This is a genomic window from Flavitalea antarctica (assembly GCF_054461535.1).
The window spans coordinates 1-115,343 of the sequence record NZ_JBTLQG010000016.1; the positions used below are offsets into that span (position 1 = coordinate 1).

A 115,343-nucleotide genomic window follows, 5' to 3' on the forward strand; every position below is an offset into this window, starting at 1 on the left:
TCATAATTCCTGTTCGCGGCAGCCGGCCCAAAAAAGTTGACTGCATTTATGGAGAGAACCACAGGCTCTGCAGGAGCAAGTGTAGCCTTATCCAGTTTGGTAGTAACTTTGATTCTGTCAGGCACAAATTCTTCGACGCTAAAAGCTTTGCTTGCCAGCAGCACCTCAGTAGAACTATAAACCTCCAGCGAATAAGTTCCGGTGATCGCAGAAACTGACAGATCCACATCCCCGGCTAAAGATCCCTGTTCATTTAACGTTTTCCGGAAAGTTTTTAATTCCTTGCCGTTTGGCAATAAAAACTTAAGGATCACGGGCAGTTCACCCGGGATTTTCCAGTTTGCGTCACGGGTGATCACCGAAAAGTTTACCCTTTCTCCCGGCCTGTATATATCTCTTTCCGCATAGATAAATGCATCAAGACCTGTCTGGTTCAGCGTTTTGCCGCCAGTTTCGAATCTTGATGTATTGACCCTGGTATTTGAAAACGGCAGGTAGTTAAAATCGGCTTCTGTTTTGGCAACTAACATTGCTGGTTTGAAACCGGCAAACTCTTTCCTGGTATATGCAATTTCGGCAACGCCATCTTCTTTGGTTGAACCAACGCCAAGCACCTGGTTATTGTTTCCATAAACCACTACATTCACACCAGGCATGGCCATGGCTGTCTGGAGGCTGTTTGCGAATACATATAACTTGTCTTTTCCCTCTTTGGCCATCAGACCTATATCTGACTTTGCAATAAAGCGGCTGTCGCTTAACCAATAATCCTTGTCCGACCTGACCTTTATATGGTATATACCTTTAAAATCAGCAAGGCGGTCCTCCACATTAAACTTCAGCAATCGCGAGTTGCCGTACTTTGGTAAAGAACGCGTATCAATTTCTTTTTCATAAACAATGTCGCCAAGGTCCGGGCTGTTACTTTCATATTCATCCTCATACCCTTCACTGTCACGCCTGTCGTCCTTTGGATAATAACCATAACGTTGAGCCACCAGTAGATTCGACTCATAGATCTTGGAGATCACCACTTTGATTTTTGGCACGTTCACGATCCGCATTTCAATTTGCTGGTTGCCTGCACCTGAAAGATAAACTGCCTTACCGTTTACAAAACTTATGGACGGTTCAAGTTCACCAAAAGAGATGTTGTTTGTGTATGGTTCCCGCAGCACACCCCCGATACGGCCGCGCAAGCCTTCCTGCACATCAAGCACGTAGGTTTTTTCAACATCGAATTGTTCACTTCGTATTAAAAACCCATCATCGGTTAACTCCGTACTGAATTTCACTGCAGGTGTGATTTTCAACAATGAAGAAAGCCGGTCCGCAATAACCTGTTGGTTGGTTTTCACATAGATCTCTCCCCCGTTTCCACTGTGTTCTGCGGTAACTTCGTTGACGGTAAGATTAAAAGGCGAAGGTATCAGCAATTCAGATTTGAGCTCGCTTTCGGTTGCCTTGTTTCCACCCTGGGGCACAATGCCCTTTTGCAAAACCACTATGGCGTTGATATCCTTTTCCTGCAACTGCAGACCTTTGAGCCGGATAGAGATTTTGCTATCAGCAGATAAGGTGTTAACCTGGTAAGCAACATCTTTGTCATCAATCCGGATAGCCAGCTTGTTTTTAAGAGTGGCAGGATCAACGGGATAATTAAAATACAAATCAGCCTGTGGTAATGCTGAGTTCGAACTTTCATCGGTGACCACCCAGGTAATATTTGTATTGTCAAGTTTTAATAGCGGTGTAGTAAAAAGGATCTTATCAGATTTTCCAATCTTATCAAAAGCTGAATACTGCAGTATGTCGCTTTTTAATGTTGCCTTGAAATCTGTGGCCGGGGGCAACGGCTTCGATGGTGAGAAGACCAGCTGATCGGGCGTTTCCCACCTGAACCTGCCGGGTATTGCCGGGGTGAATGATATGTATTCTGTGGAATCCCATTTGTTGAGGAGGGAATCTTTTACAAGCGCCTTATCAAACCTGAAGATGAGGTTGCCAAGTGTTGGAACTTCGTCTTTGGCATTAGTGTAGTCCAGGTTAACGATGTTGCGGTTGCAGGAAATAAAAGCCAAAATAAGAATCAAAGAAAACAATGATCTTGGGCGCATAGGTAAGGGTTGATGTTGGGGTATTGCGATGACTGGTTTATTTTTTCAGGAAGATATTTTGTAAAGCGACGGTGAACCAAGGCTTCGACGGGCAAACTTCTTAAAGCGTTGTATACATTAAATAATTATGTTCGTTATTTCGTTTAAAAGTAGAAAATCGTTCTTATATCGCATAACGGAAAAACTCAGACCGGCAGTTTACTGAGCCGATGGCATCATTTACTATGCAATTGAAATGAATAACAAACGCTACCAGCTGAAGAAGTGGCTTTTCCGCGGATTGATCTTCGTGGTAATCCTGGGTTTTGCGTTTGTTACCCTTAACCTGGTCTTTCCATTACCTGATAAGTTGGAATATTCCACGGCTGTTTATGATGACAAAGGTGAGCTCATACATGCTTACCTGACACCTGATCAGAAATGGCGTTTGAAAACTTCCCTGGAAGAAATTTCGCCGCTCCTCAAGAAAACCATACTTCATAAGGAGGACCGGTTTTTTTACAGTCATCCGGGGGTAAACCCAGCGGCAATATTCCGCGCATTCTCAAAAAACATTTTGCGTGGCAAAAGAACTTCCGGTGCTTCAACAATCACCATGCAGGTCGCCCGTGCACTCGAACCAAAACGGCGCACCTACCTGAATAAATTTGTGGAAATTTTCCGGGCCTTTCAGCTTGAACTGAAATATTCAAAATCAGAGATTTTCCAGCTTTATCTGAACCTGGTTCCTTATGGAGGAAATATTGAAGGGGTAAAATCTGCAGCTATTCTCTATTTTAAAAAGAATCCTGACCACTTGTCGCTCGCGGAAATCACGGCTCTGTCGATAATTCCAAACCGCCCCTCATCACTGGTAATCGGCAAAAATAATGATCGTATAGTCGGGGAAAGAAACAAATGGCTGAACTGGTTCCGGAAAGAAAACATCTTTACTGCTAAAGAAATATCCGATGCATTGCAGGAGCCGCTAACCGCTTCAAGAACCAAGGTTCCCAAACTATTACCTCATCTCTCACAAAAACTAAGGGCATCGGGTGGTATCGATATCCGAACGAATATTTCAATGAATATGCAGTCCAATATTGAAAAAATAGTGGCTGACTATTCCAGGACCTTTCGTTTGCAGCAAATCCGGAATGCTGCGGTGATAGTGATAGACAACAGGACACATAAAATCGTTTCCTACCTCGGCTCTGCTGACTTTTCCGACAGTATTGATGCCGGCCAGGTAAATGGGGCTGCAGCCGTCCGCCAGCCGGGAAGTACCCTAAAACCATTGGTGTATGCAATGAGTATCGATGAGGGCATCCTTACACCCAAGACGATCATCAGTGATGTGGCGATCAATTATGCAGGTTATGCACCCGAAAATTATGACCGGCAGTTCAATGGACAGGTTGCCATGGATTTTGCACTCGAACATTCGTTGAATATTCCTGCTGTAAAAACCCTGGGAAGGCTGGGCAAGGACCGATTAATAGACAAACTTGCGATCTGTGGTTTTGAACAGGTAAAAAAAGACCAGCGCAAACTGGGATTGTCAATGATCCTGGGTGGGTGCGGTGCAACACTCGAAGAGCTGACAGGTCTTTACAGTGCCTTTGCAAATGATGGAAACTTTGTTAAACCTGCCATCCTCGCAAACACCAGGCTGCCCGGACCGCGGCGGATCTGCAGTCCTGCTGCAAGCTTTATGATCAACGAAATTCTTTCAAAAGTTAACCGGCCTGATTTTCCGCTCAACTGGCGCAGCACGGAGCATATGCCAAAGATCGCGTGGAAAACAGGTACAAGTTATGGCCGACGTGATGCCTGGAGCATCGGGTACAATAAAAACTTTACAGTGGGTGTCTGGCTTGGAAATTTCTCCGGGTTGGGCGTTGCATCCCTGAGTGGTACAAACACAGCTACCCCACTTCTTTTCAGGATCTTTAATACCATCGATTATGATAGTGACCAGGAATGGTTCAGGCAGCCGGAAGACTGTTTGAACAGGCTGGTATGTTCTGAAACAGGTTTGCCACCGGCAGAATTTTGTACCGATATCATTAACGACTATTACCTGCCACTTACTTCATCAACAAAAACGTGTGACCATCTTAGTGAGGTGTCCGTATCGGCGGATGAGAAGCTATCTTATTGTAATACCTGCCTGCCTCAGAGCGGCTATAAAAAGAAAATGTATAACAATTACTCTCCCGATATGCTGGCCTGGTTCAGCGAAAGGAACACACCATATAACCGCATTCCTCCACACAACCCCCTATGTGAAAAAGTTTTCCTGGAAAATGGTCCGGCAATTGTTTCACCGAAAAACGGCGCTGAATACCTTATCAGTAAAAAATTTCCTGAGCCAATTCAACTGAGTTGCAGCGCCGGGGCAGACGTGACAAAGGTCCACTGGTATATCGATAATAAATTTTTCAAGACCGCAGAAGCAGGTACCAGCCAGTTTTTTATGCCGGAAGAAGGCCCGGTTAAAATATCATGTACAGATGATAAAGGCAGGAACCGGGACGTAAAGATCCTTGTGAGATACCTCCGGGAGTGATGAATTGAGAGTTATGAGTGATGAGTCAACAAAATTTGATAACTTTCTTTCATGACGAACTCCAGGAGAAATTTTTTCTATAAGGCCGGCTTAATGGCAGGGGCCTTTTCTACGCATAGCCTGTTTAACCAGATACATGCTGCGGACATGGAGAGAGCCGGTAGCAGGATTTCAAACCTTGACCCATTCCAGGCCGCAGGTGATGAAGACTACTGGAGTGTGATACAACAGTCATTTACTGTAAATCCGAATATCATAAACTTCAATAACGGGGGCGTAAGTCCATCACCGAAAGTGGTGCAGGATGCGGTGGAGCGTTATAATAAATTTTCCAACGAAGCTCCTTCTTATTTTATGTGGCGGATCCTTGACCAGGGCCGGGAACCATTAAGAGAAAAGCTGGCTCAACTTGCGGGTTGTGACCCGGAAGAGATAGCGATCAACCGCAATGCAACGGAAGCTTTGAATACGGTTATCTATGGAATGGATCTGAATAATGGAGATGAAGTTATTGGCACAAAGCAGGATTATCCAAACATGATACAAGCATGGAAACAGAGAGCCTTGCGCGAAGGAATACAATATACACAGTTGAATTTTGATTTTCCAATAGAAGATGATGATACAATAGTAAAAGCCTTTGAAAATGCCATCACATCAAAAACAAAACTCGTTCATATCACCCATGTCGTAAACTGGGTCGGGCAGATCATGCCGGTGAAAAAAATTGCGCGTATGGCGCATAGTAAAGGTGTTGAGGTACTGGTTGACGGTGCCCATAGTTTTGGCTTGCTGGATTTTAAAATACCGGACCTTGATTGTGATTATTTCGGGACCAGTCTTCACAAATTCCTCAGTGCGCCTATAGGTTCAGGCATGTTATGGATAAAAAAAGATAAGATTGAAAAGATCTGGCCGCTCTTATGTAATGATAAACCCAGGAGCAATGATATCAGGAAATTCGAAACATTGGGCACACGTAGTTTTCCAATCGAACAAGGCATTGGTGAAGCAATCAATTTTCACAATGGCATCGGGGCCAGAAGAAAAGAAGAGCGGATCAGGTATCTTAAAAATTACTGGGCCTCAAGAGCCAAAGAAATTCCAGGGGTAAAAATTCATACCTCGTTAAAACCGCAGTACTCCTGTGCCATTTGCGGTGTGTCCGTTGATGGGATGACAACAACTGAACTTGACAATGCACTTTTCGGCAAGTATAAAATTCACTGTACAAATATTGTTTGGGAAAACATCAAAGCCGTGAGGATCACACCGCATGTGTATACATCCATCCAGGACGTTCAAAAGCTGGTAAAGGCGCTGGAAGAAATTGCTTCCAAAAAGGCTTAAAACGGGCAAAGCCGGTTTTCCGCATATAAAAACCGGCTTTGCAATATTTCGATATGTGTTGTCGTCCTATGTGTTGTCGTCCGTTATCAGCCCTGATCAGGTGCTCAGGATCAGATCTAATCAACTTTTCTTACACTTCCTGCCCCACTCACTTTTTGATTTACAGTGCCTGCGTTGCCTTTGTATTTTACGGTACCTGCCCCACTGACTTCTGCATCAACCTTCATACTGGCGTACACTTCTGCATCACCGGCACCCGAAATATCGATGGTGGTATTTTCAGACAACAGGTCGAAGCACCTGGCATGCCCCGCACCTGAAAGATCGCATGAAAAATCTCTCGTTTTCCCTTTCAGATTTACCGAACCACTGCCCGATATATCAGCACTGATCACCGGCACATCCACTTCCATTTTTATATCACCCGCACCGCTGACATGCAGGCTTAGTTTTTCGTCATTGCTAATCCTGGTGTCGCCGATTATATCGCAGGCTCCGGAAACATCAATAACAGAAAATTTCGGTGACGTAACATAGATCTTGAGATCTGAGGTGGGTCTCAGGTTGTAACCGCGGCGGGTTCTTACTTCGATCTTATTACCATTTTCCTTGATCTCGATATACTGTAGCAGATTTTCATCGCCTTCGATACGGACAGGCTTCAGATCACCCTGGCTGACATGGACATCAATTGAACCGTGTACTTCAACTTCGGTAAAGGAACCAACAGACCGTTCCTGGGACTTGATATTTCCATTACCCTCTACGCGTTTTCCGCCACCAAAACGGCAGGAAGTGAAAACGATGACAGGCAAAAGGAGTAAAAGGAGTTTTCTCATAAAATGTGTGTTTAACGATGCAAATATTATTAAATATTCCAGATAATACACATTTGACGCAGATAAGTAATAAAGGTTACGCTTTTTACACTTAACTAACATATTTAATTAGTAATACACAAACAGCCAGAGGTTACGCAAATCTAAATTTGATTTTTTACCTTCGCGCTACCATGACGGAAAAGATCATCATTCTCGATTTCGGTTCACAATACACTCAATTGATAGCCAGGGCCGTGCGGGAAGCGAACATTTACTGCGAAATCACCCCATTTCATAAGGAAATTAACTTTGATGCCGGTATCAAAGGCATCATCCTCTCAGGGTCCCCATTCTCGGTGAATGACCCTAACGCGCCATATGTGGATATAACAGCCATGACTGACCGCGTTCCGGTTCTTGGTGTGTGCTATGGGGCACAGCTGACCGCCAAACAGTTCGGTGGAAAAGTTGAAAAAAGCAATAAAAGAGAATACGGCAGGGCATTTTTACATGCTACCACACACGACAAACTCTTCAAAGATATCAGCCCGACCAGCCAGGTCTGGATGAGCCATGCCGATACCATCCTCGAACTTCCCACGGGATTTGAATTACTTGCCACCACTGAAAGTATTCCTGTTGCGGCATTTCGTAAAACCGATGGAGCCGTATTGTATGGCGTTCAGTTTCACCCGGAGGTCTATCATTCGATCGAAGGAAAGAAGATCATAAAAAATTTCCTGGTCGATATCTGTGAATGCAAACAGGATTGGACGCCCGAACATTTTATCACAGATACCGTTTCATCTCTCAAAAAACAGATCGGTAATCGCAAGGTGATCATGGCCCTGAGCGGGGGTGTCGATTCCACCGTGGCTGCAACGCTTATTCACCGGGCCATAGGAGACAACCTCTCAGGAATATTCGTCGACAACGGTGTCTTAAGAAAAGGTGAGTTTGAACAGGTGCTTAAGACCTACAATGAGATCGGCCTGAACGTTAAGGGAGTTGATGCCAAACAAATATTCTATGATGCGCTGGCCGGCAAAACGGATCCCGAATCAAAACGAAAAACGATAGGAGGTCTGTTCATCGATGTGTTCCAGGATGAGGCAAAACATATTGAAGGAATTGAACTGCTTGGCCAGGGCACAATATATCCGGACGTAATCGAAAGTGTTTCCGTTCACGGTCCTTCGGTTACTATCAAATCACATCACAATGTCGGCGGCCTGCCGGACATCATGCACCTGGAACTTGTTGAGCCTTTGCGTTATCTCTTTAAAGATGAGGTCAGGAAAGTGGGACGGGAACTTGGAATACCCGCCGACCTTCTGAACAGGCATCCATTCCCCGGACCCGGACTTGCTATCCGCATCCTCGGTGAGATCACACCGGAAAAAGTAGCATTATTACAGGAGGCAGATTACCGGTTTACACTGGCGCTGAAAGAACATAAACTCTACGATACAGTTTGGCAGGCCGGGGCGATCCTGTTACCCGTAAAAAGTGTGGGTGTGATGGGTGATGAACGTACCTACGAATTTACTATTGCTTTGAGAGCTGTGACATCGGTTGACGGTATGACTGCAGACTGGGCGCACCTGCCTTACGATTTCCTGGCCTTCATTTCCGGAGATATCATCAATAATGTTAAGGGAATTAACAGGGTGGTTTATGATATTAGTAGCAAGCCCCCTGCAACCATTGAATGGGAGTAACCGTTTTGTAGCAGGAAGAATAAGCTCATTAAACAAAGATGTCTATGCTAGGATCCTACCGGGTTGTTATTTCCTGCCTGCTTTGCTTATTTGTATTGAATGTATCGGGCCAGACCGATACGGCTGTTAAGCGTCACAAAATCTCGGTACTGGCTCCTCTATATCTTGATTCAGCGTTTGATGCAGCGGGCAATTACCGGTACGGTAAGGTTCTTCCAAAGTTTATCGCACCGGGACTTGAATTTTACCAGGGCGTTCAACTGGCCATCGACTCCATCCGTAAACAAGGTCTTGAACTTGATATAAATATTTTTGATACAAGGTCAGGCAAACCCGCGCTGCAAAAGATCATCGACCAACCGGAATTCGATGGAACAGAAATCATCATAGCCCATGTGAACATGGCAGATGCACAGTGGCTCGCACACCTGGCTAAGGATCGGAAAATTCCGTTTATCAATGTCAACTTCCCGAATGAGGCCGGAGTTTCGGATAATCCAAATTACATCTTACTCAACTCTACCTTGTTTACTCACTGTGAAGGTTTGTATAAGTTCATGCAAAAAAACTACGCATTGTCGCCAATTGTTGTATTTCGTAAGAAAGGCGCGCAGGAAGACAGGCTTAATTTTTACCTGAAAGAAATTGAGAAAACCACCGCTTCAGTTCCACTCAAGCTGAAATACGTAACACTGAACGATGGATTTACACCGGATGAAGTTGCTGCTCATCTTAATCCTGCAAAAACAACTATAGCATTGTCTGCCAGTCTGGATGTGAATTTCGGAACCAGGCTCGCCACCCAGTTAAGTGAACTGAATACGGGCAGCCATGCAAATATCCTCGTAGGCATGCCAAACTGGGATGCCGTAAATTTTTCTGGCTCATTGTACAAAGGGCTCGAGATTATATATTCCACTCCTTTTTATATAGCGCCGTCGGATAGCACGGCGGCGAACTTAAACCGCAAATACAGCAAAGACTACTATGTACGTCCCGGCGAAATGGTTTTCCGCGGTTTTGAAACAACCTACCAGTTTTCACACATGTTAGTGGATACGCTTGAAGCGCCGATCCAACAGAAACTGGTGACTGATAAATACAAGGTATTCTACGACTTCAACATTCAGCCTGTGATCAATAAGCAAACGGGCAAGACTGATTATTACGAAAACAAGAAGTTATTTTTCGTAAAAAAGATAGACGGCCAGATCAAGGCGGTTTACTGATTTCCCGCTTTCAGGCCGGATATCTTCAAAGGAATAATAATTGCAGTCTCAAAGCATAAGCTTGCAACCTGATGGGACTCATAGAATTTACAAACAAGGGATTGTACTGCCCACCGGGTGATTTCTATATTGATCCATGGGCGCCGGTGGAACGTGCCGTCATCACTCATGCACATAGCGATCATGCAAGATGGGGTTCCTCATCTTATCTCTGCCATACTGATTGCAAACCCTTGCTGTATCTACGTTTGGGCGATGTGAACGTGCAAAGTATGGAGTGGGAAGATACCACCTATCTGAACGGTGTCAGAGTCTCTCTTCACCCGGCCGGTCACATGATAGGATCATCCCAGGTCAGAGTTGAATACCAGGGAGAAGTCTGGGTGGTGAGCGGTGATTACAAAACGGAGGATGATGGATTAAGTGGCAAGTTTGAGCCTGTGCGCTGCAACACCTTTATCACTGAATCAACCTTCGGCCTACCGATTTATCATTGGAAACCTCAACACGAAATATTTCAGAATATCCAGGATTGGATAAACGGCAACAGGGAAGCCGGCAAAACTTCCGTTCTGCTGGCTTACAGCCTTGGTAAAGCCCAGCGTTTGCTGCAGTGTATACCGGCCGTTTGTAATGATATATATGTGCATGGAGCCATCTGGAACGGCCATCTCGCCCTGCAACAGGCTGGCTGGGCACTTCCCGATGTAAAACGGGTAACTCCAGAAATCGCGAAAGAAAATTATACGGGAAAAGTGATCATTGCACCCCCAAGCGCCGACGGAACGCCCTGGATGAAAAGATTCCGGCCGCATGCAGTAGGGGTTTGCAGCGGATGGATGCAGGTCAGGGGAAACGTCAGGCGTCGCAATGCAGATGCCGGCTTTGCGCTTAGCGACCATGCCGACTGGAAAGGATTGCTTGAATCGATAAAGGCTACCGGTGCCGAAAAAGTATTCGTCACTCATGGATTCCAGTCTGTCCTTAGCCGTTATCTCAATGAATGTGGAATCGAATCAGCCGAAGTGAAAACTGAATATGGAAAAGAAGACGATGAGAACATACCGGCGAGCGATGAAGCTTCTGATGGTGATAATAAGGCCACTTCAGAAAGTACATCGAATGATAGTAATGATGTAATCAATGGCAGCGATGCTGTAATCATCGACAGCGATGACGTAATCTTTGATGAGGACCCAGACAGCGAAGATGATGCAACCACCTCTGATAATGAAACTAAAGATCAATAGTTATGCGATTATTTTCTGATCTGGTGGTTACACTCGGTTCGTCTACAAAAACGAATGAAAAGCTGGAAGCACTTTCAGATTATTTTGCCAAAGCACATCCACGCGATAAGGTATGGGTAATCGCGATCTTTAGCGGCAGGCGACCGAAGCGGGCTGTTAATTCCACCCAACTTTTTAACTGGTGCGCCGAAATCGTCGGCTTGCCGATCTGGTTAATGGAGGAGAGTTACCACACTGTAGGTGACCTCGGCGAAACGATTGCGCTCCTGCTGCCGGAGGCTGTAATCACTGAAGCCTCCCGCCCGCTGCATTACTATCTGGAACAACTTACATTGATTGATAAAGAGCCGGAAGCGGTTCGGAAAGAGTTTATACTTTCATCATGGAACAGTATGACCCAGGCCGAACGTTTTGTTTTCAATAAACTGATAACAGGCAGCTTCAGGATCGGTGTGTCGCAGAAAATGATGGTTAATGCTTTGTCCAAAACTGTTAATTTACCATCATCGGTAATAGCGCACCGGATCAGTGGTAACTGGAACCCGATGAATACTACGATAGAGGACCTGTTAAGTGAAAACGCACTGGCAGCCGATCATTCCAAGCCCTACCCTTTTTACCTTGCTTATGCACTTGAAGAAGATCCATCAGCATTGGGCGACCCCGCAGACTGGCAGGCAGAATGGAAGTGGGACGGTATACGGGGACAGATCATCAAACGTAATAATGAATTGTTTGTATGGAGCCGTGGTGAAGAGTTGATGACAGACAAATTCCCCGAGTATGATACGCTGCGCGAACTGATCCCTGAAGGAGTTGTACTCGATGGCGAAATCATCCCAAGCCTTGAAGGAAAGCCACTGCCTTTCGCGCTGCTGCAAACAAGGATTGGTCGGAAAAATCTCACCAAAAAACAATTGCTTGAAACCCCGATAACATTTTTTGTTTATGATCTGCTTGAATATGAAGGAAGGGATTTCCGTGAAGCAACTTTAATTGAAAGAAGAACCATACTTGAAAAAATTGTCAGCGCCGCAAAACACCCGGCATTGATACTTTCGGAGGTGATTGATTACAAGTCCTGGCAGGAGCTAACGGAAATGCGCACCCGATCCCGCGAGATGGGTAGTGAAGGCATCATGTTGAAACGCAAGATGTCCACTTACCAGGTTGGACGCAAAAGAGGCGATTGGTGGAAATGGAAAATTGATCCCCTTGTTATCGATTGTGTGATGATCTATGCGCAGAAAGGATCAGGACGGCGGAGTAATCTATATACTGACTACACCTTCGCTGTGAAAGATGGCGACAAACTTGTTGCATTTACCAAGGCATATTCGGGTCTGACTGATAAAGAGTTTAACCAGGTTGATGCTTTTGTTAAAACTCATTCCATAGAAAAATTCGGACCTGTCCGCACGGTAAAGCCGGAACTTGTTTTTGAAATCGCTTTTGAAGGAATAGCAGCCAGCAACAGGCACAAATCAGGTGTCGCCTTGCGTTTCCCAAGGATCTCCCGCTGGCGGAGGGATAAGAAGCCTGATGAGATAAATACTATCGAGGATCTTAAACAGATGCTTGAAGTTTATGGCAAATAGGCTTTCCCGGCAACTAGCTACGAATTATCGAACAAATAGTGCTCCCGGATTGTAAAAACTCAACTGATTTTCTTTAAAAAACAACTGGTATAGTCAAAATAATAACTGGTCCTGGTCAAAAAAGCTACTGGGCCCAGTGACACCTGGTACCAGGAAAACATTGACTGGTCACAGCCAAATAACAGCTGGTCCTGGTCAAAAGCACAAGTGGTCGTATTCAAAGTTACCACGAAGTTGTCCTAAACAATGCTGGAACGGGTCCAGTTGATTTTGTGGGCTCCGTGAATTAACTTCACAAACAGAACCTGGTGGTCATGAAAAAAATTGTGGTGCTCTCTGTCCTGGTGATTTGCAGTTTCGCATTTATCCGCGTTTCCGATCTGATTGATTTCGAACCTGTGCCTATTCCTCCAAGTCCCCAAAGACTCGGCGGTGATGCACAACAGGGCTATGAATATCTTACAACCGGTGATTATGTGAAAGGTGGCATTCCCTACAGTTTCTGGCTGATGGGAATGGGCAAGGTAAAGACCAATTACCTCAATCGCACTGGAAGGAATGAAAAGCTGGCGCACGATTACACCGCCATTGAATCAAAAGGAGAAATACTCGTAGCTCCTAACTGCATGCAATGCCATGCACAGGTTTTTGAAGATTCATTGATCATGGGTATGGGTAATACCTTTATCAATTTTGCCAGTGATGAAAAATTGAGCGAGAGAAATTTAAAGACCGCTGAAAATGTTTTAAAACTCAGTGCGCCAAAAAAATACGCTGCGGCCGCACCATTCATCGAAGTCGCAAAAACAATCGGGCCTCATTTGATTACAGCTGTGCAGGGAGTTAATCCAGCCGACAGGTTAGCTGCGGTACTGGCTGCGCATCGTGATCCGGTGACTTTCAAATGGAGCAAGGAGGCTTTGATCAAAATTCCCGAGCAGGTGATCCCCACGGACGTCCCGGCCTGGTGGCTGTTGAAAAAGAAGAACGCTATGTTTTACAACGGCTTTGGACGCGGTGATTTCGGACGTTTCCTGATGGGATCCAACCTGATGACGGTTAATGATACTGCCGAGTCAAGAGAAGTAGATGCTCATATGCCTGACGTGCTTGCCTATCTCTACTCGCTTGAACCACCAGATTATAAAAAACCGATAGACGAATCACTGGCGAAAAAAGGGAAAGAAGTTTTTCTTGTCAGTTGTGCAAAATGCCATGGCACTTATGGTGATTCCGTAACGTATCCTAACCTGCTGATCCCGCAGGCAGCGATCCAGACAGATTCAATGCTCAATGCCAGCAACTATAGCTCTCCCCAGTTTATTGATTGGTTCAACAGGAGTTGGTTCACCACCGGCGATCACCCCGCGAGGCTTGAACCGTTTAACGGTTATATTGCTCCCCCGCTGGATGGCATCTGGGCCACTGCACCTTACCTGCATAATGGATCTGTACCCACGCTTGAAGCGCTGCTGAACAGTACAAAAAGGCCGACTTATTGGTCAAGGGACTTTGCCAACCCGAAATACGATTATTCAGCCCTGGGCTGGATGTTTAAAAAACATGATAAGCCTGGCGAAATTAACAGTTACAATACGGAAATCCCGGGCTATAGTAACTCGGGCCATTATTTTGGAGACAGGCTGAGTGCCGAAGAAAGAAAAGCCGTGCTTGAATACATGAAAACGCTGTAGGCAGGCATTTTGCATCTCCCTTAACACAACATTATTGGCCCCGTTTGTCAACTTTTGACGAAATTTGAATGAAAGAGGAATAGTTTTTTGCAGTTAAAACAATCAATAGGATATAAGGTTATCGACAGCTGGCTTCAGTCAAAAGGATTCAAGGCATTTACGTTCCAGGAAGAGTCGTGGCAGTTTATCCTGGAAGGCAGATCGGGGCTCGTAAATGCCCCAACAGGCTGTGGTAAAACGTTCTCTGTATTCCTTGGGTCGCTTATCGATTTCATCAATCATCATCCGGAGAATTATCAGAAAAAATCAAAAAATGGCCTGCAACTTTTGTGGGTTACCCCTTTGCGCGCACTCGCCAAGGATATTGGAAGGGCCATGGAAGAGGTTATCCTCGAACTGGGCATGAACTGGAAGGTGGGGATAAGAAACGGTGACACAACCATGAGTGACCGGCAGAAACAAAAAAGACAAATGCCGGAAGTGCTGATCATCACTCCCGAAAGTTTACACCTGCTGCTTGCGCTAAAGGATTACCCGCTTGTATTCAGTCAACTCAAAATTATTGCTGTTGACGAATGGCACGAGTTGCTGGGTTCCAAAAGAGGTGTACAGGTGGAACTGGCTTTATCAAGGATCGTAGGACTAAAAGCAAAAGAGAATATTGTTGATGATGATGGGATTCTTGTACTGCCCTCGGTAATCGGTATCAGTGCAACTATCGGTAATCTCGAAGAGGCCCGGCAGGTATTGATCTCACCGGTGCTGCATTACCTGGGAGGTTGCGGTGATCACGCTTTCATTGTGAAAGCAAACGTTTACAAGCCGATTGAAGTTGAATCCATCATACCGGACGAAATCGAAAAATATCCCTGGGCCGGCCACCTGGGTATCAGGCTGGCTGATAAAATCTTACCCATTCTCGAAAAGAGCACTACCACATTGATATTTATCAATACACGGGGCATGAGCGAAATCTGGTACCAGAAGCTGCTGAGCATCAACCCGGATCTTGCAGGTGTTATTGCATTGCACCATGGATCAATTGATATGGACCTGAGAACATGGGTAGAAGAAAATCTGCATACCGGTAAATTGAAAGCTGTTGTTTGTACTGCGAGTCTTGACCTTGGCGTTGATTTTCGGCCAGTCGAGACCGTTATACAGGTAGGATCACCGAAGGGTGTCGCAAGGTTTCTCCAACGCGCGGGACGAAGCGGTCATCAGCCCGGCCAGGTAAGCAAAATTTATTTTCTGCCAACACATTCCCTTGAACTGGTTGAAGCAGCGGCGCTGAAGGAAGCCATGAAATTGAATTTCATCGAAAGCCGTCAGCCCCAGTTATTATGTTTTGATGTGCTTTCACAATACCTGGGAACGCTTGCCATCTCCGATGGATTTCTTCCCGAAGAGATCTATCATGAAGTGAAAGCCACTTATTGTTACCGCGACATGCGCCCCGAAGAGTTCCAGGAGATTCTTCACTTCCTCACCGAAGGCGGCAATGCCCTGCAACAATATGATGAGTTTAAAAAAGTGGAAATCATTGATGGAAGGTACCGTATTACCAACAGGCGTGTTGCCATGCGGCATCGCATACATATTGGTACCATCGTAAGCGATGCAATGATAAAAGTAAAATTTTTAAGCGGCGGTTATGTTGGTGTGATCGAGGAATATTTTATTTCAAGATTGAACCCCGGAGATGTTTTCACGCTCGCCGGGAGGAATCTTGAATTTGTAGGGATCAAAGACAATACTGCAGTAGTAAAAAAATCAAACTCTAAAAAATCGATAGTTCCCAGTTGGAATGGCGGACGGATGCCACTTTCAGCGAACCTTGGCCTTATGCTAAGAAGAAAATTCAACGAAGCGGTAGGTAGCGTCATTCACAGCAATACGGGTTACCCGGGCGCCCACGATATCGAGCTCAGGGCTTTGCAACCATTGTTTGAATTGCAGGAACAACTTTCGCATATACCGCGGGAAAATGAATTACTGATCGAACACATTGAAACCAGAGATGGGTTTCACCTGTTTGTGTATCCTTTTGAAGGAAGATTGGTTCATGAGGCGATGGCTGCAATACTGGCTTACCGCATCAGCAGGATAACACCCATCACCTTTTCTTTTGCTATGAATGATTACGGATTTGAGTTGCTTAGCGATCAGCCGATACCGATAGATGACTCGAATGCATACGAACTGTTTTCACCCGATAATTTATTCGAAGATATCCAACGAAGTGTCAACTCATCTGAAATGGCGAGACGTAAGTTCAGGGATGTTGCTGTTATTGGCGGACTGATTTTCCAGGGCTACCCGGGTGAACATAAAAAAGCGAAACATCTCCAGAATTCGGCATCCCTGCTTTTCAATGTGTTTGCCGAATATGATAAAAACAATTTGTTGATGCGGCAGGCATTTAATGAAGTGATGGAACAGCAAATGGAAGAACAACGCCTCAGAAATATGCTTCAAAGGATCCAGGAATCAGACATTGTAATACAGGTCCCGAGCCGGCTCACGCCCTTCTGCTTCCCGCTGAAAGTGGATAGTATGAGAGAAAACATGTCTTCTGAAAAACTTGAGGACAGGGTCAAACGTATGCAGACCCAACTGGAGCGGGTATGATGCATCAATGAATATTCCCTAAAATTTTTAGCAAATACCTATATTTGCAGCTCTATGCAAGCGCCCCATTTACATGTAATTCAGGATCAGCATTTATGGCTTTCACACGAACGGGGAATTTATTGGGAATCTGAAAAGGCGTTAATTCTTTCTGACCTTCATTTTGGCAAGACAGGGCATTTCAGGAAATCAGGCATTCCGGTGCCGCAGCATGTTTACAAGCATGATCTGCAGCGCCTGGTGGCGATGATCCAGTTTTTTCAACCCCAAAAACTGATCGTTGTCGGAGATCTTTTTCATAGTCGTGAAAACAAGGAGCTGGAATTATTTCTCAAATGGCGCCAGGATTTTCCTTTCCTGACCATTGATCTCATCATGGGCAACCATGATATTCTTCACAAAAGCTGGTACCGGCAGGCAGCTATAAATATTTCACCGGAAGCGCTGAAGATCCGTGATTTTCATTTCAGGCACGATCTGACTTTATGCGACCCGGGGGATCCGGAACCGTGCTACGTTTTTTCCGGTCATATTCATCCTGGTATTTCGGTTAGAGGTTTGGGTAAACAATCTCTGCGTTTCCCTTGTTTTTATTTTACGGAAAAATATTGTGTACTGCCTGCATTCAGTCGTTTTACCGGGACCTTCCTGATTGAACCTGCTGCCGGAGAAGATGTTTTTGCTATCGTTGATAACCGCCTCATGCACATGAATAACTAAGCAGTTCTGAAGATGGTGAACAAGGCTTCCCGCAAATTACATATTGCCTATGACCCTATTTATGCTCATCCATTGCCTGAAGGTCACCGGTTCCCAATGCTTAAGTATGAATTGATCCCGGGACAATTGCTTCATGAAGGCACCATAGACGACAGTAGTGTTTTTGCGCCCTCTGTTTGCGAAAGCGAGATCATACTTTACACGCATACTGCTGAGTATCTTTCGAAGCTGAAAGATCAAACCTTGTCTTCCCGGGAGCAAAGACAGATTGGCTTTCCTCAGTCCCCGGCACTTACTCAAAGAGAACTTATTATCACCAGGGGAACAATCGACTGTTGCCATCATGCAATGGAAAATGGTGTGGCAATGAATGTTGCAGGCGGTACACATCATGCATTTGCAGATCGTGGTGAAGGGTTCTGCCTGTTGAACGATTTTGCCGTTGCTGCCAATTACCTGTTGAAGAAAAACATGGCAAAACAAATCCTGATCATTGATCTGGATGTTCACCAGGGCAATGGCACGGCTAAATTATTTGAAAATAACCCTGCTGTGTTTACGCTGAGCATGCATGGCCGTCATAATTATCCTTTCCATAAAGAACGAAGTGATTGGGACATTCCCCTGGAAGATGGAACAACAGATGAAACCTATCTCGGGTTACTAGATGATGCTCTGGCCGAATTGCCACGGAGATTCAATCCTGATTTTGTGTTTTATCTTTCGGGCGTAGATATTTTGGCGAGCGATAAATTCGGTAAGCTAAAAGTGACTATCGAAGGCTGCAAAACCCGGGACGCAATGGTGTTCAGCTGGGTTCGTAAGCGTAATCTTCCCTGTACAGTGGCGATGGGCGGCGGTTACAGCCCTGACGTGAAAACGATCACCGAAGCACACTGCAATACCTTTCGGACGGCCAAATCAATTTTTGACCTCTAAAAACTTTTCCTCACTCACCACTTTTAACTCATAACTCACTCATAATTCATAACTCTTCACTCATCACTGTCTTCACGTTTAGTTCATCTTTTTCTTCAACTGGCTGACCTGGTCCTGCAGATTATTAACTATCCCTGCAAGCTGGTTTACATCCCACCGTTGTTGCTGATTTGCTTTGCTCATCACCAGCGTGGCTTTCCAGATCTCGATGATGTTTTCAGCATCAACATTGTATGGTTGATAAGCGGGATTGTCACTTATTAAAGTCAGTTTGTTTTTCGTGCGGTTACTTTTCATCACCCTTTTATAGACTATCCCTTCATTTCTCGAAATGATGATATAGGTATTGCTTGCCCGCACATCATCAAAGTTATCGACCTTCTCGCCAACAATTACTGACCCGCTGGGCGTAGGAAGCATAGAATCACCTACAATTTCAAAAGCGCGGTAACTTCCCGGAGCAAGCATCGGAAGCGTAAATGTGTTTAGTTCATCAATAAATTCCGGGTCAGCAAAACCTGCGAGGTAACCTGCTGCCGCTTTCATCGGAACAAAAGTGATCTCGGAATTGCCGGAGACAAGTTTCTGGGCACGCCTTTTAGACAGGTAGGTGCCTTTTGTATCACCAAGATCTTTCAACAGCAGCTCATCAAGACTAAGTTTGAAAGATTCGCTGACAAGCTCCAGCACTTCAAGCCGGGGCTCTGCCCTCTCCTCTTCGTATGCTCCTAGCAGGGAACGCTTAATTTTAAGCTTATTAGCGAATTCTTCCTGGGTCATGCCCCTAAGTTTTCGAAGATACTTCAGGTTTTTGCCGGCAACTGACATAGACTAATAATTTTAGGCAAAATACTAACTTTTTTATCAATCCAATCATACTGCCCCAATTTTTTATATATTATTTTAAAACTCAGTCTGTTCGGCTCGTCGCTGGTGACAAAAATCAACGGTAAAGCCGGTCCCTTCGCCTCTTAATAAACCTGTAATATGTAGTCTAAACCAGCAACTTATTATTACCTTTGCTACCCTGTCAAATTGACTCGTTTTATCAGGGTAGCATTCTTTTTGACTAGATAAAACACTGGGTTTTCAGTGGGCTTTAAGTTCAATCATTCAATACACGATAATATATGTTAGGTTTCATTTCGAAAATGTTCGGGGGAAGTAAATCGGAAAAAGATATAAAAAATATCGAACCGGTTGTCGGGGAGATCAACAAGCACTTCGCATCATACCAGTCACTGAGCAATGACCAGCTCAGGGCAAAAACCGTAGAATTTAAGGAAAGGATTAAATCTCATCTTAAACAAATTGACGATGAAATCGCATCTCTTACAAAACAGGCAGAAGAACTGCCGTTTTCGGAGATTGCCAATAAAGACACTTTTTATCAGCAGGTTGACGTGCTGAAAAAAGACCGGGATAAAAAAGTTGAAGAAATTCTGAAGGAAATTCATCCCGAGGCCTTTGCCGTGGTGAAAGAAACTGCAAACCGTTTCAAGACTAATACCGAACTCGTATCCACTGCCACGGACCTCGATCGTGAGCTAAGTGTGAAGAAAGACTATATCAAAATCGAGGATAATAAATCTGTTTTCAGAAATAGCTGGAACGCAGGTGGTAACCTGATCACCTGGAACATGGTGCATTATGATGTGCAGTTGATCGGTGGATCAGTGCTGCACCAGGGAAAGATTGCGGAAATGGCAACCGGTGAAGGTAAAACGCTGGTATCTACGCTTCCGGCTTATCTCAATGCACTTGCAGGTGAAGGCGTTCATATTGTAACCGTGAACGATTATCTCGCAAAACGTGACTCTGAGTGGAACGGACCAATCTTCGAATTTCTGGGACTTACCGTTGATTGCATTGACCGCCATCAACCCAACAGCAATGAAAGAAGAAAGGCATACCAGGCAGATATAACCTATGGTACCAATAACGAATTTGGTTTTGATTACCTGCGTGATAACATGGTGCATACTCCTGATGAAATGGTTCAACGCAAACACCATTTCGCAATGGTGGATGAGGTTGATAGTGTATTGATCGATGATGCGCGTACTCCGCTGATCATATCAGGACCTGTTCCCAAAGGCGATGAGCAACAATACCATGTCCTGAAATCAAGGGTTCAGCAATTGTTTGAAATGCAGCGGCAGGTCGTAAACAGGAACCTGATCGAAGCAAGGAAGCTGTTCACCGAAGGACAGGACGATGCAAAAACCGGCGGACTCGCACTGATGCGCGCATTCCGAGGTTTACCAAAAAACAGTGCATTGATCAAGTTCCTCAGCGAGCCGGGTGTAAAAGTAAAATTGCAGAAATCAGAAAATTATTACCTGGCTGATCAGCAACGTGAAATGCCAAAAGTAGATGCTGAACTTTTCTTTCATATCGATGAGAAAAACAATTCTGTTGATCTGACAGATAAAGGCCTGCAGGCGATTACAAAATCAGGTGAAGATCCGGATTTCTTTATCATGCCCGATATTGGTGTTCAGCTGGCTGAAATTGAAAAACAACCCGGCACTCCTGAAGAAAAACTTCCATTGAAGGAAGCGGTGCTGAATGAATATTCAGTAAAGGCTGAACGTATACATACCGTACAACAATTGCTTAAAGCATACACGCTTTTCGATAAGGATGTTGAATATGTGGTGATGGACGGACAGGTCAAAATTGTAGATGAACAAACCGGACGTATACTTGATGGCCGTCGTTATAGCGATGGTCTTCACCAGGCAATCGAGGCAAAGGAAAATGTAAAGATCGAAGCGGCTACCCAGACCTATGCAACTATCACCTTACAGAATTATTTCAGGATGTATCACAAGCTTGCCGGTATGACCGGTACAGCCGTAACCGAAGCAGGTGAGTTCTGGGATATTTATAAACTTGATGTAGTTACCGTTCCGACAAATGTAAAGGCAATCCGTATCGATAGTGAGGATCTTGTTTACAAGACCAAACGTGAAAAGTATAAATATGTAATTGAAGAGATTGAGAAGTTGCGTAATGCCGGCAGGCCCGTGCTTGTAGGTACAACTTCGGTTGAGGTAAGTGAGTTGCTGAGTAAAATGCTGCAGGGAAATAAGATCCCGCATAATGTGTTAAACGCAAAACAACACGCGCGTGAAGCCCAGGTAGTAGCCGAAGCTGGACTCGCCGGTGCTATAACCATTGCTACAAACATGGCTGGTCGTGGTACGGATATCAAGCTCGGGCCCGGTGTTAAAGAAGCGGGAGGACTTGCCATTATCGGTACCGAAAGACATGAAAGCCGCCGGGTGGACAGGCAGCTGCGTGGTCGTGCCGGACGCCAGGGTGATCCGGGTACCACACAATTTTACGTATCATTGGAAGATGAGTTGATGCGTTTGTTTGGTAGCGACAGGATTGCATCTATAATGGACCGTTTCGGATACAAGGAAGGTGAAGTGATCCAGCATAGCATGGTTACCAAAAGTATTGAGCGCGCACAACGTAAGGTTGAGGAGAATAACTTCGGCATACGTAAACGTTTGCTCGAGTACGATGATGTGATGAACAAGCAACGGAACGTGATCTATAAAAAAAGAAATCACGCCTTGTTTGGTGAACGCCTTGCATTGGATCTCGATAATGCGTTTTATGTTGTTGCTGAGGGACTGGTTAGTTCGTTCCAGGAACAAAGCGATTATGAAGGTTTTAAGCTTTCAGCAATCGTAAACTTTGGTATAGATAGTGCCATCACTCAACAGGAGTTTGAAAAAACCAATGCGCGGGAACTGGCAGACAAGTTATATTTTGAAGCGATTGCACACTATCAGCTGAAGATGAAAAATCTTCATTCGCAGGCTGTGCCGGTATTCAAAAACATCCGCCAGACACAGGGTCCCAATATTGAAAATGTCGTGGTACCATTTACAGATGGTAAAAAGGTTATCCAGGTGCTGGCAAATCTCAACAAAACCCTTGACACTGAGGGCCGCGAACTCGTTAATTCGCTTGAGCGCCAGATCACGCTTGCTATAATAGATGACACCTGGAAAGAACATCTACGTGCAATGGATGATCTTAAACAAAGTGTACAGACCGCTTATCTTGAACAAAAAGATCCGCTCGTTATCTACAAGATCACCGCCTTTGATCTGTTCAAGAGAATGGACGCCGAGGTAAATCGTGAAATTGTAAGTTTCCTTTGCCATAGTGGTATTCCTATCGAACAGCAGGAGAATCCGTCACAAATAAGGGAGGCGCGTGAACAGAAGACCGATATGAGCCGCCTGCATGCGAATAAGGAAGAGGTGGAAGTTCGTGGTGAAGATTATGGCGCGAACGAAAATGACTATTTCGATCCTTCAACGCCTGCTGTAAAACAGGAACCCGTGAAGGTCGGTCCAAAGATCGGCCGGAACGATCCTTGTCCTTGCGGCAGTGGCAAGAAATACAAAAATTGTCATGGAGCTTAAGAGCTCCCTAAGATGATCTAAAGTGATGCTCAAAATGATCCCGTTGAATTTGATTTGGCGCTGTTCTATTTTTTGAGTTCGAGCACCACTTTTGCGTTTCGTTCTTCGGTGGAGGAGATGAATACCTCGTAGCGTTTGGCGCCGGCGGTCACGATCATCAGGGATGTATTTGGCGGGATCGAGCCCAGGTTTTCGGCGACCATGACGAGTTCATGGTGAGGGTTTGCCGGGTCCATTGCGATACGAAGGGTCACCGGTTTTTGTGACAACCTGGCTTTTGAAACTACAAGTTGATTGTTATGATAGATAGTAACGGTGTCGCCGTCTATCTCTCCATTATCGTACAGGTCAACCCTGATCTCCCCTGGTTCCATCTCAATCTGTTTGAACAACGTGTTTGCCCTCCTTGCTATCGCCGGTGGCGGAGGTGGCATCTTTGGTGGTCGTTGAGTAACAACGGGGACCGTAGGTTTCGGGAGATCGTTCGGCAGCTTCGTGACGACCGTATCAGCTGGTGCTTTTTTGGGAGCAGCAGCTGTTTTTGTTTCAGCCGGCTTTTCGGTCGCTGGTTTCGGTGTAGCTGGTTTAGTGGTTACCGGCTTAGTCGCGGGTGGTTTAGTTGTCGCAGACGTGGTTGCAGGAGCTTTGGCAACTGGTTTCGCAACTTCTTTTGCAGGCGGAGTAACTGCTTTGGTTTCCGGTTTTACGACAGGCTCTTTTTTTGTTGTTGCAGCTTCCTTATTGGGGGTTGTTTTGGTTACCGGCGTTTCGGCTTTTTTAACCGGTGCAGGAGTCGTCTTCTTTGGTGGGGCAGTCGTTTTCGCAACAGGCTTCGTTGGCGGAGGAATGATGATACATTCCCGGAAAGTGATATCATCCACGGCAAAATCGTTCCCGCAGCCTCCCGGTATATTATCAATCATCGTTAACACCAGGCGGGATTCGGACGGAGGCGTCGTGAAGGTCATCGTATATTGGGTCCACTGGGGTGACAGCCGGCGGACCAGCTCCCCGGTTTCCAGCTGGGCAACTACCTTACCGCTTGTGGTCTGTAACCTGATGGTAATATCCGGCAACAGCGGGAAAGGACATTTGTCGCTCAGTTTGCAAACATTGGTCATCCAGACTCCAAATTCATAGAGTGTTCCGCCTCTTAGTCCCTCGATCATCGTGGTGAGAAAATATCCATTCCGGTACGACGCATTTACCAGCAGCATGTTCCCTGCAACGTCACCCGGGGTATGATCCTCCGTAGTTATCCAGTCGCCCCGAAAACAGTCACTCGTATAGGAAGTGTAGCTGTAATGTCCATCAGAAGGACAGGATGTAGATACGCGCTGATAAGCTGCAGTACCTCCCGGGTTAAGATCCTCCACATCACCGGTGCCGAAATTAATATTGACGACCGGCGCTTTAAACGTACAGTTCAGCGTTTGTGCAGTCGCCGTCAATGCGGGAAGCAATAGTAAAAAAAGCAGGGTTCTCAACACTCTTTCCTTTATTACTAAATTTACTGAAATTTCAGATTGGTTCCGCGCCTTAAGTTTAAACGGTTATTCTTGTCAGGGCTTTGGTAAAACCTTGATTTCAATCCTGCGAAAGTCCACCGGCTGCCCCTCGCTCTGCAAAGCAATAAAACCCTCTTTCAACAGCTTTCCGTCAATTTTTATCTTTGGATCATAACGGTTGGCAACACCTCCGCCAATTTGTGGCTTCGTATACTGCAGCACCGTATCTCCATTGATGATATGGGTCACCAGTGAATCGCCAAGTACGATTAATTCGGCAGTTACCCACTGGTCTCCATCATAAGTTTTTGATCTGGAGTTGATGCAATGCCTCGGATCCATCTTGCCCTCATAGATGACCTCTGTACCCGGTGAGCACATATTACCCGTAGAGCGAGGCTTACCGTCGCCCAGTCCACCAAGAAACTGCAGCTCCACAGAAATCGGCCAATCCTGCTCCTTTGGCATGGTACGCGGATCCTGGGAATGAAACATCACACCACTATTTCTTAGCGTGTAGGATGGGGCACCACGTTGGAGCTCGCCAACAAAACGATATTGTAAACGCAGGTGGTAATAAGAAAACGGCTGATTGTAATACAGGTGCCCAAACTGATCATTGAATTCACCATATTGATCATAACGCACCTGTATAGAGCTATCAGCAACTCTGAATGTGTTTCCGAAGTTCACGCCTGTTTCATGATGATGTATTTTGACAGTCCAGTCTTTTGTATCAACCCCGTTGAAAAGGCTTACCCACTTGCCCACCGGGAATTTTTGCTGCGCATTTAACCGCGCAGAAAACATTATTAATAAGAGTAAGGTCATCTGAACTACCTGACTATTTCGAAAACAGGATAATGTGTGCTTCAAAGGATTGAAAGACTGTAAAATCTGACGTGTAAACTCCGGTACAGAACAATATCTCTTCAATGAAAATGCGCTCATAATGGGTCAATCTTTGGCTGAATGTAAAAACATTTTTCCGACATTCAGCATTTTCTCTCTGACATAGCACCACCGGAAGCCTCGCCATTTAATTTCGTATATTAATGCCTCCGAACATCACTGTTATGCCTGAATTTAACTATTATACTGTCGATCCGGTACCCGAACTAAAACGTTATGTGCGGTGTTTCTGGGTGTTTGAAGGGAAAGGCATCGGCAGCCAGCCGTATGTTTACCGGTCGATGGCAGATGCCTGTGCAGAAATGGTCTTTCATTATACGACAAGGTGGGACGAAATTTCAGCAACTGATGAAGTATTGCCCGGCACAAACAACGTAGCGATCTTACAAAGTCCAACGGGCACCTATAAACGATTCGTCACCAGCTCCGACTTTGGCATTTTTGGCGCTTATCTTTATCCTTATGCAATTCCTGAATTATTTAAACTCTCATCACTGGAGCTACAAAACGAAATGCCGTCCATTGCTGATTGCCTGGGTAACGATGGTAATATGCTGCAGGAAAAAATGCTGGTGGCAGATGATAATCGTGAGCGTATCTCCATTCTTTCTTCATATCTCATCAAAAGATCCAGAATAAACCCGGAACCGGAATCATCCATACAAGCCTGTATCAAACACCTCATTCATACCAGGATCCAGTTACCGATAGAACAAACCGCAAGTATGTTCTGTGTTTCGCCAAGACAACTGGAAAGGAAATTCAAAACAATTACTGGTTTTGCACCCAAATCTTTCGCCCGGATCAGTCGCTTTCAACATGCGTTGCGAAGTTACGGGTCATCTTATAAAAGTCTGACCGAGATAGCATATGAATGCGGTTACTATGATCAATCCCATTTCATCCATGACTTCAAAAAGTTTTCCGGGTATGAGCCCGGCAGTTATTTTTCCGGCAAGGCAGAAGGCATAGAATACCGGGAAAGCTAAAACGACGAAGCTCCGGAAGCTTCAGATAACTATTGACAATACCTGATCACTCTGTAGAAATAAAGGGATGTCGGATTCGATCACTCTTTATGAAATAAAAGAATGTCGGATTTTTACAATTCACCGCAAGAGGTCACCGATATCTTTACACTCAGCAGGATTCAAATAATAGCTTCTGTTAAATCAAAAAAAAATTACAATGGACACAATCAAATTTCCAAAAGGTTACAACCGCGTAATGCCATATCTCATACTCGAAGATGCAAACGCTTTTCAGTCATTCATGCAGGATGTGTTCGGGGCAACAGAAAAAATGAAGGTGCTCCGGGATGATAAAACCATTATGCATGCTGAGCTGCAGGTTGGCGATGTGGTAATAATGTTTGCCCAATGCAGCAATGAATTCACCCCAACCCCCGGCGCTTTTTTTATTTATGTGAATGACGCAGATGCTGCATTTAACCATGCGATATCAAAAGGCGCCACCAAAATTCAGGATGTCACCGACCAGGACTATGGCAGATCCGGAGGCGTAAAAGATCCTAACGGAAACACCTGGTGGATCACTGCCGAGAGGTCCGCCTGACACATATAAATACAATGGCCCCGGATGCGCGAATGCACCGGGGCCAAAATTATAAAAAGGGTATTTATGTTATAAAAGGGTATTTATTTCAGGCCATACTTGTGTTTGTATTTTTCATAAAGTTGCTTCTGCTTATCTGACAGATCAACCTGGCGACCCTGAATAAAGGCGTCGGTTATGATATTTGTTTTCATATCCAGGATATCACCCTCACATACTATTATATTAGCCTGTTTTCCTTTTTCAATTGATCCGGCAATGGAATCTATTCCCAGGATCTTCGCAGGATTTAACGTTATCGCTGTCAGGGCCTCTTCTTTTGTTAAGCCATACGCAACGGCAGTTCCGGCATTGAAAGCAAGATTCCGGTAACGGGTGTTTCCGTCTTCATCATTGATTGCGAATAATACCCCGGCCTTCTGCAACATTGCAGGTGTTTTGTATGGTTGATCCACATCATCGTCGACCATAGTTGGCAGGCTGTGCAGTTGTTCCAGGATAACTGCTATGTTATGTTGTTTCAACAGATCAGCAATCAGGTAACTGTCCACACCACCAACAATCACTACATCAAACCCAAAATCTTTTACAAAGTCTACCGCGATCAACATCTCCTTTACAATATTGCAATGGATAAACAACTTTTGCTTTTTTGTGAAAAGGCCTCTAACCGATTCATATTTCAGGTTGGTAGCAGTATGTCCAGGAGCTTCAGCATAAGCTTTGGCTTCCTTAAAAAATGCTTTAACGGATTCTATTTCTTCCAGCGCTCTTTTAATAGGGTCACCGGCGGGCTGAGCAGCAGCAAAGTTGAAACCTCCGAAGCCGCCTCTGCCACCTCTCCTCGTGAGCAATGAAGGCATATTGAAGTGTACACCGTTATCAGTGGCAACGGCCGCATCTTCCCAGTTCCATGCATCTAACTGCACGACCGATGAAGTTCCCGAAATGACTCCGCCCAATGGCACCACGTTAGCCATCAGGATTCCGACATTCCGAAGCGTAAATGGAACTTTTGAATCCGTATTGTAAGCAACGATGGAACGAATGTTGGAATTCACTTCACCTATTTCGCGGCTATCATTTGTAGCCCTGATGCTTGGAACCTCAACTAGTCCCAGTTGGGAGTTAGACAGAATAAGGCCCGGGTAAAGATGCTTTCCCTTACAATCAATAACCTTAACATCCATAATAGCTGTTGATGGACGAACATCAACAATTTTTCCGCCTGAAATAACAACCATCCCATTTTCTATCACCTGGCCATTGCCAACGTGGACAATAGCGTTCGTGAGTGCAATAGTTTGCGTCTGTGCCGGCGCCGGGTATATCGACTCCTGCGCATGAGTAGCAGTGATCACCGACATACCCATTAATATTGAGAAAAGTATTTTTTTCATAATAATTACACTGTTTGATAAATTTCTAAACCGGTTAATTTCCTGCTTTGCAAAACTTCGTTGCGGGATAAGCCGAATGTGACTAGTCCTGGCTTCCCTGCTCTCCTGCCGCAGCACCTGATTCAAATTCATTCAGATTGTCGCCTTCAACCGCAAGTAGGCCATGATGATGATAGTGATCGCTGCAATTGAAGATCAGTTCATATCTTGGCCTTGCACGCTGGGTATTTGCCGGTGCACCACCAGCACCAGGCGTTCTTTTTACTGCTGCCATCTTCTGAATAAGCCTTGTTTTTTCTGCCTGCATTAGTTTGCGGAGTTCAGCATCTTTTTCGCGGTCGAAAAATACAGTCCCGTCAACAATAGTTTTTTCTGCCTTTGCATATATGCTCAATGGATGGTCGCTCCACAATACCAGGTCGGCGTCTTTTCCAACTTTGATACTGCCGGTCTGATTATCAACATGCAACATTTTCGCGGGGTTGATGGTAACCATCATCAGCGCATCCGTTTCGCTCATTCCGCCATATTTCACACTTTTTGCTGCTTCCTGGTTAAGACGGCGAGCCATCTCTGCATCATCTGAATTGATAGCTACATTCAATCCCATACGCTGCATGATACTTGCATTGTAAGGAATAGCATCAAGCACTTCGTTTTTATAGTTCCACCAGTCGCTGAAGGTAGACGCGCTGGCTCCATGTGCCTTCATCTTATCAGCCACTTTATAACCTTCAAGGATATGCGTAAACGTGTTCACCGGGAAATTAAATTTCTCTGTGACTTTCATGATAGCATTGATCTCGCTCTGTACATAGGAGTGACAGGTGATGAAACGTTTTTTGTTCATGATCTCAACCAACGCATCCAACTCCAGATCACGCCTTACTGGTGTGGCAGTGCCCGTGGCCTGTGCCCCGGTTGTTTTCTTTCCCGGTTTCGCCGTTGCTGCAGTAACTCCGGCTTTCATACATGCCTGGTAGTCCGAAGCCCTCTGGAAGGCATCCAGAAGCACTGATTCAACACCCATCCTGCTATCAGGAAAGCGATTGTTGCCCTGGGTAGCAGAAGAACGTTTTACGTTTTCGCCCAAAGCGAATTTGATAAATGGATCAGCTCCTTTGAATTTCAGCTCCTCATCATTCATTCCCCAACGTAATTTTATCAGCTGCGTTTGCCCGCCAATAGTATTGGCAGAGCCGTGAAGGATATGAGATGATGTAACACCACCACTCAACTGCCGGTAGATATTGATGTCTTCAGGATTAAGATTATCGCCGATGCGGACTTCAGAGGTTACAGACTGTCCGCCTTCATTAATGGAGTTTACCGCGATATGCGAGTGTTCATCGATGATACCTGCTGTAAGATGTTTGCCACTACCATCAATAACCCTTGCGCCTGCAGGGCTTATATTTTTACCTATCTGCGTGATCTTTCCTCCTTTAACCAATACATCTGTTGCATCCAGCTTTCCTTCTTTTTCGCTGGTCCAGACTGTCGCATTTTTTATCAGGATATTTTCCTGTTTTGCAACGGAGTCGGTTCCGTAAGCAAGAAACGGATAAGTCACCTTACCAAGGTTTAAAGGCTGTTTTGGCTTTGCACTGTCTGGTTTCGCAGCCGGAGCTTTTTCAAATGCAGCTGTCCAGGTGAAAGAATTGCCTGAACCATCACGACCCATACCACTCCAGGTATTTCCGTTTGATACTCCGCTCAGGATAGTTTCAGTGGCTCTTGGTCCGCGCCCGACAGGAAAACTCATCTTGACGAGTTTACCATCATAACTGTATTTACCGGTCATGGTGTCCTTTGCGATAAAGCTTGCAACACCACCATCCTTAAGCTCAACAGACATGGATTGTGGCGCAGGTCCGTTAATGGCCAGCTTGTAGGTTCCTTTTACATCGAACCAGCTCTCCCCTTTTACATTGAATTTATTTCCCTGGACCCAGTTATGAAGTATCACTGTCTTCTCATTAAATATTGGTCCGGATGTGATCAGGAAGTTGGCAAGTTTACCCGCATCCAGGCTACCCACTTTGTCATAAACTGATAGAAGTGTTGCCGGCGTTTTTGTGAGTGCATCAAATGCTTTGGCTTCGGTAAGACCGTATTCAATTGCTTTACGCAGGTTGGCCATGAATTCACCTACATTCGTCAGATCAGCCGTTGTGAGACAAAAATTGATATTGGCCTTTTCAAAAGCTGACGGATTGGTCGGAGCGAGTTCCCAATGTTTCATGTCGTCAAGTCCTACAAAACGTAATTCGTTAGGATCGTCAACATCCATCGCTACCGGGTAGTTTAGGGGGACTATATACGCAGCTTTAGTAGCGGCAATTTCATTTATACGTTGATATTCGTTTGTACCACCTTTGATGATATACTGCACACCAAACTCTTTGCCGATCCGGTCTGCACGCAGGTCCTGCCATTTATCGCCGGCCTCAAAGATTTGTGGCAAACCCTGTATATCATTCCAGGCTTTCATAGAAAGATTAACCCCTTCTGCACCTGGATTGCTCTTGTACCACTGTGCGTCAAGATAGCTCTGTCTCAGCAAAGCGATCACACCCATCAGGCTCGCCGGGTATGACTGGGCCGAGGTACCTTTTGAAAATGAATAATGAGCTGAAGCTTTTTCTTTCAGAATAACCAGGTTCTCTTTTGTATCATTTAAAGTTGCAATCACACCGGTACCCCGGGCGATACCATCTTTCTGATGGCTGAGTACCGTTCCAAAACCGATATCTCTCAGCGTCTTCGCCTTAGTATCATCCACCACAAATAGCTTTCCTCCTTCTACATCACTGCGGATCGCCTGGTTCCAGCCAAAAGCACCTTTCTGGTTGGAAACGATCTGCCCAGGTCCGCCAAATCCGAAATTGCCTCCACCCGCGCGTTGAGGAGTGGCAATTCCGTAGTCACTATAAATGTCAATGAAAGATGGGTATATATACTTTCCTTCACAGTCAATAACAACCGCATCTTTTGGAATGGTAAGGTTTGTGCCGGTTGCGACAATCTTACCTTCACGGATAATCATGGTACCCTTTGTAATAGTGGTTGCACCATCTTTTACAATAGTAGCATTAGTAAAGGCGTATGCACCATCTTTGGGATCAGCAATTCCATTAACAGGAAAAGTTGACTGTGCAAACAGGGAAGCGGGAACGGAAAGAATCATCCATAACAAGATGATCCATCTTCCCGGGGGAATCATAGAACACTTTCTCATACTGTTAGTTTTGTTAATATGTGGTTTAAGCTTGTAAATTAGTCAAATGGAGATATTCACAGTCATTTAAATTTGATTTCACGCACAAATAATCGAATGAAAATTAATTCATATATAGATCATACTATACTGAAGCCTACAACTACGATAGTTGAAATCAGGCAGTTATGCGATGAGGCACGTGAGCTTCAGTTTGCTGCTGTTTGCGTGCCACCGCCTTTGGTCAAAAATGCAGTCAAATTTCTTAACGGTTCCGGGGTCAGGACGGCAACTGTTATCGGGTTCCCTTTTGGTTACTCTAATGTACATGCGAAAAAAGCAGAGGTCGGCCAGGCCATAACGGACGGTGCCGATGAACTTGACATGGTGATAAACCTGGTGGCGCTTCGGAATAACGCCTGGTCATACCTTGAAGCAGAAGTAGCCACGGTGCTCGCCCAGGTTCGTGAAGCAGGAAAAATCCTGAAAGTGATTATCGAATCAGGAATACTGACCGATGCGGAAATCATCCGGTGTTGCGAGATATATGGTGCCGCCGGTGTGGACTTTGTGAAAACTTCTACGGGGTATGCTGAAAAGGGAGCCAGCGTTGAAGCGATCAGGCTGATGCGTGCGAATCTGCCAGCAGGGATACGTATTAAGGCTTCCGGGGGAATCAGGACCTTTTCATTTGCCAAAGAATTGATTGACTCAGGTGCTGACAGGCTGGGATGCAGTGCGAGCGTGGCCATAGTAAATGGCCAACCGCCAGAAAACGACGGGTATTAAAGGCCGTATGAAGACAATTTACCGGTTGAGCCATCTATAAGAGCTTATTTATACCACGGCTGAACCTTCCCGGGTAAGGACCAGATTAAAATTAACAAATTCCAGTTCTCTTTCTCCCATATAAACGGCAACTTTGAGAGAGATTGGTGAGCTTGCTTAGGCAAAACGATCTGGTCATAATTATAAAATCATGAAGACACCTGTATTCATTTTTGTTGGTCTCCTGTTCGTAGCTACCGGTAATGCGCAAACGGAAAAGCAGTCGGTAACGGTTAACAAAGATCCGCGGATAGATTTGCTGGTCAAAAAACAAGTGGAAGCAAATGAGATCCTGACCCGTGATGAGCGGCGTTCTGCAGCAGGATATCGGATACTTGTTATCAACACTCCTGACCGGGCCAAAGCTACCGAGGCTAAAATAAAAATGTACCAGGCCTTCCCGGAGCTGAAATCATATCTCTCCTTCCAGTCTCCCAAATTCCATTTGAAGGTGGGCAACTTCCGCGATCGCAGTGAAGCAGAGGTATATCTTGAAAACATCAAATTAAGTTTTCCTACTGGCGTCTATATTGTGCGTGATATTATTGAGGTAGATCCGGTGGCTCCCGCTGATTCAACCACGCAGCAACCCTAGGAACATCCCCACATTCCTCGCGCTTCATTGGTAAACACCTGGTCATAATCCGGAAAAACAGGTTCGGTGATTATCATACGCTGTTCAGTGATGATGCCATCAACCCTGTAGCAGTCGGACATGATGTTTTGATTGAAATACCTGTATCAAATGAATTCGATTTTGTAATTTTCCATATGTTATCGCAAAAGATCAGGCAACTTTCGTCATTATATTCAAAAGAATTCATTGAGGTAAGGCATCATTTACATGCGCACCCCGAGTTGAGCTATAAGGAATTTGAGACTTCTAAGTTTGTTCAGCAAAAACTTAAATCGTTTGGGATAGACTCCACCGTTATGGCAGAAACTGGTGTGGTAGGTATCATTGAAGGCAGAAATCCTTCGTCAAAGATCGTGGCTCTCCGCGCCGACATGGATGCTTTGCCGATCCAGGAGGAAAATGAGGTATCATATAAATCATTGAAACCAGGAATTATGCATGCCTGCGGGCATGATGTTCATACGAGTTGCTTATTGGGTGCCGCCCGGATCCTTAATGAGTTAAGAAATGAATGGGACGGAACAATCAAACTGATATTTCAACCCGGTGAAGAAAAAAATCCCGGTGGTGCAAGTATTATGATCAGGGAAGGTGTGCTTCAAAACCCGGAACCCGAGGCCATCTTCGGCTTACATGTTCATCCTGGTCTTCCGGTTGGGAAGTTCAGTTTCCGGGGTGGACAGGTAATGGCAAGTGCAGACGAAATTTATATCACCATCCGTGGCAAAGGGGGGCATGCGGCAGCACCACATCTTACCACAGACACCATATTGATCGCATCACAATTAATAGTAAACCTGCAACAGGTTATCAGCCGTAACCGTGATCCCTTTCAACCTTCGGTATTATCGATTACTTCTTTCCAGGGTGGCTATACTACTAATGTAATACCAAGTGAAGTAAAACTTATGGGCACATTCAGGGCACTCAACGAAGAATGGCGCTTCAAGGCACATGATATTATCAGAAAGATAAGTACGGAACTCGTCCAAAGCATGGGTGCCGAAATTGACCTTCATATCGATGTGGGATATCCAACGGTTTATAATAATGAATTATTAAATGAGAAAGCAAGAACGCTTGCAGAGGAATACATCGGTGCTGAAAATGTGGAAACTACCGAGATGCGTATGGGCGCCGAAGACTTTGGTTATTATTCTCAACTGATCCCAGGATGTTTCTATCGTCTCGGAGTGGGAAATGTTGCCAAAGGCATAAGCTCAGGGGTTCATACGCCCACTTTTAACATCGATGAGTCGGCCATTGAAAATGGGATCGGCATGATGGCCTGGCTGGGCTCAAATTATAAAAAATGAACTAAGGACTTCTATATCCCCCGCTATAATAATTTAAATCTATCTGCGTTTACAGTCCGGCATCACGTTTTTTGAGATTGGGCCAGGTGCAGTTTTTCTTAAACGCTTCCTGACTTCATTCAAAATTACTGATGCTTACCCGGGAGCACTAAGTGTTTTCCATCATTCCGTTTAATCCGTAAACCCTATTTGAATGTCAACTAGTTTGAGATCAAATCCTATGTGCCTGCACGTAGGCGCAAAAACCACCTTGTTTGCGTTGATATTATTAAGTGTTTCCTGTCGTAAAGAGGCTTACATAACTGATCAGAGTATCAGCCCCCAACAGGAAGTTATTCACGCCGGGGATCACCATGAGCTTCATCAATTTTTCTTTTCTCCAACACACAACCCTTCATACCTGACCGATACGATCTGGATGCAGGTTGATGGCGATATGATTACGGGGAGAACGCCTTACGGGATAAGCCGGAAGTCATTAATACCAAGTTTCGAAACAAAAGCCGCCAGTGTAGTAGTTAATGGCGTGAAACAGGAAAGCGGAAATACTGCACATGATTTCACGGAGCCTGTTACCTACCGCACTATTGGTTACAATGGCGCTCTGAAGGATTACAAGGTGAAACTGATAAATTTTACAGGTTTGCCTGTGATAAAGATTACAACAAAAAACGGTGCAGTCATCGATTCGAAAGACATCTACGTAGATGCTAATATCTCAATTGATGGCGCCGGAAGCTACGATGATTTTGCCGGTGAAATGAAAATCAAAGGCCGGGGCAACTACACCTGGACCTTGCCAAAGAAGCCATACAAAATGAAGTTTAATAATAAAGTGTCGTTGTTCGGAGAAGGTGAAGATAAAGAATGGGTACTTCTTGCCAATCAGGCCAACAAAAACCAGCTCAACACTTCCGCAGCATTTCTTCTGGGTGATCTGAGCCGACTCGACTGGACGCCTGACGCACATTTTGCCGAACTTTTTTTGAATGATGTGTACCAGGGTACATACCAGTTATGTGAGAGTGTCAAAGTGGGTGAAAACCGGGTTAATATTCCAAAGGATGGTTTCCTGCTGGAAGTTGACCAGGAAGAGAGAATGGAGGCGGGAGACGTTTTCTTCAAAACCGCACGTTTGCTTGTTAATATTAAAGAACCCGCAGTTGTTAAAGATGATCCTAAATACAATTTCGTTTCAGGTTTCGTCAATGCTGCTGAGAATGCATTGTACGGTCCGGATTTTAAAGATCCGGTCGTTGGCTACGCAAAGTACCTGGACGTTCCGAGCTTAATAGACTGGTACCTGATCAATGAAATAACAAAAAATCAGGATGCAGTCTTCTACTCGAGTTGCTATATGAATCTCACTCCAACAGGAAAGCTAAAAATGGGTCCAATATGGGACTTTGATTTCGCTTTCGGTCGAAATTCCGAGCGTGATCTTCATCTTCCGGAAGGTTTTTATGTCAGGGAATCCCGTTGGATTTCACGTTTATTCGAGGACCCCAATTTTGAAAAGCAGGTAGCACGACGTTTTGAACATTTTAAAGCCAACGAAGACGTCATACTGGGATTTCTCAGCGAAAGTTCCACAAAAATGACCTTCTCAACAATTGAAAATAATAAAAGATGGCAGATTTTCACGCCGGATGTCTCTTCGACCGGATTAGTTGTTAAACTATATCAAGATGACGTGCAGAAAATGAAGACCTGGTTCAAAGCCAGGATGACATGGCTGGATACAGCCTTTGCAGCAATGAAATAGTAGTACTTGCTTAGATCACTGCCAACAGGTAAAAGCTTATATCTTATCGATGTAAGCTTTTATTTTCTTACCCTGCATATGTTCAAAGGTAAGTACGAAGTGAAGGTTGCCCTCTTTGCCTTCAAGCGTCCCCGTGCCCTTGCTTTCCCTTCCGTCCGGAAAAGAAACAGAAAGTTCGTAAGCCGACTTTCCATCTTTCAGGGCCGCTTTCCATTTACAATCTTTCTTTAAGATAGTTGCCGTCAGGATGTTTTCACCGTTATCTTTGGTGATGACGATTTTGTTGCTACTAATGTCAATCGTAGCAGCATCATCTTCGTTGTCCACAACCTCGTCCTTCTCATTCAACATTTCCTGTTTAACAGTATGAAGAACAAATGATGAATCACATTGACCGAAGGCTACATTCATAGTAAGGAGCCAGGCAGAAATAATAATTACGAGCTTTTTCATTGACCTACATTTAATGATGATGATTGATAAGATCTGAACCCATTTGATTTAACAGGATCACGCAATTGCATGATGCCGTTCTGTGAGAGGGTTCGCCTCATTGAATCATTAGACTGATAAGCAAAGAAAAAGTTACAGTGGATTTTATTCAACTACTTACAAATCCATAAAATGATACCGAAGATGATAGGAATGATGATCATAAAATAAAGTTTAATGGTAAATGTGTATAATGATTATTGCGCTGTTGCTACAGCGGTAAGCTTCTTGAAATTTTGTCCGCTGACCTGGACGATGGAACTATCATCAGCTTTCACAACGAGATTTCTGATCTGGCCGGTTTGAAGATCACGAAGGATTGATTTCTCCAATTCAAAGCTCAGCGTATTGAAATTGATTTTATCGGACGAAAGCTCAATTTCGGAACCTTCCTTTGCGGTGACGAACACGTCACCAAAGTATCGATCAGTCTCATTTTCTGTGAATCGGTTTTTAAACGATAACCTGGATCGCAGAAGTGCTATCCGCGACTGGTTCCCCCTTGCCGAATCGCCATCACCAATCAATAAAAGGTTTGAATTTTCCGCCTCGATCCCCGTTACCTGCGGCAAATAAAGACTGATCTCCTGGTATATTTTAACCTTGTTTACCTGATCTTTTCCGGATGAAATTCCGTTAGCGCCGGTAACGATCAGTGTATCTCCGGAAACATAGTGTTTAAAAGAGGCAGGCATATTTTTCGCAACCTCAAGCCTAAAGCTTTCCGAAGCAATCACAGACACATTTTCCAGCCCGATCACTTTAATATATTTCGCCGGCCGGATCGTGATGCTATCCCTGTACTGACCCGGCTTGGTAACCAAGAATCCACCATTTTTATATTTTTGGGTAAGGGCAACATGTATGCCCGTCATCATCAGCAATGCTGCTATAAAAAGTCCGAGTAATATTTTATTGCTTGTTTTCATTTTTGCTCTTATAAGAGTTAAGCGAAATGTTGTTTTTTGAAAGTCTCAAATTTTGGTTTGAGTTCTTCGAGATCCATGTTCAACAGGTATAGATTCCTGAATATGGTTGGAAGATCTTTTTCAGTAAAAGCGTTTTTCCTGTAAACAGTGGCCTGGGCAACCGCATTAGCTGAAACAAAATATCCGATCCCGCGCTGGTTATGAATGATGTCCTGCTGTTGCAAAAATTCAAATGTGCGCATTACCGTGTTTGGGTTCACCTCAAGTTGCATGGCAAGCTCGCGCACGGATGGTATTCTTTCGTCCGGCTTCCATTCTTTCAACAAAATCTTTTCGCATACATAGTCTGCGATCTGGAGATATATAGCTTGTGACTCTCGGAATTGCATAGTAATTAATTTAGTCCTTGTTAAACTTCCTTTTCTTTAAAGCGGAAATACGTGGCAATCCAGAGTATGGGCGCCAGGGCAAACCTGTAGATGAATGACAAAATGTTGTTTACCCATTCCGGCAGGCTCACCACTTTGGCAGTTTCATAATTGCTGTCTGTGTAAACGCTGAAACTTGTAAGGCTGTTATAAATGCCACCGTCGGGCAACAGCGGATAAAGTACCTTACTCACAAACAGAGCAATGACCAACGCCGCAGCAGCCAGCGCGATGGTGGTCTTGATGAAACTGAATTTCGAAAAGTAGACAGAACCCAGTATATAGGCTGATTGAACTGCCAGGTATACAAAGATGAAATAATTAAACAGATTGGGGCCCTCTTTCGCTGAACCGGGATCGCCGGGGAAATTTCCAAAAACATTCACAACACCTGCAGGTTTTACAAGTGCCTCACCAAGGTTCTCGGAATTGCCTGCAATGCTGTTGCTGACGCTTACCATCGCAAAAGTAACCAGGTAGTATATCGATACATAAGCTATGAAAAAGAATACCACTCCATATAAAAGCCCGCAAGCCAGCTTTTCAAAGTGCGAGGCCGGGAAACTCAGGTAATTCATGGCTTTCGGGCCAGATGATAATTCTGCAAAGATCATGCTGCCAAAAAGAAATCCCAGGATAGATAGCCCAAAGAAAAATGTGGAGGCCTGGGTGTCAGTGCCAGCGCTATGATCGTCATCTATAAGTAATATGAAACTATACCAGAAAAACAGCATCCCGGCCATGGCCAACAGGCCAAGCAGGTATTTTTTTCTATTCTCGCTCCAGTGCTTGGAAACGAGCAAGGTGAATCTGTTGAATTCGAAAACCTGGTTCATAAATAAATATTATGCGTTAAAAACGGATTGGATTTTTGCCTGGTTTGTAATGATTGCTTTATATAACAGCTCAAGATCAATCTTCGATTCTTCTCCTTCTGTGTTTGCTGAAATGATAGCACTGCCACGCAAAGATGATTCATGATAAAAAGAATCATGAACTTCCGCAGGATCAAAAGAAATATGGAATGAAAGTTTGCGGGAAATGTTTTCGATGCTCTGATCAAACAAGATCTTTCCTTCATCAATGATGGTGATCCGATCAATCAGGTTCTCCAGGTCCTTAACCTGGTGCGTACTTATGATTATACATTTACTTTCGTTCAAAGCCCCTGCCATCACTTTCCTGAACTGGCTCTTACTCATGATGTCAAGGCCGTTGGTAGGTTCATCCATAAGCAAGACAGAAGTATTTGTTGCGAGCCCGAGGCTTATTAACACCTTTTTTTTCTGACCATAACTCATGTTTTGCAATGATCCTTCCAGCGGAATGTTAAACTCACCAATGTATTTGCGGAACTGCTCCTTATTGAACCTGGGATAAAACGGTGCATAGTGTTTCTCCAGGTCACTCAGCGGCACATCGGGCATATGAAATTCTTCAGGCACCATAAACACCTCCTGTAAAAAAGCCGGCGTTCTTTCACCCGGATCGAAACCCATCACCCTTATCTTTCCCTCCCTTGGGAACAACAGCCCGGCGATATTTCTAAGCAAGGTTGACTTGCCTGTACCATTTTTTCCGAGTAAACCATAAATAAATCCTGGTTCCAGCTCCAGGCTCAGGTCCTTGAAAACCGGTTTTTTCGGATACCCAAAATGTAAATGCTGAACTGAGATCATAACTTGGTGTTTTAGTGTACTACTTTAATAGTACACACAAACATAACACAGTTTTTTACTCTGTCAAAAGTTTTTTGAGATTTTTTCCGGTTTTCTCCGAAACCGAGGTTTTACACCCACCTAATCCACCTTCATTGAACGATACAAGTCATTCCAAATCACTTCAATAAAACAATCCTTAAATTGCACCACTATTCTATAACTATGCAAAAAGAACTCAGACGGGAACAGGCGCTCGAATACCATTCGAAGGGAAGGCCGGGGAAAATTGAGGTAGTGCCAACCAAGGATGCGAAAACCCAAAGGGATCTTTCACTGGCATACTCACCGGGCGTTGCAGAGCCATGTAAGGAGATTTACAAGAACGTAGACAATGTTTATAAATATACTGCGAAGGGGAACCTTGTGGCAGTTATCAGTAACGGCACCGCCGTGTTGGGTTTGGGAGATATCGGACCCGAAGCTTCAAAACCGGTCATGGAGGGGAAGGGTGTACTTTTCAAAATTTTTGCGGACATAGATGTTTTTGATATTGAGGTGAATGAAAAGGATCCTGAAAAGTTCGTGCAGATCGTGAAGGCGCTGGAACCCACTTTCGGGGGCATTAACCTGGAAGACATCAAGGCTCCTGAATGCTTTTATATAGAGCAAAAGTTGCGGGAAACGCTCAAGATACCCGTAATGCACGATGATCAGCACGGTACTGCAATCATCAGCAGCGCAGCATTGTTAAATGCACTGGAGCTGCAAAAGAAAAAAATAGATAAGGCGAGGTTCGTGATCAATGGAGCCGGGGCTGCTGCTATGGCCTGTGTTCAATTATATGTGTCACTCGGTGCCAGGTACGAGAATTTCATATTATTCGACAAGGACGGGGTGCTGCATGTGAACAGGACGGATCTGGATGAGACCAAGAAACTTTTTGCAGTAAGTGCCGACAACATCACGCTCAGCTCAGCCTTAAAAGATGCTGATGTATTTGTTGGTTTAAGCATTGGCAATGTCGTAACGCCTGAGATGGTAAAAAGTATGGCAAAGAGACCCATTGTGTTTGCAATGGCAAATCCTGACCCGGAAATTACATATGAAGCAGCCACCGCAGTCCGGTCAGATCTCATCATGGCAACGGGTCGCAGTGATTATCCTAACCAGGTGAACAATGTGCTTGGCTTTCCTTTTATTTTTCGCGGTGCGCTGGATGTAAGGGCCACCAAGATAAATGAAGAAATGAAACTTGCTGCGGTGAAGGCACTTGCCCTGCTCGCAAAAACGGCAGTTCCTGATATAGTGAACATTGCCTACAGTGAAGACAATATAGCTTTCGGGCCGACATATATTATTCCCAAGCCACTTGACCCGCGGTTGCTTTCAACGGTGTCGCCGGCCGTGGCAAGAGCCGCGATGGATTCCGGCGTTGCACAGACTGCCATTAAGGATTGGGATGCCTATGCCATTGAACTCAATAACAGGCTTGGACTTGATAACCAGGTAATGCGCCTGATGGGCAACCGGGCAAGACATGATCCAAAACGTATCGTGTTTGCTGAGGCTGATAATCTGAAAATTCTGAAAGCCGCCCAGATCGCCTATGATGAAGGGATAGCCCTGCCCATATTGTTGGGGGATGAGAAAAAGATAAGAGCGATCGCCGGCTCAAACAAGATTGATATCGAAGATATGCCGATCATCGATCCAAGAAGTGAAGAGGCCGAACCTTACCGTAAAGAATACGCTGAAATATTTTTCAGGAAGAGGCATCGTAAGGGGGTGAATAAATATGAATCATATAAAATGATGAAGGACCGTAACTATTACGGTTGTATGATGGTGGAAACCGGTGAGGCAGATGGTATGATCTCAGGATTGACGAGGAATTATGCGGAAACCATCAGGCCGGCTTTGCAGGTAATCGGCACGGAACCCGGCGTTAAAAAGATCGCCGGCATGTACCTTCTTCTCACCAAGAAAGGTCCACTGTTCATGGCAGATACTACGGTCAACTTCAATCCAACTGCGGAAGAGCTTGCAGACATTGTACTTATCGTGGCCAAAGAAATTAAAAACTTCAACCTTACGCCGAGGATAGCAATGCTGAGTTATTCAAATTTTGGAAGCAGTGACTCACCCGAAGCAAGATTGGTAGCCGAGGCAAGAAACATAGTAAAGAAGAAAAACCCGTCGCTGATCATAGATGGTGAAATGCAGGCCAGTATGCCCTTCAATAAAACGATCCTGAAAGATAATTATCCTTTCAGTGAATTGGTTGACCAGGATGTAAACACACTGATCTTTCCGAATCTTGCGGCTGGTAACGTGGCTTATAACCTGTTGAAAGAAGTTGGTGGCGCCGATGCAATAGGACCCATTCTGCTGGGATTGAAGAAACCGGTGCACGTTTTACAACTGGGTAGCTCCGTAAGAAGCATTTATAATATGACCCTTGTTTCGGTTATCGATGCCCAGCTTAAATGTAAGTCACACCCTATAGACAAGATAGGAAACAAAGATGCATGGAAGAAATTCAGAAAAGTAACAAAAGACATGTAACCGGCACCAGCGCTGCTTGCTGGCGCATAAGGGATTGCGGATTGGGACTTTAAACCTATCTTCACAACGAATTTAGAGCGAAGACATGACATTTTTTACAGAGCTGGGCCGTTACCTTTTAATGATCAAAGGAATGTTTTCCAAACCGGAAAACTGGAAGATGTACTGGAAAGAGTTTATGCACCAATGTTCAGAGATTGGCATTGGTTCGCTGGGTATCGTTGCCATCATTTCTGTATTTATCGGGGCAGTATCAGCACTTCAGACAGCCTACCAGCTTGTGAGCCCGCTGATTCCAAAATCAACCATTGCGCAGATCGTGCGTGACACTGTGATACTTGAATTCGCTCCCACCCTCGTTTGTATCGTACTTGCGGGAGTGGTTGGCAGCAAGATTGCATCAGAACTGGGAAACATGCGGGTTTCTGAGCAGATAGACGCACTCGAGATCATGGGAATAAATACCAAAACCTATCTTATTCTTCCAAAAATCCTTGCCGCCATGCTCACGATCCCGTTACTGGTGGTAATCTCTATGGGACTTGGAATCTGGGGCGGCAGACTTGCCAGCACTTTATCCGGAATCGTTGACATCAACGTGTTCGATAAAGGATTACTCGAAAACTTTCAGCCATATAACGTGTTTTTTGCCATCGTAAAAGGATACACTTTTGCTTACCTGATCTCCAGCATCCCAGCTTTTTATGGCTATCATGTGCAGGGTGGATCGCTAGAAATCGGCCGTGCAAGTACAAAGGCCGTGGTGGTGAGTTGCGTTGCCATACTTTTTGCGGATTATATTATCTCAGCATTGTTATTATAATGATAGAAGTAAAAAACATTAAGAAAGGATTTGGCGGGAAAACAGTGATCAATGATGTTAGTGCCGTAATGCAGACCGGCAAGTGTAACCTCATCATCGGGGCCAGCGGAAGCGGTAAAACCGTCTTGATGAAGTGTATGGTCGGCCTCTTTAAGCCAGACAGTGGCGATATCCTTTACGAGAATAAAAGCTTCACCCAAATGGAGCTGGAAGAAAAGAAAGAGGTGCGCAAACAGATAGGAATGCTGTTCCAGGGTTCCGCCTTGTTTGACAGTCAGACCGTGGAGCAGAATATTATGTTCCCCCTCGACATGTTTACAAAGGATCCCTACTCCAAAAAACTGAAACGTGTAAACGAAGTGCTGGCCAGGGTTGAGTTGAAAGACGTAAACAGGAAGTTTCCTGCTGAGCTTAGTGGCGGTATGAAAAAGCGTGTCGGGATCGCGCGTGCAATTGTATTGAATCCCCAGTATCTTTTTTGTGATGAACCGAACTCCGGCCTGGATCCCCAGACTTCATTGGTTATCGATAAACTCATCAAGGAAATTACTTCTGAATATAATATTACCACGGTCGTGAACACGCATGATATGAACAGCGTGATGGAAATCGGGGACAATATTATATATATGTACAAGGGCGATAAGGAATGGGAAGGTAACCGGGACGAGATTATTTTTAGTAAAAATGAACTGCTGAACGAGTTTATATTTGCTTCCGAGTTCCTGAAAGACGCCAAGGATATGCGAATGCTGGAAATGAGCGGGAAAATTGTGAATGACAGAAATATGAATGATCTGATTAAATAGATGTTGGATTCATTACTTTTGTCCGACTTTTAAAATTTTGATATGAGCATTTTAGTTAATAAACAGTCCAAAATTGTTGTGCAGGGCTTCACTGGTACAGAAGGTAGTTTCCATGCATCACAGATGATTGAATACGGGACTAACGTTGTGGGCGGAGTTACTCCTAATAAAGGAGGCACCTCGCATCTCGACAGACCGGTATTTAACACCGTTGCCGAAGCGGTTAAGGAAACAGGAGCCAATGTATCCATCATTTTTGTACCGCCGCCATTTGCAGCGGATGCAATCATGGAAGCTGCTGAAGCAGGAATCGGGCTGGTTGTTTGTATAACCGAAGGCATTCCTGTCCAGGACATGGTAAAAGTAAAATTATACCTGCAGGGACGGAAAACAAGATTAATCGGACCAAACTGCCCGGGCGTTATTACGGCCGATGAGTGCAAGGTTGGAATTATGCCGGGTTTTGTATTCAAAAAGGGTAAGATCGGTATCGTGTCAAAATCAGGTACACTTACATATGAAGCCAGCGACCAGGTTGCGAAGGCCGGTCTGGGAGTTTCAACAGCCGTTGGCATTGGTGGTGATCCGATCATCGGCACCACTACCCGCGAAGCATTGGAACTTTTCATGAACGACCCTGAAACGGAAGCCGTTGTAATGATCGGTGAGATCGGTGGTGGAATGGAAGCTGAAGCCGCCAGGTGGTATAAGGAAAATGCGAAAAAGCCGGTAGTCGGGTTTATTGCAGGTCAGACTGCTCCTCCGGGTCGCCGTATGGGCCACGCCGGTGCAATCATTGGCGGTGCAGAAGACACAGCCGAAGCGAAGATGAAAATCATGGCGGAATGCGGCATTACCGTAGTTCAAAGCCCTGCTGATATCGGTAAAACAATAGCAGAAGTTCTGAAGAAGTAATTCTTCCTTTAAATTGATAACAAGGCGGCCTTTGCGGGCTGCCTTTTTCATTTCAGGTACCTGGATGAGTGCTGAAATACCCACCCAAACGCTTTAACATACCGTTTTATGTAAAATCTGATTCCCGTTCATCAAGGGGAATAGATTCAATAACTTGCACACGCCGACAGATAAAACAGATAATTAATGAAAACGAGTTTTTTTCTATTCCTTGGTCTTTGTTTCAGCTTCTGCCTGTCAAACAATTTTCTTAATCCTGTACAGGCACAAACGCCTATGAAAACGTATAGCGCTGAATGGCGAAAGATTGACACCCTTGTTGTGGGTCAGGGTTTAACAAAGTCAGCATTAACTGCAGTCAATAATATATATAATGCCGCTCTCAAAGAAGGCAATGAAACTCAGGTATTAAAAGCCCTGGTTTACCAGGTAATGCTGGAAGAAAATGTTACCGAGGACGGCCAGGTGAATGGAATTCGTAAGCTTGAAAGGAACCTTGCCATTGTGAAAGAACCGGCAAGATCTGTCCTGAATAATATTATTGCTGAAAAATACTGGCGGTATTTCCAGCAAAACAGGTGGAAGTTTTATGATCGTACCGCTACTACCGGTTATGTCAAAGAAAATCCTGACACATGGGCACCGGAGGATTTTCACTCGGCTATCAGCAAGTATTATCTTGCTTCTTTAAACAATGAAGAACAGTTACAGTCGTCTGCGTTAAAGCCTTTTGATCCCATAATTACCAGTGGGAACATGCGTAAGCTGAGGCCCACCCTGTATGATCTTCTCGCCCACCGTGCATTACAATATTTCAGGAACGATGAACGGACAGTTACGAAACCATCATATTCATTCGAGATCAGGAATGACACTTCCTTTGCCCCCGCTGAAATTTTTACCAGGGCGAGCTTTCTTACTGCGGACACGATCTCACCTTATTACCAGGCAATCAGGCTATATCAAAAATTGATAAGGTTCCACCTTAATGATAAAACGAAGGATGCCTTGCTTGATGTTGATATTTCCAGGTTGGCATTTATGAAGGAACATGCAGTAGTGGGCAACAAGCTTGCGCTGTATGAAAAGGCATTGCAGCATATTACAGATACTTATGGGGATTTACCAGCCGCTTCCCAGGCATGGTACCTGCAGGCAGCGCTTCATGCCGACAATGCCCGCACCTATGCTCCACTCGTATATGAAGCACATAGATATGAATGGATAAAAGCCAGGGAAATTTGTGAAAGGCTGGTTGCGGCCAAAGATTCGAGCGAAGGAAAAATGAATGCATTGAATCTCTTGCAGGAGATCAATGAAAAATCAATTGAATTGCAACTGGAGAAAGTGAATGTCCCCGGTCAACCCTTTCGGGCAAGGGTGTCTTTCCGGAATTTCACCCGGTTACATTTCAGGCTGGTGAAGATCGATGCCGGTTTTAATACAACGATGAATGAAACGGATGAAGAGGACAGCTATTGGAAGCGCCTGCTCGCTCAACCCCTGGTAAAAACGTTCACACAGGAGTTCCCCGATACAAAGGACCACCAGAGACATTCAGCCGAAATAAAAATAGATGCTTTACCTGTAGGTCAGTACGCACTCATAGCAACCACCAATGCCGATTTTCTTTTAACGAAGGATCCACTCGCTGTTCACTTTCTGCATGTGTCAGCTCTCGCCTGGATCAGGAAAAGCAACGATTATTTTGTGTTGGACCGGGAGACCGGCCAACCGATAAACGGTGCCAATGTCCAAATCTGGTACAGTACTTATGATTATAACACCCGCAAGAATAAGAAGGTAAAGGGCGAAAGCCTGTCTACCGACCAGAATGGTTTTTTTTCAATGATGTCGACCAGGCCGAATCTTCAACAAAATATTCAACTGGAAATCTCGAAAGGTAGCGACAGACTTTCCACTGATGACGCCATTTATTATTACCGGCAATCAGATCGGGTACCCGAAGTGAAAGACAAAAAAACAAGTTACCTTTTTCTTGACCGTAGTATTTACAGACCGGGTCAGACCCTTTACTTCAAGGGCATAGTCGTCAACCGGAACACCCGTACAAAAAATGCTGCAGTTGCAGCTGGTTTCAAAACGACTATTTTGTTGTTCGATGCCAATCAGCAGATAGCCGATTCGCTCGAAGTAACAACCAATGAATTTGGCTCGTATTCCGGAAAGTTTATACTCCCCGTTTCTGTCCTGAATGGCGGTTTCAGGGTATTTGATAAAGCGACACAAGGCAGCGCGAACCTGTCTGTCGAAGAATACAAACGTCCACGGTTTGAAACAAAACTGGAGTCGCCTAAGGGATCATATAAACTGAACGATACCATTAAAGTAACAGGCTCCGCAACTGCTTACGCGGGCAATGCCCTGAACAACGCTGTTGTGAAGTACCGGGTTGTAAGAAGGGCAATCTTCCCGGTCTGGGGTTTCTCAGATTTCGCTATTACCCGTAATGCAGGTTCACGTAAAATGATATGGCCGCCTTACCCGCAAAACGAAGTGGAAATTGCCAATGGGCAGGTGACTACGGGAACTGACGGAAAATTTGAGATCATATTCAAAGCAATACCCGATGCGGGGATTGACCGAAAAAATCAGCCGGTTTTCAATTATTGGATAACCGCTGACATAACAGATATCTCGGGTGAAACAAGGTCTGCATCGGCCCTGGTCGCTGTCGCCTATCATTCGCTTAAACTTGATCTTGACCTTGCCGACAAACTTCATGCAGATAGTCTCAACAACATCAGGCTGACCTCAACCAATCTGAATAATGTATTTCAACAAGCGGCTGTTTCCGTAAAACTCGTGAAGCTGAAAATGCCGGCAAGGATCTTCAGGGAAAGATTATGGGAACAGGCGGATCAGCATATAATGGATGAGAAGACCTATATCGCTTTGTTTCCACATGATATTTACAAAAATGAAAATGATCCATCTGCCTGGGAAGAAGCCGGAACTGCGCTTACCGCCACTGATTCAACCAAAGAAAATGGCGCCTTCAAACTTCCCTCGCAAAAAATAGAAGCAGGTTGGTACCGTTTCGAAGCAAAAGCCAAAGATCGGTCAGGCGATACCGTTAGTGTTATAAGATATCTTCAGCTGTACAGGGAGAAAATAATAACCCCAAACCTTTCCGCTTCCGTGTTGACAGATAAATCCGTAGTCCGGGAAGGCGAAAAATTTCAATACGCCGTTGAAACCAATGTCGACAGCCTTTTTGTGATAAAAGATATTGAATCTGGCAACGACTCTATCAAGAGAAGTTATATCTCGCTTAATAAAAACAGGGAGGCCCGGGAATTGACTGTGACCAGTAGTGAGTCAGGTGGATTTGGTATAAGCATCGCGTTTGTGAAGTATAACCGGATCTTCACCTCGTTCGAAAGGATTGAAGTTCTTCAACCTGGCAAAGAATTGACCATTTCGTACGAAACCTTCCGGGACAAAACAATTCCAGGCTCTTCTGAAAAGTGGAAACTAAAGATTAGTGGCCATAAGGCAGATAAGTTAGCGGCCGAAGTCCTGACCGGTATGTACGATGCATCACTCGACCAATTCAACCCCCACGCATTTAATAAACCGGATATCTGGCCGTCATATTTCCAGCGTTCGTCATGGGAAGGACCGACTTTCAGGATGGAATATTCAAGAATGAAGCCGCAAGACAAACAATACCTGGTTGTGAACAAAACCTATGATCGTTTATTTTTTGATGATCAGGCGGCGGATGGTGTAATGTATGTTGGGGCACCTGGTCGTCTCCCGGGCGGTGGCGGAATAAAGATCAGGGGTAATATGGCCAGGCAGGAAAATCTTGCCCCGGCGGCGATATCCGTGCAGGAAAAGAGAGGTCCGGAAATGAACCAATCTGACGCGGGTTTGATGGAATCAGATACAAGCTCGGGTCCGGATGATTCGGGCAATCCTGCTCCTTCGATATCAATGCGAAAAAACTTCAACGAAACCGCGTTCTTTTTTCCGGATTTAAAAACAGATAGCAGCGGTAACATTGAATTTTCATTCACAATTCCCGAAGCATTGACAAGGTGGAAATGGATGACGCTTGCACATACAAAAGATCTGGCATTTGGACTCAGTGAAAAAAGCATTGTTACCCAAAAGGAGCTCATGGTGCAGCCAAATGCTACCCGTTTTGTGAGACAGGGAGACAAGATAGATTTCAGTGCCAAAATTGTGAACCTGACCGACTCAGAGATGACGGGCCAGGTAGAACTTCTACTGATAGATCCTTCCAACAACAGGTCCGTGGATGGCTGGTTCAAAAATGTATTTCCAAATCAATTTTTTACTGCACCTGCAAAAGAAAGTATCGCGGTCAATTTCAGTATTGAGATACCGTTTCAGTACAGCAAATCTTTGACCTACCGGGTGGTTGCACGCTCAGGCAATATGAGTGATGGCGAAGAAGGGATTCTACCTGTATTGAGCAACCGAATATTAATCACCGAATCATTGCAACTTCCGGTCCGTGGTTCAGCTTCAAAAAGTTTCACTTTTGACAAACTGCTGAAAAGCGAAGGAAGTGAAACCATTACCAATCATTCTCTGTCTGTCGAATACACGTCAAACCCCGCGTGGCTTGCGATACAGGCTTTGCCTTTCCTTGCAGGCAATACGAGGGAGTCAGCTGACGAAACATTCAATAATTTCTATGCAGCTGCCTTAGCTGCTGCAATCGTTAATGCTTCACCGGGTATCAAAGATTTGTTCTCAAAATATAAGGATACGGATACCGCTGACCTGCTTTCAAATCTTGATAAAAATCCGGAGTTAAAATCAATTTTACTTGCTGAGACTCCATGGGTGCTGCAGGCTAGATCGGAGCGTGAACAGAGGCGACGGCTCGCCACGATGTTTGATGTTAAACAGATCAGCGAAAATCAATTGGCAGGGTTGGCAAAACTGTCTGCATTGCAGTCACCCGAAGGAGCTTTCAGTTGGTTTCCCGGTGGACCAAACGATCGCTATATCACCCAGTATATTCTGACTGGTATCGGTCACCTGTTAAAGTTGAATCCGCAAGCCGCTGAAAATATAAGCTTGCAATCGATAATAAAAAAAGGGCTCGCTTATGTTGATGGCGTCATCGTCGCAGACTATGAACGCCTGGTAAAAACTGCAAAAAAACCTGCTCCCCCTACCGGCGGACTGGATCATTTCCAGGTTCAATATGGATACCTGCGTAGCTTTTTCCGGAATTACCCGATGGCTGGAAATACGCTGAAAGCGTTTAACTATTACCGTTCGCAATCGCAGGTGCAATGGCTTAAACAACCGCGATACATGCAGGCGATGATTGCAATCGCTTTGCACCGTACCGATGATATTAAAACGGCAAACAGCATCCTCGCGTCGTTAAAACAAAACGCCATTGTGAATGATGAGTTCGGTATGTATTGGAAAGATGTGAGGACCGGTTACTACTGGCACCAGGCGCCTATTGAGACCCAATCGGTGCTTGTCGAAGCTTTCGCTGAAATTGGCCGGGATGAAAAAGCCGGCTCTGATATGAAAACCTGGTTGCTTAAGCAAAAGCAAACCCAGGGTTGGTCGACCACCAGGGCCACTGCTGACGCTTGTTATGCGTTATTACTCCCGATTGAAGGAAAACCGGCAACGGGTATAACCAATCTTCTCACCAACACGCCGGAAGTTGAAATTCGTCTGGGTTCAACAGTTGTTTCGTCATCAGCTGAGACCGCGGAATCCGGCAGCGGTTATTTCAAAAAGACGTTTACAGAGGAGCAGGTAAAACCATCTATGGGAAACATCCAGGTTACCATTCGTCCCTCAAACCTGCAACCGGGCAAAACCAGTAATAAGCAGCTGCCCGCCAGCAGCACAAATACTTCTGGCAGGAGTAATGACGCTGTAACAAAAACAAAAGATCTTCCAAAGAACAGTACCAATGATCCGGCAAATAAGATAAAAGATCTGGCAAAGGGTAGTACTAATGATCCGGCAAGTAAGACCAAGGATTTGCAAAAGAGTAGTACTAATGATCCTGCAAACAAGACAAAAGATCTTCGGGCCGGTAATACCGAACTTCCAACCTGGGGCGCTGTTTACTGGCAATATTTTGAAAACCTCGACCAGGTGACAAGTGCCAACGGATCTTTACAGATCAACAAAAAACTGTTTGTTCAAAACAATACAGCAAACGGCCCGGTGCTTACACCCTACACGAATTCCGGTCCCTTGAAGATTGGAGATAAAGTGAAAATAAGGTTGGAACTAAAGTGTGATCGTGACATGGAATATGTCCACCTGAAAGATATGAGGGCAGCAGGAATGGAACCGGTAAACGTCTTAAGCAGTTATAAATGGCAGGGCGGCCTTGGCTATTATGAATCCACATCTGATGCAGCAACCAACTTTTATTTCAGCAGGATAAATAAGGGAACCTATGTTTTTGAATACGTTGTATTTGTCACCCATACCGGGACTTTCAACAATGGCATCGCCACCTTTCAATCCATATATGCTCCTGAATTCAAGGCGCATTCTGAAGGGATAACCGTTTCAGTTGAATAAGAGGATCACCGTTTCAATAGAATAAGATTTTGGTATAATTGAATAAGAGGATAACCGTTTCAATAGAATAAGATTTTAGTATAAGTGGAATAAGAGGATAACCGTTTCAATAGAATAAGATTTTAGTATAAGTAGAATAAGAGGATAACCGTTTCAGTAGAATAAGATTTTAGTAGTGGAACACCATCGTGTAAATGTAATCCGACTACACGGGTCTATATTCATGATGCAGGCAGCAGGTATTGAACACTTATGAATTAGTTTGGCTTCGATTTTTTCCATAACAACACCAAATATCGGCATGTTATGACCTGATGAACAATTTTATGTATGAATGTTGATTTTATATTGGTTGGACAGGGAATCTGCGGGACCATGATGTACCGTTTCCTAAAGCAGGCCGGCTATAGCGTACTTGTTATTGATCTTCCAAAAAGAAATACTGCCTCCAAGGTAGCCGCCGGGGTCATCAATCCTGTCACGGGCCGAAGAATTGTCAAGACCTGGCTCATCGATGAAGTAATGCCTTTCGCAAAAGGAATCTATGAAAAAATAAGTGGAGAGTTACAGATTAAAGCGATCAGCGAGGTATCTATCATCGATTTTTTTCCCACCCCGCAGATTACCGAAGCTTTTAAAAAAAGATACGCCGAAGACAAGGAATATCTTTCGTTTCCCGAAGACCCGGGCAACTGGAATAATTTTATCAACTATGAATTTGGCTACGGTGAGATTACCCCTGCTTTTCTCGTCAATCTGCCTGATCTGCTCGGCTCCTATCGTGCACAGATAGCCGAAGAAGGCCACCTAATTGAACAAAACTTTGAATTCAAAGATCTTGCTTTGATTGCCGGTGGTGTGAACTACCAACACATACAAGCAACGCACATCATTTTCTGTGATGGCATTTCCGGAGCAAATAACCCTTATTTCAACAATTTACCTTTCGCCCCAAATAAAGGAGAAGCGGTACTTGTGCGGATTGATGATCTTTCACAACTACACATTTATAAGAAAGGTTTTAACCTGGTTCCCTGGAAAGACAACATATTCTGGCTGGGATCAAACTATCTATGGGAGTTTGAAGATGATTCACCTACCCCTGGCTTCTATCGTTTTGCTGAAAACTGGTTGAAGCAAACGTTGAAGGTTCCTTTTACCATAGTTGACCATCTCGCAGGCATAAGGCCCGCAACACTTGAACGAAGACCTTTTGTGGGATTTCATCCGATCCATAAACAGGTAGGCATTTTTAATGGCATGGGTGCTAAAGGATGTTCTCTTGCACCTTTTTTCGCAAGCAAGTTCGCAGATGCTATTAAAACAGGTTCCGAGCTGCCCAAAGATGCGGATGTAAAACGTTTTTCACGTATTCTTTCCCGCAACCCCTAATTGACAATTTCAGCAACCTCTCCAGCGATTTCAGCAGTATTATCTAGTAACATTTTTTTGTCGCTCCTTCGCTCCGTGGGGAGCAGGTTGTAGTTTTCATGCTTGCCCCCAGCGAAGGTGGCGGGGCTGTTTTCTCTGGCTTAATAAGTTTGCTTATGGCATACCTGGCTGTTGTCTCCGATCAGCTTTTGGTCCCTGATTGGCTTTGTGGAGTAGCTCGAAGTGCTGGCTACTGCGCGGCCCTGATCGGCTTCTGTAACTCCGAGCAGGGAAATAAGGCCCCCACCTTCGCTGGGGGCAAGCCCCAAAAGCAACAACCTGTCTCCCCACTCGTTCATCGCTTGCGGGATATCCAATCAGTCTTAAGAAATTATACCAGCTGCTATTGCCCTCGAAATTTGGAATCTTTAATCAGCCCCGTGAACACTGATACTTCCAATCGGTGATTAATCAATATTCACACGAGTGACTTTTGTAGTTAGATGATTCGACTACTGTTGCTTGAACTTTTCGTTTTTGAGAGATAGCTGATTCAATGAGATAGGTGCCTGAAACGGCTTCGCGACAAATTAGTGTCTTGTTACTGGATTACCTGCCGTGGCAGGTTGTTGCCCAGCCGGTTATATCAATGAATGCAAGTTACCAGCATTTAATTCCTAGTGAATATTGTTGTGCTGATCGCATACACCCCCCAAAGAGAACGACAGTTGGAACGAAGGAGGATGGGCCTGAGGTGGTCTGATTGGACACCTTCGATTCCTCCCGAACAGTCGGGACTGTGAATTACAACCTGGTCAGCGGGAGGAATCACAGTGGCCAATCAGACCACCGAAAGGCCCATCCGGCGCCGTGAGGTACCAGGTGAACGCCCCCGCGGGACAAAATCAACACCCAATCGATTCATCAACCGACCCGCTAGCCCCCTAAAAATCATCAACCCAAAATTTGGAAACCTGAATTAAATTCGTGTTCATGAATACACCACACGGCAACTCCATCAACCCTCCAACCTACTCCATCCCTTTAAAATTCCGAAAAACAGAAAACCTGCATATACTATTCTGGCTTATAAAAGACATAAGTTGGGCGATGTTGTGGAAGCCTTTGGGTATGTTGATGCTGGTGCCAACACTTACGGTAGCAATAGTCATCACCTGGCAAACGCGTAAGATCATTTCTGAATTGTTTCACAACCTTGCGGTTGTATTCTGGATAACCGCAAACGGTTTCTGGATGATCATCGAATTTTATGGCTATGATGAACAACTCCGGACCTATACGGCAATACCGTTCTCGATAGGACTTTTTTTTATCCTTGTTTATTATGGTGTGATTTTACCGAGGGAAAAGCGCCGGCAAAAAGCGGGAGGAAAAGACAATGAAAATCTCAACCCGGTTTAATGATAAACGCGAATTAAACAATGTCGGTCAATCCTGAATCCGGCTGATAGATTAAGATGACTAGCCATGGGAAATGAGAATCGACTGATAAACGCAAGCTAAGCGGCAATCCGGTTGGAGCTGAGGATTACTATAGGATCCTGCCGGAGCAACCTGGTCATGGCATGGTACAGATCCGGCAATTCATGTCTCATACGGATGGGGTTTTCAAAAAACACCTCTACGCTAACGGCCCAGAACTCGTGATAGTTTGTACCAGCGTAGTCCCCGAGAATGTTCTTCTGACCCTTCTGCATTCCCTCGAATATCGGGCGGGCAACCTTTGAGAAATTCTTAAACTCCTTCTTGAAATGTTTGTCTTCCTCCGTTTGCGTAATGAAATTAACATAGGTCAATGCGTGTCCCATTTCATGTAAACCAACATTGCAGTTTGGAGAAAGTCTTTTGACACCTTTCATAAAATTGTCCCAGGAAAGATAGATGCCACTGTGATCAACATGGCCCTGGAATGGACGAGAGTAGAAGCCGTAATGGTAGTCATCTTTCAGAATGAATATGTCGCGGAAAAAGTTGAGCATGAATTTTTCAAGACCGAAAGTCAGCTGAACCGCGACGGCGCTCACCAGCAATGGCATTTCCGCATTTTCAGTCACCTCTATATAATGGAAGCGTTTTGCTTTCCTGAAAAGATAGGTGCGAAACAAAAACTTACGCTGGTCCTCGAGACTCAGCCTGTTATAGAAACGGAGGTTTGTGGAAATAATAGTATGATAGAATGTTTCCTGGGAAAGGAAATTCTTGAACTGCCGTTTTACCTGCAGCTTATCGAACCATTCTACTATCGGTGTATAACCGAGAATGATTCCGATGACGAATAATGATATGAACAAAATTTCCATAAGGTTTCCAATTTAGGTAAGTACAAAATCGGATACGGATAATCAACAAAAAGGGTTTCACAGAGTTGGATGATTTGTGGTCTTTCTGGAATGGAAACTTCTTTCTTTCAGGTGTGCGTCAATTTTTAAAGAATTGACGAATCTTCTAATACCAATCTTTGTTTTCTTTTAGAACAGGATTTTTTTCTTCGGAACTTGGGATTTGGTCACAGGTAGGGATCAGTAGATGGGATAGCAGATGCAAATCCTGGGAACAAAGTAGAAAGAATAATTCAAAAATGAAATAGCACCGCAAAAAAGCTTTTCCTGTTTTAACGTACCTTTGCCGTCCTGATATGTAAGTTCATGATTATTAATGAATTTACAAACAGAAATTCGTCCTCAACCCGGAAGAAATCAGATCTTTTTCAGATAACCGGGTTATTAAGTCAACAAAGTTAGAATTTTTATTATACAATGTACAGAACGCATACCTGTGGAGAATTAAGACCCACCGATTCAGGCAAGGAAATCACGTTAGCCGGCTGGGTGCAGACCATCCGGAAATTTGGCAGTATTACTTTCATTGACCTTAGGGACCGATATGGTATCACCCAATTGTTAATGGGGGAAGAGTTAAACGCTCAGCTTGATAATCAACCGCTTGGACGGGAGTTTGTATTACAGGTCAACGGAACTGTTGCGGAAAGAAGCAGCAAAAATCTCAATATCCCGACGGGGGAAATTGAGATCAGGGTGAAATCTTTCAGCATTCTGAACAAGTCCGCTACCCCGCCATTTACCATCCAGGACGACACCGACGGCGGGGATGATCTCCGGATGAAGTTCAGGTACCTGGACCTCAGAAGGCAGGCTGTAAAAAAGAACATTGAACTGCGTTATTCCGTAAATCGTGCGGCGCGGAATTATCTTCATTCCAACCAGTTTATGGATATAGAAACGCCCTTCCTTATCAAGTCGACCCCGGAAGGTGCCCGTGATTTCGTGGTGCCATCGAGGATGAATGCCGGCCAGTTTTATGCGCTTCCACAATCACCGCAAACATTTAAGCAGTTGCTGATGATCAGTGGTTACGACAGGTATTACCAGGTGGTGAAATGTTTCCGTGATGAAGATCTTCGTGCCGACAGGCAGCCGGAGTTCACACAGATAGATTGCGAAATGAGTTTCGTTGAGCAGAACGATATTCTCGACATGTTTGAAGGCATGATCAAACATATTTTCAAAGAAGTTAAAAACATAGATATCACTGAGCAGGTGCAACGGATGACCTGGGAAGATGCCATGTGGCTGTATGGGAATGATAAGCCTGATATACGCTTCAACATGGCCCTTTCAAATCTGAAATCGGCATTTTTGAAAGATGGGAAGATCCAGGCAACAGGGGAACTGATCAATAATAACGGATTCAAAGTATTTGACGATGCCGAAACAGTGCTTGCGATAGCAGTTCCGGGTTGCAGTGAATACACACGTAAACAAACTGACGAACTAACGGACTGGGTTAAGCGCCCGCAGATCGGGATGTCTGGGTTGATTTTTATAAAGGTTAACCAGGACGGCACCTTCAAAAGCAGCGCTGATAAATTCTTTAATGAAGACAAGCTAAAAGCAATTGCAGCTTCGTGCAATGCAGCACCCGGGGACCTTGTGTTGATTCTTGCTGGTAAAGAAGAAAGGACACGTAAGGCCATGAGTGAACTACGTCTGGAGATGGGTGAAAGACTGGGGCTGCGAAGGAAAGACGAGTTTAAATTGTTATGGGTATTGGACTTCCCATTGTTCGAATACAGTGAAGATGATAACCGCTGGGTTGCACGTCACCACCCGTTTACATCACCCAAGCCAGCACATATTGAGGTGATGATAAATAACAGTGAAAAAATTGAGGATGCTGCAAACTACCTCCAGCACCCGTATTCAAATATCAAGGCAAATGCCTATGACATGGTACTGAACGGGAACGAGATTGGGGGTGGTTCGATCAGGATCTTTCAGCGTGATCTCCAGGAAAAGATGTTTGCTGCATTGGGTATGGACAAAGAGGAACAACAGCATAAATTTGGTTTCCTGCTTGGCGCTTTTGAGTATGGTGCGCCTCCGCATGGTGGCATTGCATTCGGCTTCGATCGCCTTTGTGCTATAATGGGAGGAAGTGAAAGTATCCGCGACTTCATCGCCTTCCCGAAAAACAATAGCGGAAGAGATGTTATGCTGGACGCTCCTTCAACCATCGACGAAAAGCAGATGGTCGAATTAAACATTAAGCTTGATTTGAAATAAAGGCCGGTTACCTGGAGTACAGGTGACAAGCATCATTAGCGAGACTTGCATCATTAGCGAGAACTTGCTTCATTACCGAGAATATGAAAAATCTGGGCATCTATAGGATTATCACTTATCTGTTACTTTTTGTCGCGGCGTTTATGTCGGTTGGTGTGTTCACAAGTTTACTGGCTGCGCTGGCAAACCCGGTAGGACTTCTGCAGGTTTTCGTGCTGGCATGTGTGATCATTTACACCTATTGCAGCTGGCGCTTTCTTGTCAGGGGAATTGATAAAGGGATTCCGAGTAAGCCCATGATGAAAGATCTCATAAAGGTCAATGCTTATGTAAGTGTGGCCGTTGGAGCATTACTTTTTATCGTAATGGTTTCTGTGTTGACCATGCCCGAACAGTTCAAAAATCTTCTCGAACAGGCAAAAGCCGCCCAACCCCCGGGGACCGAATGGACCCGCGAGGAGATCATCAAAGGAACCCGTTTTGCAGTAGGGTTCCTGCTTTCCTATGGCGCCTTGTTATTGGTGCATCCTTTCATGACTTTCCGCCTGCTGAAAAAGTTCCCGCAATTGTTCCAGGAACCGACCAGCTAGTGAGAGTGCGGTAACTGAAACAATCCCCAATATTACAGCATCAACCAGGCGGCACCAGGATTGTATAACTGATAGGAATGTGTAAATAAAAAAAGGCTATGACTGATCTTCCGGGCAATTGGCGGGTATTTAAGGCGCTAATCATAATCCAGATGATCATGGTAATGTTCATGCTGGTTGTTTCGATCGGCGGGATATTCTACGGTGAGAATGTGTTCTGGCGGGGCTTCGAGGGCCTGTGTTATGGCCTGATGATGGTTTTTCTGTACCAGGGATTTTCGATCCTGAATGACAACTATCCTGATACCCCTCTGTCGTTGTCACAAAAACGAAATTTTAATGTTCTTTTCCTGATAAATTTTCTGTTGATTGCTTTCCTGTTTGCCAAGGTAGTTGTTCACTGGCGGTTCGTACGGTCAATCATCAGCGGAATTACCCTCGAGCCGAGGGGGCAATTCCTGGTCTTTCTGCCATTGCTTATGGCAAGTATGGTTTTTATCCTGAACCTGGTTAACCTGGCTGGTATGTACCGGCTAAGAACAATTATCCAGGAAAATAACCAGAAGAAAATTGATGATGAATTCATCAACGATAATTAAGCATTTTTTATGCCTCTCAAATGGAAAATATTCCGGATTGCTAATTATCTTATACTGTTGATTTCACTGTCAATCACCGGGGTGGGTACTTACTTTTTTATAGGATCCAGTCTTAACAGCGCAGACGTCTTTTACTTTATCATTTTTGCAGCCGGTGGCCTGGTGCTGATACTCAACTATTCAATTAATATTTTTCTGCTTGAAAGATATTATCCTGATGGTGAGCTGCCGGGATCATTACTGATGTGGAATACGATAATACTACTGCTTAGCTGCCTGGCAGTCGGATTCCTTACACTTGTATTTGCAGTTGAATTTTATGACATAGTACTCGCGCCGCGATACAGCCGGGGATTATTTAGCAGGGCTGGAATGTTCTCCTTGTTATTTGGTATGATTTTATTGACCACTTATTACATATTCTGGATGCAGGTGGCTTTGCGCAAAACAATCCGTCGCAATCGCCAGCGCCTTTATTCAGCTTTCCTTGATTAACATTATCTGAATACCTGTACCTGATAAACAAACATCCCGGTTAAAATCACTGAATCGTCGTATCAGATAAACAAACCTCGCGATTCAGATTAACCGAACATGAACACATGATTTACAAACGAACTTTAGTATATGATATATAAACACCGCGATTCAAATCAACCTGACAACAGTAGATGATCTATAAAATTCGGGATTGAATTAACTGAATATTAATACATGATCTGCAAATATCATTAATACATGATCTGCAAACATCGCGATTCAATATAACGCACGTTAAAACATGATATACAAACTTCTTTTCCTGGTCATAATTTCAGGCCAGTTTTTTGGGATTAAAACATTGGCACAGACTAATATGGGGCAGGGATCAGCTACGGAAAAAACGGACATCTTGTATGACCAGGCTTATGGGGACGACAGATGGCAGAAGATGGATATTTACTTACCGGCCAGCAGAAATGATTCAACAGTTGTGATGATCATTGTGCATGGCGGCGCATGGGTAAGGGGTGATAAATCTGAATTTAACCCTTATGTTGCGGCCTTGCAACGGTTGCTTCCTAACTATGCCTTTGTTAATATTAATTACCGGCTCTTCAGGAATGGGAAGAACGCATTCCCTGCGCAGGAAGAAGATATGAAAGCCGCCGTTTTATATCTTGAAAGCAGACTTGAAGAACTTGAGCTGCCAAAAAGAATCGTACTCCTCGGGGCTAGTGCGGGTGGCCACCTTGCACTATTGCAGGCATACAAAAATTCAGGCACCATCAAGCCGGCCGCGGTAATATCCCTGTTCGCACCAACTGATATGTTGGATATGTACAATAACTCATCAAATCCTGACGTGGCACCAATGCTCACCAGCCTGTTGGGTACGACCCCCGCAGAGGATCCGGGTGTTTATCGCCGGTCGAGCCCAGTGGAATATGTGACAAGCTCCTCTCCGCCTACCCTGTTGCTCCAGGGTGGCCAGGACAGGATGGTACACGAGGGACAGGCAAAAATTCTGCAAAGAAAACTGGACAGCCTAAAGGTTACCAACGAGCTTAAGATCTATCCCGGGGAAGGGCATGGCTGGACCGGACCTGCACTTTTTGACTCCTTTGTAAGAGTAGCGTCCTTTCTGAAGAGAAATGCCCGCTAACTACTCCGGAATTAATGCAATTTTGCAATCCGGCAATTCCAGTAAACTTCAGCGAAGATGAAACCACCGTTAGCAGAAAGAATGCGGCCCGAAAGCCTTGATGAACTTGTCGGCCAGGATCACCTGGCTGGAAATAAAAGCATTTTACGCACTTCTATTGAACAAGGCAAAATACCCTCCATGATACTGTGGGGACCGCCGGGTACAGGAAAAACGACTATCGCCAATATCATTGCACATAGTCTACACCTGCCTTTTTTCACATTAAGCGCTATCAGTTCTGGTGTGAAAGATGTCAGAGAGATTATTGAAGTGTCAAAGTCGAAGGATCATGCCATTTTATTCATTGATGAAATCCACCGGTTTAATAAGGGCCAACAGGATGCACTGCTGGGAGCTGTTGAAAAAGGTATCATCACACTGATAGGCGCCACCACTGAAAACCCGTCGTTTGAAGTTAATAGTGCCTTGCTGAGCAGGTGCCAGGTTTACGTGCTTAAACCATTGCAGCAAAAAGATCTTGTGAAGTTATTGCAGCTTGCCATGCAGAAAGATGAAACTTACAGCAACCTTAATATAGAGCTTCGCGAAACCGAAGCATTGATTAATATCTCGGGAGGTGATGCGCGTAAATTACTAAACCTTTTCGAACTGGTGATTGACACCCTCAGTAATAATCCGGTAATCGTTATCACGGACCAGGCAGTGATGGATATCGCCCAGAAGAGAATTGCGCTTTATGATAAGTCGGGTGAACAGCATTATGATATCATATCAGCATTTATCAAATCTATCAGGGGAAGCGATCCGAATGGCGCAGTTTACTGGCTCGCAAGAATGATCGAAGGAGGTGAAGATGTAAAGTTTATAGCCAGGCGCATGTTGATCCTGGCCAGTGAAGATATAGGGAATGCAAACCCGACGGCACTGGTTCTTGCAAACGCGGCGTTTGAAGCAGTCAACAAAATCGGTTACCCCGAATCAAGGATCATCCTTTCTCAATGTGCAGTTTATCTGGCAACTTCAGCCAAAAGCAATGCTTCATATATGGCCATTGATCTCGCTCAGGCTGCGGTGAGGCAACATGGTGATCTGCCGGTACCACTTCATATCAGGAACGCACCAACGAAGTTGATGAAGAACCTGGACTATGGAAAGGGTTATGAGTACTCACACAGTTATGAAAATAATTTTTCAGCCCAGGAATATCTTCCTGATACTATTGCAGGGTCCCGTTTTTATGAACCCGGAAAGAATGCAAGAGAAGAAGAATTAAGAAAATACCTGAGAGCTCTCTGGAAAGAAAAATATAAGTATTAAAATTGCGTTTTAAATACCCCTGAATCATGTCAATTAACTGGTCACTGAAGGACTTTACCAGGTTAACCGTTAATGAGCTCTATGCAATTTTACGACTCCGCAGCGAGGTATTCGTAGTGGAGCAGAACTGTGTGTTCCAGGACCCTGATGGAAAAGATCAATATGCCTGGCATCTTATGGGTTTCAGCGACGATAACCAACTCGCCGCATATACGAGACTGTTACCTGCAGGCGCCTCTTACAATGAAGCAAGTATAGGAAGGGTTGTCACTGCCGGCTTTGCAAGAAATTCCGGAATTGGGAAAAAACTGATGATCGAATCCATCAACACCATATATAAACTGTTTGGAAAGCAGCCCATAAAGATCGGCGCGCAGTTATACCTTAAAAGGTTTTACGAATCATTTGGATTTCAACAAACTAGTGAAGTTTACCTGGAAGACGGTATCGAACATATTGAAATGCTACTGAGTTGACCATCCATTAACTACTCATTTTTTTTTTGCGCTTCATACCTAAATCGCACAATTCTGCGTTTATTAGTTCGTACAGTCTGGTCTGAACAATATAAGACTGGAATCTCGACCATCTGAAAACTAAATCTAATATCCAATGAAACAGAATCTACACTCTGTGTGGAAGTGTTTGTGCCTGACCGTCCTGGGTTATTCATCTTCCCAAACTTCTTTTGCCCAGTACTCGGAAAAAGTCTCGTTTTGGGAAGCCGGTATAACTGTTGGGCCCTCAAATTTTCTCGGTGACCTCGGAGGTAATACCGGAAAAGGAACCCCCTTTCTTAAAGACAATAACATCCAGACAACAAAGCTGACTTTTGGTGCTTTTGCTACCTATCAGCCCAACGAGTATCTCGGTGTAAGGCTATCAGCCAACATCGGCACACTTGAAGGTGATGATGCTATCATTACCGGAAAGGGTGGGCTTGAAGAAGCCAGGAAAACCAGGAACTCAAATTTTAAATCCCCGCTGATTGAAGGTTTTTTGGCTGTTGAAGTTTATCCGACAGCATTTCTTGAATATGAGCCGTCGGACATCTTCCGTAAGCTGCGTCCTTATGGTTTGATAGGTGTCGGTATGTTTCATTTTAACCCAAAAGGTAAAGATCCGGTAACCGGAAACTGGGTTCCTCTGAAGCCCTTGCATACAGAGGGCCAGGGATTCCCTGAATTTCCTGAACGTAAAGAATACAAGCTGACCCAGGTAAATATACCTATGGGCTTCGGTGTTAAGTATTTTGTCAGCGAGTCAGTAAACCTGGGTCTTGAGATCATACACAGAAAAACGTTCACAGATTATATTGATGACGTTAGTACTGATTATATAGATCCGGCATTGTTTTATAGTAACCTGTCTTTGCCACAGGCTCAGCTTGCGCAGAGAATGGCGAATAAGTCTATCCCGGCAGGTGGTAACGTGAATGGATTCACGACCGGAGACAAACGAGGAACTCCAACCAACAATGATGCTTATTATTCTGTTGGCATCAAACTTGGCTTCCGTCTCTCCAATGATAGATATGGAAATTCAACCCGTTGTCCGGTTGTTTTCTAATAGCTAAGATCGAGAGATTCCGTACTGTTCCGGCCCCTGTACCATAACCGACTATGAAACTTTTCCTGACCCCTAAGCGTTGCTCCGGCAGCAAATGGCGAAGCTTTGCATTGATTTGTTTACTGATAACCTTATCCGTACAAGCAAGAAGCGAAGATCCATCTAAACCGGTAAGCGATACGATCCTGATCCAAAAACAACAGGTTAGCAGGAGACACGGCATAAAGCTTTATCCTGATGCGGACCATCATGTGTTATTTTTCGGAGCAAAAGGGATTTATGGAAGAGCATACCAGTTATATATTTTCGATGTAGAAGGTAAACTGGTTAAACAGGTCACCATCAAAAATAAACAAACAACCGTTTTAGAAAACATTGATAAAGGCGACTACCTGTTCGAAGTGTTCAGTGATGACGAACGAATTGAAAACGGACAGGTAATAGTCAGATAAAAATTACTTAACAGATCAATAAGCGGCAGGGAATTATATGAATCCAATATCCGGTTAGTCAAAAAACCTGATCCGTTCCCTATCAAGTGCCCGAGACAAAAGATTTTTATGATCAACCCTGCACTTGCTTATTGAAACACATACTTCTGGTCGATTTCCAGTATCCTCAGTAGCCGGCGATGAGCAATTGCCGGCTATTTGTTTTATGGCAGGATCTGTTTGGTTTATTGCATGATCTCCTTGTTTTACAGCAGATCTCTGTTTTACAGAAGATTTCTGTTTTACAGAAAAATCTGGTTGTTTTACAAAAAGATCTCCGCAGCTTCCTGCCAGCTGTTGATGCGCTCGTAGTCAGTGACCTCGAGATTGTGGGCAGAACTATACATATAGGCTTTGCCTTTAAAATGCATCAGGTTCTTTACATGATCATCGATCATAAAATCTCCGCTGATCAGCTTTTTGTCGCCGCAGAGTGCAAGCTGCCGCCAGCTAAAAAACGGAAAGTGTTCCATTAACCAGTCGTATTTATCAACCAATGAATTAGGGAACTCCATGGCAGCTGAAACAATAAATACTTCATACTTTTTGTTCATTTCTTCCAGCACACGAACACTGTCATCCATTACCGGCAGATGACGGAAAAATCCCGGTGAATGAAGCCTTTCAAGTACCAACTTCTGATGCTCCTCCGGGAAACCCAGTACCCATGAACCAGCAAGCATTTTTTTCCAGTCTATCCCATTTCCATACTCCTTTTCATACCATTCAATCATCGCACCCATAGGGTCAGCGATCACTTCATCCATGTCAACGATAACTCTTTTCATTGATAACTATTTGAGTTCTTCTTTTAAAAATCTACCCGTATGACTGGAAGGAACTTTAATAAGATCTTCCGGAGCTCCTTCAAACAAAATAAGTCCTCCGCCATCACCACCCTCAGGACCAAGGTCGATAACATGGTCGGCCACTTTTATAACATCCATGTTATGTTCAATTACCAGCACAGTGTTACCCCTGTCAACAAGCTTATTCAACACATCAAGCAGATGACGGATATCTTCGAAATGAAGGCCGGTCGTTGGCTCATCGAGGATATAAAATGTTTTGCCGGTATCTTTTTTGCCGAGCTCTGTTGCCAGTTTTACCCGCTGCGCCTCTCCTCCGCTCAGGGTTACGGCAGATTGTCCAAGGGTGATATATCCCAGGCCAACTTCTTCCAGAACCTTGATCTTGCGATAAATGTAAGGCACATTCTGAAAAAATTCTACAGCTTCTTCCACAGTCATATCCAGTACATCGCTGATTGATTTTCCCTTGTACCTTATCTCAAGTGTTTCGCGATTATATCTTTTCCCCTGGCATTTTTCGCAATGAACATAAACATCGGGCAGGAAGTTCATTTCGATTACCCGCATACCGCCTCCCTCACAAACATCACAACGGCCGTTCTTTACATTAAACGAAAACCGGCCGGCATTATAGCCTCGTATCTTGGCCTCGGGTACTGATGCAAATAACGTCCTGATATCAGTAAAGAATCCGCAATAGGTAGATGGGTTACTTCTTGGGGTCCGCCCGATCGGACTCTGATCGATTTCAATGACCTTATCTATATGCTCGAGCCCTTTTACACTTTTATATTTGAGCGGATTCGTTTTTGAGTTAAATGCGTGCTGACTAAGTATCGGGTACAGGGTTTCATTGATCAACGTCGACTTGCCGCTTCCACTAACCCCGGTCACCACAATAAACTTACCCAGCGGAAAAACAGTACTTAGATTTTTAAGGTTATTGCCCTCTGCACCTTTCAGATCAAGTACTTTGCCACTACCCTTTCTTCTTTCTTTCGGGACAGGGATCGACTGCTTTCCATTTAAGTATGAAGAAGTAAGTGTGTCGAGCGTCAGCAGGTATGACGGTTTACCTTCAGCCACTATCCTTCCGCCGTGTGCTCCTGCCTTTGGCCCAATGTCAACCAGGTAGTCCGATGCAAGCATGATGTCTTTATCGTGTTCCACGACAATAATGCTGTTGCCAATGTCGCGGAGGTTAGTGAGCGCTTTGATGAGGCGATGGTTATCGCGCTGATGAAGCCCGATACTTGGTTCATCCAGTATATAAGTTATACCCTGCAACTGCGAACCGATCTGTGTTGCCAGGCGGATCCTTTGTGACTCGCCACCACTTAGCGTTCTGGAGGGCCGGTTTAAACTAAGATAATTAAGGCCCACATCGAGGAGAAATTGCAGCCTTTCCCTGATCTCCTTGATAACATCCTTACCAATAGTATTTTGTTTATTGTTCAGACGTTTTTCAATGCCACCAAACCAACTCATCAGTTTATCCAGGTTCAGCTCACTGAGCTCCGAGATATTTCTTTCATCAACCTTAAACCATAAACTTTCTTTTTTCAGCCTTGCCCCCTTACATTCATCACAGGTCTTCAGCTCCATGAACTGTTCCACCCAGTCCCTCAGTGAATCACTGGTGCCACCTGCGAACCATCTTTTTAACTGAGGCACCAGCCCTTCGTATTCCGTGAGATATATTTCGCCGTTTGCTGCTACTTCACTGAAATCCAGGATATCCTCTACGGGTCCTGTTTCATTTCCATAGAGAATCATGTTCATTGATTTCTCGCTGAGGTCCTTCACAGGTTTGTCCAGGCTAAACTTATGCTTCCTGGCCAGCTGTTGTACCTGCTTGAATATCTGTGACTCTCTTTCAGCTCCAAGGGGAACAATTGCTCCTTCATTGATGCTATAGGAATTATCCGGGATAATTGCGTCGAGGCTGATCTGGTAAACACTGCCAAGTCCTTTACAAACCGGGCACGCGCCATAAGGCGAATTGAATGAAAATGAGTTCGGAGACGGCTCTTCATAACTTAGCCCGGTATCTTCACACATCAATTGTTTAGAGTATTGAATAATTTTGTTGTCATCGTTCAATAATATAAACATCAGATCCTTGCCGGTTTGAAGTGACTTCTGTACACTTTGGCTAACCCTGGTCCTCATCTCTTCCGTAACAGCCAGGCGATCTATAACTATTTCAATGTCGTGAATCTTGTAGCGGTCAACCTGCATCTTTGCTGTCAGGTCTTTGATCTCCCCATCAACCCTCACTTTAACATATCCCTTCTTCCTGATATCTTCAAACAATTCACGATAATGACCCTTACGCCCTCTTACGATTGGTGCAAGCAGTGTTATCTTTTTTCCTTTAAACTTTTTATAAACATTGTCAACAATCTCCTCTTCACTGAATTTGATCATTTTTTTACCGGTATGATAACTAAAAGCTTCTCCAATGCGCGCATAAAGTAAACGCATGAAATCATATACTTCCGTGATCGTACCAACAGTGGAACGGGGATTTTTATTTGTAGTTTTTTGTTCGATAGAGATAACTGGTGACAGCCCGGTGATTTTATCAACGTCGGGTCTTTCCATATCGCCAATGAATTGCCTGGCATAAGCGCCAAAACTTTCCATATATCTACGCTGGCCCTCAGCATAGATAGTGTCGAATGCGAGTGAAGATTTTCCTGAACCACTTATACCGGTGATAACTACAAGTTGGTTCTTGGGTATGCTGATATCAATGTTCTTAAGATTATGAACCCTGGCTCCAAACACCTCGATTAATTCATGATTGTGTATGTTATTTCCATTTGTTGACGGGAGCTTATCAACTACTGGTTTCTTTGATTTTGCCATATTTTTTTGCGAAGTGCAAAGATACGAACAAATCAGGTTTAAAGAGGTTCGATTAGTGACCTGTCAGGTGTGGATTTATGTAGAAAATCAATAGATTTTGTTGCGATGTGTAAACGAGAATTGTTCACTGACACGTAATTTTTTTTTGTTAAAATCAAAGGTAGTTGGGTATTTAAACACTTAGAGATGCAATTCTTTACGCCTAACATGCGTTGAAAGCTCCCCAATCAGATCTGCATGGTATGATCTTTGAAAAAGGTGGGTCAGAACAAAACAAAAATTATGAAAACGCTAATGAAAACGCTAAGTAAGCACTTTTTAATCCTCAGTACATTCATCATTATTTTATCTGGATGTAAAAGCATGAACAAAACTCAGAAAGGTGCAGCTATTGGTACTGCCGGTGGTGCTGCAACAGGAGCCGTAATTGGAAGGGCTGCGGGCAACACAGCTATGGGCGCTATCATCGGTGCCGCAGTTGGTGGTGTCACAGGTGCTGTAATCGGTCGTAAGATGGACAAACAAGCAGAAGAAATCAAAAACGAAGTTCCGGGCGCCAAAGTTGAACGTGTAGGCGAAGGAATTGTCGTAGAGTTTAATAACAAAGTGTTATTTGCTGTTGACAAGTCAGATTTATCATCTGCCGCACAATCAAACCTGAACGAGTTGAAAGATGTACTCAGTAAGTATCCTGATACCAATATCGAAATACAGGGACATACAGATAGTGATGGTACAGATCCACACAATAATAAGTTATCCAATCGCAGGGCAAGTTCGGTTGCGAGCTATCTCCGTGAAAAAGGTGTTTCCTCCAACAGAATTGTCACAAAGGGTTTCGGAGAAACTGCGCCAAAATATAGCAACGCAACTGAAGACGGTAAAAGCCAGAACCGCCGGGTCGAGTTCCTGATCACTGCAAATGAAAAAATGAAATCAGATGCAAAAAGAGAAGCAACAGGTAGTTGAACTCAAATATCATTTACCTCATAACACATAATTCATAATTCATAATTCTTCTAAAAAAGTTATAATTAAAAACTACGTATATGAAAAAAGCAAGTTTAGTAATCTGTGCCTTATGTTTAATAACGACAATATCAATGGCACAGTCAAAGAGCGTCGAGGTTGGCGGTACAACATTTGGTGTACGCACTGGTGTAAATTTTCAAAATATCAATGGGCGTGATGCCGGAGATGACAAGCTCGAGAACAAACTTGTGCCCCGGTTCCATGTTGGCGTGAATGCAGAAATACCGATTGCACCGGAGTTTTATGTTCAACCAGGTGTATTATTTACTACCAAAGGCACAAAATACGATGATGACATGGGGGGAAATCCCACGCTTAATCTTTCCTATATCGAGATACCGGTTAATCTTTTGTATAAACCAGTTGTAGGAAATGGAAAATTGTTAGTAGGTTTCGGACCTTATGTTGCTTATGGTATCGGGGGCAAATATAAAACCGACGGCGATGATACAAAGGTTAAGTTCAAAGGCAATGTAAAGACCGGTGATGATCCTAATATGGTTTATTTCAAACCATTTGATGCGGGTGCAAATCTTCTGTTTGGTTATGAATTCACAAATCGTTTTTCAGCACAGTTAAACGCACAACTAGGGTTGGTTAATATTAATTCAGATTATGATGCAATTCCTGATACCGATGCCAGGTCTGCAAATACCGGGTTCGGAGTATCAGTTGGATATAGGTTTTAACAGGTAAAATACAATTAGCAGGCAAATCGGATTTTTCAAAAATCTGGAAGTTAAACAACGGCTAAGGCGATCAAAAAAAAAGTGTTGCAGAATTCTGCAGCACTTTTTTTATAATTAAGGATCATCAGGTCAACACCTGAATATCTAAGAACACATAGTCTACCAAATAAATAGACTTTTTTTTCAAAAAGTCCTCCAGGTTTTTGGTAGTTTGCAATTCTGCTATATCTTTGTCGCAGTTCTTTAATCATTCTTATCTAGAAAGGCTGAGGGTAATGGCCCTGGGAAGCCTTGACAACCTGTCGCGAGAAATCGTGATAAGGTGCCAATTCCATCTCCCTGTCGGGAGGCAGATAAGTCAGATCTTTTGCTCATAAATATCTTCAACATATTTTAAGCTCTTCTGACTTTACGGAAGAGCTTTTTTTGTGCCCTTACGGGCCATAAGAGCTGCATCCGCTGATAAGAATCCCCGTACATACGGGATCATTTTTAAACAGTAAAACATTAAGTATGCAGGATTCAACAAAGCTTATTCACAGTATTCCAGTCGACGAATTAACAGGCGCTATTTCAGTTCCCATTTACCAGACCTCAACTTTTGTGCAGGAGGCACCAGGTGTAAACAAAGGTTATGATTATGCAAGAAGTGGAAATCCGACCCGTGCCGCCCTCGAAACCATTGTTGCTGAGCTTGAAAGTGGAACTGTGGGGCTGGCCTTTGGAAGCGGTCTTGCAGCAATCGATGCCGTTTTAAAGCTCTTGAAATCTGGTGATGAAATCATCGCAGTGGACGATATCTACGGTGGAGCTTTCAGACTGTTCACGCAGGTCTATGAGAAGTTTGGAATAACCGTTCAATACGTGGATGCCACTGACCCGGCTAACGTCTTCAACGCTGTTACCGCCAAAACAAAATTGATCTGGATTGAAACACCTACAAATCCGACCCTGAAGATCGCAGATATCGAAGCGATTGCACGGATCGCGAAATCCAATGGCTGTTTACTTTGCGTGGATAATACTTTTGCTTCACCCGCGCTTCAAAAACCTCTTTCGTTGGGAGCTGATATTGTAGTTCACTCAGCTACCAAATATCTTGGCGGGCACAGCGATATCATAGCCGGCCTGGTGATCACGAAGGATCCGGAACTTGGCGCCCGTGTAAAATTTATGCAAAATGCCTGTGGTAACATCCTTGGACCTTTTGACAGTTGGTTACTGATCCGTGGAATTGAGACGCTGCCGCTCCGGATCAAACAACATTGTATCAATGCTCAGGCTGTGGCAGAATGGCTGGAGACTCATCCAGCCGTTGATAAAGTGTTTTATCCGGGCCTGCCCTCCCACCCCAATCATAAAATCGCAGCAAAACAATCAAAAGGGTTCGGCGGAATTGTTTCTTTCACACTGAAAACAGACACCGAAAGTGCTGCAAACCTTGTTGTTACTTCAACAGAATTGTTTAAATTGGCTGAAAGCCTGGGTGGTATCAAAAGCCTTCTTTGCCATCCGGCTCAAATGACTCACAAATCAATACCTACCGAAAGACGTCGTGCAGCCGGGGTTGCCGACAGCCTGATCCGGCTCAGTATAGGCCTTGAGGACGCAGAGGACCTGATCGCGGATCTTGATAAGAGCCTGGAAAAATTAAAAATTATTACCGGTTTAGGGGATAGTTCTGAATCACTGGTCCCTTTAACTTTACTTAAATAGTGTCCTTCAGTCAACAAGTATCTTCAATTAACGAAAGCGCCTGCTTTAAACTCTAAAAAAAACAACGATCATGAGCAATCTTCATTTTGAAACCCTGCAGTTACATGCAGGTCAGCAAATCGATCCAACTACCAAATCGCGTGCAGTACCCATCTATCAAACTACCTCCTACGGTTTTGACAACTCGGAGCACGCTGCAAATTTATTCGGACTCAGGGCGTTCGGCAATATCTACACCAGGATAATGAATCCAACCACCGATGTATTCGAACAGAGAATGGCAGCCCTGGAAGGCGGTGTGGCTGCGCTTGCGACGGGCTCGGGACAGGCAGCACAATTTCTCGCCCTGAATAATATATGCCAGGCGGGCGATAACTTTGTTACCACACCTTTTCTCTATGGTGGTACTTACAACCAGTTTAAAGTAGCATTTAAGCGGTTGGGCATAGAGGTTAGATTTGCAGATGGCGATAACGTGGAAAGTTTTGCGAAGAAGATTGATAAAAATACCAAGGCGATATACCTCGAGACGATTGGGAACCCCCGGCTGAATATTCCTGACTTTGAAAAGTTCGGAGCACTTGCGAAAGAATACGATCTGCCTTTAGTGGTTGACAATACGTTTGGTGCCGGCGGCTATTTATTCCGTCCCATCGAATGGGGTGCAAACATCGTCGTGGAATCAGCTACCAAATGGATCGGAGGACACGGAACAACGATCGGAGGTGTGATCGTTGATGGTGGAAACTACAACTGGGCCAATGGCAAGTTTCCACAGTTCACTGAGCCTTCTGAAGGCTATCATGGACTGAAGTTCTGGGACGTATTCGGTGAAGGCAATCCACTGGGTTTACCAAACATAGCATTTGCGATACGCGCCAGGGTTGAGGGTCTGCGTGACTTTGGTGCATCACAGGGACCTTTCAATTCGTTCCTGCTATTACAAGGCATTGAAACCTTATCATTGCGTGTCGACCGGCATGTAGATAATGCACTGAAACTCGCACAGTGGCTTGAAAAACATCCGCAGGTAGATTTTGTGGAGTATCCGGGATTGAAATCCAGCCCATATCACGAGCTAGCTAAAAAATATCTTACAAGAGGATTTGGAGGCATATTGAATTTTGGTGTTAAGGGAGGTAAAGAAAACGCAAGTAAGTTTATCGATTCATTGAAGCTCGTGAGTCATCTTGCCAATGTAGGTGACGCAAAATCACTGGCGATTCATCCGGCATCTACAACACACGAACAATTGAGTGGTGAAGAGCAGGTTGCAGCCGGTGTTTCAGCAAACCAGGTAAGAATCAGTGTAGGAATAGAACATCTTGACGATATCAAGGCAGATTTTGAACAGGCGTTTGAAAAAGTTTCTTCGAAAGAACTGGTGAGTTAATCTCTGATCTGGTTACTGCTTAATGTACCTGCTTCCGGGATTACGGGGAGCAGGTACATTCTTTATTTTAAATTTATCCCGATGCCCCATAATATATTCCGTTATGAAAAGAATTTTAGCCTGGAGAGTGGCGAAACCCTCAACGGATATCATCTTGCATACACTACCTACGGCAAACTAAACGAGCGTAAAGATAATGCGGTCTGGATCTTTCATGCGTTAACTGCAAATAGCGACCCGGCCGAATGGTGGGCCGGGCTTACCGGTAAAGACAAACTCTTCGATCCTGAACACTACTTTATAGTCTGTGTGAATATGCCGGGCAGTTGTTACGGAAGCCTTGGTCCGCTGGATGTGAATCCCGCGACTCAAGGTTCCTGGTTTCACCGGTTCCCTCTTTTTACTCCGCGGGATATGATCAGGGCTTACCAGCCTCTCAGGAATTTTCTGGGGATTAAAAAAATAAAAGTCGGTATCGGCGGATCAATGGGCGGGCAACAACTGCTTGAATGGGCGATTGAGGAGCCATCCTTGTTTGAATTTATCTTCCCCATCGCCACCAATGCGGTACACTCGCCATGGGGGATTGCATTCAACGCTTCGCAGCGACTTGCCATAGAATTGGATAGCACCTGGAAAGAAGAACATCCCGAAGCTGGTGTCGGGGGCATGAAGGTGGCAAGAGGATTTGCGCTGATCTCATACCGTCACTATAGTACTTACGGTAAGGGACAAACGGAGCATGACGATAACCTCATCGATGGTTTTAAAAGCGAATCTTACCAACGATACCAGGGCGAAAAACTCGCCAAAAGATTTAATGCCTTCAGTTACTATTTTCTCAGCAAGAGCATGGATAGTCATAATGTTGGCAGGGACCGCGGAGGTATATCCAATGCCCTGAAGTCTATCCGTGCGTCTACACTGGCAATAGGCATCGAAACCGATATCCTGTTCCCGGCGCATGAACAGCAGTTCCTGGCAGATGAAATACCGGGAGCAACATTTAAACTGATACAATCGCCATATGGGCACGATGGCTTTTTGCTTGAATTCGATCAACTGGCCCCGATTATCGCCTCCTTTGCCGGGCTTCAGACAATGCCAACAGTAATTGGCTAGCAAAAACGGATTTAAATAATTTAACATCCTTCATAAACCGCAGATTATCAGTGGCATTCTTAAGCAAACAATCGTTTCACATGTGCATATTTGTTGCTTTATGCGCTGGTAATCAGTAAATTTGCAAAATCACCCCAATTAATATATACATAGATTCATGGACGCACACAAGCAGTTAACCATCGGGTTGTTTGGTTTCGGAGTTGTAGGAGAAGGATTATACAAGGTCCTCCAGCAAACACCCTCCCTGAAAGCCTCAATAAAAAAAGTTTGTATAAAGAATCCAGGTAAGCCCAGGAATGCTCCTGCAGATCTATTTACAACTGATAAAGATGTGTTGTTAAACGATTCAGACATTAATGTGATCGTTGAGGTTATTGACGATTCAAATGCAGCATTTGAAATTGTTTCTACTGCCCTGAGAAATAATAAATCAGTGGTCAGTGCAAGCAAAAAAATGATCGCCGAACATCTGCCGGAGATCCTGCAGATGCAACAGGAAACGGGAGAATCGTTTCTCTGCGAAGCCGCTGCCTGTGCCTCGATACCTGTAATCCGCAACCTGGAGGAATATTATGATAACGATCTTTTACATTCTATAAAGGCGATTGTAAACGGGTCGACGAATTTTATTCTGACAAAAATGTTCGAGGATAAACTTGAGTTCAAAGCAGCTTTGGTCCTTGCTCAACAACTTGGCTTTGCGGAAAGCAATCCGAAACTTGACGTGGAAGGTTACGATGCGGTAAACAAGTGGACCTTCTTACTGACTCATGCATATGGTATCGTTGAGCATCCTGATAACCTAGTATTCAGTGGCATCCAGAATATCCAGGCGGGTGATGCCAAAGTTGCCCAGGAAAAACATTTTGAAATCAAACTGGTAGCGCAGGCTAAGAAGCTGAACAACGGGAAGGTTGCGGCTTTCGTACTACCGCAGTTTGTAAAACAGGATGATCCGTTGTCTTTTGTAAAAAATGAATACAACGGGGTTGTGATTGAAAGCGGGTTTGCTGACAAACAATTTTTCTATGGTAAGGGAGCCGGAAGTTTTCCAACGGCGTCAGCTGTGTTGAGCGATCTTTCCGCGTTGCGTTATCAATACAAATACGAGTATAAGAAGTTATATCATCATACTCCGCACGAATTAACCAATGAATTTTATGTAAGGGTTTATCTCAGTTTTGATGACTGGAAATATATTCCCCGCGAAAAATTTGAGTGGATTGAAGAGTGGCACGCACAGCAGGAACGCAAGTACCTGGTCGGTGTATTACACTTCAGGGAATTAAAAGAAAACACCTGGTGGCGTGAGAACAATACTTCTCTGATCTTGTCGCCTGAGCCTATCATTGAGGACATTGAGATCCGGAAGCTGAAGAAAAAGAGTCTTGAACTTGCCGGTGTGATCTGATACCGGTTTAGAAATATAAAAAAGGGTGCATGAAAACGTGCACCCTTTTTTATGTATTCGTCATGAATAATTCCTTAGCTCTTTACCTCTTCTTCTGCAGGCGGTGCGACTGCAGTCTCATCTACAGGCCATGGTGCATCTTCCTTCTTTTTGCCCATCACAAATTTTTTGATGAAGGCACCAATACCAATAATTCCAATCAACAGCAACTTCCAGAACTTCAGCAAAAAAACAAAGAGACCAGCCTTAGCCAGCACTTTACCGGCAACGAGGCCACCGATTGTCCAGGCCGCCACATTATCGATCTTTGGATCAAAGTCTTTGTAGGCATTGCCTTCAGTAAAAGATGGTATTTGCAGCACTTCCGGAATGCTGGCTTTAACTGCTGGCAATTCACCCATTGATGAGACAGCATTCATATGCAGAATACCATTCCGGCCAAGGACCATCACCGTGTAGTTGAGCGTGTTCTCTTCCGCACCTTCTACTTTCAGATTTTTGGCCCAATGGAGGGTCTTGTTTGTTTTATCGTAATAGGGTTTAGCTGCCCATCCCACAATTTCTATAGACGATGCTCCTGCTGCCTGGCGTTGTTTATTCTCCTCAACCTGGTCCTCTTTCATACCCTTTAGAATATCATCATAGTCTATCTTTTCTGCGTCTTCATCATTTACATAACCCATCGGATTATAAGAAATGATAAACACATAAGACCCCTCTGTAAACGGATCCGTATCAGTTGGAAAAAGAGTGCCCAGGATACCTTCGTCCGGCAAATTTCCCCATAGCTCTTCAACCACGAACCTAGACTGTTCGGCATTCAAAAATTTAAATTTCTGGGGAACATTGAGTTTAGCAATGCCGCCGGCGAGCTCCACGGTGCCGTGTTGCCAGCGCAATGCAGTTTTTACAGAGTCAACATATTTTTGCACGATTGCGGCCTGCAGCTCTGTTGAGTCCCCATTGTTCCCTGCTCTTGCAGTTATGGAGACAAGGAACAACAGGCAAATACCGATAATACGAATCATTTGGTTAAGGTTTAGGGGTTAAAAATGAAAAAAGCTTCATGCAGGTCATTAAACATCTGTTTATTTAAATGATCTGACGGATATCATTATGTGATCAGGATCATCTTTTGTATGCCTTTAAAAATGTCCACTTTGCCCGATTGGACCTGGCCAGGAAAGAACACCATATCGCACCATAGATCAGGGCTCTTATAACATCCATCAGGCCCTCTTTCGCTACATTACTCAATTCTTCATGATCAGCATATTGTTTGTATAACAGGTATAAGATGGCGTTGCCTGCAATCACACCAGTTACATAACAGTTAAACATAAAGGGGAATATATCTCTTCTCTGAACAAACCAATAAAGGAGTACAACGGTAAAGAACAACAAGAGCATTTGCAAAAAGAGTTCAAACATTACGGTGAAAACAAAACCTTGTCCAAAAGACTGCCAGTTTGCATAGGCCTCAGCCGAAAAATAACTTCCATGGTATAAACTATAAAGCTGGTACCCGACTCTTATGATCAATGTCAGGCCCAGAACGATAACCCAGCCCCCTAACGGATACCCGTTATCACGGTCAAAGGGCACGTCAATCGTGCTGCGGTTGTACAAAGCGAAAATGACAAATACAATACCCGCGGCCAGCAAACTCAATCCTATCGCGGGAAAGCCGATACCGCTCACAGGTTTGATATCTCCGTTACCGGTCATCCCGCCATAGCTGAAACGGTATTGTAAAGCTTTTGAAATTCGTTTATAGTCTTTTTTGAACTGACCAATTTCCTCAACCGGTATGTAATCCCTCAAAGTGACGATTGAATATTTTAAGGTGATGAGAGAACCGGAGACTACAGCATTAAAATTGAATTCATAGGAGCCGTTTTTGATTTGAAAATTCTCTGTGTCCAGGTCCCAGGCTTCCGGCATTTCAATCTTTAATGTATAATGCGCCTCACCAGGGAAAGTTAATGCGAGCGGATATGCATTTGATTTACCGGTAGGATCGGTAAGTATATCATCAATCAGTTTTGCATAAGTGAGAAAGTATTTTTTCTTGTTTTCATCCTCGTTCCATATCACCGGTATTTTGTACGCCTCGTTAACAGCCATCAGATTTTTCAAACTATCATCGGTGAATTCGATGTCCTTCGCCATAAGTATACCGTCAAATAATGACGAATAATACCTGAGATAAGAATCCGACGCATCTTTTGCACTGGTGGTGGCAAAATAACTGCGGACACCATCAGCCCGATCACCGCTATAGCTGGTATTGACCGTCAAAGTACTGGTATCGTCAAAGTTTACCTTTAGCCATTCAACAGATCTTGTAATTGTTGACCTGGCATTGCTGATTTTACTCAGTGAAGCTTCGCCGGCTTTTAAAACCAGGGCGTATTCGTATGCCGGTGTAAAATTAGTTATTGTTGACCCTCTTTGGTATGTCAGTGTGGGATCCACATAGTTATATCCACCATCCCGTTCAATAGCAACAATCACATGATCAAATCCATAAGGCGATGGTGCACTATTTATGAGCTGGCCCCTGATCCTTGTGTTCACCAGCGCAGCGTGAGCTGAAATATTTTGTTGCCGTAAAATGGTGGCGAGCAGGAGCGCTTTGTCTTTGCAATCTCCATAGCCATTTTTAAAAACCTCTGCGGGGGAATGCGGCCTGTGGGTATTTACACCGATCTCGAGACCCAGGTACCGGATCTCGTCCTGGACAAATCGCAGCGCCAGCCGGATAAATTCATTTTCATCTCCATTTGATTGCTTACTCCAATCCTGGATTTTTGTCTTTAATGCGGGTGGAATATTGAACTGATAATTATTGTTGATGCCAAGCCCCCAGTTTACGACTTCCCCCCAGTTGTTGAACTGGCTGACAGTTACATAAGGGTATGGGTCAAACCACGAGGGCGTTCCGCCTGTCGACTCCCACAGACTCACGGGTGGATTGTTCCAATGATAGATCTTAGTATCTCCATTAATCATTTCCTACGGCCTGGGGCAATCGCCCGAATAAGTAAAATTTAATTTACGATTGGTCTCACCGATTATGGTCTGGAAATAATTCAGAATGGGATTACCATTTGAAAAATCAATGCTGCGTATGAATTTGTCATCAAATACCGGGTTAAAGCCCGTGAGCGAGTAGGCTGCTTCAATGCGATCTCCTTTCCGGATATCCTTAAGTATTATAAAGGCTCTTTTAAGGCCATTGTACTGGTACTGGTCCACGTCGTTTTCTTCCTGGATAACCTTGATCTGATCAAGCTTCAGTTGGTTTAACACTGCCCCGTCGCGGATAATTTTTATGTAATGAAAAGTCAGCGTTTCGTACTCGGGAGAGAACTCTACTGAGGTTTCTGAAGCGTTTTGAATGCCTGATTCATTGACGATCTTCCTGATATAATGGACATAACTTGTCTGTTTCCGAATATTGATCTGCGAATCGAAAAGTTCGAGGTAATACCCGTTGCTGATTTTTTTTGGATCGGCCTGTTTGGTAAGATCCGGGGTGATACGGTACAACCAGGATGGCTCCGGGGAAATCTGGGGTTTATCCTTGGCAGACACTAGCTCTGCTACAACCAGCAAAAGCAGGAATAAGATGACACGCATGGGAATAGTGGGTTAGAGGCTTTCAAACCTACTCATAATCTGCTCTACTTCAAAACGGCAGGGGTTGAACCCGCAATTTATGAGATACAGATGCCTACAAATTTTAATCAATAGGTGTTTTCTATTACCGAAAACACGTCATGCTGTTCCCCTGCGACTGATTATCCGGGGTCCCACCGCAACGTCAGCGTTAAAATGCCCACGCATTCTTAATATCAGGTTTCTCAACTAAGGCCAAGCAGGTAGCTATGAAACTTATTGTAGTCGTTATCGATCAGAATGGATGCTTTTTGTTTACCGGAAATTGCTTTTATCGCGGCGGGCAGATCAATAGTTTTATTGATGATCGGCTCAACTACGTCATAAAATTTTACAGGATGCGCCGTTTCCAGTATCATGCCGGCCTGGATAACGTTTGTTCCGTTTTTGGAGTTTGCGGAACCTGAATTCAGGTATTTATGCAGGGCAAGATAAGCGACTGCTCCATGCGGATCAAGCAGGTAATTTTTTTCGAGTTGAACCTGTTTTATCGTTTCGGCTGTTTCGTCATCTGAAATACTATAAGCAGAAACTTTTGACGATAAATCATCGAAGTTGTTATTGAACATTTCGAGTATACGAACAAAGTTGCTGGGGTTACCAACATCCATTGCATTGCTTATAGTTGGTACAGCCTTTTTTGGATGATACTCTTGCGTATTGAAATAATCCGGCACTGTGTCATTGGCGTTACATGCTGCAACAAAATGACTGACAGGCAGACCCGATTTGTTGGCGAGCAGCCCGGCGCAAATATTACCGAAATTGCCGGATGGCACTGAGATAACAGGTGGCTGAATCTCTTTCCATTGTTGCAAGGCAAAGAAATAATATAATTGTTGTGGTAACCACCTGGCTACATTGATCGAATTGGCAGATGTTAAAAACAGTTTGCCTGTTATCGATCCATCTGCGAAAGCCTGTTTCACCATTTGCTGGCAATCATCAAAATTGCCATCTACTTCCAGGGCTGTGATATTGCCCCCCCATGTGGTCAGTTGCAGTTCCTGGACCTTACTCACCTTACCTGATGGATAGAGAATCACTACGTTTACCCCTTCCACACCTGCAAACCCGGCTGCAACAGCTCCGCCGGTATCTCCTGATGTTGCCACCAGTACGGTGATTTGTTTATTCAATGTTTTTGCAAAATACCCAAGGCAACGACTCATAAACCTTGCCCCAACATCTTTAAAAGCAAGCGTTGGTCCGTGGAATAATTCAAGGGAAGAAATATTTTCAGAAATCTTAACCAGTGGAAATTCGAAGTCAACAGTTTCGGCTGCGATGGCACGAAGAATGTCCACAGGAATTGCACCACCTACATATGGTTTCATTACTTCAAAAGCGATATCAGCTTTTGACATCCCCGAAAAATTATTCAGAAAATCCTGTGAAAGCATTGGGATCGACTCAGGAAAATATAACCCTTTGTCGGGCGCCTGTCCATTGATAGTCGCTTCCCTGAAATCCACTTTTGGCGCCTGTTTACCCGTACTATAATATAACATGACTGGTATTAACTTATACTTTTTTTAATTTGTTTTACCCCGTTGTTTTTAAAGCACATTCCTGCTTTAGAGACCATTTAAACAATAAGTCGTACGCCCGAGCTATTTATGGTAGTAACATATGTCTTGTATTCGATACCTATGCGCTGATAAATTCCTGACATGATACCCTCTACCGCTTCAGCAGTCTCCTTTTCAACACTAAGCATAAAGATTGATGGTCCTGAACCAGAGATTCCCCCACCCAGGGCACCTGCTTCCTTACATGTTTTTTTAACTTCATCGAAACCAGGGATAAGAATAGATCTGACGGGCTCAATGATCACATCTTCGAGTGACCTCCCGATAAGGTCAAAATCATTTTTCATAAACCCTGCGACCAGCCCCGCTATGTTTCCCCATTGCCTGATAGCGTTTTTCAACAATACCTCCTTACGAAGTATTTGCCTTGCATCGGAAGTCTTCACTTCTATCTGCGGATGTACCACGGTCACATAAAGCTTTGGAGAAGCAAGGGGTATGATATCGAGCGGGAATATTGACCGGACCAGTGTAACCCCTCCATAAATACATGGTGTTATATTGTCTGCGTGTTTTACACCGGAAGCCAGTTTTTCCCCGTGCATCGCGAACCGCACGAGGTCCTCATTGGAGAAGCGGTTACCCAGCAAAAAATTGGCAGCAACCACTGCACCTGCTGAGCTGGCTGCGCTGGATCCCAGGCCGCTTCCGGGTTTGATATTTTTGGTTATGGTGAGATCAAAACCCGGCTTGTCAGTGCACTCCTGCATAAGTGCAAGTAGCGCTGCGCCCGATACATTTTTTGTTGGTTCAAGCGGCAGATTGTATTCATCATTGTGCCTGATCCTGATTATGCCGTCGTCATTTAACGCACATTCCATAATGTCGCAGGGCTCCTCCAGTGCTAAACCTAAAATGTCGAATCCGCAAACCAGGTTTGCTATAGTGGCAGGTGCGGCGACTTTTACATATTTCATCCGTTCATAATTGTTTTGGTGGTAGAACTTGTCACCCGGCGATTATCCGGTAAAACTTCGGCGTGAACCTGCTAACCATACCAGGGTTGCAGGTTGCGTGGTAAAAGCAATCATGTTCTTGCCGCACGAATAATGTCTGCAAACACACCTGAGGCAGTAACTTCTGCACCTGCGCCTGCACCCTTTACTACCAGCGGTTGTTCAACATAACGGTTCGTGTAAAACAAAACCACGTTATCTTTTCCGTATAAATGATAAAGGTCATGCTGTGGATCGATATGTTGTAAACCTACCGCTGCTTTTCCATCCTTATAGCTGGCCACAAATTTAAGCTTCTTACCGGCAGTCGCAGCTGCTGTAAATAAAGCTTTGAAATGTGATTCATGTTTCGCCATCTCTTTGTAGAAATTATCGACATCGCCCTGCATGCAGGATTCCGGCATGAATGAGTTATTGGAGATATCAGTCATTTCAAGGCGCTCGCCCGCTTCACGGGCAAGGATCATTATTTTGCGCATCACATCTGTACCACTCAGGTCCAGTCTTGGATCAGGTTCTGTATAACCCTCGTCCTGTGCCTGTTTAACGACGTCTGCAAATGATTTTTCACCATTGTAATGATTAAACACAAAATTCAGGGTACCACTCAATACTGCCTCGATCCGGTTTACCGTATCACCACTTCTCAACAGGTCGTTTAATGTTCCTATCACCGGAAGTCCTGCGCCAACATTTGTTTCAAAGAGAAAATGGGCGTTGAAATCACTGGCCAGGTCCTTCAGTTTGCGATAATACTCGTAGGATGAGGAGCAGGCTACCTTGTTACAGGCAACTACGGATATGCTTTTCTGCAACAGCTGATCATACCTGGTTGCCAGCACATCATTCGCAGTTACATCAGCAAAAACGGAATTGCGGAGGTTTTTAGAATGAATGATATTGATGAAGTTATCCAGCTGCATTGGCTGACCGTTTTCAAGCGCTTCTTTCCAGGCGCCCAACGGAATCCCTTCGTCATTAAACACCATTTTGCGGCTGTTAGCCAGTCCTATAACGCGAACCTGCAACCGAAGATGTTGCTGCAGGTAAGCGAGTTGCTGTTTTAGCTGGGCGATCAACCGGCTCCCAACATTGCCCACGCCTGCAATGAATAAGTTTAGCTGCTTATATGTTGTTTCGAAGAAGTCTTCATGAAGAACGTTGATGGTTTTTTTGACGTCGGCCGCTGCAATAACGGCCGATATATTTCTCTCCGATGACCCCTGTGCTATTGCGCGGACGTTTACGCCGTTCCTGCCCATGGCACTGAACATCTTGCCACTGATGCCGGGGTGGCTCTTCATATTATCTCCAACAAGTGCCACGATGGAAAGGCCGAGTTCAAGCACAAGCGGCTCCACTTTGCGGGTTTCGATCTCAAACGTGAAAGCCTTGTCAACCGCCAGCTTGGCCTTTACGGCATTAACTTCATCGATGGCCACACAGATCGAATGTTCGGATGAACTTTGGGTGATCAGGATCACATTGATTTGTTCGTTGGCCAAAGCCTCGAACAATCTCTTTGAAAATCCGGGTATACCAACCATACCGCTTCCCTCGAGGCTCAGCAGTGCTACATTATTGACACTGGATATCCCGCGAATATTTTTTCCATTATTACTTGCTGAAGTTTCAATCAATGTACCCGGATCAGCCGGGGCGAAGGTATTTTTTATCCAAACCGGTATGCTCTTCGCCATTACCGGCTGAATGGTTGGCGGATAGATCACTTTTGCCCCGAAATGCGATAGTTCCATGGCTTCCTGGTAAGAGATCTCGCTGATCACTTTCGCGTTGAGCACGATGCGCGGATCGGCCGTCATCATACCGGAAACATCTGTCCAGATCTCTACTTTTTCGGCGTCGGCAGCTGCGGCCAGTATGGCCGCTGTGTAATCAGAACCGCCGCGCCCGAGCGTGGTTGTTGCACCATGGCTGTCTGATGAAATGAATCCGGGAGCAACAATAACCGCTGCTTTTGCCACCTGGAGGTAATCCTTAACCTTTTTATTTGTGGCCGGAAAATCTACAGTTGCTGCACCAAAGGCAGAATTTGTCTCAATCAGCTGACGTGAATCTTTCCATTCGTTGCTGATACCAAGTGCCGTAAGTTTTGCAGCAACAATCCGGGAAGAGATCAATTCGCCATAGCTGACCACCCGGTCAAGGGTACGTGCGGAGAGTTCGCCAAGCAGGTAAACACCGTTACAGATATCTTCCAGTTCATTACACATGGTTTTTACAAGGCTCAGAACACCGCTCTGCTTATCGACGGGTAACAATGTCTTGACTGCATCAAGATGCCTTTGTTCCACGGTAACCAACTTGTCTTTATATGTTTCATCACCTGCAGCAGCGGCTTTACCTGCTCCGATCAATATGTCTGTTATGCCACCGAAGGCTGAAAGAACCAGGATACACTTTACGGTTTTTGGGGTTTCACCTGCCACCGGAACCTGGGAAGGAGATTGATCCGGGATGATCTGTTCTGAAATCAATTGCTGAACAATAGCGGTGACCTTATTGATATTTTCCGCATTGGCTACTGAAGTGCCGCCAAATTTAAGAACCTGCATATAGGGAATTTAGTATTAAGTTGAAGGGAATAATCGTTGATTCGATCAGAGAACAGCCAGGGGCCCAGTGGATGATATGGAAATATGCAACCCTTAACGGGTTGTAATTGTAATAATAATGGAAGATGCTACACCAGTAGCGCCCGTGAGAGAGTCGATATGAAAATGCTGGCTCATCATGAACAGGTGCCGAAGATAATACGCCTTTCTGAAATAACAAGCGTTAGTTTTTTGTTTATCTCATCAAGTCTGCTATCAGCCAAAAATTTTATTCGTCATCTGTTCATCATTATTTTGTTTTCGTGACCCGACACCGAATGAACATTCCATTGTGTGTCGTAAGTTTACATGAACTTTTCGTTAAACAATAATCATGGATCACCAGTCATCAAGAGGCCTTCAGCAATTTAAGAATTATGTGGGGATCAAATTCCAGTTGTATAACAGCCTGTTCACCTCTTTGCCCTTTCACCGCATTGAGAAAACAGGTATCATGTTATCGCTGTTTCTCAATTTTTGTGAGGACTCCTATAAAAAGAAAATGAGCCCCACGGCCATCGTGGAAGAGTTTTTTCAGAAGTACACATCGATGATCAACGAAAAAGATAAGATCGATCTGTTGTTCAGATTTATTCAATATGTGGAGAGACAGGTGGTATTATTTGATGCTTTGGAAGACGCTGCTTTTAAGGAAGTAAACGATATGGGTGGAGTAGGTACCCTGAAACATCTGGAATCTGAAATTCTGCAAACAAACAAGCAGGAAAAGTTTGCAGACAAGTTGAAAGACTTCTCTATCCGCATCGTACTGACTGCCCACCCCACCCAGTTTTATCCTGGTTCAGTGCTTGGTATCATCAATGATCTCGCAAAAGGCCTGGCTGAAAACAATGCGAGCCAGATCAACATGTACCTGCAGCAACTTGGTAAGACACCTTTTTTCAACAAGCAGAAACCAACTCCTTTTGATGAGGCCGTAAGCCTTATCTGGTACCTGGAAAATATTTTCTATAACGCCGCAGGCAAAATCATCTCCTTTATAAATAACCAGTTTCCGCAGGCTATCCCGCCCGATAATCCTATCATAGTGATGGGCTTCTGGCCCGGAGGTGACCGTGACGGAAACCCGAACGTCCGTGTGGACACCACGCTTAAAGTGGCTCACTCGCTGAGAGAGAGCATCATTAAATGTTATTACCTGGACGTACGCAGACTTAAGCGCAGACTCACTTTCAAAGGGGTCGACACAATACTGGCCGATCTCGAAAAACAATTATACAGTAATATATTTATACCGGGTCATCGTACAAACCTTACAAAAAAAGGAATTCTTGATCCACTGTATGAGATCAGGAATATCGTGATCCATCAACATAACAGTCTGTTCCAGCACCTGGTGGACAATCTTATCAGCAAGGTGCATGTATTCGGTTTACACTTTGCTTCGTTGGATATCAGGCAGGAAAGTTCGGTACACAACAAGGTGTTTGAGGAGATTGCAGAAAAAGAAGATATTCTTCCAAAAGATTATGGTAAGAAAACAGCAGAGGAAAAAATCAATATTCTGACCTCAGTCGCTGGAAAAGCGAACCCGGATTTATACGAAGACATCATCAAGGACACCCTACTGACTGTCGCCGCGGTAAAAGACATACAGGAATATAATGGTATAGAAGGTTGCCACCGTTATGTTATCAGCCAGTGCAATACTGCCCTGAATGTAATTGAAGTATATGCGCTTTTCCTGTTATCAGGATGGCAAAAGGACTCTTTACCGGTTGATATCGTTCCGTTGTTCGAAACCGTAGACGACCTGCAGCAGGCAGCTGGTATCATGAGTACCCTGTACGGGAACGAGACTTACAGGGCACATCTTAAGAACCGGAACATGAAGCAAACCATCATGGTGGGTTTTTCGGATGGAACAAAGGATGGTGGTTATCTTATGGCCAACTGGAGCATCTACCAGGCCAAAGAAGAACTCACTCAAATCTCCCGCGAGCATGGTATAGACGTTGTGTTTTTCGATGGCCGCGGAGGTCCTCCTGCGCGGGGCGGTGGTAAGACACACAAATTCTACGCGTCCATGGGGAGGAACATTTCGAATGAAGAAATTCAGTTAACGATCCAGGGACAAACAGTAAGTTCCAACTTTGGGACCACTGATTCTGCTCAATACAACCTGGAGCAACTGATCCATGCAGGTATAAGCAACGATCTGTTCTCAACACGAAGCATTACCCTGCGCGACGATGAGCACGACCTGCTTGAAGAGTTGGCAGGCGAGAGTTTCAAGGCTTATACTGCATTAAAAAATCACCCGGACTTTCTTGATTATTTGTCCAATATAAGTCCCATCAAGTTTTACGGTCAGACCAATATCGGTAGCCGGCCGACCAAACGCGGTGCTTCGAATAAACTTGACCTGAAAGATCTGAGAGCGATTCCTTACGTCGGCGCCTGGAGCCAGCTGAAACAAAATGTAACTGGTTATTATGGTGTAGGGTCTGCTCTGCAGCAACTGGAAAAGATCGGGAAGATGCCGGAGTTGAAAAAGCTGTACAACGATTCATTGTTTTTCAAGACGCTGCTGGACAATTGTGAGATGTCGATGAAAAAATGTTATTTCCCTTTGACCGAATATCTTTCATCACATCCTCAATATGGTGAGATCTGGAACCGCATCTACGAAGAGTACGAACTGACAAAAAAATACATCTTTATGCTGTCGGGTAAGGCGGAGCTGATGGCCGATTATCCTGTTGAACAGTTGTCTATCCAGGTAAGGGAACGCATAGTGCTGCCGCTAACGACTATCCAACAATATGCGGTCGGTCGTATCAGGGAATATGAGGAAAAGTTGAAGACCACGCCTTTGCGCGAGAGCTACGAAAAACTTATTATAAGATGTTCTTTCGGGATCATAAACGCCGGAAGAAATTCTGTCTGATATGTTCACCCTCATTATGAAGCGCTGGTTCTGCCGGATATAGGCTCAGCCTGCACTTACTAAAGTGCAATTACCTGGCTAACGGGCACAAAAAAGCCCGGCGAACCGGGCCTTCTCCCCATCTTGTTGGGCATGGAGATGGTAATGAGCAAGTTTAAAAATGATATGCTGCGCCCAATATAAAACTACCGGTTGACTTGGTATTGTCGCCGGAATTTTTGATATACAACGGATCTCTCGCGCCTTCGAATCTGAACTCAGGCATGATAGTCAGGTTGTCGACCTTGAAGTTGAATGTAAGTGTTGGTACGAAGATGGCTGTATTGAAACCAAGAATATCTTTTTTATCATCGAAGTATTCCCCGCGAACGGTCATTCCGAACCAGCTAACCGGATCTATGTTAAGATACAGTGCAGAACCCCACCAGGCACTGGCATCACTCCATTTACCGGTAGAATCTTTACCGCTTCTTGATTGTACAGTACCGTTGTATCCGAGGCTGAACTTGTCGCCTAAAGCATAAGTAAGTACAAGATCTCCCTGTGTCAGACGACCGTCTTCAGCAAATTTGCCACCCTGGAAATTCACCCATGCTTTAAGTTTATCATCCCTGGAGCCGGTTGAAAACTGACCGACGAACATTTTAGGCATGTTAGTGGCGCTACGCAGATCTGTTGGATTGGTAACACCCACCATAAAAGCAGATTTACCACCCAGGCTGATATCAGCCTTCAGACCTGTGTGAAAGAATGGACCATAGGAGAACATATAACTCATGCTATAGTTACGGTTGAGATAAGCATCAACCAGTTCATAACCTACATGCGTAGCCCAGCTTCCGAAAGTGAACTTAACTGCCGAACTTGGAGAATAGGTAAGATAGGCCTGTTTAATGGCCATCATCGAAGTGTTTTCTGTTTGATAGGGATAAGAAAACTCAGCGGCTCTGCGACCATAACCCAGATCTATAACCGCACCCACCTTTCCGATGGTGTGTTCAAGTTTTATAGAAGCCATACCAAGTTCAAAAGAATTGTGCGAATTGGTAAAGCTGGTGAAGTTGTTTAGATGATCATTTTTAGGATTAGCGAAATTATACCGGTAGTAGGCATCAAGCGATCCTGTAATTATCGGTTTTGGTTTCTCTTCAACGATTGTGGAATCCTGGGCAGAAATATGGTAATACCCGGACATAGCTATGGCTAGTACAATGAATTTTCTTAACATTGTTATTGTATTTAAGTGTAATGAAAAAGGTGCAGTGTGTCTTAAGCTTGTATCAGAAGTTTAAGATGTATATACTGTGCCTTTTTCTATTTCAGTTTCGGTCATTTCTGATTTTCCGTTGGTCGTTACGAGTAAATGACCCTGCAGGTATTTCTCGTTATGCTGAGAAGCATCAAGACCAAGTTCCTCGTCTTCAGAAGAGACGCGCATTGGTTGAAGGAAATTGATGAATTTGAAGATGATATAAGACATTACGAAACTGAATCCGACTGCGATCAACATACCCTTTACCTGGGTCCACAGAAAGCCGGCGTTACCGAGCCACAGGCCATCAGCACCTGCCCCGTTTACCGCTTTAGTGGCAAACACACCGGTTAACAGCATACCTACAATACCACCAACACCATGACAGGGGAATACATCCAGCGTATCATCGAGGGTTGATTTTTGTTTGTAGTAAACAACTATGTTGGAAACAATGGCTGCTATTACACCGATAGTGATACTTTGAGGGATAGCTACAAAACCAGCGCCTGGAGTAATGGCTACAAGACCAACTACAGCACCGATACAGAATCCGAGTACAGATGGCTTTTTACCGCGCAATACATCGAAGAACATCCAGCTGAGACCTGCAGCAGCAGCAGCAGTGTTGGTAGTGAAGAGGGCAGAAACGGCCAGGCTGTTTGCACCAAGTGCAGAACCGGCGTTAAAACCAAACCATCCGAACCACAGGAGACCGGTACCGATCAAAACATATGGAATGTTGGCTGGTGGAATTTCCCTGTGTTCCATATGCACCTTACGGCGTTTTAATACCATGGCACCTGCAAGGGCAGCGCAACCGGCGGAGATGTGAACGACTGTACCACCTGCAAAGTCAAGAACTCCCATTGTGAAAAGAAGTCCCTGAGGGTGCCAGGTCCAGTGCGCCAAAGGTGCGTAAACGAGCAGGCTGAATAAAGCAATAAAGAGGATATAAGAGGTAAACTTGATCCGCTCGGCAACAGCGCCTACAACGAGACCAGGAGTAATGATGGCAAACATAAGCTGGAAAACAGCAAATAGTGATTTAGGAATGGTGCCCCAGGGTTCGCCTGATGCAACACCTTTAAAGAAAAGGTTTGTTGAGGGGTTACCGATCCATCCGCCCATGGAATCACCAAAAGCGAGGCTGAAGCCAACCACCACCCAGAGCACACTCACCACACCTGCTGCGGCAACACTCTTGATCATGGTGGAGATTACATTTTTTCTGTGAACCATTCCCCCGTAGAAAAATGCGAGGCCGGGAGTCATGAGAAACACGAGAGCGGTGGCGACAATGATCCAGGCAATATCTGCCTTATCATATACACCTTTTTCATCTACAAAATCCGGAAGTGAAGGAATAAAAATGGCAATGATTGCCACTACCGATAGCACAAGAAAAGGCGCTACCTGTTTGAAAGTTAATTTGCTCATACCTTGTTGTTTTAGTTAAATATTAAAATATTTACAATTTGAATATCTTAATACAATAATAACGATTTATTGGATAAGTTGTAACAATTAGTACATTTTACACAAAGCTACCATGATCACTTCAGGAATTGTTAGATTGTGTTTAAATATATGAATTTCAGTAATTTAATTGATGTTTTGGGGCCGCCAATTCACATTCAAAAATAAAAAATGTGAAAAAGATTTTTAAAAAAGGCACAATTTTTCAGGAATGAGCGTAAAAAATGCCGGAAATTTTTCCCAAACTTCCTTAAAATCCGGAAAAGAAAACTCAGATTTAAATTTTGAATCGATTCAGGTGATCGTGCCGCTCGGGTATAATGAGCTCTGGAGATGTATCAAACACGATAGTATTATAAAAAATATTATGCAATAAAAAAGCCCTCCGCAGGTGCGGGAGGGCTTTTTTATTGCATAATATTAAATCGCGTATTGATTACCGTTGGGAAGCGTTGCCCATACCAGTTATAAGCTGTTGTTATTTGATTTACCAGATTATCACACTGGTGTCCCTTCTCCTTAATACGTAATCACACTGGTGTCCCTTCTTTCCAGCAGAGAATATCCGGAAAGATGCTCATCCACCTTTCGTGCACATTCTCTTCCTTCACTGATAGCCCATACCACGAGTGACTGCCCGCGGCGCATATCGCCGGCGGTGAAGATCTTCTGTATGTTTGTCTGGTAGTTTCTTTCGCTGGCTTTTACATTACCACGGTTGTCAAGCTCTACATCAAGTTCAGCAATCATGCCTTCATGCTGCGGATGAACAAAGCCCATCGCGAGCAGAGCCAGTTCGCAGGGGATTTCCTTTTCAGAACCGGGCACTTCTGCAAAATGCGCAGGTCGGCCATCCTCCCCCAGCTTCCATTCCAGGTTTACGACCACTACAGCTTTGAGGTTTCCGTTCTCATCTCCTACAAACCTTTTTGTAGCGATTGCCCATTCTCTTTCACAGCCTTCCTCATGCGAAGATGATGTTTTGAGTACCATGGGATAAGTTGGCCATGGCATGAATGGAGTCCGGGAATCAGGAGGTTTTGGCAGCAGCTCAAACTGGGTAACCGAAACTGCACCGTGGCGGTTAGAGGTACCGACACAATCTGAGCCTGTATCACCACCCCCGATAACGACGACGTTTTTGCCTGTTGCCATAATATCTGCAGTATTCACCTGTCTGCCGGAGACCCGCTTATTTTGCTGCGTAAGAAAATCCATGGCGAAATGCACGCCATTAAGTTCCCGGCCGGGTATATCAAGGTTGCGGGGAATAGTAGATCCGCCTGCAAGCACGATGGAGTGATACTCACGCAGCAGATCATTGATCCTTACGTTAACACCTACATTTGCATTGCATTTGAACACTATGCCTTCTTCTTCCATTAATTTGATACGACGGTCAATAACCCATTTTTCAAGTTTGAAATCAGGGATGCCATAACGAAGCAAACCGCCTGGCGCGTCATCGCGTTCGAATACGGTAACATTATGGCCGGCATAATTAAGCTGTGCAGCAGCGGCCATACCAGCAGGACCGGAACCTATCACGGCAATCTTCTTACCAGTTCTCACTTTTGGCTCCTTTGCCTTCACAAAACCCTTGTCGAAAGCGATCTCAATGATATGTTTTTCGATTTCTTCAATCGCTACGGCTGGCTGATTAATCCCCAAAACACAAGCGCTTTCACATGGTGCAGGACAAATTCTCCCGGTAAACTCGGGGAAATTGTTTGTGGACGACAGGATATCATAAGCTTCTTCCCAACTCTGGCGGTACACTGCATCGTTAAATTCAGGTATAATGTTTCCCAGGGGGCATCCACTATGACAGAAAGGAATTCCACAGTCCATGCAACGCGCAGCCTGCTGATTCAGCTTTGGTTCAGAATATCTTTCCACAAACTCGTTATAGTCGTTCAGGCGCTCCTTTGCAGGACGCTTGGCCGGGAGTTCACGGTTATACTCTAAGAATCCGGTTGGCTTTCCCATTATTATTGATCTTTAAAAATTGATATTTGATATTGATTGTTTGCTGAAATGGCTTACTTCATCACTGGTTCCAGTACCCTGGACGCCAGCACTTTCTTGTAATCTCTTGGGAAAACTTTGATGAAGTTCCTGGTTTGATTTTCGATATCATCGAGAACAAACTTTGCCACGGTACTTCCGGTATAGTCAAAATGTTTACGGAGCAATATTTCAAGATCCCTTACGTCATCCTCATTAAGCGGGTCAAGGTCAACCATCTCCATATTACACATCTCACTGAAACGACCTCTTACATCGTACACATAAGCGATTCCACCGCTCATACCGGCCGCAAAGTTCCTACCGGTTTCACCCAGTATCACTATTTGTCCACCGGTCATATACTCACAACCATGATCGCCCACACCTTCTACTACAACGCTTGCGCCCGAGTTACGTACACCAAACCTTTCGCCGGCTTTACCCCGGATAAACGATTCGCCGGAGGTAGCGCCATAAAATGCGGTGTTACCGATTAGGATATTTTCTTCAGGAACATAGGACGCCTGTTTTGGCGGATAAACAATAAGTCTTGCTCCACTAAGTCCCTTACCGAAATAGTCATTGGCATCACCTTCCAGCTCCAGGGTTACCCCTTTGGTGTTAAATGCGCCAAAGCTCTGACCCGCGGTTCCTGTGAATTTGAAATGAATAGTATCCTCAGGAAGGCCCTCGGCGTGGTATTTTTTGGTGATCTCATTACTCAGGATGGTTCCCGCGGTACGGTCAGTGTTTCTTATTGGGAAGGAAGCCTTGACTTTTTCCCGGTTATCGATGGCAGGTTTTGCTGCTTCCAGGAGTTTCCAGTCCAGCACAGCGTCAATACCGTGGTCCTGCTCTTCCATGTTGTACAAGCCGGTATTGTCTGACTCCGGTTCGCGGTAAAGGATCGGAGCGAGATCAAGCTTTTTATACTTCCAGTGATTGATATTTTCCCGGAGTTCGAGTCCTTCAACCTGTCCAACCATCTCCGTGACGGTTCTATAGCCCAGCTCAGCCATGATTTCCCTGAGTTCCTGGGTGATGAACTTGAAGAAGTTTACCACATGATCAGCATCTCCCGTAAAACGTTTCCGGAGTTCGGCATCCTGGGTGGCTACTCCAACCGGGCAGGTATTTAGATGACATTTACGCATCATTATACAACCCTCCACGATAAGCGCGGCAGTCGCAACTCCCCATTCTTCTGCACCAAGCAAGGTTGCTATGGCAATATCACGGCCGGTTTTCATCTGGCCATCTGCCTGCAGAACAACCCGGCTGCGTAATTTATTTTTAACCAGTGTCTGGTGCGACTCGGCCAGGCCAAGTTCCCACGGTAAACCAGCATGTTTTATTGAACTTACCGGTGAGGCACCTGTTCCGCCGTCAAAACCGGAGATCAGGATCACATCAGCCTTGGCTTTAGCCACGCCTGCCGCAATGGTACCCACGCCTGCTTTGGAAACAAGCTTTACATTGATACGGGCCTTCCGGTTTGCATTTTTGAGATCGAAGATGAGTTGGGCAAGATCCTCAATCGAATAAATATCGTGGTGCGGTGGCGGTGAAATCAATCCGACCCCGGGGGTTGAGTGCCGTGTTCTTCCGATCCACTCGTCAACCTTATGCCCGGGCAACTGACCACCCTCGCCCGGCTTCGCGCCCTGGGCCATCTTGATCTGGAGTTCATCTGCTTCAGTCAGGTACTGGCTTGTTACACCAAACCTGGCAGACGCCACTTGTTTGATAGCACTGCGCATAGAATCCCCGTTCTCCAGTTTTACATAACGTATAGGATCCTCTCCGCCTTCACCCGTATTGCTTTTTCCGCCAAGCCGGTTCATCGCAATGGCCAGCGTGGTATGCGCCTCCCAGGAGATTGAACCAAAGGACATAGCGCCTGAAGCAAAACGTTTATAGATGTTTTCTGCCGGTTCAACTTCATCAATCGAAATCGAGGGACGGTTATGTTTAAAAGTGAACAGGCTCCTCAGCGTGACCGCTTTTTCACCCTGCTCATTAACAAGTTTTGAATATTTTTTGAATGTGTTATAATCGTTGCTGCGGGTGGAATATTGCAGCAGGTGAATGGTCTGCGGGTTAAACAGATGGACCTCCCCTTTTCTTTTCCACTGGTAAATACCGCCAACGGTAAGGCGATCACTTGGCACATCTTTCTGGCTAAAGGCAAAATAATGTTTGGCCAGAGTCTCCCTTGCAATTTCATCCAGCCCCATCCCTTCGATCCTTGAGATAGCACCGGTGAAATAGCGGTTGACCACGTCTTTGCTCAGACCTATGATCTCGAATATCTGGGCACCCTGGTAAGACTGGAGTGTTGAGATTCCCATTTTTGAGAACACTTTCAGCAATCCGTCACAGACGGCCTTTATATAGTTTTTCTTAAGTTCTTCAGTGTCGAGTGTAGTCTGGATCTTGTTATTGAGCTTCATATCACGTATCGAAGAGATAGCGAGATATGGGTTGATGGCTGTCGCGCCAAAGGCGATCAGGCAGGCGAAATGATGTACCTCCCAAACGTCGCCGGCTTCCACAACGAGGCCCACCTGCCCGCGCAGTCCTTTGCGGATGAGGTGGTGATGCACAGCTGAAACAGCCAGCAGTGAAGGAATCGGGGCATGATCCGAATCGATCGCACGATCGGAAAGTATCAGCACCTCAAATCCATCTTCAACCGCATCCACGGCATAACGGCAAAGCCTGTCAAGACCTTTCTGCAGTGAGCCGGGTTTATTATCGGCCCTGAAATAAGTTTGAAGCGTTTTTGCCTGGAAGATCCCGGTATCTATACTCCTGATCTTTTCCAGTTCATGATTGGTAAGCACCGGGTGTTGCAGGGCGACGCAATGGCTGGCCAGGGGATCTTCCTGCAAAAGGTTGCCGTTGTTACCCGCGAAAGTGGCAAGCGACATTACCAGGCGCTCCCGTATAGGATCGATAGGCGGATTGGTTACCTGTGCAAACAGTTGTTTGAAATAACTGGTCAGATGTTGGGGCTGGTCGCTGAGCACTGCCAGCGGAATATCTGTGCCCATGGATCCGATTGGCTCTTTGCCATCTGTGGCCATAGGTGCGATAATGGTATCCAGGTCCTCGGTAGAATAACCAAATGCTTTTTGGTATTTGAAGATCTGGTCGTGTTCAAGGTGAGTAAACAATACCCTTGGTTCCGGCAACTCTTCCAGCCTGATCTTATATTTATTGAGCCATTCAGAATATGGCTTTTGTGAGCAGATGGAGTTCTTCAGTTCATCATCACTGATGATCCGGCCCTGTTCCATATCAACCACAAACATTTTACCCGGCTGCAGACGGCCTTTTTCAATGATCATGGACGGATCAACCGGCAACACGCCGGTCTCCGAAGCCATAATGACCCGGTCATCCGAGGTAACGCAATACCGGGATGGCCTTAATCCGTTCCGGTCAAGTGTCGCACCGATGATCTTTCCATCGGTGAATGAAATAGATGCCGGACCGTCCCAGGGCTCCATGAGGCATGCATGAAACTCATAAAATGCTTTCTTTAGCGGAGGCATTTGCTCATTACCATCCCACGCTTCAGGTATCAGCATCATCATCACATGCGGCAGGGATCTGCCTGAGAGGGCCAGCAATTCTATAATATTATCAAGACAGGCTGAATCTGATTGTCCCTGCGTTACAATCGGAAGCAGCATGTCCATTTCTTCTTTCGAAAAGAATTGGGAAATAAACCCTTTTTCACTGGTTTTTAACCAGTTGATATTACCCTGGAGGGTGTTAATTTCACCATTGTGCGCTATAAAACGAAACGGTTGCGCCAGCTTCCATGATGGAAAGGTGTTGGTCGCGAACCGGGAATGCACAAGGCCAAAAGCCGACACTACCCTCTTGTTGCTGAGATCAGGAAAATAGTTCCTGACCTGCATGGAGGTGAGCTGACCTTTGTATACTACCGTTTTATATGAAAGTGAGGCAACATAAAAACCTATCTGGTCTTTCTTTACCGTGTTAACGATGGTGTGCGTGGCGTAGTTACGGAGTATGAAAAGCTTTCTTTCAAAATCGTCCGGGTTGGTAATATGATCAGGACAGGCAATGAAAACCTGTTCCATCTCCGGTTCAACCGAAAGTGCGGTTGCACCGATGCCATCGGTGTTTACCGGAACTTTCCGGTAGGCAAGTATTTCCAGTCCTAATTTCTCGGCTGACCTGTTAAATATATCCCGGCATTCTTCGCGGAGTCGTATGTCACGGGGAAAGAATATAACTCCAACGCCATACTTTCCGAAGGAAGGAAGATGGACGCCCAGTTTTATACATTCATCGAAGAAAAATTCGTGCGGCGTCTGAATCATCAGGCCGGCTCCATCCCCGGTATTGCTTTCACAACCGCATGCGCCGCGGTGTTCCATGTTCTCCAGGACAGTTAAAGCATCGGAAACATTTTGGTGAGACTTATTACCCTTGATATTGGCTACGAATCCAATACCACATGCGTCCCTCTCAAATTCGGGGGAATACAAACCCATGTTGCTCGCCATCGTTGATTAATTTTTGGTTTGATAATATTCAATGAAATAGTCAATTCTTCATACAGGCATCAAGAAACATAGCAAGCAAGCATATGAAAATACGGAATAATATTCAATTAATACGAATTGTGCCGCATAATTTTCCACAAATCCGATCACATTTTCGTTGATAAACATGCACATTAATGGCAGATTTTTATCGAAACCGGCGGGCTGCATATTTGCTGTGCAAATTATGGCAGGGCACAGCTGAAAAGATGAGATATAAAATCAGGTAATCTACGTTAGCACCAGGTTCAAATCAATTCAGGATTTAAGGCTCAGGCGATTCCGGCCGATCATCTGTTCGTGGTCAGGTCGTCACCGTTCGGAATTATTAACAGCATAAATGAGTGATGGTTCGTTTGTCATTATTCTTAACAATTTGATAAGTTTATGCAGCAGCTTGGCGATACAGCTTGTCTAACCTATACTCCCCCTCTACATTACTCCGTATAACGACAGATTCACTACTACTCTTCAGTCAAAACACATAACCACAGCAACGTCCGTCACCTTCGGATAAGGACACTCAATTTCAAAAATTAAAACATTGTGCAGATGAATGAATGTGAATGAATAAAAAATTGTAGATGGTCTCCAGCTAGAAGCAACTAAACAAAATACTAAATAACATGAGAAAAATTCTATCATTGGTAGGGGCGCTACTGCTTTGCCTCTACGTGAACGCTCAGTCGTCCCAGATCACGGGCCAGGTGAAAGATAACCTGGGAAATCCTGTTCCATTTGCCACCGTAAAAATCCGAAACACTAATACGGCAGTTGCAGCTGATTCTGCAGGTCGGTTCACCATCGACGCAGCACAGGGTGCCGTACTGATTATTTCAGCTGCCGGGTTTGAAGATACAAATGTAACCATTGGTAATTCTTCGATAGTAGAGGTCACCATGGAAAGTCCGGACGCACTCTCCGAAGTAGTGGTTACTGCACTTGGACTAAGAAGAAATAAAAATGAATTGCCTTATGCCGCTCAACAGGTGAAAGGAGAAGAACTGACCAAGGTCCGGACAACCAATTTTGCCAATGCATTATCGGGCAAAGTAGCGGGGCTGCAGATAAAGCAGAATAATACTATGGGCGGTTCCACCAACATCATTCTTCGTGGTTACAAATCCATTACCGGGGAGAACCAGGCACTGGTTGTTATAGATGGAGTACCTGCCAACAATGCAAATACCAACACTGCAAACCAGCAGAACGGTCGCGGAGGATTTGATTATGGTAACGCAGCAGCGGATATTAATCCTGATGATGTGGAGTCTGTAAACGTATTAAAAGGTGCAGCAGCCACGGCGCTGTATGGTTCACGCGCCGCAAACGGCGTGATACTAATCACCACTAAAAAAGGAAGACGTGGTCTTGGTGTTACCGTGAACGTTGGCGGCGGAACAGGAAGCATGGATAAGTCTACCTGGGTTAAGTATCAGCATGAATATGGCGGAGGATATTATGACCCCGACTATTATACTTACTCCGATTCACCACCTTCACCTAATGAACGTTTTCTTTATTTTGATGCAAATGGAGATGGAGTTGACGACCTCGTTATTCCAACTACTGAAGATGCTTCTTTCGGAGCAAGGTTTGATCCGAATTTATCTGTTTATCAATGGAGCGCTTTTGATCCAAGACTTCCCAGCTATGGTAAAGCAACTCCATATGTTGCAGCTCCAAACGATCCCACAACGTTTTTTGAGAACCCCGTATCTTCTAATGTGAGTGTATTTGTTGATGGTGGCGGGGACAGGGGCACATTCAAACTTGGATACACAAGAACTGATGATAAGGGAATCATGCCTAACAGCAGGATATCAAAGGATATGATCAATTTGCAGGCTTCTTATAATATTACGAGTAACCTGACTGCGAATGCAACAGTGAATTTTTCGAAGGTAAAAGGGGTTGGCAGATATGGAAGCGGTTATGGAGATGCGAGAAGCCTTTCCTCGCATTTCAGGCAATGGTGGCAAATGAATGTTGATGTAAAGGAACTTGAGGATGCATGGAACCTGACAAAGGATAATGTAACCTGGAACATGTCCGGCCCACCGGACGATCTCGGACCGATATATTGGGATAACCCATATTATACCCGTTATGAAAGTTATTCAAATGACAACAGGTTCAGGTTGTTTGGTATTGCCAGCATCAATTACAAGGTTACTGACTGGCTTAATATACTTGGAAGAGCATCTATTGACAGCTATGATCAATTGCAGGAAGAAAGAGATGGTTATGCATCTGTGAACATTGGCAGCTATAGCCGTTTCAACCAGACATTCAGGGAATACAACTATGACCTTATTGCCAACTTTGATAAAAACCTCACTGACAAAATAAATCTTAAGGCACTGGTTGGTGGTAACCTGAGGCAGAATAATATCAATTCCATATTTGCCACCACCAACGGAGGCCTGATCATTCCGGGATTATATGCGTTATCTAATTCAGCAAATCCTATCAACGCTCCAACTGAAGTGGACCAGCGTGTTGAAGTGGGTGGCGTATTTGCAGGCGCAACTGTTTCATACAACCAGATGCTGGTATTGGATCTTACAGCGAGGACCGATAAGTCGTCCACTTTGCCCGAAGGCAATAACCAGTATTTTTATCCTTCAATTTCCGGTGGCTTTATATTTTCAAAACTGTTGCCAAACCTGGCATGGTTGAACCAGGGAAAACTCAGGCTTAATTATGCAGAGGTAGGTAGTCCTGCTCCCTGGGATTATACCACTAACAGTTATGATCAGCCAACGCCATACGCAGGTGTCCCATTATTTTCAGTTTCGAATCAAAGAAGAAATCCTGACCTGAAACCTGAGAGAACAAGGAGCTATGAGGCCGGACTGGAATTAAGTGTATTGAAAAACCGGGTTTCACTTGATCTCACATACTATCAGACAAATACTGTCGACCAGATCATTCCTGTCACTGTATCGGGTTCTACCGGTTATAGTACGAGGATAATCAATGCAGGTAATGTTGAGAACAGGGGATGGGAAGTATCATTGTCACTGGTGCCCATTCGTACCAATGATTTCAGCTGGACCATCAATACCAACTGGACAAGAACCAGGAACGAAGTGAAAAGCCTGATAGGTGGAACACAGAATATAGTAATAGGATCGTTCCAGGGAGGGGTAACACTGAATGCCGCAGTTGGTCAGCCATTTGGTACCCTGAGGGGTAATGATTTTGTGTATGATGAAAAAACCGGTCGCCCGGTTGTTGGTGACGATGGCTACTATCTTGTATCACAGACAACAAACAATATCATTGGTAACATTAATCCTGACTGGGTAGGTGGTATCAACAACATCATCACCTACAAAAATCTTTCACTAAGCTTTTTGTTTGATGGTCGCCAGGGCGGATCTATTTACTCAATCGACCAGTGGTATGGACAAGGTACCGGGCTTTACCAGGCGCAGGCTGGTCTTAATGATCTTGGTAATCCTGTCAGGAATTCGCTGGCAGAAGGTGGCGGACTCATATTCCCCGGCGTTCTCGAAGATGGCACAGAAAACACACAGCGTGTAATACTTACAGGACTCAGGGGTTATGGTTATAACAACTTCCCCAATAAAAGCGTGGTTTATGACGCCAGCTTCATTAAGCTGAGAGAGCTAAACCTGACATGGTCGATTCCAACCCGTGTTACAGACCGCCTCGCACCGGTAAAGGGCATTGATGTTTCCCTGTTTGGCCGAAATCTTTGGATGGTTCATAAAAACCTTCCTGATGCAGATCCGGAAGACACAGGAAGTTCCGGCAATATCCAGGGATTCCAGGTTGGAAGCTATCCACTGTACAGAACTTATGGCTTCAATGTGAGATTCAAATTTTAAACCGCGAAGTATGAAAAAGATAATTCTTCCAATCATATGTATTGCTTCAATGCTCATTTTTTCCGGTTGCCGGAAAGATATGCATACGCTAAACACCAATTCAAAACAAGCGTTGGTGGTGCCCGGGGACATGTTGTTTTCTAACGCACAAAAGAACTTCACAGACATTCTGACAACACCGAATGTTAACAATAACGTCTTCGAATTTATAGTTCAGTATTGGTCAGCCACCACTTATCCGCAGGAGAGCAGGTATGATCTTGGTAACCGGAACATACCACAAAACTGGTGGACCATCATCTACCGTGATGTATTGAAAGATCTTTCGGAGGCTCAGGGTTTAATAGCTGCTGAAAACCCATTGCTTGACGAGGACAAAGTTGCCAAACAAAACAGGCTGGCAATAGTAAAGGTTACCAAAGCTCATGCCTACTATGTGCTGGTAAACACCTTCGGCGATATTCCTTATTCGGAAGCGTTAAACATAGAGAACACAACACCAAAATATGACGCTCAGCGGGACGTTTATTATTCATTGCTCGATAGCCTTAATGCCGCCATCAGCAGTATGGAAGTTAGCGGTGATAGCTTTGGATCAGCTGACTTACTTTACCATGGCGATATGGAGGCCTGGTTTAAGTTTGCGAATTCGCTAAGACTCCGGTTCGGGATACTGCTGGCTGATGTGGACCTTCCGCGGTCCAGAAAAGAGGTCGAGGCTTCCGCACCGAATGTCTTTAAATCCAATGCTGACAATGCCCTTTTTCAGTATACCAACACACCGCCTAATACAAATCCTATCTGGACCAATCTCGTGCAAAGCAACCGCAATGACTATGTTCCGTCAAATACCATCATCAATGTGATGAATACATTGAATGATCCGAGAAGACCTTTTTGGTTTACACTGGGGCCGAATGGAACCTATTCAGGTGGAATTTATGGTGCAGGTAACACGTTCGCCAACTTCTCCCATATGAGTGATAAGACACTGGAGGCTGATCTGCCAAGTATATGGATGGACTACGCCGAGGTAGAATTTTTATTGGCCGAGGCTGTTGAAAGAGGTATGACCGTGGGCGGCACAGCGGGGCAGCACTACAACAACGGGGTAACAGCATCCATTACATATTGGGGTGGAACCGCAGCCCAGGCATCGGCTTACCTGGCGAGTCCTGCGGTCAATTATGCCTCTGCGGCCGGAAACTACAAACAAAAGATCGGCACACAGCTGTGGCTGGCAATGTACCTCCGCTCGTTCGATGAGTGGGTTCACTGGCGGAGACTCGATGCTCCTACCCTGGTAAAACCAGCATCAGCTATCAGTGATATCCCGGTACGATATACTTATCCTTTCAATGAACAGAACCTGAATGAAACTAATTATAATTCGGCTTCCCAGGCAATTGGCGGAGACCTTGTAACAACAAAACTGTTCTGGGATAAATTTTAAGTGAAACCCAATAGCAGGTGATCGGCAAATGACAAGTGAGGACTGTAGTGGTGAATGTTGAGTGGTGAGCTAAGAGTGGTGTAACATGCACCGCCTTAAGGCTCACCACTCATCATGTATATATATCTCAAACGAGATCACCGATTAAGTATTTCTAAACAAGGTTACCGATCAGGTATCGTTATACAAGATAACCGATCACGTATCTCTAAACAAGATAACCGATCACGCATCTCTAAACAAGATAACCGAAGAGGTATCTCTAAACAAGATAACCGAAGAGGCTATCATTTTTATTCAGTTCTGTGAATGTGATATGATAGCGCTGCATGTTCAGCAGCAAAACTTCATAATCCTTTTTGCTTTTTAATTCAATCCCTACCAGTGCGGGTCCGGTTTCTTTGTTATGCTTTTGCATATATTCAAACCTCGTGATATCATCATCGGGCCCGAGCACATGATTCACGAACTCCTTCAAAGCACCGGGCCGTTGCGCAAACCGGATAAGGAAATAATGTTTAAGACCTTCGTATTGAAGACTACGTTCCTTTATTTCCTGCATCCTGTCTATATCATTGTTGCTTCCGCTTACAATGCATACAACCTGTTTGCCCCTGATCTGATCAGCGAAATCTTCCAGTGCAGAAATGGACATAGCACCGGCGGGCTCAACAACAATGGCGTCTTCATTATACAATTGCAGAATGGTTGAACATATCCTTCCTTCCGGAACAAGATGCATGCCGTCCAGTACATCTTTACAGATACTATAGGTCAGATCGCCCACTCGTTTTACCGAAGCTCCATCCACAAATCTCTCTATGTTCTCGAGCGTAACCGGGTGACCCTGCTTAAATGCCGCGAGCATCGATGGTGCCCCTTCCGGCTCCAGGCCAATGAGTTTTGTTTTGGGTGAATAAGTTTTAAAATAAGATCCAACGCCTGCACTGAGCCCTCCTCCACCGACCGGCATAAAGAGGAAATCGATATCCGATTTATCCTGTAAAATTTCAAGGCCCACCGTGGCCTGACCCTCAATGATGCGGTAATCATCAAATGGGGGGATAAAAGTCATCCCATTATCTTCTGTATACTGTTTTGCTGCGACAGCACAATCGTCAAAAGTATCCCCGACAAGCTTTACCTCAATATTTTCCGCACCAAACATTTTTGTTTGTGACACTTTTTGATTTGGGGTGATGATGGGCATAAACACTACACCCCTCACATTAAGTTTGCGGCATGAATATGCGAAACCCTGGGCATGATTACCGGCGCTGGCAGTTACAACACCTTGCTGAAGATCTTCTGCAGGCAGGCTGCTCATCATATTATAAGCCCCTCTTAATTTATAGGAACGTACGACCTGTAAATCTTCCCGTTTCAGGTACACATCGCAGTGAAACTTACGGCTGAGGTTATTATTATAGGTGAGCGGTGTGCGATTAATAATTTTATGTAACCGTTTTGCAGCAGCTTCAAAGTCGAGCAAGGGTTTCGTATTTGTCGGAACTTCCATAATGTTTATTTTTCCCGCTATAAAAAGCAAATGCTTTTTGCAGCCTCTTTCTGATATCAGTTACAGGATAATCTTTCAAAAGGTTACAAAAAGCATTCGCTATCTGATAATGTCCGAATCATATTCTTTGATCCGTTATCCGAATCATAATTCTTTGATCCGTTGTCCGAATCATAATTCTTTGATCCGTTGTCCGAATCAATTTCGTGATCCGCGATACGAATCATAGTTCTGTGATCCGCGATACGAATCATAATTCGTGATGCGCTGAACGAACATCAATTTTTGATCCGGCACTCAAATGCTATAATCAGTTTGCTGAAGCCGGTACTTTCTTGCCTGCTTCTTCCACCTTTTGATTTTCAGGACGAAGAGATCTGACAGTTTTTCCAGCCTGCCATAATTCGCTATCCCTTAATTCTTTCAATTCCACTTCAAGCTTTTCACGGTAATCTGCCTTGCTGTTGCTTTCAATTGATTTGGCAGCTTCTTTTCCCGATGCAACACTCTCATATAGTTCCGTAAATACCGGTAAGGTTGCATCCCTGAATTTTTTCCACCAGTCGAGAGCACCACGTTGTGCTGTAGTTGAACAGTTTGCGTACATCCAGTCCATTCCATTTTCAGCAACAAGTGGCATCAGTGATTGAGTCAGTTCTTCAACGGTTTCGTTGAATGCTTCCGAAGGAGTATGACCTTTCTTGCGCAACACTTCGTACTGCGCGGCGAAGATTCCCTGGATCGCGCCCATCAGTGTACCTCTTTCGCCAGTCAGATCCGAGTAAACTTCTTTTCTGAAATCTGTCTCAAACAGGTATCCGCTTCCAACGGCAATACCAAGTGCTATAACTCTCTCTTTTGCCCTGCCGGTAGCATCCTGGAAGATCGCATAACTGCTGTTAAGGCCACGACCCTGCAGGAACATCCGGCGCAAAGAAGTACCTGATCCTTTCGGAGCTACAAGAAAAACGTCGACGTCCTTAGGAGGTATAATATTAGACTGTTCATTAAAAGTAATTCCGAAGCCGTGCGAAAAATACAGGGCCTTTCCTGGAGTAAGATGTTTCTTTACCGTTGGCCACAATTGTATTTGTGCAGCATCGCTCAGCAAATAACAAATTATCGTTCCTCTTTCAAGTGCCTCTTCAATTTCGAACAGGGTTTTGCCGGGTACGAAACCGTCTTTGATTGCTTTGTCCCAGGTTTTAGAGTCTTTCCGCTGACCTACAATAACATTGATGCCATTATCTTTCTGATTCAATGCCTGGCCCGGGCCCTGTACACCGTAACCGATTACTGCTACCACTTCGTTTTTCAGGACCTCCTGAGCTTTAGCCAGCGGGAATTCTTCGCGTGTTACTACATTTTCTTCCACGCCCCCGAAATTTAGTTTTGCCATGATTTTATGTTTAAAGTGTGATTTGTGAACTAAAGATTTAATGATTTAGATTAGGTTGAATAATGATTACTGATACTGGGTTGTCATTGTGGAAAAGTGAACCCGGATTGGATTACATCGTGAACACTTCATCCTGTTTGTCGAGGAACTCGTTTTCAACGAGCTCTTCACCCGGTTCAACTTTTTCAAATTCTTTGAGGCGTTCGTGGAAACCACTGCTTGCCTTGATGATTGCCACACGTGCACTACGTACAAACTCTATCAGTCCATACGGCTCAAGTACAGTGACCAGCCGGTCAGTTTCTTCACGATGACCACTTGTTTCGAAAATGGTATAGTCTTTCCGGATCACAACAGCACGAGCCCCGTATTCGCGGAGTAAACGCTCAACTTTCACTTTCTCAGCAATGGCATCAGTAGAAACTTTATACAATGCCAGCTCCTGCCAGATTATTTCTTCATCTGTATTGTAAAAGGCCTTCAGCACATCGACCTGTTTTTCAATCTGTCTTGCAAGTTTCTTTACCACCTCTTCGGTCTCATTGATAACAATGGTAAAACGGTGAATACCCTCGATTTCAGATGGCGATGTATTCAGGCTTTCAACACTGATTTTCCGGCGGGAAAAAATGATGGCTATCCTGTTCAACAAACCGATTTGATTTTCGGTATATACTGTAACTGTGAATTCCTGTTTCATATAATAATTTTATCACTGTTCGATTGATGGAGGATTTGCATTCCCAATCAAATATTTGCATTCCGTCCTTGTCCAGGTCTGGCTTTCCAAAAGCTTTTACTTCAACCGGATCTCGGCAACGCTGCAGCCCTGCGGCACCATCGGGAATACATTATTTTCTTTTCCAACCATCACCTCAAGCAAGTACGATCCATCGTGATCCAACATTGTTTTCAAAGCATCTTTCAACTTCGCTCTTTCAGTCACCTTATTACCCTCGATATAATATCCTTTAGCAACGGCCACGAAGTCGGGACTGGTAATGTCAACAAAGGAATATCTCTTATCATGGAACAGCTGCTGCCATTGACGAACCATCCCCAGGAACTCATTATTCAAGATCAGGATCTTCACATTAACCTTGCTTTGCATGATCGTTCCCAACTCCTGGATAGTCATCTGGAAACCACCATCACCAATAATTGCGACCACTGTGCGGTCCTGGTCCCCAAACTTTGCACCTATTGCGGCAGGTAAAGCAAAGCCCATGGTTCCCAGACCACCGCTGGTTATGTTACTTTTTGTCTGGTTGAATTTTGCGTAACGACAGGCAACCATCTGGTGCTGGCCCACATCAGTCACAATGATTGCATTGCCTAACGTTAATTCGTTAAGTGCTTTTATCACCTCACCCATCGACAGGATTTCCGAAGTCGGATTCATTTCCGGAATAATGCACAGTTCCTGCTCCTGTTCTTCAAATTCACGGAACTTTTGTAACCAGGCTGGATAAACTTTTTGTTCAACCAGTTCGGTCAGCATGGGTAAGGTTTCCTTACAATCTCCCCACACTCCCACCGTTGCTTTTACATTTTTGTCTATCTCGGCAGGATCGATATCCAGGTGGATCACTTTTGCCTGTTTGGCATATTTGTCGAGACGTCCGGTTACCCTGTCGTCAAAGCGCATTCCTATCGCGATGAGTACATCACACTCATTGGTCAGCACATTGGGTCCATAATTCCCATGCATACCAAGCATTCCCACATTCAGCGGATGATCAGTTGGAATGGCACTTTCACCCAGTATTGTCCAGGCAGAAGGGATCCCTGTTTTCTCAATAAATTTTGTGAATTCATGTTCAGCTTTGCCCAGGATTACGCCCTGGCCCCAGATCACAAACGGCTTCTGAGCTTCATTGATGAGCTTCGCTGCTTCTTCAATATATTTTTTCCGGATGATTGGTTTTGGACGATAACTCCGGATATGATTGCATATTTCATAACCAGCATAATCAAACTTCTGCAGCTGTGCGTTTTTCGTGATATCAATTAATACCGGACCCGGTCTGCCGCTGCGTGCAATGTAAAAAGCCTTGGCAAGTGTCGCAGGAATTTCCGAAGCATCGGTCACCTGGTAGTTCCATTTGGTAACCGGTGTGGTAATATTGATAACATCAGTTTCCTGGAAAGCATCAGTACCCAACAGGTGAGCAAATACCTGCCCGGTGATACATACGAGCGGAGTACTGTCAATCATGGCATCTGCGAGACCCGTTACCAGGTTCGTTGCACCAGGACCACTGGTAGCAAACACAACACCCACTTTGCCGGAACTGCGGGCAAAGCCCTGGGCCGCGTGAATAGCGCCCTGTTCGTGCCTGACAAGTATGTGTTTTATCCTTTCCTGGTAGTCATACAACGCATCATAAATTGGCATGATGGCGCCACCGGGGTAGCCAAAAATGATATCAGAGCCCTCTGTAAGCAAAGCGTCAAGCACGGCGACGGAGCCACTCACAGATTCAACACTTTTCGTCGTGGTTTTCTTTACTTCTGGTTTGGGTGTGATTTCGATTGTACTCATAAATGATTTTTATTAATTGACGACTTAATTTAGTGATGAGTGATGAGTTATGAGATATGAATTAGTTTTTGAGTTAGTTATGAACGCTTAAGATATGTGTGATGTTTATTTTGTACAACTCATAACTCACAACTCATAACTCACAACTCATAACTCACAACTCATCCGTAACACATCCTTCCGCCGCATTCTTGACGCTGAGGGCGTATTTATATAACAGTCCTTTTTTTACTTTAAGCTCCGGCTTCTTCCACGCCTTCTTACGTTCAGCTATAACCGAATCCGGTACTTTCAGGTGAATAGTATTATTTATCGCATCGAGTTCAATAATATCGCCATCTTCAACAAAACCGATAAGTCCACCTTCATAAGCCTCAGGTGTAATATGGCCCACTACAAAACCATGTGTACCTCCGCTGAAACGGCCATCAGTAATCAAAGCAACGCTTTTTCCAAGCCCTGCACCAATGAGCGCAGATGTGGGTTTCAGCATTTCAGGCATACCGGGCGCCCCTTTGGGTCCCTCATTTTTTATAACGACCACATCGCCTGGCTGCACCCGGCCCGAACTGATACCTGATATGAGCATCTGCTCGCCGTCAAACACACGCGCAGGACCGCTGAACTTCTCACCTTCTTTACCGGTGATCTTAGCCACACTACCGCCTTCGGCAAGGTTGCCATACAATATCTGCAGGTGGCCGGTTGGTTTGATCGGGTGCTCGAGGGGATATAATATTTTCTGAGTTTCAAAGTTAATAGGTGCAATGTCCGCCAGGTTTTCCTTCAGGGTTTTACCGGTAACGGTAAGGCAGTCTCCATGCAGCAACCCCTGGTCAAGCAGGTAACGCATTACTGCCGGAACGCCACCATGTTCATGGAGATCCTGCATAAGGTATTTTCCACTTGGTTTAAGGTCAGCAAGCACTGGTATCCTGTTGCTGATGGCCTGGAAATCATCCTGGGTTACGGATAATCCAACTGATTTCGCAATGGCAATAAAATGAAGAACCGCATTGGTTGATCCGCCAAGCACCATGATAACAGTCATCGCATTTTCAAATGCTTCGCGGGTCATGATATCTGATGGCTTGATGTCTTTTTCCAGCAGTATCCTGATCGCCTTACCTGCATCGCGGCACTCCTGCTGTTTTTCTTCGCTTAATGCGGGGTTTGATGACGAGTAAGGAAGGCTCATACCCAGCGCCTCAATAGCGGAAGCCATCGTGTTAGCAGTGTACATGCCACCGCATGCGCCAGCCCCGGGACAGGTGTGTTTTATAATTCCCCTGAAATCCTCAACACTAAGGTTACCGGCTATCTTTTGACCAAGTGCTTCAAAGGCAGAAACAATGTTCAGATCCTGTCCTTTATAGTGTCCCGGTGCAATAGTGCCACCATAAACCATAATGGAAGGTCTGTTCAGGCGACCCATCGCCATGATTGAACCAGGCATGTTTTTATCACAGCCGGGCACGGTTATCACCGCATCATAATACTGTGCACCACAAACGGCTTCAATGCTGTCAGCAATAAGATCGCGGCTAACCAGTGAATAACGCATACCATCGGTACCGTTACTCATTCCATCGCTCACGCCAATTGTATGAAAGGTCAATCCCACCAGGTCATTCTCCCAAACCCCCTTTTTGATAACAGAGGCAAGCTCGTTCAAATGCATGTTGCAGGTGTTGCCATCATAACCCATGCTCGCAATACCCACCTGCGCTTTGTTCATATCAGCGTCTGTGAGGCCAATACCATACAACATGGCTTGAGCCGCAGGCTGTGTTTCATCCTGGGTAAATGTCTTCGAATATTTGTTTAACTCTTTGTTCATCCTGATTTTTTCTGCGGTTCGTTTGCCGGTTTATGGTAATGTCAGTCTTATGTTATGAGGAAGGCTACACCAGTTGCCCAAGTTTATTTATTGGCTCGATGTCGGCCAGTACCGCCCTTTCAATAACCCTATTTTTATATGCAAGCTGGATCTGCCTGCTCAACGTGTCGTTCCACTCTTTGTTGAACGGAATTCCATCAATGGACTCCCAGCCTATAACTTCAGCAGCTGTACCACAGAAAAATGCAGCGTCGGCTCCTTTGATCGCCTCGGTCGTAAAGAACGTTTCTTCGACCACTATACCTGCCTCGCGACAAATGTCGAGCACCGTTGAACGGGTGATACCAGGAAGGATATTACCCAACGCAGGGGTAAAGATCTTTCCGTCCTTCTCATAAAACATATTCGCACCCGGACCTTCAGCAACAAAACCATTCATATCAGACAACAGTGCTTCGTCGTAACCGGCCGCCTTGGCTTCCTGGCTGGCCAGGATTGAGTTTACATAGTGGCCGGTACCTTTTGCATGGATCTTAAAGCCCCTGGGATTAGGACGCTGAAAGGATGAGGTCATCACTTTCAACAAACTGTTGCCAAGGAATGGTTCCATCTTCCAGACCGCTATCATGAGATACGATTCTGTATTCCTGTTGAAACTCATATTCGCCGGGCAATAGATCAGCGGCCTGATATATGCATCCTGCAGAGCGTTCATCCTTAGCAGTTCATAAGTTGCACTGATCAGCGTGTCAGCCTCGTATTCATATGGCAGATTCAGGGCAAGTGCTGATTGTTTCAGTCGTTCATAATGTTCTTCAGCTTTGAAGATCTTTGTTTCTCCACTTACTGTGCGGTAAGAACGAATCCCTTCAAATACGCCGTACCCGTAATGCAGGGTCTGACCAAACAAATCTACCTTTGCTTCTGCTGCCCGGACGAAACTTCCGTTCAGATAAATCAGTGTATTCTCATTATAATAACCAGCCATAGTGTAACTATTTTTGACAAGCGGTGAAAAAAAAGCGACCCGCCTTTTTGGAGGCGGGTCGCTTTGTATCTTTTAATTTTTTGTATTTATACGATAGCTCCTCCTCCGTTAAATGCAGGTATAATAATGACGACCACAATAAGGACTGTGATTAGTTTTACAACAATATTATTTTTCCTGGTATTCAACATCGTGAGGTGTATACCACGAATATACGAACCGCCCCTAAAAAAACAAAGAACTTAGTAAAGAAAGTTATGAGTGGTGAATTATGAGTTATGAGTAACTCAGCACTTAACTGCCTTTAGATTATTGTGGAGTTTCTCAACTCTATATTGGATTTGCTGACTCCGTCTGGTGTACGCTTGGTCACAAAATCACTTACCAGTTCACCGATCGTTGTGGTGGAATAGAAGTTTGTTGAGTCGATATCACGGGTAACAAATCCGTTTACCAATGTCCATTCCACTGCTTCTCTTACCAGCGCCGCCTCTGTACCGAGACCAAAATGATCCAGCAACATTGCTGCTGAAAGTATTGATCCAAGTGGGTTTGCGATGTCTTTACCTGTGGCCTGCGGGTAAGAACCGTGGATGGGTTCGAAAAGAGCAGCACCTTTACCAATAGACGCCGATGGCAATAAACCCAGTGAACCTGTGATCACACTGGCCTCATCGCTGATAATATCACCAAACATGTTTTCGGTCAGGATAACATCAAACTGTTTTGGGTTCAGGATAATCTGCATGGCAGCATTGTCAACAAACAGGAAATCAACAGCTACATCAGCATATGCCGGTGCCATGTCCTGGATAACTTTGCGCCATAACCGGGAAGTTTCCAGCACATTGGCTTTATCTACCAGTGTAAGCTTTTTCCTTCTTTTCTGCGCATGTTGAAAAGCAAGATGAGACACGCGTTCGATCTCTTCCTTAGTATAAGTACAGTCGTCAGTAGCGACTGTTTTTTCTTCGTTGATCTCTTTTTTTCCGAAATAAATACCTCCTGTCAGTTCGCGATAGATCACAAAATCAACACCCTCGATATTTTTGGTTTTTAAGGGTGATAGATGATGCAGCGCGGTGTAGGTGTTGACCGGCCTGATATTGGCAAACAACTGTAATGACTTCCTGAGCTTCAGCAACCCCTGTTCAGGCCTTACTTTAGCTGTAGGATCATTATCATACTTCGGATGCCCGATCGCACCAAATAAAATAGCATCACTGCTTAAAGCGGCTTCAATCGTTTCATCTGGCAGCGGATTGCCGGTTTTATCGATGGCATCAGCGCCCATGAGGCAATACTTATAATTAAACTGGTGGTGAAATTGCTCGGCAACTGCGTTCAACACACGGATTGCCTGCCGGGTAACTTCCGGACCAATACCATCGCCTTCAATAACTACAATCTGTTTATTCATATGGTTTCATTTCTGACTCGTGACTAATGCTGTTTCTTCTTTTTCACTATCTGGTGTTCCCTTGTGCTTCCGTTCAAATGCAAGGATCGCGTCGCGGTTGCTTAACAGGTAATCAATATCATCATACCCGTTCAGCATGCAGGTCTTTTTGTAATCGTTGATATAGAAACTTTCCGTATCGCCGGTTTTATCGATGGTGATAGTCTGATCCGCAAGACTCACATTAACAGTAGAAGCAGGATCAGCTTTCACTACCGCAAAGATCTTCTGCAGGAATTCATCGGAAACCTGCACAGGCAACAGGAAATTGTTCAGGGCGTTGCTTTTGAATATGTCAGCAAAAAAACTGCTGACCACTACATCAAAACCATAGTCTTTGATTGCCCAGGCCGCATGTTCACGGCTTGATCCTGAACCAAAATTCTTGCCGGCAACCATGATCTTGCCTTTATAAGTCGGATCGTTAAGCACAAAATCCGGCTTTGGTTGATTGTTATTATCATAGCGCCAGTCGCGGAAAAGATTATCTCCGAAACCTGCCCTGCTGGTCGCTTTAAGGAAGCGGGCAGGAATGATCTGATCGGTATCTACGTTCTCTATTTCTACCGGTACAACTGTTGAATGAATGATATTTATGCTTTTGCCCATCGTTTGGATCTTGTGTTAGTTTTCTAATAACTCTCTTACATCACTTACAACCCCTGTTATCGCTGCAGCTGCGGCAGTGAGTGGGCTGGCCAGTAGGGTTCTTGCATTCGGACCCTGGCGCCCTTCAAAATTCCGGTTTGAAGTAGAGATGCAATATTTACCTGCTGGTATCTTGTCTTCATTCATACCAAGACATGCCGAGCAACCTGGTTGTCTCAGTTTGAAGCCGGCTTCTTCAAGTACCTTATCAATTCCTTCTTCGATTGCCTGCTTTTCTACCTGTTTGGACCCAGGTACTACCCAAACTTCAACACCGTCTGCTTTATGTTTACCTTTTATAAAAGAGGCAACCAGGCGAAGGTCCTCGATACGTGCGTTCGTACAGCTGCCAATAAATACGTAGTCTACTTTCTGACCCTTGATTCTGGCCCCGGGCTGAAGACCCATGTAGTTAAGAGACTTTATGAATGACAGTCTTTCAGATTCATCCATTTCATTTTCAGTAGGAATCATTCCACTAACGCTCATGCCCATCCCAGGATTTGTACCATAGGTAATCATTGGGTCTATATCTGAACCCTGGATATTGATCTCCTTATCAAATACCGCATCTTCGTCACTGTATAATTCTTTCCAGTACTCCATCCGGTTATCCCACTGTGGGTTATCGCCAACAGACGAAGGGGCGAACAATCGTCCCTTCATATAATCAAAAGTAGTCTGATCAGGTGCAATCATACCTCCGCGGGCTCCCATCTCGATACTCATATTACAGATGGTCATCCGGGCCTCCATTGACAGGCTGCGGATAGCTGAACCTGCAAATTCTACAAAGTAACCAGTGGCACCACTGGCAGAGATTTTTGCTATGATATAAAGGATGATGTCTTTGGAAACGACGCCTTTATTTAACTCGCCATCTACATTGATACGCATCAGCTTCGGTTTGCTTTGAAGCAAACATTGTGTTGCCATTACCATTTCCACCTCACTGGTACCGATGCCGAATGCAATGGCACCGAAAGCACCGTGTGTGCTAGTGTGACTATCGCCACAAACGATGGTCATACCCGGTTGTGTAATGCCAAGTTCAGGCCCTATAATATGAACAATGCCCTGGAACGGATGTCCAAGGCCATACAATTCGATGTCATGATTCTTACAATTCTCGATTAACTGCTGCACCTGTTTCCGCGATAACTCGTCTTTGATCGGCAGATGTTGATTTTCTGTCGGAACATTATGATCAGCGGTTGCTACTATCTGTTGTGGACGAAAAACCTTGAGCCCACGCTTCTCCAGGCCATTAAATGCCTGTGGTGATGTTACCTCGTGTATAAAATGCTTATCGATATAAAGAACACTGGGGCCGTCAGGAATTGACTGCACTACGTGTTTGTCCCAGATCTTTTCAAATAGTGTTTTGCCCATATGGTGGTTTTAAGCAAGTTGTTTTTGCGATGACTAAGCCGATACAACGGGTTGATAAGCTGAAGCCATTTCTTTCAGATCTGCATCTTCCACTTCCCGCTTGTTGTCGGCTACAATTAAGAATTCATTGTACAATACATCAATATCGTTGCGTGTGAACTGGAACCCAAGTACATGAAACCGGTGTGCAAGTGCAGAGCGACCACTTCTCGCGGTTAACACAATTTTGGAACCTGCCGCACCAACGTCTTCAGGATTGATGATCTCATAGGTTGTTGAGTCTTTCAGGAAACCATCCTGGTGGATACCCGAACTATGCGAAAATGCATTTGCCCCTACTATTGCTTTATTGGGTTGAACAGGCATGCGCATGGTCTCCGAAACCAGGCGGCTCATAGGGTTCAGTTTATTCGCTTTTATGTCTGTGTAGAAGCCCAGGCTCTGGTGTTGCTTTATCACCATTACCACTTCTTCAAGCGAAGTGTTCCCCGCTCTTTCGCCAAGGCCGTTGATGGTGCACTCGATCTGCCTTGCCCCTGCCATTACTCCCGCAATGGAATTAGCCGTAGCCAGGCCAAGATCATTGTGACAATGACAGCTGATTATCGCTTTATCAATATTCGACACATGATTTTTGAGATATGCGATTTTTTCACCATACTGGTGAGGGAGGCAGTACCCCGTAGTATCCGGTATATTCACAGTGGTGGCACCGGCAGCTATAACTGCTTCAATTACGCGGGCAAGGTATTCGTTTTCGGTGCGACCGGCATCTTCGGCGTAGAACTCAACATCGTCAGTATAATTTTTTGCCCACTTCACACATTGAATGGCTCTCTGGAGGATATCTTCCCGGTTGGAATTGAATTTCGATTTTATATGGAAATCTGAAGTTCCGATGCCGGTATGGATCCTTGGCCTTTTGGCATTTTTCAGCGACTCACCAGCTACCTCAATGTCTTTCTGGACAGCCCGGCTCAGGGCACAGACGGTAGCATTGCTTATAACCTTAGAGATATCGCTAACGCTTTGAAAATCACCGGGTGAAGAGATAGGGAAACCCGCTTCGATAATGTCCACGCCGAGGTCCTCAAGGGCGAGCGCAAGCTCAATCTTTTCTTTGGCATTTAACTTACAACCCGGCACCTGTTCTCCGTCCCGGAGCGTTGTATCAAAGATGAATATTTTCTGTTCGGCCATAAAAAAAGGGATTGAATTTTTTGTCAAAAAAAGCGGTCGGTTGTTTATTTTTGTATCGAAATCAACCAGTTATGAACCAACAACTTTCGAAATTACCCTAATTTAAAGTCGAAAGGAAATCAAAATAAAGGTCAGATTACAGGGTTGAAGGATAATTGAACTCGCTGAAACATACTGCAGTAGAGGATTCTAACGTTTTTTATATACGATGCCCAACAGATCTACAGATGCGCTGTTTCAGCTTATAAAATCTCTGGAAAAGTCAGAGAAGAGGAATTTTAAGCTCTACGTCAACCGCCACTCTGCGGGGGAGGATCTTAAGATCGTGCAGTTATTCGATGCACTTGATAAGATGGACGAATATGACGAAACGGTATTGCTTCAACGGAACAAAACCATAAGGAAACAGCAGCTTTCCAACATGAAAGCGCATCTCTACCGCCAGATACTTAGCAGTCTAAGGCTCATTAAACAAGACGATAACGTTGATATTCAACTACATGAGCAAATGGATCACGCCCGGATCCTCTACAATAAAGGGTTATACCTCCAAAGTCTCAAGGTGCTTGACCGGATGAAGGAATTTGCCAGGAATCATCATCAGCTGACTTACCTCCAGCAGGCTTTGTTTTTCGAGAAAAAGATAGAAACGCTGCATATCACCCGCAGCATGCAGGACCGGGCGGACAAATTAACTGCCCAATCAAACGAAGTAAACACCCGTTTGGTCCTGGTTACGGTTCTTTCGAACCTCTCGCTCCAGTTATACAGCTGGTACATCAAAAATGGCCTCGCCCGCAACGAAAAAGATGAGCAGGCCATTCAATTGTTTTTTGACACTCACCTGCCTCAAAACGTGGCTGAGGCCAGGGGTTTTTATGAGAAACTTTATCTGTACCAGAGTTATTGCTGGTACGCGTTTATCCGGCAGGACTTCCTGATGTATTACCGGTACACGAGTCGCTGGGTTGAGCTGTTCGGTAAGGATCCATTTATGATTGAAGTCGAGACGGCACATTATATCAAGGGAATGCACAACCTGCTGAGTGCACATTTTGATTTACAGAATTATAAGAAGTTCAATGAAGTACTTCAGCGCTTCGAAGATTTTTCACAGAGTGACATCGTAAGTCACAATTACAACAACCGTATTCAAACTTTTGTATATCTGCACATCTCCAAGCTGAACAAACACTTCATGGAAGGCACATTCAGCGAAGGTGTCAAACTGGTGCCTTATATCGAAGAGAAGCTGAAGGAATATTATCTCTACCTGGACC

80 protein-coding genes and 1 riboswitch (1 of these 81 running past the window's edge) are annotated in these 115,343 nt (G+C 44.6%); of the genes, 43 read left to right on the plus strand and 37 right to left on the minus strand.

The window, feature by feature from the left end:
- On the minus strand, positions 1 to 2,117 hold a 2,117-nt coding region (locus ACX0G7_RS15190; protein ID WP_458924349.1), incomplete at its 3' end, for an MG2 domain-containing protein.
- Positions 2,118 to 2,352: 235 nt separating this feature from the next.
- Here ACX0G7_RS15190 and pbpC point away from each other — a divergent pair.
- Positions 2,353 to 4,668: a penicillin-binding protein 1C gene (pbpC, locus tag ACX0G7_RS15195; protein WP_458924350.1), complete on the plus strand. Its 2,316-nt coding sequence runs from the start codon at positions 2,353 to 2,355 to the stop codon at positions 4,666 to 4,668.
- Positions 4,669 to 4,719: 51 nt separating this feature from the next.
- Positions 4,720 to 6,018, plus strand: a complete 1,299-nt coding sequence (locus ACX0G7_RS15200; protein WP_458924351.1) for an aminotransferase class V-fold PLP-dependent enzyme — start codon at positions 4,720 to 4,722, stop codon at positions 6,016 to 6,018.
- A gap of 116 nt (positions 6,019 to 6,134) precedes the next feature.
- On the opposite strand, the gene ACX0G7_RS15205 is transcribed toward ACX0G7_RS15200, so the two are convergent.
- A complete protein-coding gene (locus tag ACX0G7_RS15205) occupies positions 6,135 to 6,857 on the minus strand; it encodes a head GIN domain-containing protein (RefSeq protein ID WP_458924352.1) in 723 nt (240 codons plus the stop codon).
- A gap of 173 nt (positions 6,858 to 7,030) precedes the next feature.
- Here ACX0G7_RS15205 and guaA point away from each other — a divergent pair, with 173 nt between their 5' ends.
- The 8 genes from guaA to ACX0G7_RS15245 all read left to right on the plus strand — a co-directional run bounded on the left by guaA (position 7,031) and on the right by ACX0G7_RS15245 (position 18,621).
- Positions 7,031 to 8,560 carry a glutamine-hydrolyzing GMP synthase gene (guaA, locus tag ACX0G7_RS15210; protein ID WP_458924353.1) on the plus strand — a complete coding sequence of 510 codons (1,530 nt, stop codon included), beginning with the start codon at positions 7,031 to 7,033 and terminating at the stop codon, positions 8,558 to 8,560.
- Positions 8,561 to 8,604: 44 nt separating this feature from the next.
- On the plus strand, positions 8,605 to 9,789 hold the full coding sequence (locus ACX0G7_RS15215; protein WP_458924354.1) for an ABC transporter substrate-binding protein: 1,185 nt from the start codon (positions 8,605 to 8,607) through the stop codon (positions 9,787 to 9,789).
- A 71-nt stretch (positions 9,790 to 9,860) separates the two neighbouring features.
- Positions 9,861 to 11,039, plus strand: a complete 1,179-nt coding sequence (locus ACX0G7_RS15220) for a ligase-associated DNA damage response exonuclease (protein ID WP_458924355.1) — start codon at positions 9,861 to 9,863, stop codon at positions 11,037 to 11,039.
- Positions 11,040 to 11,041: 2 nt separating this feature from the next.
- Positions 11,042 to 12,637: an ATP-dependent DNA ligase gene (locus tag ACX0G7_RS15225; protein ID WP_458924356.1), complete on the plus strand. Its 1,596-nt coding sequence runs from the start codon at positions 11,042 to 11,044 to the stop codon at positions 12,635 to 12,637.
- 314 nt (positions 12,638 to 12,951) lie between these two features.
- Positions 12,952 to 14,331, plus strand: a complete 1,380-nt coding sequence (locus tag ACX0G7_RS15230) for a c-type cytochrome (protein ID WP_458924357.1) — start codon at positions 12,952 to 12,954, stop codon at positions 14,329 to 14,331.
- An 87-nt stretch (positions 14,332 to 14,418) separates the two neighbouring features.
- The gene (locus ACX0G7_RS15235; protein WP_458924358.1) at positions 14,419 to 16,962 is read left to right on the plus strand and encodes a ligase-associated DNA damage response DEXH box helicase; all 2,544 of its coding nucleotides are present in this window, start codon (positions 14,419 to 14,421) and stop codon (positions 16,960 to 16,962) included.
- A gap of 54 nt (positions 16,963 to 17,016) precedes the next feature.
- Positions 17,017 to 17,682 carry a ligase-associated DNA damage response endonuclease PdeM gene (gene pdeM / locus ACX0G7_RS15240; RefSeq protein WP_458924359.1) on the plus strand — a complete coding sequence of 222 codons (666 nt, stop codon included), beginning with the start codon at positions 17,017 to 17,019 and terminating at the stop codon, positions 17,680 to 17,682.
- Between the two features lie 12 nt (positions 17,683 to 17,694).
- Complete coding sequence (locus ACX0G7_RS15245) at positions 17,695 to 18,621, plus strand: histone deacetylase family protein (protein WP_458924360.1); 927 nt, start codon at positions 17,695 to 17,697, stop codon at positions 18,619 to 18,621.
- A gap of 78 nt (positions 18,622 to 18,699) precedes the next feature.
- On the opposite strand, the gene ACX0G7_RS15250 is transcribed toward ACX0G7_RS15245, so the two are convergent.
- Entirely contained in the window at positions 18,700 to 19,449 is a 750-nt protein-coding gene (locus ACX0G7_RS15250; protein ID WP_458924361.1) for an XRE family transcriptional regulator, read from the minus strand.
- Between the two features lie 302 nt (positions 19,450 to 19,751).
- Between ACX0G7_RS15250 and secA the strand changes: the two genes are divergently transcribed.
- Positions 19,752 to 23,075 carry a preprotein translocase subunit SecA gene (gene secA, locus ACX0G7_RS15255; RefSeq protein ID WP_458924362.1) on the plus strand — a complete coding sequence of 1,108 codons (3,324 nt, stop codon included), beginning with the start codon at positions 19,752 to 19,754 and terminating at the stop codon, positions 23,073 to 23,075.
- A gap of 65 nt (positions 23,076 to 23,140) precedes the next feature.
- Here secA and ACX0G7_RS15260 read toward each other — a convergent pair whose 3' ends face one another.
- Both ACX0G7_RS15260 and ACX0G7_RS15265 read right to left on the minus strand, forming a co-directional pair.
- Positions 23,141 to 24,562: a hypothetical protein gene (locus ACX0G7_RS15260; RefSeq protein WP_458924363.1), complete on the minus strand. Its 1,422-nt coding sequence runs from the start codon at positions 24,560 to 24,562 to the stop codon at positions 23,141 to 23,143.
- 75 nt (positions 24,563 to 24,637) lie between these two features.
- On the minus strand, positions 24,638 to 25,414 hold the full coding sequence (locus ACX0G7_RS15265) for a 3-keto-disaccharide hydrolase (RefSeq protein WP_458924364.1): 777 nt from the start codon (positions 25,412 to 25,414) through the stop codon (positions 24,638 to 24,640).
- 224 nt (positions 25,415 to 25,638) lie between these two features.
- Between ACX0G7_RS15265 and ACX0G7_RS15270 the strand changes: the two genes are divergently transcribed.
- Complete coding sequence (locus tag ACX0G7_RS15270) at positions 25,639 to 26,484, plus strand: helix-turn-helix domain-containing protein (protein WP_458924365.1); 846 nt, start codon at positions 25,639 to 25,641, stop codon at positions 26,482 to 26,484.
- 199 nt (positions 26,485 to 26,683) lie between these two features.
- Positions 26,684 to 27,070: a VOC family protein gene (locus ACX0G7_RS15275; protein WP_458924366.1), complete on the plus strand. Its 387-nt coding sequence runs from the start codon at positions 26,684 to 26,686 to the stop codon at positions 27,068 to 27,070.
- Positions 27,071 to 27,153: 83 nt separating this feature from the next.
- Here the strand turns inward: ACX0G7_RS15275 and ACX0G7_RS15280 are convergent, their stop codons facing one another.
- Positions 27,154 to 28,470, minus strand: coding sequence for an amidohydrolase family protein (locus tag ACX0G7_RS15280; protein ID WP_458924367.1), 1,317 nt, complete (start codon positions 28,468 to 28,470; stop codon positions 27,154 to 27,156).
- Positions 28,471 to 28,552: 82 nt separating this feature from the next.
- Positions 28,553 to 31,711, minus strand: coding sequence for an amidohydrolase family protein (locus ACX0G7_RS15285; RefSeq protein WP_458924368.1), 3,159 nt, complete (start codon positions 31,709 to 31,711; stop codon positions 28,553 to 28,555).
- A 96-nt stretch (positions 31,712 to 31,807) separates the two neighbouring features.
- On the opposite strand from ACX0G7_RS15285, the gene deoC reads away from it, so the two are divergent.
- Together deoC and ACX0G7_RS15295 are read left to right on the plus strand one after the other, a co-directional pair.
- Positions 31,808 to 32,479 carry a deoxyribose-phosphate aldolase gene (gene deoC / locus ACX0G7_RS15290; protein WP_458924369.1) on the plus strand — a complete coding sequence of 224 codons (672 nt, stop codon included), beginning with the start codon at positions 31,808 to 31,810 and terminating at the stop codon, positions 32,477 to 32,479.
- Positions 32,480 to 32,669: 190 nt separating this feature from the next.
- Positions 32,670 to 33,113, plus strand: a complete 444-nt coding sequence (locus tag ACX0G7_RS15295) for an SPOR domain-containing protein (RefSeq protein WP_458924370.1) — start codon at positions 32,670 to 32,672, stop codon at positions 33,111 to 33,113.
- On the opposite strand, the gene ACX0G7_RS15300 is transcribed toward ACX0G7_RS15295, so the two are convergent.
- On the minus strand, positions 33,110 to 33,235 hold the full coding sequence (locus tag ACX0G7_RS15300) for a hypothetical protein (protein WP_458924371.1): 126 nt from the start codon (positions 33,233 to 33,235) through the stop codon (positions 33,110 to 33,112). The genes ACX0G7_RS15295 and ACX0G7_RS15300 overlap by 4 nt on opposite strands.
- A gap of 54 nt (positions 33,236 to 33,289) precedes the next feature.
- Here ACX0G7_RS15300 and ACX0G7_RS15305 point away from each other — a divergent pair, with 54 nt between their 5' ends.
- A complete protein-coding gene (locus ACX0G7_RS15305; RefSeq protein ID WP_458924372.1) occupies positions 33,290 to 34,471 on the plus strand; it encodes a M20 metallopeptidase family protein in 1,182 nt (393 codons plus the stop codon).
- Positions 34,472 to 34,664: 193 nt separating this feature from the next.
- Entirely contained in the window at positions 34,665 to 36,236 is a 1,572-nt protein-coding gene (locus ACX0G7_RS15310) for a CotH kinase family protein (protein WP_458924373.1), read from the plus strand.
- 36 nt (positions 36,237 to 36,272) lie between these two features.
- On the opposite strand, the gene ACX0G7_RS15315 is transcribed toward ACX0G7_RS15310, so the two are convergent.
- The 5 genes from ACX0G7_RS15315 to ACX0G7_RS15335 all read right to left on the minus strand — a co-directional run bounded on the left by ACX0G7_RS15315 (position 36,273) and on the right by ACX0G7_RS15335 (position 39,764).
- Positions 36,273 to 36,689 (minus strand): hypothetical protein, encoded by a 417-nt coding sequence (locus ACX0G7_RS15315; RefSeq protein WP_458924374.1) that lies wholly within the window; start codon positions 36,687 to 36,689, stop codon positions 36,273 to 36,275.
- Positions 36,690 to 36,925: 236 nt separating this feature from the next.
- Positions 36,926 to 37,657 carry a hypothetical protein gene (locus ACX0G7_RS15320; protein WP_458924375.1) on the minus strand — a complete coding sequence of 244 codons (732 nt, stop codon included), beginning with the start codon at positions 37,655 to 37,657 and terminating at the stop codon, positions 36,926 to 36,928.
- Positions 37,658 to 37,674: 17 nt separating this feature from the next.
- Positions 37,675 to 38,046, minus strand: coding sequence for a GntR family transcriptional regulator (locus ACX0G7_RS15325; RefSeq protein ID WP_458924376.1), 372 nt, complete (start codon positions 38,044 to 38,046; stop codon positions 37,675 to 37,677).
- A gap of 20 nt (positions 38,047 to 38,066) precedes the next feature.
- Positions 38,067 to 38,921, minus strand: a complete 855-nt coding sequence (locus ACX0G7_RS15330; protein WP_458924377.1) for a hypothetical protein — start codon at positions 38,919 to 38,921, stop codon at positions 38,067 to 38,069.
- Positions 38,922 to 38,930: 9 nt separating this feature from the next.
- On the minus strand, positions 38,931 to 39,764 hold the full coding sequence (locus ACX0G7_RS15335; protein ID WP_458924378.1) for an ABC transporter ATP-binding protein: 834 nt from the start codon (positions 39,762 to 39,764) through the stop codon (positions 38,931 to 38,933).
- A 204-nt stretch (positions 39,765 to 39,968) separates the two neighbouring features.
- Here ACX0G7_RS15335 and ACX0G7_RS15340 point away from each other — a divergent pair, with 204 nt between their 5' ends.
- The 6 genes from ACX0G7_RS15340 to ACX0G7_RS15365 all read left to right on the plus strand — a co-directional run bounded on the left by ACX0G7_RS15340 (position 39,969) and on the right by ACX0G7_RS15365 (position 52,826).
- Positions 39,969 to 42,311 carry an NADP-dependent malic enzyme gene (locus tag ACX0G7_RS15340; protein ID WP_458924379.1) on the plus strand — a complete coding sequence of 781 codons (2,343 nt, stop codon included), beginning with the start codon at positions 39,969 to 39,971 and terminating at the stop codon, positions 42,309 to 42,311.
- A gap of 85 nt (positions 42,312 to 42,396) precedes the next feature.
- The gene (locus ACX0G7_RS15345) at positions 42,397 to 43,134 is read left to right on the plus strand and encodes an MlaE family ABC transporter permease (RefSeq protein WP_458924380.1); all 738 of its coding nucleotides are present in this window, start codon (positions 42,397 to 42,399) and stop codon (positions 43,132 to 43,134) included.
- Positions 43,134 to 43,943 (plus strand): ABC transporter ATP-binding protein, encoded by an 810-nt coding sequence (locus ACX0G7_RS15350; RefSeq protein WP_458924381.1) that lies wholly within the window; start codon positions 43,134 to 43,136, stop codon positions 43,941 to 43,943. Before ACX0G7_RS15345 ends, ACX0G7_RS15350 begins: the two co-directional genes overlap by 1 nt.
- A gap of 42 nt (positions 43,944 to 43,985) precedes the next feature.
- Entirely contained in the window at positions 43,986 to 44,858 is an 873-nt protein-coding gene (sucD, locus tag ACX0G7_RS15355; RefSeq protein ID WP_458924382.1) for a succinate--CoA ligase subunit alpha, read from the plus strand.
- Between the two features lie 186 nt (positions 44,859 to 45,044).
- Positions 45,045 to 51,434 (plus strand): alpha-2-macroglobulin family protein, encoded by a 6,390-nt coding sequence (locus ACX0G7_RS15360; RefSeq protein ID WP_458924383.1) that lies wholly within the window; start codon positions 45,045 to 45,047, stop codon positions 51,432 to 51,434.
- A gap of 330 nt (positions 51,435 to 51,764) precedes the next feature.
- The gene (locus ACX0G7_RS15365) at positions 51,765 to 52,826 is read left to right on the plus strand and encodes an NAD(P)/FAD-dependent oxidoreductase (protein ID WP_458924384.1); all 1,062 of its coding nucleotides are present in this window, start codon (positions 51,765 to 51,767) and stop codon (positions 52,824 to 52,826) included.
- 140 nt (positions 52,827 to 52,966) lie between these two features.
- On the opposite strand, the gene ACX0G7_RS15370 is transcribed toward ACX0G7_RS15365, so the two are convergent.
- Positions 52,967 to 53,182, minus strand: a complete 216-nt coding sequence (locus ACX0G7_RS15370) for a hypothetical protein (RefSeq protein WP_458924385.1) — start codon at positions 53,180 to 53,182, stop codon at positions 52,967 to 52,969.
- A 616-nt stretch (positions 53,183 to 53,798) separates the two neighbouring features.
- Between ACX0G7_RS15370 and ACX0G7_RS15375 the strand changes: the two genes are divergently transcribed.
- The gene (locus tag ACX0G7_RS15375) at positions 53,799 to 54,227 is read left to right on the plus strand and encodes a hypothetical protein (protein WP_458924386.1); all 429 of its coding nucleotides are present in this window, start codon (positions 53,799 to 53,801) and stop codon (positions 54,225 to 54,227) included.
- Between the two features lie 98 nt (positions 54,228 to 54,325).
- On the opposite strand, the gene ACX0G7_RS15380 is transcribed toward ACX0G7_RS15375, so the two are convergent.
- A complete protein-coding gene (locus ACX0G7_RS15380; protein ID WP_458924387.1) occupies positions 54,326 to 55,126 on the minus strand; it encodes a zinc-dependent peptidase in 801 nt (266 codons plus the stop codon).
- Between the two features lie 456 nt (positions 55,127 to 55,582).
- On the opposite strand from ACX0G7_RS15380, the gene aspS reads away from it, so the two are divergent.
- From aspS to ACX0G7_RS15425, 9 genes are all read left to right on the plus strand, one after another.
- The gene (gene aspS / locus ACX0G7_RS15385) at positions 55,583 to 57,409 is read left to right on the plus strand and encodes an aspartate--tRNA ligase (RefSeq protein ID WP_458924388.1); all 1,827 of its coding nucleotides are present in this window, start codon (positions 55,583 to 55,585) and stop codon (positions 57,407 to 57,409) included.
- A gap of 83 nt (positions 57,410 to 57,492) precedes the next feature.
- Positions 57,493 to 57,999: a hypothetical protein gene (locus ACX0G7_RS15390; RefSeq protein ID WP_458924389.1), complete on the plus strand. Its 507-nt coding sequence runs from the start codon at positions 57,493 to 57,495 to the stop codon at positions 57,997 to 57,999.
- 98 nt (positions 58,000 to 58,097) lie between these two features.
- Positions 58,098 to 58,598, plus strand: coding sequence for a hypothetical protein (locus tag ACX0G7_RS15395; RefSeq protein ID WP_458924390.1), 501 nt, complete (start codon positions 58,098 to 58,100; stop codon positions 58,596 to 58,598).
- A 9-nt stretch (positions 58,599 to 58,607) separates the two neighbouring features.
- Positions 58,608 to 59,093, plus strand: coding sequence for a hypothetical protein (locus ACX0G7_RS15400; protein WP_458924391.1), 486 nt, complete (start codon positions 58,608 to 58,610; stop codon positions 59,091 to 59,093).
- A gap of 286 nt (positions 59,094 to 59,379) precedes the next feature.
- Positions 59,380 to 60,243 carry an alpha/beta hydrolase fold domain-containing protein gene (locus ACX0G7_RS15405; RefSeq protein WP_458924392.1) on the plus strand — a complete coding sequence of 288 codons (864 nt, stop codon included), beginning with the start codon at positions 59,380 to 59,382 and terminating at the stop codon, positions 60,241 to 60,243.
- A 57-nt stretch (positions 60,244 to 60,300) separates the two neighbouring features.
- Positions 60,301 to 61,563 carry a replication-associated recombination protein A gene (locus tag ACX0G7_RS15410; protein ID WP_458924393.1) on the plus strand — a complete coding sequence of 421 codons (1,263 nt, stop codon included), beginning with the start codon at positions 60,301 to 60,303 and terminating at the stop codon, positions 61,561 to 61,563.
- 26 nt (positions 61,564 to 61,589) lie between these two features.
- Entirely contained in the window at positions 61,590 to 62,039 is a 450-nt protein-coding gene (locus tag ACX0G7_RS15415) for a GNAT family N-acetyltransferase (RefSeq protein ID WP_458924394.1), read from the plus strand.
- 136 nt (positions 62,040 to 62,175) lie between these two features.
- Positions 62,176 to 63,132: an outer membrane beta-barrel protein gene (locus ACX0G7_RS15420; protein WP_458924395.1), complete on the plus strand. Its 957-nt coding sequence runs from the start codon at positions 62,176 to 62,178 to the stop codon at positions 63,130 to 63,132.
- Between the two features lie 53 nt (positions 63,133 to 63,185).
- On the plus strand, positions 63,186 to 63,584 hold the full coding sequence (locus tag ACX0G7_RS15425) for a T9SS type A sorting domain-containing protein (protein WP_458924396.1): 399 nt from the start codon (positions 63,186 to 63,188) through the stop codon (positions 63,582 to 63,584).
- A 302-nt stretch (positions 63,585 to 63,886) separates the two neighbouring features.
- On the opposite strand, the gene ACX0G7_RS15430 is transcribed toward ACX0G7_RS15425, so the two are convergent.
- Both ACX0G7_RS15430 and uvrA read right to left on the minus strand, forming a co-directional pair.
- Complete coding sequence (locus tag ACX0G7_RS15430; RefSeq protein WP_458924397.1) at positions 63,887 to 64,411, minus strand: 5' nucleotidase, NT5C type; 525 nt, start codon at positions 64,409 to 64,411, stop codon at positions 63,887 to 63,889.
- Between the two features lie 6 nt (positions 64,412 to 64,417).
- Positions 64,418 to 67,309 carry an excinuclease ABC subunit UvrA gene (uvrA, locus tag ACX0G7_RS15435; protein ID WP_458924398.1) on the minus strand — a complete coding sequence of 964 codons (2,892 nt, stop codon included), beginning with the start codon at positions 67,307 to 67,309 and terminating at the stop codon, positions 64,418 to 64,420.
- Positions 67,310 to 67,672: 363 nt separating this feature from the next.
- Between uvrA and ACX0G7_RS15440 the strand changes: the two genes are divergently transcribed.
- The 6 genes from ACX0G7_RS15440 (at position 67,673) to ACX0G7_RS15465 (ending at position 74,675) form a co-directional block, all read left to right on the plus strand.
- Positions 67,673 to 68,278, plus strand: a complete 606-nt coding sequence (locus ACX0G7_RS15440; RefSeq protein ID WP_458924399.1) for an OmpA family protein — start codon at positions 67,673 to 67,675, stop codon at positions 68,276 to 68,278.
- A gap of 80 nt (positions 68,279 to 68,358) precedes the next feature.
- Positions 68,359 to 69,030: a porin family protein gene (locus tag ACX0G7_RS15445; RefSeq protein ID WP_458924400.1), complete on the plus strand. Its 672-nt coding sequence runs from the start codon at positions 68,359 to 68,361 to the stop codon at positions 69,028 to 69,030.
- A 250-nt stretch (positions 69,031 to 69,280) separates the two neighbouring features.
- Positions 69,281 to 69,390, plus strand: a riboswitch (SAM riboswitch).
- A gap of 153 nt (positions 69,391 to 69,543) precedes the next feature.
- On the plus strand, positions 69,544 to 70,746 hold the full coding sequence (locus tag ACX0G7_RS15450) for a trans-sulfuration enzyme family protein (RefSeq protein WP_458924401.1): 1,203 nt from the start codon (positions 69,544 to 69,546) through the stop codon (positions 70,744 to 70,746).
- Positions 70,747 to 70,816: 70 nt separating this feature from the next.
- Positions 70,817 to 72,139 carry an O-acetylhomoserine aminocarboxypropyltransferase/cysteine synthase family protein gene (locus tag ACX0G7_RS15455; protein ID WP_458924402.1) on the plus strand — a complete coding sequence of 441 codons (1,323 nt, stop codon included), beginning with the start codon at positions 70,817 to 70,819 and terminating at the stop codon, positions 72,137 to 72,139.
- An 81-nt stretch (positions 72,140 to 72,220) separates the two neighbouring features.
- Positions 72,221 to 73,261, plus strand: a complete 1,041-nt coding sequence (locus tag ACX0G7_RS15460; RefSeq protein WP_458924403.1) for a homoserine O-acetyltransferase family protein — start codon at positions 72,221 to 72,223, stop codon at positions 73,259 to 73,261.
- Between the two features lie 157 nt (positions 73,262 to 73,418).
- Positions 73,419 to 74,675, plus strand: a complete 1,257-nt coding sequence (locus tag ACX0G7_RS15465; protein ID WP_458924404.1) for a homoserine dehydrogenase — start codon at positions 73,419 to 73,421, stop codon at positions 74,673 to 74,675.
- A 74-nt stretch (positions 74,676 to 74,749) separates the two neighbouring features.
- Here the strand turns inward: ACX0G7_RS15465 and ACX0G7_RS15470 are convergent, their stop codons facing one another.
- From ACX0G7_RS15470 to thrA, 6 genes are all read right to left on the minus strand, one after another.
- A complete protein-coding gene (locus ACX0G7_RS15470) occupies positions 74,750 to 75,703 on the minus strand; it encodes a DUF2167 domain-containing protein (RefSeq protein ID WP_458924405.1) in 954 nt (317 codons plus the stop codon).
- A gap of 100 nt (positions 75,704 to 75,803) precedes the next feature.
- Complete coding sequence (locus tag ACX0G7_RS15475; RefSeq protein WP_458924406.1) at positions 75,804 to 77,690, minus strand: DUF2569 family protein; 1,887 nt, start codon at positions 77,688 to 77,690, stop codon at positions 75,804 to 75,806.
- A gap of 3 nt (positions 77,691 to 77,693) precedes the next feature.
- Positions 77,694 to 78,320 (minus strand): DUF3857 domain-containing protein, encoded by a 627-nt coding sequence (locus ACX0G7_RS15480; RefSeq protein ID WP_458924407.1) that lies wholly within the window; start codon positions 78,318 to 78,320, stop codon positions 77,694 to 77,696.
- Between the two features lie 224 nt (positions 78,321 to 78,544).
- Positions 78,545 to 79,870 (minus strand): threonine synthase, encoded by a 1,326-nt coding sequence (gene thrC / locus ACX0G7_RS15485; protein WP_458924408.1) that lies wholly within the window; start codon positions 79,868 to 79,870, stop codon positions 78,545 to 78,547.
- Positions 79,871 to 79,947: 77 nt separating this feature from the next.
- Positions 79,948 to 80,868, minus strand: coding sequence for a homoserine kinase (locus ACX0G7_RS15490; RefSeq protein ID WP_458924409.1), 921 nt, complete (start codon positions 80,866 to 80,868; stop codon positions 79,948 to 79,950).
- 110 nt (positions 80,869 to 80,978) lie between these two features.
- Complete coding sequence (gene thrA / locus ACX0G7_RS15495; RefSeq protein ID WP_458924410.1) at positions 80,979 to 83,483, minus strand: bifunctional aspartate kinase/homoserine dehydrogenase I; 2,505 nt, start codon at positions 83,481 to 83,483, stop codon at positions 80,979 to 80,981.
- 373 nt (positions 83,484 to 83,856) lie between these two features.
- On the opposite strand from thrA, the gene ACX0G7_RS15500 reads away from it, so the two are divergent.
- Entirely contained in the window at positions 83,857 to 86,433 is a 2,577-nt protein-coding gene (locus ACX0G7_RS15500) for a phosphoenolpyruvate carboxylase (protein ID WP_458924411.1), read from the plus strand.
- A 154-nt stretch (positions 86,434 to 86,587) separates the two neighbouring features.
- Here ACX0G7_RS15500 and ACX0G7_RS15505 read toward each other — a convergent pair whose 3' ends face one another.
- From ACX0G7_RS15505 to gltB, 4 genes are all read right to left on the minus strand, one after another.
- Positions 86,588 to 87,661: an outer membrane beta-barrel protein gene (locus ACX0G7_RS15505; protein WP_458924412.1), complete on the minus strand. Its 1,074-nt coding sequence runs from the start codon at positions 87,659 to 87,661 to the stop codon at positions 86,588 to 86,590.
- Positions 87,662 to 87,721: 60 nt separating this feature from the next.
- Positions 87,722 to 89,125: an ammonium transporter gene (locus ACX0G7_RS15510; protein ID WP_458924413.1), complete on the minus strand. Its 1,404-nt coding sequence runs from the start codon at positions 89,123 to 89,125 to the stop codon at positions 87,722 to 87,724.
- Positions 89,126 to 89,683: 558 nt separating this feature from the next.
- Complete coding sequence (locus ACX0G7_RS15515) at positions 89,684 to 91,153, minus strand: glutamate synthase subunit beta (protein ID WP_458924414.1); 1,470 nt, start codon at positions 91,151 to 91,153, stop codon at positions 89,684 to 89,686.
- Between the two features lie 53 nt (positions 91,154 to 91,206).
- Positions 91,207 to 95,721, minus strand: coding sequence for a glutamate synthase large subunit (gene gltB / locus ACX0G7_RS15520; protein ID WP_458924415.1), 4,515 nt, complete (start codon positions 95,719 to 95,721; stop codon positions 91,207 to 91,209).
- Between the two features lie 665 nt (positions 95,722 to 96,386).
- Between gltB and ACX0G7_RS15525 the strand changes: the two genes are divergently transcribed.
- The gene (locus ACX0G7_RS15525) at positions 96,387 to 99,620 is read left to right on the plus strand and encodes a SusC/RagA family TonB-linked outer membrane protein (protein ID WP_458924416.1); all 3,234 of its coding nucleotides are present in this window, start codon (positions 96,387 to 96,389) and stop codon (positions 99,618 to 99,620) included.
- 10 nt (positions 99,621 to 99,630) lie between these two features.
- Positions 99,631 to 101,073, plus strand: a complete 1,443-nt coding sequence (locus ACX0G7_RS15530) for a SusD/RagB family nutrient-binding outer membrane lipoprotein (protein WP_458924417.1) — start codon at positions 99,631 to 99,633, stop codon at positions 101,071 to 101,073.
- Between the two features lie 262 nt (positions 101,074 to 101,335).
- Here ACX0G7_RS15530 and ilvA read toward each other — a convergent pair whose 3' ends face one another.
- The 10 genes from ilvA to ACX0G7_RS15580 form a co-directional block, all read right to left on the minus strand.
- Positions 101,336 to 102,592 carry a threonine ammonia-lyase gene (gene ilvA / locus ACX0G7_RS15535; RefSeq protein WP_458924418.1) on the minus strand — a complete coding sequence of 419 codons (1,257 nt, stop codon included), beginning with the start codon at positions 102,590 to 102,592 and terminating at the stop codon, positions 101,336 to 101,338.
- A gap of 310 nt (positions 102,593 to 102,902) precedes the next feature.
- Positions 102,903 to 103,991 (minus strand): ketol-acid reductoisomerase, encoded by a 1,089-nt coding sequence (ilvC, locus tag ACX0G7_RS15540; RefSeq protein WP_458924419.1) that lies wholly within the window; start codon positions 103,989 to 103,991, stop codon positions 102,903 to 102,905.
- Between the two features lie 112 nt (positions 103,992 to 104,103).
- On the minus strand, positions 104,104 to 104,691 hold the full coding sequence (gene ilvN / locus ACX0G7_RS15545; protein ID WP_458924420.1) for an acetolactate synthase small subunit: 588 nt from the start codon (positions 104,689 to 104,691) through the stop codon (positions 104,104 to 104,106).
- 96 nt (positions 104,692 to 104,787) lie between these two features.
- A complete protein-coding gene (gene ilvB / locus ACX0G7_RS15550; protein WP_458924421.1) occupies positions 104,788 to 106,536 on the minus strand; it encodes a biosynthetic-type acetolactate synthase large subunit in 1,749 nt (582 codons plus the stop codon).
- 154 nt (positions 106,537 to 106,690) lie between these two features.
- Positions 106,691 to 108,376, minus strand: a complete 1,686-nt coding sequence (gene ilvD / locus ACX0G7_RS15555) for a dihydroxy-acid dehydratase (protein ID WP_458924422.1) — start codon at positions 108,374 to 108,376, stop codon at positions 106,691 to 106,693.
- A gap of 64 nt (positions 108,377 to 108,440) precedes the next feature.
- A complete protein-coding gene (ilvE, locus tag ACX0G7_RS15560) occupies positions 108,441 to 109,364 on the minus strand; it encodes a branched-chain-amino-acid transaminase (protein ID WP_458924423.1) in 924 nt (307 codons plus the stop codon).
- A gap of 304 nt (positions 109,365 to 109,668) precedes the next feature.
- Positions 109,669 to 110,784, minus strand: coding sequence for a 3-isopropylmalate dehydrogenase (gene leuB, locus ACX0G7_RS15565; protein ID WP_458924424.1), 1,116 nt, complete (start codon positions 110,782 to 110,784; stop codon positions 109,669 to 109,671).
- A 6-nt stretch (positions 110,785 to 110,790) separates the two neighbouring features.
- Positions 110,791 to 111,432, minus strand: a complete 642-nt coding sequence (gene leuD, locus ACX0G7_RS15570; RefSeq protein ID WP_458924425.1) for a 3-isopropylmalate dehydratase small subunit — start codon at positions 111,430 to 111,432, stop codon at positions 110,791 to 110,793.
- 15 nt (positions 111,433 to 111,447) lie between these two features.
- Positions 111,448 to 112,863, minus strand: coding sequence for a 3-isopropylmalate dehydratase large subunit (gene leuC / locus ACX0G7_RS15575; RefSeq protein WP_458924426.1), 1,416 nt, complete (start codon positions 112,861 to 112,863; stop codon positions 111,448 to 111,450).
- Between the two features lie 33 nt (positions 112,864 to 112,896).
- Complete coding sequence (locus ACX0G7_RS15580; RefSeq protein WP_458924427.1) at positions 112,897 to 114,063, minus strand: 2-isopropylmalate synthase; 1,167 nt, start codon at positions 114,061 to 114,063, stop codon at positions 112,897 to 112,899.
- Between the two features lie 208 nt (positions 114,064 to 114,271).
- Here ACX0G7_RS15580 and ACX0G7_RS15585 point away from each other — a divergent pair, with 208 nt between their 5' ends.
- Positions 114,272 to 115,343 carry the 5' portion of a hypothetical protein gene (locus ACX0G7_RS15585; protein ID WP_458924428.1) on the plus strand. Its footprint extends 515 nt past the window's final position, so 1,072 of the gene's 1,587 nt are visible here — the first part of the coding sequence; its start codon is at positions 114,272 to 114,274; the stop codon falls past the right edge of the window.

What these genes read in the sequence shown, in the direction of transcription:
- pbpC (WP_458924350.1), top strand. Translation starts at nt 2,353, where the DNA reads ATGAATAACAAACGCTACCAGCTGAAGAAGTGGCTTTTCCGCGGATTG.
- ACX0G7_RS15200 (WP_458924351.1), top strand. Translation starts at nt 4,720, where the DNA reads ATGACGAACTCCAGGAGAAATTTTTTCTATAAGGCCGGCTTAATGGCA.
- ACX0G7_RS15205 (WP_458924352.1), bottom strand. Translation starts at nt 6,857, where the DNA reads ATGAGAAAACTCCTTTTACTCCTTTTGCCTGTCATCGTTTTCACTTCC.
- guaA (WP_458924353.1), top strand. Translation starts at nt 7,031, where the DNA reads ATGACGGAAAAGATCATCATTCTCGATTTCGGTTCACAATACACTCAA.
- ACX0G7_RS15215 (WP_458924354.1), top strand. Translation starts at nt 8,605, where the DNA reads ATGCTAGGATCCTACCGGGTTGTTATTTCCTGCCTGCTTTGCTTATTT.
- ACX0G7_RS15220 (WP_458924355.1), top strand. Translation starts at nt 9,861, where the DNA reads ATGGGACTCATAGAATTTACAAACAAGGGATTGTACTGCCCACCGGGT.
- ACX0G7_RS15225 (WP_458924356.1), top strand. Translation starts at nt 11,042, where the DNA reads ATGCGATTATTTTCTGATCTGGTGGTTACACTCGGTTCGTCTACAAAA.
- ACX0G7_RS15230 (WP_458924357.1), top strand. Translation starts at nt 12,952, where the DNA reads ATGAAAAAAATTGTGGTGCTCTCTGTCCTGGTGATTTGCAGTTTCGCA.
- pdeM (WP_458924359.1), top strand. Translation starts at nt 17,017, where the DNA reads ATGCAAGCGCCCCATTTACATGTAATTCAGGATCAGCATTTATGGCTT.
- ACX0G7_RS15245 (WP_458924360.1), top strand. Translation starts at nt 17,695, where the DNA reads ATGGTGAACAAGGCTTCCCGCAAATTACATATTGCCTATGACCCTATT.
- ACX0G7_RS15250 (WP_458924361.1), bottom strand. Translation starts at nt 19,449, where the DNA reads ATGTCAGTTGCCGGCAAAAACCTGAAGTATCTTCGAAAACTTAGGGGC.
- secA (WP_458924362.1), top strand. Translation starts at nt 19,752, where the DNA reads ATGTTAGGTTTCATTTCGAAAATGTTCGGGGGAAGTAAATCGGAAAAA.
- ACX0G7_RS15265 (WP_458924364.1), bottom strand. Translation starts at nt 25,414, where the DNA reads ATGACCTTACTCTTATTAATAATGTTTTCTGCGCGGTTAAATGCGCAG.
- ACX0G7_RS15270 (WP_458924365.1), top strand. Translation starts at nt 25,639, where the DNA reads ATGCCTCCGAACATCACTGTTATGCCTGAATTTAACTATTATACTGTC.
- ACX0G7_RS15275 (WP_458924366.1), top strand. Translation starts at nt 26,684, where the DNA reads ATGGACACAATCAAATTTCCAAAAGGTTACAACCGCGTAATGCCATAT.
- ACX0G7_RS15280 (WP_458924367.1), bottom strand. Translation starts at nt 28,470, where the DNA reads ATGAAAAAAATACTTTTCTCAATATTAATGGGTATGTCGGTGATCACT.
- ACX0G7_RS15285 (WP_458924368.1), bottom strand. Translation starts at nt 31,711, where the DNA reads ATGAGAAAGTGTTCTATGATTCCCCCGGGAAGATGGATCATCTTGTTA.
- deoC (WP_458924369.1), top strand. Translation starts at nt 31,808, where the DNA reads ATGAAAATTAATTCATATATAGATCATACTATACTGAAGCCTACAACT.
- ACX0G7_RS15295 (WP_458924370.1), top strand. Translation starts at nt 32,670, where the DNA reads ATGAAGACACCTGTATTCATTTTTGTTGGTCTCCTGTTCGTAGCTACC.
- ACX0G7_RS15300 (WP_458924371.1), bottom strand. Translation starts at nt 33,235, where the DNA reads ATGTCCGACTGCTACAGGGTTGATGGCATCATCACTGAACAGCGTATG.
- ACX0G7_RS15305 (WP_458924372.1), top strand. Translation starts at nt 33,290, where the DNA reads ATGTTATCGCAAAAGATCAGGCAACTTTCGTCATTATATTCAAAAGAA.
- ACX0G7_RS15310 (WP_458924373.1), top strand. Translation starts at nt 34,665, where the DNA reads ATGTCAACTAGTTTGAGATCAAATCCTATGTGCCTGCACGTAGGCGCA.
- ACX0G7_RS15315 (WP_458924374.1), bottom strand. Translation starts at nt 36,689, where the DNA reads ATGAAAAAGCTCGTAATTATTATTTCTGCCTGGCTCCTTACTATGAAT.
- ACX0G7_RS15320 (WP_458924375.1), bottom strand. Translation starts at nt 37,657, where the DNA reads ATGAAAACAAGCAATAAAATATTACTCGGACTTTTTATAGCAGCATTG.
- ACX0G7_RS15325 (WP_458924376.1), bottom strand. Translation starts at nt 38,046, where the DNA reads ATGCAATTCCGAGAGTCACAAGCTATATATCTCCAGATCGCAGACTAT.
- ACX0G7_RS15330 (WP_458924377.1), bottom strand. Translation starts at nt 38,921, where the DNA reads ATGAACCAGGTTTTCGAATTCAACAGATTCACCTTGCTCGTTTCCAAG.
- ACX0G7_RS15335 (WP_458924378.1), bottom strand. Translation starts at nt 39,764, where the DNA reads ATGATCTCAGTTCAGCATTTACATTTTGGGTATCCGAAAAAACCGGTT.
- ACX0G7_RS15340 (WP_458924379.1), top strand. Translation starts at nt 39,969, where the DNA reads ATGCAAAAAGAACTCAGACGGGAACAGGCGCTCGAATACCATTCGAAG.
- ACX0G7_RS15345 (WP_458924380.1), top strand. Translation starts at nt 42,397, where the DNA reads ATGACATTTTTTACAGAGCTGGGCCGTTACCTTTTAATGATCAAAGGA.
- ACX0G7_RS15350 (WP_458924381.1), top strand. Translation starts at nt 43,134, where the DNA reads ATGATAGAAGTAAAAAACATTAAGAAAGGATTTGGCGGGAAAACAGTG.
- sucD (WP_458924382.1), top strand. Translation starts at nt 43,986, where the DNA reads ATGAGCATTTTAGTTAATAAACAGTCCAAAATTGTTGTGCAGGGCTTC.
- ACX0G7_RS15360 (WP_458924383.1), top strand. Translation starts at nt 45,045, where the DNA reads ATGAAAACGAGTTTTTTTCTATTCCTTGGTCTTTGTTTCAGCTTCTGC.
- ACX0G7_RS15365 (WP_458924384.1), top strand. Translation starts at nt 51,765, where the DNA reads ATGAATGTTGATTTTATATTGGTTGGACAGGGAATCTGCGGGACCATG.
- ACX0G7_RS15375 (WP_458924386.1), top strand. Translation starts at nt 53,799, where the DNA reads ATGAATACACCACACGGCAACTCCATCAACCCTCCAACCTACTCCATC.
- ACX0G7_RS15380 (WP_458924387.1), bottom strand. Translation starts at nt 55,126, where the DNA reads ATGGAAATTTTGTTCATATCATTATTCGTCATCGGAATCATTCTCGGT.
- aspS (WP_458924388.1), top strand. Translation starts at nt 55,583, where the DNA reads ATGTACAGAACGCATACCTGTGGAGAATTAAGACCCACCGATTCAGGC.
- ACX0G7_RS15390 (WP_458924389.1), top strand. Translation starts at nt 57,493, where the DNA reads ATGAAAAATCTGGGCATCTATAGGATTATCACTTATCTGTTACTTTTT.
- ACX0G7_RS15395 (WP_458924390.1), top strand. Translation starts at nt 58,098, where the DNA reads ATGACTGATCTTCCGGGCAATTGGCGGGTATTTAAGGCGCTAATCATA.
- ACX0G7_RS15400 (WP_458924391.1), top strand. Translation starts at nt 58,608, where the DNA reads ATGCCTCTCAAATGGAAAATATTCCGGATTGCTAATTATCTTATACTG.
- ACX0G7_RS15405 (WP_458924392.1), top strand. Translation starts at nt 59,380, where the DNA reads ATGATATACAAACTTCTTTTCCTGGTCATAATTTCAGGCCAGTTTTTT.
- ACX0G7_RS15410 (WP_458924393.1), top strand. Translation starts at nt 60,301, where the DNA reads ATGAAACCACCGTTAGCAGAAAGAATGCGGCCCGAAAGCCTTGATGAA.
- ACX0G7_RS15415 (WP_458924394.1), top strand. Translation starts at nt 61,590, where the DNA reads ATGTCAATTAACTGGTCACTGAAGGACTTTACCAGGTTAACCGTTAAT.
- ACX0G7_RS15420 (WP_458924395.1), top strand. Translation starts at nt 62,176, where the DNA reads ATGAAACAGAATCTACACTCTGTGTGGAAGTGTTTGTGCCTGACCGTC.
- ACX0G7_RS15425 (WP_458924396.1), top strand. Translation starts at nt 63,186, where the DNA reads ATGAAACTTTTCCTGACCCCTAAGCGTTGCTCCGGCAGCAAATGGCGA.
- ACX0G7_RS15430 (WP_458924397.1), bottom strand. Translation starts at nt 64,411, where the DNA reads ATGAAAAGAGTTATCGTTGACATGGATGAAGTGATCGCTGACCCTATG.
- uvrA (WP_458924398.1), bottom strand. Translation starts at nt 67,309, where the DNA reads ATGGCAAAATCAAAGAAACCAGTAGTTGATAAGCTCCCGTCAACAAAT.
- ACX0G7_RS15440 (WP_458924399.1), top strand. Translation starts at nt 67,673, where the DNA reads ATGAACAAAACTCAGAAAGGTGCAGCTATTGGTACTGCCGGTGGTGCT.
- ACX0G7_RS15445 (WP_458924400.1), top strand. Translation starts at nt 68,359, where the DNA reads ATGAAAAAAGCAAGTTTAGTAATCTGTGCCTTATGTTTAATAACGACA.
- ACX0G7_RS15450 (WP_458924401.1), top strand. Translation starts at nt 69,544, where the DNA reads ATGCAGGATTCAACAAAGCTTATTCACAGTATTCCAGTCGACGAATTA.
- ACX0G7_RS15455 (WP_458924402.1), top strand. Translation starts at nt 70,817, where the DNA reads ATGAGCAATCTTCATTTTGAAACCCTGCAGTTACATGCAGGTCAGCAA.
- ACX0G7_RS15460 (WP_458924403.1), top strand. Translation starts at nt 72,221, where the DNA reads ATGCCCCATAATATATTCCGTTATGAAAAGAATTTTAGCCTGGAGAGT.
- ACX0G7_RS15465 (WP_458924404.1), top strand. Translation starts at nt 73,419, where the DNA reads ATGGACGCACACAAGCAGTTAACCATCGGGTTGTTTGGTTTCGGAGTT.
- ACX0G7_RS15470 (WP_458924405.1), bottom strand. Translation starts at nt 75,703, where the DNA reads ATGATTCGTATTATCGGTATTTGCCTGTTGTTCCTTGTCTCCATAACT.
- ACX0G7_RS15475 (WP_458924406.1), bottom strand. Translation starts at nt 77,690, where the DNA reads ATGATTAATGGAGATACTAAGATCTATCATTGGAACAATCCACCCGTG.
- ACX0G7_RS15480 (WP_458924407.1), bottom strand. Translation starts at nt 78,320, where the DNA reads ATGCGTGTCATCTTATTCCTGCTTTTGCTGGTTGTAGCAGAGCTAGTG.
- thrC (WP_458924408.1), bottom strand. Translation starts at nt 79,870, where the DNA reads ATGTTATATTATAGTACGGGTAAACAGGCGCCAAAAGTGGATTTCAGG.
- ACX0G7_RS15490 (WP_458924409.1), bottom strand. Translation starts at nt 80,868, where the DNA reads ATGAAATATGTAAAAGTCGCCGCACCTGCCACTATAGCAAACCTGGTT.
- thrA (WP_458924410.1), bottom strand. Translation starts at nt 83,483, where the DNA reads ATGCAGGTTCTTAAATTTGGCGGCACTTCAGTAGCCAATGCGGAAAAT.
- ACX0G7_RS15500 (WP_458924411.1), top strand. Translation starts at nt 83,857, where the DNA reads ATGGATCACCAGTCATCAAGAGGCCTTCAGCAATTTAAGAATTATGTG.
- ACX0G7_RS15505 (WP_458924412.1), bottom strand. Translation starts at nt 87,661, where the DNA reads ATGTTAAGAAAATTCATTGTACTAGCCATAGCTATGTCCGGGTATTAC.
- ACX0G7_RS15510 (WP_458924413.1), bottom strand. Translation starts at nt 89,125, where the DNA reads ATGAGCAAATTAACTTTCAAACAGGTAGCGCCTTTTCTTGTGCTATCG.
- ACX0G7_RS15515 (WP_458924414.1), bottom strand. Translation starts at nt 91,153, where the DNA reads ATGGGAAAGCCAACCGGATTCTTAGAGTATAACCGTGAACTCCCGGCC.
- gltB (WP_458924415.1), bottom strand. Translation starts at nt 95,721, where the DNA reads ATGGCGAGCAACATGGGTTTGTATTCCCCCGAATTTGAGAGGGACGCA.
- ACX0G7_RS15525 (WP_458924416.1), top strand. Translation starts at nt 96,387, where the DNA reads ATGAGAAAAATTCTATCATTGGTAGGGGCGCTACTGCTTTGCCTCTAC.
- ACX0G7_RS15530 (WP_458924417.1), top strand. Translation starts at nt 99,631, where the DNA reads ATGAAAAAGATAATTCTTCCAATCATATGTATTGCTTCAATGCTCATT.
- ilvA (WP_458924418.1), bottom strand. Translation starts at nt 102,592, where the DNA reads ATGGAAGTTCCGACAAATACGAAACCCTTGCTCGACTTTGAAGCTGCT.
- ilvC (WP_458924419.1), bottom strand. Translation starts at nt 103,991, where the DNA reads ATGGCAAAACTAAATTTCGGGGGCGTGGAAGAAAATGTAGTAACACGC.
- ilvN (WP_458924420.1), bottom strand. Translation starts at nt 104,691, where the DNA reads ATGAAACAGGAATTCACAGTTACAGTATATACCGAAAATCAAATCGGT.
- ilvB (WP_458924421.1), bottom strand. Translation starts at nt 106,536, where the DNA reads ATGAGTACAATCGAAATCACACCCAAACCAGAAGTAAAGAAAACCACG.
- ilvD (WP_458924422.1), bottom strand. Translation starts at nt 108,376, where the DNA reads ATGAACAAAGAGTTAAACAAATATTCGAAGACATTTACCCAGGATGAA.
- ilvE (WP_458924423.1), bottom strand. Translation starts at nt 109,364, where the DNA reads ATGGCTGGTTATTATAATGAGAATACACTGATTTATCTGAACGGAAGT.
- leuB (WP_458924424.1), bottom strand. Translation starts at nt 110,784, where the DNA reads ATGAATAAACAGATTGTAGTTATTGAAGGCGATGGTATTGGTCCGGAA.
- leuD (WP_458924425.1), bottom strand. Translation starts at nt 111,432, where the DNA reads ATGGGCAAAAGCATAAATATCATTCATTCAACAGTTGTACCGGTAGAA.
- leuC (WP_458924426.1), bottom strand. Translation starts at nt 112,863, where the DNA reads ATGGGCAAAACACTATTTGAAAAGATCTGGGACAAACACGTAGTGCAG.
- ACX0G7_RS15580 (WP_458924427.1), bottom strand. Translation starts at nt 114,063, where the DNA reads ATGGCCGAACAGAAAATATTCATCTTTGATACAACGCTCCGGGACGGA.